The 115,343-nt window shown below is 37.3% G+C and carries 92 protein-coding genes and 1 tRNA gene (1 of these 93 running past the window's edge); 35 read left to right on the top strand and 58 right to left on the bottom strand.

Annotation, left to right across the window (positions count from 1 at the left end; genetic code table 11):
• The first annotated feature begins 150 nt into the window (after nt 1-150).
• From KRODI_RS01225 to KRODI_RS01250, 6 genes are all read left to right on the top strand, one after another.
• A complete protein-coding gene (locus KRODI_RS01225) occupies nt 151-744 on the top strand; it encodes a hypothetical protein (RefSeq protein WP_013749746.1) in 594 nt (197 codons plus the stop codon).
• Between the two features lie 371 nt (nt 745-1,115).
• Nucleotides 1,116-2,105, top strand: coding sequence for a hypothetical protein (locus KRODI_RS01230; protein WP_013749747.1), 990 nt, complete (start codon nt 1,116-1,118; stop codon nt 2,103-2,105).
• 277 nt (nt 2,106-2,382) lie between these two features.
• Entirely contained in the window at nt 2,383-3,831 is a 1,449-nt protein-coding gene (locus tag KRODI_RS15040) for a TlpA family protein disulfide reductase (RefSeq protein ID WP_013749748.1), read from the top strand.
• Nucleotides 3,832-4,085: 254 nt separating this feature from the next.
• Complete coding sequence (locus KRODI_RS01240; protein ID WP_013749749.1) at nt 4,086-4,583, top strand: hypothetical protein; 498 nt, start codon at nt 4,086-4,088, stop codon at nt 4,581-4,583.
• A gap of 92 nt (nt 4,584-4,675) precedes the next feature.
• A complete protein-coding gene (locus KRODI_RS01245; RefSeq protein ID WP_013749750.1) occupies nt 4,676-4,957 on the top strand; it encodes a 4a-hydroxytetrahydrobiopterin dehydratase in 282 nt (93 codons plus the stop codon).
• A gap of 140 nt (nt 4,958-5,097) precedes the next feature.
• Nucleotides 5,098-5,826 (top strand): YebC/PmpR family DNA-binding transcriptional regulator, encoded by a 729-nt coding sequence (locus KRODI_RS01250; RefSeq protein WP_013749751.1) that lies wholly within the window; start codon nt 5,098-5,100, stop codon nt 5,824-5,826.
• Nucleotides 5,827-5,894: 68 nt separating this feature from the next.
• Here KRODI_RS01250 and KRODI_RS01255 read toward each other — a convergent pair whose 3' ends face one another.
• Nucleotides 5,895-6,920, bottom strand: coding sequence for a hypothetical protein (locus tag KRODI_RS01255; RefSeq protein ID WP_013749752.1), 1,026 nt, complete (start codon nt 6,918-6,920; stop codon nt 5,895-5,897).
• Between the two features lie 601 nt (nt 6,921-7,521).
• Between KRODI_RS01255 and KRODI_RS01260 the strand changes: the two genes are divergently transcribed.
• From KRODI_RS01260 to KRODI_RS01295, 8 genes are all read left to right on the top strand, one after another.
• Entirely contained in the window at nt 7,522-8,913 is a 1,392-nt protein-coding gene (locus KRODI_RS01260) for an arginine decarboxylase (RefSeq protein ID WP_013749753.1), read from the top strand.
• 112 nt (nt 8,914-9,025) lie between these two features.
• Nucleotides 9,026-9,955, top strand: a complete 930-nt coding sequence (gene speB / locus KRODI_RS01265) for an agmatinase (protein ID WP_013749754.1) — start codon at nt 9,026-9,028, stop codon at nt 9,953-9,955.
• A complete protein-coding gene (locus KRODI_RS01270; protein ID WP_013749755.1) occupies nt 9,948-10,922 on the top strand; it encodes a deoxyhypusine synthase family protein in 975 nt (324 codons plus the stop codon). Before speB ends, KRODI_RS01270 begins: the two co-directional genes overlap by 8 nt.
• Before the next feature lie 38 nt (nt 10,923-10,960).
• Nucleotides 10,961-11,278: a hypothetical protein gene (locus KRODI_RS01275; RefSeq protein WP_013749756.1), complete on the top strand. Its 318-nt coding sequence runs from the start codon at nt 10,961-10,963 to the stop codon at nt 11,276-11,278.
• A 162-nt stretch (nt 11,279-11,440) separates the two neighbouring features.
• Nucleotides 11,441-11,743 carry a hypothetical protein gene (locus tag KRODI_RS01280; RefSeq protein WP_013749757.1) on the top strand — a complete coding sequence of 101 codons (303 nt, stop codon included), beginning with the start codon at nt 11,441-11,443 and terminating at the stop codon, nt 11,741-11,743.
• A 133-nt stretch (nt 11,744-11,876) separates the two neighbouring features.
• A complete protein-coding gene (locus KRODI_RS01285; RefSeq protein WP_013749758.1) occupies nt 11,877-12,938 on the top strand; it encodes a pyridoxal-phosphate dependent enzyme in 1,062 nt (353 codons plus the stop codon).
• Between the two features lie 60 nt (nt 12,939-12,998).
• On the top strand, nt 12,999-14,072 hold the full coding sequence (locus tag KRODI_RS01290) for a DUF1611 domain-containing protein (protein WP_013749759.1): 1,074 nt from the start codon (nt 12,999-13,001) through the stop codon (nt 14,070-14,072).
• 3 nt (nt 14,073-14,075) lie between these two features.
• Nucleotides 14,076-15,137 (top strand): mandelate racemase/muconate lactonizing enzyme family protein, encoded by a 1,062-nt coding sequence (locus tag KRODI_RS01295; RefSeq protein ID WP_013749760.1) that lies wholly within the window; start codon nt 14,076-14,078, stop codon nt 15,135-15,137.
• A gap of 171 nt (nt 15,138-15,308) precedes the next feature.
• On the opposite strand, the gene KRODI_RS01300 is transcribed toward KRODI_RS01295, so the two are convergent.
• The 4 genes from KRODI_RS01300 to lon form a co-directional block, all read right to left on the bottom strand.
• A complete protein-coding gene (locus KRODI_RS01300; protein ID WP_013749761.1) occupies nt 15,309-15,698 on the bottom strand; it encodes a DUF4345 domain-containing protein in 390 nt (129 codons plus the stop codon).
• A complete protein-coding gene (cmk, locus tag KRODI_RS01305) occupies nt 15,698-16,399 on the bottom strand; it encodes a (d)CMP kinase (RefSeq protein ID WP_013749762.1) in 702 nt (233 codons plus the stop codon). Before cmk ends, KRODI_RS01300 begins: the two co-directional genes overlap by 1 nt.
• A 251-nt stretch (nt 16,400-16,650) precedes the next feature.
• Nucleotides 16,651-17,667, bottom strand: a complete 1,017-nt coding sequence (gene porQ, locus KRODI_RS01310; RefSeq protein ID WP_013749763.1) for a type IX secretion system protein PorQ — start codon at nt 17,665-17,667, stop codon at nt 16,651-16,653.
• A gap of 158 nt (nt 17,668-17,825) precedes the next feature.
• Nucleotides 17,826-20,279 (bottom strand): endopeptidase La, encoded by a 2,454-nt coding sequence (gene lon / locus KRODI_RS01315; RefSeq protein WP_013749764.1) that lies wholly within the window; start codon nt 20,277-20,279, stop codon nt 17,826-17,828.
• 383 nt (nt 20,280-20,662) lie between these two features.
• On the opposite strand from lon, the gene KRODI_RS01320 reads away from it, so the two are divergent.
• The 4 genes from KRODI_RS01320 to KRODI_RS01335 are packed head-to-tail and all read left to right on the top strand — an operon-like array spanning nt 20,663 to nt 23,560.
• Entirely contained in the window at nt 20,663-21,172 is a 510-nt protein-coding gene (locus tag KRODI_RS01320) for an RNA polymerase sigma factor (protein ID WP_013749765.1), read from the top strand.
• A complete protein-coding gene (locus KRODI_RS01325) occupies nt 21,141-21,701 on the top strand; it encodes a hypothetical protein (protein ID WP_013749766.1) in 561 nt (186 codons plus the stop codon). The genes KRODI_RS01320 and KRODI_RS01325 overlap by 32 nt, the downstream gene beginning before the upstream one ends.
• A gap of 19 nt (nt 21,702-21,720) precedes the next feature.
• Nucleotides 21,721-22,809, top strand: coding sequence for a hypothetical protein (locus KRODI_RS01330; RefSeq protein ID WP_013749767.1), 1,089 nt, complete (start codon nt 21,721-21,723; stop codon nt 22,807-22,809).
• A gap of 25 nt (nt 22,810-22,834) precedes the next feature.
• The gene (locus tag KRODI_RS01335) at nt 22,835-23,560 is read left to right on the top strand and encodes a head GIN domain-containing protein (protein ID WP_013749768.1); all 726 of its coding nucleotides are present in this window, start codon (nt 22,835-22,837) and stop codon (nt 23,558-23,560) included.
• Nucleotides 23,561-23,639: 79 nt separating this feature from the next.
• Here KRODI_RS01335 and KRODI_RS01340 read toward each other — a convergent pair whose 3' ends face one another.
• The 9 genes from KRODI_RS01340 to KRODI_RS01380 form a co-directional block, all read right to left on the bottom strand.
• Entirely contained in the window at nt 23,640-24,476 is an 837-nt protein-coding gene (locus tag KRODI_RS01340; RefSeq protein ID WP_158306996.1) for a GIN domain-containing protein, read from the bottom strand.
• 97 nt (nt 24,477-24,573) lie between these two features.
• Complete coding sequence (locus KRODI_RS01345) at nt 24,574-25,632, bottom strand: hypothetical protein (RefSeq protein ID WP_013749770.1); 1,059 nt, start codon at nt 25,630-25,632, stop codon at nt 24,574-24,576.
• A gap of 66 nt (nt 25,633-25,698) precedes the next feature.
• Nucleotides 25,699-26,133, bottom strand: a complete 435-nt coding sequence (gene mscL, locus KRODI_RS01350; RefSeq protein ID WP_013749771.1) for a large-conductance mechanosensitive channel protein MscL — start codon at nt 26,131-26,133, stop codon at nt 25,699-25,701.
• 113 nt (nt 26,134-26,246) lie between these two features.
• Entirely contained in the window at nt 26,247-27,563 is a 1,317-nt protein-coding gene (locus KRODI_RS01355; protein ID WP_013749772.1) for an MFS transporter, read from the bottom strand.
• Nucleotides 27,564-27,627: 64 nt separating this feature from the next.
• Nucleotides 27,628-28,449 carry a M48 family metallopeptidase gene (locus tag KRODI_RS01360; RefSeq protein ID WP_013749773.1) on the bottom strand — a complete coding sequence of 274 codons (822 nt, stop codon included), beginning with the start codon at nt 28,447-28,449 and terminating at the stop codon, nt 27,628-27,630.
• A gap of 39 nt (nt 28,450-28,488) precedes the next feature.
• On the bottom strand, nt 28,489-30,891 hold the full coding sequence (locus KRODI_RS01365; RefSeq protein WP_013749774.1) for a glycoside hydrolase family 31 protein: 2,403 nt from the start codon (nt 30,889-30,891) through the stop codon (nt 28,489-28,491).
• A 309-nt stretch (nt 30,892-31,200) separates the two neighbouring features.
• Nucleotides 31,201-33,114: a 1,4-alpha-glucan branching protein GlgB gene (glgB, locus tag KRODI_RS01370; RefSeq protein ID WP_013749776.1), complete on the bottom strand. Its 1,914-nt coding sequence runs from the start codon at nt 33,112-33,114 to the stop codon at nt 31,201-31,203.
• The gene (locus KRODI_RS01375; protein ID WP_041295587.1) at nt 33,114-34,385 is read right to left on the bottom strand and encodes a glucose-1-phosphate adenylyltransferase; all 1,272 of its coding nucleotides are present in this window, start codon (nt 34,383-34,385) and stop codon (nt 33,114-33,116) included. Before KRODI_RS01375 ends, glgB begins: the two co-directional genes overlap by 1 nt.
• A 25-nt stretch (nt 34,386-34,410) precedes the next feature.
• Nucleotides 34,411-35,838 (bottom strand): glycogen synthase, encoded by a 1,428-nt coding sequence (locus KRODI_RS01380; protein WP_013749778.1) that lies wholly within the window; start codon nt 35,836-35,838, stop codon nt 34,411-34,413.
• A gap of 298 nt (nt 35,839-36,136) precedes the next feature.
• On the opposite strand from KRODI_RS01380, the gene msrB (KRODI_RS01385) reads away from it, so the two are divergent.
• The 4 genes from msrB (KRODI_RS01385) (at nt 36,137) to KRODI_RS01400 (ending at nt 39,918) form a co-directional block, all read left to right on the top strand.
• Entirely contained in the window at nt 36,137-36,616 is a 480-nt protein-coding gene (gene msrB, locus KRODI_RS01385) for a peptide-methionine (R)-S-oxide reductase MsrB (protein WP_013749779.1), read from the top strand.
• Nucleotide 36,617: 1 nt separating this feature from the next.
• A complete protein-coding gene (gene msrB / locus KRODI_RS01390; RefSeq protein ID WP_013749780.1) occupies nt 36,618-37,007 on the top strand; it encodes a peptide-methionine (R)-S-oxide reductase MsrB in 390 nt (129 codons plus the stop codon).
• Nucleotides 37,008-37,138: 131 nt separating this feature from the next.
• Entirely contained in the window at nt 37,139-38,515 is a 1,377-nt protein-coding gene (lpdA, locus tag KRODI_RS01395; RefSeq protein WP_013749781.1) for a dihydrolipoyl dehydrogenase, read from the top strand.
• A gap of 110 nt (nt 38,516-38,625) precedes the next feature.
• Nucleotides 38,626-39,918 carry an ectonucleotide pyrophosphatase/phosphodiesterase gene (locus KRODI_RS01400; RefSeq protein ID WP_148235979.1) on the top strand — a complete coding sequence of 431 codons (1,293 nt, stop codon included), beginning with the start codon at nt 38,626-38,628 and terminating at the stop codon, nt 39,916-39,918.
• A 29-nt stretch (nt 39,919-39,947) separates the two neighbouring features.
• Here the strand turns inward: KRODI_RS01400 and aroQ are convergent, their stop codons facing one another.
• Nucleotides 39,948-40,370, bottom strand: coding sequence for a type II 3-dehydroquinate dehydratase (gene aroQ / locus KRODI_RS01405; RefSeq protein WP_013749783.1), 423 nt, complete (start codon nt 40,368-40,370; stop codon nt 39,948-39,950).
• Between the two features lie 110 nt (nt 40,371-40,480).
• Entirely contained in the window at nt 40,481-41,089 is a 609-nt protein-coding gene (locus tag KRODI_RS01410) for a porin family protein (protein ID WP_013749784.1), read from the bottom strand.
• A gap of 116 nt (nt 41,090-41,205) precedes the next feature.
• Between KRODI_RS01410 and xerD the strand changes: the two genes are divergently transcribed.
• Nucleotides 41,206-42,108 carry a site-specific tyrosine recombinase XerD gene (gene xerD, locus KRODI_RS01415; RefSeq protein WP_013749785.1) on the top strand — a complete coding sequence of 301 codons (903 nt, stop codon included), beginning with the start codon at nt 41,206-41,208 and terminating at the stop codon, nt 42,106-42,108.
• 37 nt (nt 42,109-42,145) lie between these two features.
• Here the strand turns inward: xerD and KRODI_RS01420 are convergent, their stop codons facing one another.
• The 6 genes from KRODI_RS01420 to KRODI_RS01445 all read right to left on the bottom strand — a co-directional run bounded on the left by KRODI_RS01420 (nt 42,146) and on the right by KRODI_RS01445 (nt 48,094).
• A complete protein-coding gene (locus tag KRODI_RS01420; RefSeq protein WP_041295764.1) occupies nt 42,146-43,456 on the bottom strand; it encodes a M24 family metallopeptidase in 1,311 nt (436 codons plus the stop codon).
• 93 nt (nt 43,457-43,549) lie between these two features.
• Nucleotides 43,550-44,038, bottom strand: a complete 489-nt coding sequence (locus tag KRODI_RS01425) for a hypothetical protein (RefSeq protein ID WP_013749787.1) — start codon at nt 44,036-44,038, stop codon at nt 43,550-43,552.
• A 73-nt stretch (nt 44,039-44,111) separates the two neighbouring features.
• Nucleotides 44,112-44,813, bottom strand: a complete 702-nt coding sequence (locus tag KRODI_RS01430; RefSeq protein ID WP_041295588.1) for a hypothetical protein — start codon at nt 44,811-44,813, stop codon at nt 44,112-44,114.
• Nucleotides 44,814-44,951: 138 nt separating this feature from the next.
• The gene (locus KRODI_RS01435; protein WP_013749788.1) at nt 44,952-46,046 is read right to left on the bottom strand and encodes an AMP-binding protein; all 1,095 of its coding nucleotides are present in this window, start codon (nt 46,044-46,046) and stop codon (nt 44,952-44,954) included.
• A 71-nt stretch (nt 46,047-46,117) separates the two neighbouring features.
• On the bottom strand, nt 46,118-47,056 hold the full coding sequence (locus tag KRODI_RS01440; RefSeq protein WP_013749789.1) for a CPBP family intramembrane glutamic endopeptidase: 939 nt from the start codon (nt 47,054-47,056) through the stop codon (nt 46,118-46,120).
• A 3-nt stretch (nt 47,057-47,059) separates the two neighbouring features.
• On the bottom strand, nt 47,060-48,094 hold the full coding sequence (locus KRODI_RS01445) for an o-succinylbenzoate synthase (protein WP_013749790.1): 1,035 nt from the start codon (nt 48,092-48,094) through the stop codon (nt 47,060-47,062).
• Nucleotides 48,095-48,378: 284 nt separating this feature from the next.
• On the opposite strand from KRODI_RS01445, the gene KRODI_RS01450 reads away from it, so the two are divergent.
• Nucleotides 48,379-48,939 carry a YqgE/AlgH family protein gene (locus KRODI_RS01450; RefSeq protein ID WP_013749791.1) on the top strand — a complete coding sequence of 187 codons (561 nt, stop codon included), beginning with the start codon at nt 48,379-48,381 and terminating at the stop codon, nt 48,937-48,939.
• On the opposite strand, the gene KRODI_RS01455 is transcribed toward KRODI_RS01450, so the two are convergent.
• Nucleotides 48,936-49,781, bottom strand: a complete 846-nt coding sequence (locus KRODI_RS01455; RefSeq protein ID WP_013749792.1) for an aminotransferase class IV — start codon at nt 49,779-49,781, stop codon at nt 48,936-48,938. The two genes, KRODI_RS01450 and KRODI_RS01455, sit on opposite strands and share 4 nt — an antisense overlap.
• 51 nt (nt 49,782-49,832) lie before the next feature.
• Nucleotides 49,833-50,219, bottom strand: coding sequence for an START-like domain-containing protein (locus KRODI_RS01460; RefSeq protein WP_013749793.1), 387 nt, complete (start codon nt 50,217-50,219; stop codon nt 49,833-49,835).
• 184 nt (nt 50,220-50,403) lie between these two features.
• On the opposite strand from KRODI_RS01460, the gene KRODI_RS01465 reads away from it, so the two are divergent.
• The 3 genes from KRODI_RS01465 (at nt 50,404) to KRODI_RS01475 (ending at nt 52,428) form a co-directional block, all read left to right on the top strand.
• Nucleotides 50,404-50,477 (top strand) — tRNA-Met (locus KRODI_RS01465).
• A gap of 280 nt (nt 50,478-50,757) precedes the next feature.
• A complete protein-coding gene (locus tag KRODI_RS01470) occupies nt 50,758-51,486 on the top strand; it encodes a phosphatase PAP2 family protein (protein ID WP_013749794.1) in 729 nt (242 codons plus the stop codon).
• Nucleotides 51,487-51,549: 63 nt separating this feature from the next.
• Nucleotides 51,550-52,428: an SdiA-regulated domain-containing protein gene (locus tag KRODI_RS01475; protein WP_013749795.1), complete on the top strand. Its 879-nt coding sequence runs from the start codon at nt 51,550-51,552 to the stop codon at nt 52,426-52,428.
• Nucleotides 52,429-52,477: 49 nt separating this feature from the next.
• On the opposite strand, the gene KRODI_RS01480 is transcribed toward KRODI_RS01475, so the two are convergent.
• On the bottom strand, nt 52,478-53,341 hold the full coding sequence (locus KRODI_RS01480; RefSeq protein ID WP_013749796.1) for an alpha/beta fold hydrolase: 864 nt from the start codon (nt 53,339-53,341) through the stop codon (nt 52,478-52,480).
• A 95-nt stretch (nt 53,342-53,436) separates the two neighbouring features.
• Entirely contained in the window at nt 53,437-54,057 is a 621-nt protein-coding gene (locus KRODI_RS01485; RefSeq protein ID WP_013749797.1) for a MarC family protein, read from the bottom strand.
• A gap of 555 nt (nt 54,058-54,612) precedes the next feature.
• Between KRODI_RS01485 and katG the strand changes: the two genes are divergently transcribed.
• Nucleotides 54,613-56,907, top strand: coding sequence for a catalase/peroxidase HPI (gene katG / locus KRODI_RS01490; RefSeq protein WP_013749798.1), 2,295 nt, complete (start codon nt 54,613-54,615; stop codon nt 56,905-56,907).
• A gap of 374 nt (nt 56,908-57,281) precedes the next feature.
• On the opposite strand, the gene KRODI_RS01495 is transcribed toward katG, so the two are convergent.
• The 22 genes from KRODI_RS01495 to KRODI_RS01600 form a co-directional block, all read right to left on the bottom strand.
• Entirely contained in the window at nt 57,282-57,953 is a 672-nt protein-coding gene (locus KRODI_RS01495) for a bifunctional 4-hydroxy-2-oxoglutarate aldolase/2-dehydro-3-deoxy-phosphogluconate aldolase (protein WP_013749799.1), read from the bottom strand.
• 2 nt (nt 57,954-57,955) lie between these two features.
• Nucleotides 57,956-58,978, bottom strand: coding sequence for a sugar kinase (locus tag KRODI_RS01500; protein WP_013749800.1), 1,023 nt, complete (start codon nt 58,976-58,978; stop codon nt 57,956-57,958).
• A 22-nt stretch (nt 58,979-59,000) separates the two neighbouring features.
• Nucleotides 59,001-59,762: an SDR family NAD(P)-dependent oxidoreductase gene (locus KRODI_RS01505; protein ID WP_013749801.1), complete on the bottom strand. Its 762-nt coding sequence runs from the start codon at nt 59,760-59,762 to the stop codon at nt 59,001-59,003.
• A gap of 24 nt (nt 59,763-59,786) precedes the next feature.
• The gene (locus KRODI_RS01510) at nt 59,787-61,088 is read right to left on the bottom strand and encodes an MFS transporter (RefSeq protein ID WP_013749802.1); all 1,302 of its coding nucleotides are present in this window, start codon (nt 61,086-61,088) and stop codon (nt 59,787-59,789) included.
• A gap of 130 nt (nt 61,089-61,218) precedes the next feature.
• A complete protein-coding gene (locus tag KRODI_RS01515; protein WP_013749803.1) occupies nt 61,219-61,923 on the bottom strand; it encodes a FadR/GntR family transcriptional regulator in 705 nt (234 codons plus the stop codon).
• Nucleotides 61,924-62,035: 112 nt separating this feature from the next.
• Nucleotides 62,036-62,950 carry a polysaccharide lyase family 7 protein gene (locus KRODI_RS01520; RefSeq protein WP_013749804.1) on the bottom strand — a complete coding sequence of 305 codons (915 nt, stop codon included), beginning with the start codon at nt 62,948-62,950 and terminating at the stop codon, nt 62,036-62,038.
• 7 nt (nt 62,951-62,957) lie between these two features.
• Nucleotides 62,958-63,794: a PKD domain-containing protein gene (locus KRODI_RS01525; RefSeq protein WP_013749805.1), complete on the bottom strand. Its 837-nt coding sequence runs from the start codon at nt 63,792-63,794 to the stop codon at nt 62,958-62,960.
• Nucleotides 63,795-63,810: 16 nt separating this feature from the next.
• Nucleotides 63,811-65,244: a RagB/SusD family nutrient uptake outer membrane protein gene (locus KRODI_RS01530; RefSeq protein WP_013749806.1), complete on the bottom strand. Its 1,434-nt coding sequence runs from the start codon at nt 65,242-65,244 to the stop codon at nt 63,811-63,813.
• A gap of 18 nt (nt 65,245-65,262) precedes the next feature.
• Nucleotides 65,263-68,331, bottom strand: coding sequence for a SusC/RagA family TonB-linked outer membrane protein (locus KRODI_RS01535; protein ID WP_013749807.1), 3,069 nt, complete (start codon nt 68,329-68,331; stop codon nt 65,263-65,265).
• Between the two features lie 265 nt (nt 68,332-68,596).
• Nucleotides 68,597-68,944 (bottom strand): cupin domain-containing protein, encoded by a 348-nt coding sequence (locus KRODI_RS01540; RefSeq protein ID WP_013749808.1) that lies wholly within the window; start codon nt 68,942-68,944, stop codon nt 68,597-68,599.
• Between the two features lie 4 nt (nt 68,945-68,948).
• Nucleotides 68,949-71,246, bottom strand: coding sequence for an alginate lyase family protein (locus KRODI_RS01545; RefSeq protein WP_013749809.1), 2,298 nt, complete (start codon nt 71,244-71,246; stop codon nt 68,949-68,951).
• Between the two features lie 6 nt (nt 71,247-71,252).
• Complete coding sequence (locus KRODI_RS01550; RefSeq protein ID WP_013749810.1) at nt 71,253-73,487, bottom strand: heparinase II/III family protein; 2,235 nt, start codon at nt 73,485-73,487, stop codon at nt 71,253-71,255.
• Nucleotides 73,487-75,727: a chondroitinase-B domain-containing protein gene (locus KRODI_RS01555; protein ID WP_013749811.1), complete on the bottom strand. Its 2,241-nt coding sequence runs from the start codon at nt 75,725-75,727 to the stop codon at nt 73,487-73,489. Before KRODI_RS01555 ends, KRODI_RS01550 begins: the two co-directional genes overlap by 1 nt.
• Before the next feature lie 496 nt (nt 75,728-76,223).
• Nucleotides 76,224-77,066, bottom strand: coding sequence for a hypothetical protein (locus tag KRODI_RS01560; RefSeq protein WP_013749812.1), 843 nt, complete (start codon nt 77,064-77,066; stop codon nt 76,224-76,226).
• A gap of 10 nt (nt 77,067-77,076) precedes the next feature.
• Entirely contained in the window at nt 77,077-77,466 is a 390-nt protein-coding gene (locus KRODI_RS01565) for a hypothetical protein (RefSeq protein ID WP_013749813.1), read from the bottom strand.
• A gap of 19 nt (nt 77,467-77,485) precedes the next feature.
• Nucleotides 77,486-77,911 (bottom strand): hypothetical protein, encoded by a 426-nt coding sequence (locus KRODI_RS01570; RefSeq protein ID WP_013749814.1) that lies wholly within the window; start codon nt 77,909-77,911, stop codon nt 77,486-77,488.
• Nucleotides 77,912-77,924: 13 nt separating this feature from the next.
• Entirely contained in the window at nt 77,925-78,344 is a 420-nt protein-coding gene (locus KRODI_RS01575) for a GreA/GreB family elongation factor (RefSeq protein WP_013749815.1), read from the bottom strand.
• Between the two features lie 26 nt (nt 78,345-78,370).
• A complete protein-coding gene (locus tag KRODI_RS01580) occupies nt 78,371-79,669 on the bottom strand; it encodes a Glu/Leu/Phe/Val family dehydrogenase (protein WP_013749816.1) in 1,299 nt (432 codons plus the stop codon).
• A gap of 481 nt (nt 79,670-80,150) precedes the next feature.
• Nucleotides 80,151-81,491 (bottom strand): sigma-54-dependent transcriptional regulator, encoded by a 1,341-nt coding sequence (locus KRODI_RS01585; RefSeq protein WP_013749817.1) that lies wholly within the window; start codon nt 81,489-81,491, stop codon nt 80,151-80,153.
• 6 nt (nt 81,492-81,497) lie between these two features.
• Complete coding sequence (locus KRODI_RS01590) at nt 81,498-82,574, bottom strand: sensor histidine kinase (RefSeq protein ID WP_013749818.1); 1,077 nt, start codon at nt 82,572-82,574, stop codon at nt 81,498-81,500.
• A gap of 39 nt (nt 82,575-82,613) precedes the next feature.
• On the bottom strand, nt 82,614-83,129 hold the full coding sequence (locus KRODI_RS01595) for a DUF3124 domain-containing protein (protein ID WP_013749819.1): 516 nt from the start codon (nt 83,127-83,129) through the stop codon (nt 82,614-82,616).
• A 245-nt stretch (nt 83,130-83,374) separates the two neighbouring features.
• On the bottom strand, nt 83,375-84,781 hold the full coding sequence (locus KRODI_RS01600; RefSeq protein WP_013749820.1) for a vanadium-dependent haloperoxidase: 1,407 nt from the start codon (nt 84,779-84,781) through the stop codon (nt 83,375-83,377).
• A gap of 383 nt (nt 84,782-85,164) precedes the next feature.
• Here KRODI_RS01600 and KRODI_RS01605 point away from each other — a divergent pair, with 383 nt between their 5' ends.
• The 5 genes from KRODI_RS01605 (at nt 85,165) to KRODI_RS01625 (ending at nt 101,286) form a co-directional block, all read left to right on the top strand.
• A complete protein-coding gene (locus KRODI_RS01605; RefSeq protein WP_013749821.1) occupies nt 85,165-91,074 on the top strand; it encodes a M14 family zinc carboxypeptidase in 5,910 nt (1,969 codons plus the stop codon).
• Between the two features lie 15 nt (nt 91,075-91,089).
• Nucleotides 91,090-91,284, top strand: coding sequence for a PID-CTERM protein-sorting domain-containing protein (locus tag KRODI_RS01610; protein ID WP_013749822.1), 195 nt, complete (start codon nt 91,090-91,092; stop codon nt 91,282-91,284).
• A 409-nt stretch (nt 91,285-91,693) separates the two neighbouring features.
• Nucleotides 91,694-98,605, top strand: a complete 6,912-nt coding sequence (locus tag KRODI_RS01615; RefSeq protein ID WP_013749823.1) for a choice-of-anchor D domain-containing protein — start codon at nt 91,694-91,696, stop codon at nt 98,603-98,605.
• 174 nt (nt 98,606-98,779) lie between these two features.
• A complete protein-coding gene (locus KRODI_RS01620) occupies nt 98,780-99,679 on the top strand; it encodes a hypothetical protein (protein WP_013749824.1) in 900 nt (299 codons plus the stop codon).
• Between the two features lie 200 nt (nt 99,680-99,879).
• Complete coding sequence (locus tag KRODI_RS01625; RefSeq protein WP_013749825.1) at nt 99,880-101,286, top strand: glycosyltransferase; 1,407 nt, start codon at nt 99,880-99,882, stop codon at nt 101,284-101,286.
• A gap of 99 nt (nt 101,287-101,385) precedes the next feature.
• On the opposite strand, the gene ilvA is transcribed toward KRODI_RS01625, so the two are convergent.
• The 5 genes from ilvA to ilvD all read right to left on the bottom strand — a co-directional run bounded on the left by ilvA (nt 101,386) and on the right by ilvD (nt 108,456).
• Nucleotides 101,386-102,651, bottom strand: coding sequence for a threonine ammonia-lyase IlvA (gene ilvA, locus KRODI_RS01630; protein ID WP_013749826.1), 1,266 nt, complete (start codon nt 102,649-102,651; stop codon nt 101,386-101,388).
• Between the two features lie 79 nt (nt 102,652-102,730).
• The gene (gene ilvC, locus KRODI_RS01635; RefSeq protein ID WP_013749827.1) at nt 102,731-104,203 is read right to left on the bottom strand and encodes a ketol-acid reductoisomerase; all 1,473 of its coding nucleotides are present in this window, start codon (nt 104,201-104,203) and stop codon (nt 102,731-102,733) included.
• 87 nt (nt 104,204-104,290) lie between these two features.
• Nucleotides 104,291-104,848, bottom strand: a complete 558-nt coding sequence (ilvN, locus tag KRODI_RS01640) for an acetolactate synthase small subunit (protein ID WP_013749828.1) — start codon at nt 104,846-104,848, stop codon at nt 104,291-104,293.
• A gap of 75 nt (nt 104,849-104,923) precedes the next feature.
• Complete coding sequence (ilvB, locus tag KRODI_RS01645) at nt 104,924-106,648, bottom strand: biosynthetic-type acetolactate synthase large subunit (protein WP_013749829.1); 1,725 nt, start codon at nt 106,646-106,648, stop codon at nt 104,924-104,926.
• Nucleotides 106,649-106,776: 128 nt separating this feature from the next.
• Nucleotides 106,777-108,456: a dihydroxy-acid dehydratase gene (ilvD, locus tag KRODI_RS01650; protein ID WP_013749830.1), complete on the bottom strand. Its 1,680-nt coding sequence runs from the start codon at nt 108,454-108,456 to the stop codon at nt 106,777-106,779.
• A 337-nt stretch (nt 108,457-108,793) separates the two neighbouring features.
• On the opposite strand from ilvD, the gene KRODI_RS01655 reads away from it, so the two are divergent.
• Complete coding sequence (locus KRODI_RS01655) at nt 108,794-110,167, top strand: aldehyde dehydrogenase (RefSeq protein WP_013749831.1); 1,374 nt, start codon at nt 108,794-108,796, stop codon at nt 110,165-110,167.
• Nucleotides 110,168-110,271: 104 nt separating this feature from the next.
• On the top strand, nt 110,272-110,577 hold the full coding sequence (locus tag KRODI_RS01660) for a hypothetical protein (RefSeq protein WP_013749832.1): 306 nt from the start codon (nt 110,272-110,274) through the stop codon (nt 110,575-110,577).
• On the opposite strand, the gene KRODI_RS01665 is transcribed toward KRODI_RS01660, so the two are convergent.
• From KRODI_RS01665 to KRODI_RS01685, 5 genes are all read right to left on the bottom strand, one after another.
• Nucleotides 110,560-111,423 (bottom strand): biotin-dependent carboxyltransferase family protein, encoded by an 864-nt coding sequence (locus KRODI_RS01665; protein ID WP_013749833.1) that lies wholly within the window; start codon nt 111,421-111,423, stop codon nt 110,560-110,562. The two genes, KRODI_RS01660 and KRODI_RS01665, sit on opposite strands and share 18 nt — an antisense overlap.
• A complete protein-coding gene (gene pxpB, locus KRODI_RS01670) occupies nt 111,420-112,112 on the bottom strand; it encodes a 5-oxoprolinase subunit PxpB (RefSeq protein WP_013749834.1) in 693 nt (230 codons plus the stop codon). The genes KRODI_RS01665 and pxpB overlap by 4 nt, the downstream gene beginning before the upstream one ends.
• Nucleotides 112,112-112,843 (bottom strand): 5-oxoprolinase subunit PxpA, encoded by a 732-nt coding sequence (pxpA, locus tag KRODI_RS01675; protein WP_013749835.1) that lies wholly within the window; start codon nt 112,841-112,843, stop codon nt 112,112-112,114. The genes pxpB and pxpA overlap by 1 nt, the downstream gene beginning before the upstream one ends.
• Entirely contained in the window at nt 112,840-114,063 is a 1,224-nt protein-coding gene (locus tag KRODI_RS01680; protein ID WP_013749836.1) for an Nramp family divalent metal transporter, read from the bottom strand. The genes pxpA and KRODI_RS01680 overlap by 4 nt, the downstream gene beginning before the upstream one ends.
• Before the next feature lie 71 nt (nt 114,064-114,134).
• Nucleotides 114,135-115,343 carry the 3' portion of a PAS domain-containing sensor histidine kinase gene (locus KRODI_RS01685; RefSeq protein WP_013749837.1) on the bottom strand. It continues 327 nt past the right edge of the window, so only the last 1,209 of its 1,536 coding nucleotides appear in the window; its start codon lies off the right edge, out of view; its stop codon occupies nt 114,135-114,137.

The raw sequence follows: 115,343 nt of genomic DNA on the forward strand, positions 1-115,343 counted from the left end.
GTAACTAATCATAATATTGTGCGTTTATATTTTACAAAAACAATACATATAAAGGAAAGCCGTAAATTAATTCACGTATATAGTTGTAGATTTGCCATCAGAAATCTACTTCTTACAATTGCCTAATAAGTAGACTGTTATAAAAAACTTATGAAAACAATAAGAATACTACTGTTTATACTTTTTATATTATTAGTGAGCATAAGCTATAGTCAAAACTATAAGTTTGATAAAATTGTAAAGAGCAGTTTTTCCACACAATTATTTCCCAATCAAGAATGGACTCATTTTTTTAATTCTGAGGATGATTCATATCATATGTATATATACAAACGCAATGATTCTCTAGTCTCTAGAATTTTTGATACCAAAGAAAATGAGGAGCATTACTTTCACATTGATAAATCGAATTCTTTAAATTTTATTGAAACAAAAAACTTATCAAAAAAAGTAAATGGACATAAATTTGAATTCTCTAAAATAGAACAGCGTAAAGGAAATAAGGAAATCACTTTTAAAATTCTCAACGACAGAGATAAAAAAATTGCTAATTACAAGCTTAAGATTAAAGAAACTGATGAAGATTTTTTCTCAATATATAAGCTATCTGCTCTTGAGAATCAATTATTCAATAAAATCAAACCTTCCAAACACTTTATCGTTTTAGAAGCTAAAAGAAATTCAACAAAATACAAACTTGACTCCATTGAGGATATAAATTTGACAGTTACAATTCCTCATTAAAACTAGTTCTACCCATAGACGTAGGGCCCATTTGCTATAACAACCAAATTAAAATAACAAACAGACTCCTAAATTGAAGCTCGAACAAAGACAAAACCTCAATTTATAGAAGGTGTAGAGAAAGTTATCAAAGAGGCTAAAGCTCCCTTATCTGGAAAGGATGCTCTCAAACCAATCTCTTAACTTAGGTCTATCAATAACATAAACTGCACAGATACGCTTTCACGAAAGCAAATTGCACTAGTTTCTTACACCGAGCGTAAGTATAACATTGATTTTTTACCTTAGATAAAATAAACCTTAAAATAAGCTAGCAATCGTAAGTACACATATTTGTATTACACACAAAAATTAATTGGTATTAGAACAACATGGATTGGAGCAGCTTTGAGATAGACGATAAAATATTTAAGTGGGAACAAACATTTAATGATGTCTTTGAAGTCTTTGAACACAAAAACCTTAACAAGAATACGAGCTCTTGGAAACTTCACAAAGTACCTTCAAACGAGTTTTTAGGCTTAGATACTGTTTCGTGTGAATTCTACGGACCTTCTTATGACAGACCTATTTCCTCTATTTCATTTGGATTAAAACCTATTAAAAAAGGATGGTTTCAACAGCACCACTCGCCGTATATGAAACAGCTCATATCTATACTAGGCGAACCTGATAAAGTTCAAGAAAATCCATTAACAGATGGTAAAAAGTATAACGAGGGATATAGTAGCGGCAGTGTAATTTATGCTGCACACTGGTGGTTTGGCGATATTAGGATTGGCCTCTCTGCGTATGGAGGAATCAGAAATGAGTCATTAGGAGAAACAGCGGCACTCCTCCACATAGGTTGGTACAATGAGATAGCAATGGCTAAGCCATACATCAATGACTTTTATAATAGAGAAGCTCGCATAAGCAAACAACTTACTTTGATAGAAACCTTTACCCTCAGCTATGGTCAATTAAAAATGTTGCGTAGGTCTTATGAGTTACCTAGTGATTTGCTGGCAGGTAAGGAAGATGAAATTCACCTAGCACAGCTCGCTTTATACCACGCTAACGTTTATAGAACCCCAAAGGAGCTAGCACAACAAATGCAACCCAACCAGCTGCGGCTTTTATCTCTAGACACTACGCAACAATACGCACTAGCCACTAAGCACGACTTCACGGTCTTTGACTATGGTAGCGAAATCGTCTTTACTAATATACTACCAGCAAAAGGAGCCGGAGCAACAGAAATCACTGTAAACAACTTAACATATAGAGACAGTCCTAATAGTGTCCCGTTATCTGAACTAAGAACCAAACTTAAAGCTTTAGGTTTCACCATTAAAACCGCCGAGTTTTTCGATGCTTGATGATTACAAATGACGTTCATAACTCCTTTATCAAGTTCGCATTCTACAACATATTCCGATTAAAATGAGTGGAGTTAGGCTTTCGCGAAAATGTTCTCTCAACCACTATTTCTAGTAGCGATACACGCTGCGCAAGATTTATAAATAAGTGTATATTTAGACAATCAATTAAAAAACAACTAATTACATATCTTTTCTGTGATATCAAAATTTTCAATGAGCCTTCTATGATTTGAACTCTGGCTGCTTTATAAGATTGCTTTTTATCCACTCACAAATGAAAAATATATACACAATACTTTTACTTCTTGCACTTCTAAGTTGTTCCGAAAAAAAGTTAAGCACTCCCTACGAGCCTCTAGTCACCAATAAAGATGCAATTGAAAAGAGAAATGAGGTATTTATAAAAGTACATGACAGTGTGGATTCTTTCTTTACAAATTTAACGCTGGATGAGATGCAAGCTATGCCTGACATTTTATACCTAGGCAAAAAGGAGAATAAGTCATCTATAACAATTCCTACAGACACTACAGTTTATATAATAGGTGGAGACCCTTTCATTTCAATATTTTACAAACTTGAAATTGATAAAGGCGACAGCATTTTAATTGACGTGGAAAACTTAAAAGTCAACTCCTCTAAGCAAGTTCAATATCCAGTCTTTACACACTTAAATAGTGATAAACCATGGAGCGAAACTAACTTTGATTATCTTCTGTTCAAGCAAAATCTAAATAGTGAGGCAATCGTAATCGACGAAGATAAATTTCAAAACAAAGAGTTCTCAATAAAACAAATACATGAAAACTCAAACTTGCTATTGGATAGTCTAAAAGCTATTAATAGTATCTCAGATGAGTTCTACAGAAGTACAAAGCTTGACCAGCAACTTAAGTACGCAACATCGAAAGTAAGAGAAGCTAGAAAGCAGCATTTACAATTGGATATTGATACTTTAGATATAAAAATAAATAGTGAAGAATTATTTGAACGCAATGAATACGTAAGTTTTTTAAAAGCTTTGGTGTTATATAAATATTTTCAAACCGATAAAAGAGTTTCAAACACTGTACAATTTGATGTTGTTACTAAAGAAACAAAGCTATTTAATCAGTCAACAAAAGAAATGTTACTAAGCGCTTATCTTAAAAGCATTTATTTTTTAGAAAAATCAAAGTTTGACAATTATTTAGAAAAGTTTTACACTTTAAATACTAGCAATAAGTTGGAAGACAAATGGAAGACAATTGTCGAAAATCAACAAGAAAACATTGAGAAATTAGACATAAATGATCGTACTATTGGGGTTTTATCAAATTTAGTAAATGACAACCAATTGACATTTGAGGAGATTCTTTTAAGAGAAAAAGGAAAAATAGTGCTAGTTGATTTTTGGGCAAGTTGGTGTGCACCTTGTAGAAAAGAAATGCCATTTTTAGAAGATTTAAAAACAAGATTTGATAAAACAGAATTTGAAATTATTCAAATTTCAATTGACAAAGAATACGCAGCTTGGCTTCGAGCAAGTACATTAGAAAATCTATCAACTGAAGAGAATAATTATATAATTGCCAACTGGAAAAAGTCAAAACTATATAATAATTACAATATAAAGACAATACCACGGTATCTGCTTTTTGATAAATTTGGAAAAATCATTGATGACAATGCCCCAAGACCAAGTGATAATGAACTTGCATCCTTGATTATAGCTAACTTATAAGAAATACCATTAATACTTATAAACTCCGCAGTTGCACGGTGTACTTCATAATCAGGATTCTGACACACCATTATCAACCTAACTAATAAAGAGTAATGTGACTAAAAAGGAATTGGGACTATAAAAACAAAATCAACCCTGCTTCATTTCCGTAAATTCAACCCAACTTTTGATTTTCTAAGCTTTGGAGCAATTCCCTATTTTCGCGAAAGCGTAAACAACTATCATAAACAATAAATCACCTCATTTCCTCAATGAAAAATTCCCTAAAAACAATATTTCTTCTTGTAACCTTATTTGCATTTCACACTGCCACTGGACAAGAAAATTTTGAAAAAACAACACTAGTCAAGAACATCTTCTCTGCGCTGAAAAGCCAAGATGATACAAAGGTCATTGAAAGTCTGGCTACCAAAGATGACATCTTATACCTCATCCCTATTGTACAAGCAAATTCTAGCGAAAAAATACCTGAAGTAGCAACCATAATAGCCAATTTTAAAACAGAAGCAGCCAAGGATTTTAAAGAAGTACTGAGAAAGGGATCCGCCTTTAAGGTGCAATGGGAAGATATGCAGTTACAGACCGTACGTTATGAACCTCAACCAGACGATAATATCGCTATTGAGAAGGGACATATCATTCTAGTATGTAGTAGTAATGACGTTAACTTTGAAGTGATTTTAAGAAAATCTATCAAAATAAAAGACCACTGGCGATTAATGGATAGAATGAAGTTTAGACTGCTGTAATTACATAAATGCCTTAACAAAGATTTAATCGAAATCCTATTTTCGCGAAAGCGTAATTATCTATCTTTATCTAGCACTTTAAAAACAAGCATATGAAACTTACAGACGATCAAATCAACAATAGACTAGAAGATTTTCCAGACTGGGAGTATGACGATAACGCGATACACACCACGATTGAGTTTGAAAACTTCCGCGAGGTGTTTGCAACCATGACGCGTATTGCCTTTGAGTGTGAGAAAATGGATCACCACCCTACCTGGACAAACACGTATAATGAGCTAGAAATCTCTCTTAACACACACGATGCAGATGGTGTGACAGAAAAGGATTTTGACCTTGCAGCGGCTATAGATGATATTTTAGGCGCATAAAGGACTATAAATTTTAAAGAAATCAACCGATTTCATATTTTTACCGCGGTCAATACTATTTGTATTGATCGCGTTTTTAATTACACTATTATTAAAAAAGAGATTTTTGCTTACGCGAAAATATCTATTACTTTATAAACATGGGAAGAGCATTTGAGTTTAGAAAAGCACGTAAAATGAAGCGCTGGAGCGCAATGTCTAAGGCATTTACACGCATAGGTAAGGATATTGTAATGGCCGTTAAAGAAGGTGGTCCAGATCCAGACTCAAACTCGAGACTACGTGCGGTAATACAGAATGCTAAGGCGGTAAATATGCCTAAGGATAACGTAGAACGTGCCATTAAAAGAGCGTCAGATAAGAGCCAAGGCGACTACAAGGAAGTAATCTTTGAAGGATATGCACAACATGGTATCGCCATACTTGTAGAAACCGCTACAGATAACAACACACGTACGGTGGCAAATGTGAGAGCTGCTTTTAATAAATGTGACGGTAACCTAGGTACTTCTGGATCTGTAGTATTTATGTTTGACCACACTTGTACCTTCCGCGTGAATGCAGAGGGACAAGATGTAGAAGAGATAGAACTTGAGTTTATAGACTTTGGTGCCGAAGAAGTTTTTGAAGACGAAGACGGGATACATATCTATGCGCCTTTCGAAAGCTACGGAGCGATACAAAGCGCCCTTGAAGAAAAAGGGATTGAGATCTTAGAATCTGGTTTTGACCGTATACCACAAGTAACGAAGCAACTTACTCCAGAGGAAGAGGCAGACGTAAACAAGCTTATCGATAAGCTTGATGAAGATGATGATGTGCAGAATGTATTCTCTACTATGCAAGCAAATGCGGAGGAAGAGGAATAAAAAACTAGAACGCATAAAAAAACCCTCAAGAAATATCTTGAGGGTTTTTTATTGGAATTATGTGATTACTATTCTTGGTATAAATACAAAGATGAAGCTCCAGCTAATTCATTGTTTACTGCTGGTGCAAGGTCTCCTCCTGCTTGTACGCTTGCAAATGCTAGTACTCTTCCTCCTCCATTTGCTCTCTCTGCAATATATACGATATCGTTTACTGCGTCATACTCTGCACTAATTGGATTTCCTAAGAACGTAGCTGCTCCTGCAACTCTTACTTGGTTTCCAGCTACGGCTAGTGTTTCACCATTTTCAACAGCGTCAAATTTTGAAGCAAAGTTTGAAATAACGTGGAAACCACCATCTGAATCAACACCTGCATCTCCAATATCTGTAAGAATCATTGTACCATCAGTTTCTGCAATACCGTGTGTTCTTACAATTCCTTCTATAGTAATTCTCTTACTCGCTGAAACAGTTGCATCTGCACTGTTATCTAAAAAGTCTTCAAATTCTGCTACATCAGATGTTTTATCAACTACTGCATATAGAGAAGATCCCACAAACTCAATTCCCCATAAAGCAAATTCAGTTGTTACCGTGTTTCTCAATGTAAAGTTTCCTCCAGATTTTTGGAAGATAAAGATTCTACCGTCTGCTGTATCTGGATCTCCATCTACATCTGCATTGTCTGAAACTACGTAGAAATCACCACTTACGGCAAGATCACGTGGGCTTACTAATACTGCACTACTACTTACTGTTGCAGTAAGGTTTACTCCTGCAGTAGAAAGTAGTACGTTTCCGTAAGCGTTTAATTGTAGTCCTGATCTAGATGCCTGAGTTACCTCATCACTAGAACCATCATAATAGATACCTTCTGCATCTGTAGAAACTGTTCCAAAGCTAGCAGCTGTAATATTTGATGTATCTCTCACATCATACACCGTTACATCACCATCACTATTACTTGATGCATAAAGTTCTGCACGTGAGTCTGCAGTTACAACAGTTGTTCCTCCTTCATCGTCAGATGAACAGCTTGCAGCTACTAATGCTGCTCCTAAAAGTAATCCACAAATTTTTATTGATTTCATAAACGTAATTTTTAAAGTTAAATTGATTATTGTTCTGCATATGTACGTTGAAAAAAGGTTGAAAGGTTTTCTAGGAATACGAGATTAACACAGTTTAACGATTAACACACCTATTTGGCTGTCATTTAACGAGCGCAAAATTTATTTATTAACAATAATTTTATGAATATGGCCTCCTCATTATTAAGAATATAGCGACCCGTATTTGAGCGCCCAAATATTACTAACAACAATAAATAGTTAATTTTTTGTTAATTACTTGACAGGCTATTTCACCAATTAAAATTTGAGTTTATGTTTGCCGCGCAAAATAAGTTCGTTCAATCGAGCTTATTGCCTACTCTAAAATGAAAAACGATTTCATATTCGGGCTTAGGATGATCACAAAGTCTAATCCAAAAGCTGCCCAAAGATTTGGGAACCGAATGTTATGGCCGGCTTGTAACATCAATATCGCTATAAAGCGTTTAGAAGAATTTGCATTCTCTCCATTTACTGTATTTATTTTCCGCATCTGAGGTTCATAGAATTAACTTTTTCTTAAAGGGAATATCTCCCTCATTTCTATACCTTTTATACCTTACACATTTAAAACTAATTAATGAAGACCAAGTACATTGATCTCATCGAGCAGACGTATTATTTCCCACAAGAGGAATTTAACCTTAATAAAAACCACTTAGAGTTTCATGGCATAGACCTTATGAAACTTGTAGAGCAATACGGTGCACCACTTAAGTTTACTTATTTACCTAAAATCTCTGATAACATACAGCGAGCAAAAAAATGGTTTGCAGATGCTATCCAGGCAAATGGTTATGAAGGAAGTTATAACTATTGCTACTGTACAAAAAGCTCACACTTTAAGCACGTGCTTAACGAAGCACTTTCTAATGATATACATATCGAGACTTCGTCTGCATTTGATATAGATATTGTAGAGAGTTTAAAAGCTGCGGGAAAAATCACAGACGATACATACGTAATAAGCAATGGGTTTAAACGTGAGAGGTATGTAGAAAACATTGCTCGTCTTATTAATAACGGGCATAAAAATGCAATTCCGGTAATTGACAATTACGAAGAGATTGACCTTCTAAGCAACCAGATTAATGGCAAATTTAAGGTAGGAATTCGTATAGCATCTGAGGAGGAGCCTAAGTTTGAATTCTATACTTCAAGACTTGGAATAGGTTACAAAAACATCGTTCCATTCTTTAATAACCAGATTAAAAATAACGAGAAGGTTGAGCTTAAAATGCTTCACTTCTTTATTAACACAGGGATACGCGACACGGCTTATTACTGGAACGAGCTCATGAAGTGTATCAAAGTGTACATCAATCTTAAAAAGATTTGTCCGTCACTTGATAGCCTAAACATAGGTGGAGGTTTCCCTATAAAGAACTCACTTGCTTTTGAGTATGATTATGCATACATGATTAATGAAATCATCGCACAGATCAAACAAGCTTGTGATGATGCAGATGTAAAGGTGCCTAACATTTTTACAGAATTTGGCAGCTTTACCGTTGGCGAAAGCGGCGGAGCTATTTATGAAGTACTGTACCAGAAGCAACAAAACGACCGTGAAAAGTGGAACATGATAAACTCTTCATTTATCACAACATTACCAGATACTTGGGCTATAAACAAACGTTTTATCATGCTAGCCGTAAACCGCTGGAATGAGGAATATGAGCGTGTTTTATTAGGTGGTCTTACCTGCGATAGTGATGACTACTATAACAGTGAGCAGCACATGAACGCGATTTATATGCCTAAGTATAAAAAAGATAAACCACTTTACATTGGTTTCTTTAATACAGGAGCATATCAAGAGTCTATAGGAGGTTTTGGCGGACTGCAACACTGCCTTGTTCCTTCTCCTAAGCACATCCTCATTGACCGCAATGAAGATGGAGAGATTACCACAGAAATATTTGCAGAACAGCAAACGAGTGAGCAATTATTAGGTATCTTAGGGTATTAAATACGCTTTCGCGAAAGCAAAATAAAAAATATTAAATCAATTATATAACCACTAACAGTAACAACACCGAGAAAACAATATTCTCACTTTACATCTAACATCTAGTATCACCATGAAAACGTACGCAGGCATACCACAAGAATATGCAGGAGCTGAAAAAGCTAAAATTGTTTTACTTCCAGTTCCTTATGACGGAACTAGTACTTGGGGCAAAGGAGCAGACAAGGGTCCTGAAGCATTTTTACATGCTTCTGAAAATATGGAGCTTTACGACATAGAAACTGAAAGCGAAGTTTACAAACAAGGGATACACCTTGCAGATCCTATCAAAGAAAATACATCACCAGAAGCAATGGTGGAAGCTGTACACAAGATTGTAAAGAAAAACATTAAACGTAACAAGTTTGTTACCATGTTTGGTGGAGAGCATTCTGTATCTATAGGTGCTATTCGTGCATTTAATGAAACATTTGATAATCTTACGGTATTACAACTAGATGCGCATGCAGATTTACGTGAGTCTTATGAAGGTTCTACTTGCAATCACGCTTGTGCCGTGTATGAAGCAAACCAAACTACAAATCTTGTACAAGTAGGAATACGTAGTATGGATGCCATTGAAAAAACAGTGATGAATGAAGATAATGTTTTCTTTGCTCACGAGATGGCAACAGACGATTACTGGATGGATAATGCGATTGAGGCAATGACAGAAAATGTATATGTAACATTTGATCTAGATGCCTTTGATCCATCTGTACTTTCTGCTACTGGAACTCCAGAACCTGGAGGATTATTCTGGTATGAAACGTTAGACTTCTTACGTCGCGTGTTTGCAGAGAAGAATGTTGTAGGTTTTGATATTGTAGAGCTTTGCCCTAATGGAAATAGCAAGCCTTCTGAGTTTGCAGCGGCAAAATTATACTACAAAATGCTTAGCTATAAGTTTGAGCAAGAAGATGCTGGAGAAGAGTACGAAGTAAGCGGATTACAAGAAAAAAGCAAAAAAATTAATCAAGAAGAAGACGATTATAATGACTAATAAAGGAGCAATATCACAATTTATTGAGAAGTACTATCTACACTTTAACTCAGCTGCGCTAGTAGATGCTGCCAAAGGGTATGAAGCACAACTAGAAAAAGGATCAAAAATGCTTGTTTCTCTTGCCGGAGCAATGAGTACTGCAGAGATAGGAAAAATCTTTGCAGAGATGATACGCCAGAAAAAAGTGCATATCATTTCTTGTACAGGTGCAAACCTTGAAGAAGATATCATGAATCTTGTGGCTCACAGTCACTACAAGCGTGTACCTAACTATAGAGATCTTACTCCTCAAGATGAGTGGGATTTACTAGAAAAAGGACTCAACCGTGTTACAGACACATGTATTCCAGAAGAAGAAGCTTTTCGTCGTATTCAAGAGCATATCGTAAAGATATGGCAAGATGCAGAGGCTGCTGGTGAGCGTTATTTACCGCATGAGTACATGTATAAGCTGTTACTTTCTGGAGTATTAGAGCAGTACTACGAGATAGACATCAAGGATAGCTGGATGTATGCAGCTGCAGAGGCAAACTTACCTATTATCTGCCCAGGTTGGGAAGATAGTACTATGGGTAACATCTTTGCGAGCTACGTGATGAAAGGCGAACTTAAAGCTACGACTATGAAGTCTGGAATTGAGTACATGACATTCCTTGCAGACTGGTATACAGCAAACTCAGAAAAAGGAATCGGTTTCTTCCAGATAGGTGGAGGTATTGCTGGTGATTTCCCTATTTGTGTCGTGCCTATGCTTTATCAAGATATGGAGCGCACGGAAACTCCTTTCTGGAGCTATTTCTGCCAGATAAGTGACTCAACTACTAGTTATGGATCTTATTCTGGAGCGGTACCTAATGAAAAAATCACTTGGGGAAAACTAGATATGGATACTCCTAAATTTATCATTGAGAGTGATGCGACTATTGTAGCGCCATTAATCTTTGCTTACCTCTTAGATATGTAAATAAGGTGTCTCAACACATCTTTAATAATAAACGCATAATGAAAAAACCAAGTAACCTAAGACGCGTCATTGTAGACTATGCAAAACTCAATGATGATATATTAAATTTACTAGTAGCAAAGTATCCAGATGGATATGAGTCTCATCATATTATCTCTTTTAAAAATGCTCAAGGTGAGATGGTAGATTGTGTAGAAGTAACTACAGAAGACACCTTGTACCTTGTTAAAGTAAGTAAGCGCCTAGTTGTGGCGATGGAGGACTTTGACCAAGATGAGTATGACGATGATGATACGGATGATGACGATCTAGATCTCGATATAGAAGACGAGGATCAAGAAGAACGAGAGGATTAAAAATAATTGCAATTATTTAAAAAAAATGTAACACCTTTTGTAACATTCTTATCTCCCACTACGTATAAGGTATAGGGTAAAATCCTAGATTGGGAAATCTATTTGATAGTGGTCGCACACGCGGCAATTTTAAATTAACAACACTTTTTAATTTACACTATTATGAAAACAATGTTTATTGCCCTTTTTACAGTGGTTACACTAGCTCTTAATGTACAGACAACAGATAGCGTTACCGCTACTTTTACTGGCTATGCAGAAGGTACGTTCTATTTTGAAGATGCAGATGAGCTTACACATTCTTTTGATGCCATGAGTGATGCTGCTGCAAAGCAATTTGATCTTACTACTGAGGCGTTTCAAGGGCAAATGTTTAAAGTAACGTACACTACAACTTCAGAGATTAATGAAGATGATGAGGAGTATGAAGTACTTTCTATTACTGCTCTTGAGTTAATTAAATAAGCTCAATAACTTTATAACCATAGGGCAGTTGGTAATACCTTCTGCCCTATTTTTATGGATTTAATGTACGCTTTCGCGAAAGCGGTATTCCCTCCACACTAAGTAGCACTCCACAAGTTTAAGTTTTAAAATTATGAATCTTAAAGACGGTGTAAAATCATCAGACAATAAAGTATCCTCAGAAGCGATGGCACTTAGTCTGTTTGTAAAAGACACCACAAAATCACTTACAGACCGTTTAGAATCTTACGAAGACATTATCAACTTAGAAGTAGGCGATACGGGTCTTACAAGAGCAAAATCTCTTGAACGTGAGTTTGATATTAGACAATTATACATCAAATACGAGGGTGATAACCCTACGGGAACACAAAAAGATAGAATTGCCTTTGCACAAGTTTATGATGCGCTGCGCAGAGATTTTCACACCATGTCACTCGCCACCTGCGGTAACTACGGTGTCGCAGTTGCACTTGCTGCAAAGTTAGGCGGAATTGCTTGTAACATTTACATCCCAGAGTCCTATCACACAGATCGTATCATAGAGATGGAACGTCTAGGAGCTACGATTTTTAGGCTACAAGGTAGTTATGAGGAGGTAGTTACTGCCAGCAGCAAACTAGCACAAGAACATGAATGGTATGACGCAAATCCTGGAGGTGCAAACACACCGTTACAGATATCTGCATACTCACAAATTGCTGTAGAGATTGTAGATGAGCTGGGTGATGCGCCACAGTATTGTGCTGCTCCAGTATCTAATGGAACTTTATTTGCTGGGATTTATAGAGGCTTTGTGAGTTTATACAAACGAGGTAAAACCTCTCGCATTCCTAAAATGATTGCAGCTTCTTCTACAGGTAAAAATCCTATTATTCAATCTCATAAAGAAGGACTAGACCACTGTCGTGATCTTGATCCAGATAAGATTAAAGAAACTAAGTACAATGAGCCACTTATAAACTGGCACAGCTTTGATGGAGAGGAAGCTCTGTATGCTATCCAGCAATCTGATGGAAAAGCATTTAACATTAGTGATAAAAAAATGCGAGAGATGAGTACGCTCCTACTTAAAAAAGAGGGACTACGCATTCTTCCTGCATCAACTGCTGGGCTTATCGCTCTCTTAGAACTTGATGAGAAGGAGAACCTCGCTCCAGATCGTTTTGTAGCAGTACTTACCGCAAAAAATTAACTACTACCAGCAGTCGCTGGATATAACTTTAAAACATACCTGTTTAGTCAGGACACATATATGAAAAAATCAATAGATGGAAATGCTCTTGTATACTGTCAAGGCGCTTTTAACACTCCAAACGGAAAAACTGCTCACGGCTTAGTGCGCTTTACAGAACGTTATAATGTCGTGGGAATTATAGATAGTACGTATACTGGCAAAGATGCTGGCGAAGTGCTGGACGGGAAACCTAATGGAATACTAATTTTTGAAAACATCGAGACTGCTATTTCATCATTACAAGGCGAAAAAGAGTTTCCTAAATCACTTGTGATCGGTCTTGCGCCTGATGGTGGGCGTCTTCCTAAGGAAGCAAGAGCAACTATTGCAACAGCGATTAAACAAGGCTGGAATATCGATAGTGGTCTGCATGATTTCCTTACTAATGATGAGCATCTTGTAGCGCTAAGTAAGGAGCACAACATTCAAATACGTGACGTGCGTAAAACTCCAGATCGCGACACCCTTCATTTTTTCTCCGGCGAAATAGAAAAAGTAAACTGCCTTAAGATTGCTGTTTTAGGTACAGATAGCGCTATTGGTAAACGAACAACCTCATGGTTAATCGTACACGGACTACGCAACGGCGGAAAAAAAGCGGAGATGATTGGTACCGGTCAAACTGCGTGGATGCAAGGAGCAAAATACAGCATGGTAATGGATAGCTGCATTAACGACTTTGTGTCTGGAGAGATAGAGCACGCAGTAGTGAGTGCATACAATAATGAGCAACCTGATGTAATCGTGATAGAAGGCCAAGGAAGTCTTATGAACCCAGCATACCCTGGAGGATTTGAAATACTTGCAGCTGGAAGACCAGATTATGTAATCTTACAACACGCTCCTACACGTCTGGAATATGATGGATTCCCTGGCTATAAATTGCACACATTACAAGAGCAGATTAATGCCATCGAGGTAATCTCTGGCAAGAAGGTCATTGCGGTGACAGTAAACCACGAGAATATGACACCAGAACAAATTGAACCAGCTTGTAAAGCGATTACAGACGAGACAGGCCTTCCCGCTTTTGATGTACTTGCTCATGGCGTAGAAGGGTTGATAAAGGTTCTTGAACAACACATTAAGTAATCAATGAAAATCACAAACGTTAGTTACGAGCGGCTAGAACTTACACTCACTGCACCTTATACGATTGCTTATGAGACTGTATCGCAGGCAACTAATTTTATTCTCAAAATAGAGACAGACAGCAACAACATAGGTTTAGGTTGCGCTGCTCCAGATCTTGAGGTAACTAAGGAAACTGGTGATGATGTGGCTAGAGCGCTAGACCTTGTGATCATTCCATATCTTAAAGGTAAAAATGCACTCAACTATGCGCGCATTCTTGATGAGTTAAAACCACTGCTCAGCGTTATCTCCTCTGCGCTGGCGATGGTGGACATGGCGTTGCTAGACATTGCTTCAAAAAAGATGAATGTGCCGCTTTATCAATTTTTAGGCGGTTATCGTGATAGTATTGCAACGAGTATTACAATAGGTATTTTAAGTGTAGAAGAGACTTTGAAGCAAGCTCAAGAATATGTAGACCAAGGATTTACAATTATTAAGCTCAAAGGAGGATTATCGCTGGAGGAGGATGTAGAAAAAATACACCGCTTGCGCGAAAATCATCCACACCTCACCCTACGTTTTGATGGAAACCAAGGCTACACCGTAGCGCAAGCTGTGACATTTGTTGAACAAACAAGAGCGTCTCGCATAGAGATACTCGAACAACCTACCCTAGTCGCAGACGAAGAAAAACTAGGAGAAGTAACGAGAAAAGTTCACATCCCAGTTATGGCAGATGAAAGTTTAAAATCACTGAAAGATGCCTTTAGACTTGCTCAAAACAGCCGTATGAATATGGTAAATATCAAGATTCAAAAGGTAGGTGGCATTATGGAAGCAATGCATATCAACTCTGTAGCGAGAGCTGCTGGACTAGAAGCAATGATAGGCTGTATTGATGAGTGTAGACTTGGCATTTCCTCAGGATTGCACTTTGCATTATCTCGTCCTAATACAGTGTATGCAGATCTTGATGGACATCTAGATTTTGAGAATGATCCTTTTAAAGGATTGTTTAGCCTAGAGAAAGGAATCTTAAGACCTAATGGAAAAGCTGGCTTGGGATTGAGTGATTTTTAGGGAATAATTCTAACTGTAAAAATAAGCGTCTATTGTGATTCATACTTATCGCGGTAGACGTTTTTATTATATTGAGATTTACAAATAAGCAGCAACTTATCAATCACTTAAAGATTGATCGTGTTGATTATTCGGATTATGTCATAATTGTCAAGTATCAATTGGTAAATATCATTCTTCAATATCATAAAATCTAAGATTCCATAAACCCCACCACATCATGACAGCTTCGGCTATCATTCCTGCGCCGTATTGTGGTGACCAGCCATCTAGAATGGTGCTGACTAGCCTTCCTCCTGCGAGACCACCCATAAATAGTATGTTTACTATGGTTGCAGATCTCCAGTGGTTTTTATTAATAATACCATAAATCCAGTAACCACCAAAGGCGATGTAGATTCCCATAATCGCTCTAAAGATATTCTTGAGCTCTAAGTCTCGAACTTCAAAACCAAATATATAAGGCAGTATAACACTGGGATGCGCTCCATAAATAAATGACATGGCTATCACAATACATGCAGATAGCGCTAGTTGTAAATTTTTAGGGAGCCTAGACATTATCGATTAACGAGACGTTTTGCAATACGATCTTTTGCCAGTTGTAAGATAGTATGAAACTGATCTTCAATATTAGTTTCTGTATTGTCTATCTCAATAGCATCGGCTGCTTTTACGAGTGGAGAATCTTCACGAGTAGTATCTATGTGATCTCGCTCTACTACGTTAGAAAGTACTGCTTCGTAACTCACTTTATCACCTCTTTCTACAAGCTCATTGTAACGACGCTTTGCACGCTCCTCTGCACTAGCAGTCATAAATATTTTAAGCTCAGCTTTAGGAAATACTACGGTACCTATATCACGACCGTCCATCACGATTCCTTTTTCTTCTCCCATGCGTTGCTGCTGCTCTACAAGTTTAGCGCGCACTTCTGAGATGGTAGCTATAGGACTCACAAAGGAAGAAACTTCTAGGGTTCTTATGTACTTCTCAACATTCTTCCCGTTAAGACAAACCTCTGCTTTTCCAGAAGCGGTATCTCTTGTAAATGAAATCTCGATATCATCAAGCCTTTTTACTAGAGTTTCTTTGTCAAAAAAACCGTCGGAAATAAGGCTATTTTCCATTGCATATAAGGTTAGTGCGCGATACATTGCTCCAGTATCTACGTAAATGTATTCTAGCCAGTCTGCAAGTTGTTTGGCTACTGTACTTTTTCCTGTGGATGAATATCCGTCTATGGCAATGGTAATTTTCAAGAGTATGTGTTTTACACAAAAATAGGAAAACGTATGCTAGTGCTTACCATATAGATTTAAAGATTATTTCTACTAGTATAGATGAGCATACTCGCTTCTTTAAATGGAAGAAAGCGACAGCATGACTCGCTAGCCCCGATTGCAATGAAAATCCCGCAGTGTAGCGATAGCGCAACGAGGAATTGTAATGAAAAACGGGAAACCACCTTGCAAATATGCACAAAATGGACTGCTCCTAAAATTGAAAAGAATTATTGTAAGTCGATGCCTAGACCAAAAAAACTACTTGCCGCAGCGCTGTTGTAACGAGCATATGCATAATTGAAACGCATCTTGTTAATCTTGATTCCAAAGCCTGCACTGATACCAGCAAAACTACGCTGATTGATAATACGCAGCTCTTCACTCCTGCGGAAGTTGTAGCCCAGTCGCACGTTAAAACCACCTTTAGGAAACAACTCTACGCCTACAATCGCGTGACGAATTACATTATCGAGAATTCCTATTTTTTCTGTGGTGGTATTGCCGTCAAGATCTGTGGTACCTCTAGCTTCATTTTCGAAGGCGATGTTCCATAATTGAAGGTTTTCTAGCGTGACATGCCAGCGTATAGGCACGTTAGGTAAAATCTGAGAAATACCAGCGTCTACCTCTAGCGGAAGCTTCTCAAAAGTATCTACATAGGGTGTAAACTGGGTTCCTATATTACGTACCACTAATGCTGCATTGAGATCCCAATCTTCGTAATTATAGGTAAGTCCAAGATCTATCGCTCCTCCCGCCGAAGAATACTCGGCTAATGTGGAGGTGATTAATTTTACGTTTGCCCCTACGTGAAAATCTGTGTACGGAATATTAAGCGCGTAACCCAATGAAAGCGACGCCTCACTACCACCAAAATCTCCAGTAGAGTTCCCATTCTCATCCCTACCATCAAAGGTTCCATAATTTACGTAAGTGATTCCCGCATGCAAGACCTGCGTGCGTCTATCCCATAAATAGGCATAAGATGCCGTCCCATAATTGATGTCTGCCAGATAATTTACATAGTTTACAGAAAGCTGATTATCCATCCTATAATTAATGTTGGCTGGATTATAGAGCGCAGAGTCTGGGTCGTAGTCGTAGTTTGTAATGATTTTCCCTCCTAAAGCAGCTTGCCTGGGAGATGACATCAAATTGAGAAACTGATAGGTAGCACGTCCTCCTAACTGGCTATAAGCCGTTAGTGAACACGCAAACAACAATAAAAAGAGTCTCTTTTTCATTAATCAGTACTGCATCATGATACATAACGATTGCAATGATAGTATATTTTGAGAGGGATGGGAAATAAATAGAACTATAGGATAAAGAAAAAGGGAAACTCGTAATGAGTTTCCCTTTTATAATTTTTACGCTTTCGCGAAAAATTGACAATCTAACCTTAAGCTAGTGTTTTAGCATTCTTTACTTTTTGCTTAGTAAGTGCTAGTTCTAACACCTCGCTCATGTCACTTACGTAGTGAAATGTTAAGCCTTTTAAGTAGTCTTGCTTGATCTCTTCTATATCACGACGGTTTTGCTCACATAAGAGTATTTCCTTGATTCTAGCACGTTTGGCAGCAAGAATCTTTTCTTTAATACCACCTACAGGCAGTACTTTTCCTCTCAGGGTAATCTCACCCGTCATCGCTAGATTTTTCTTCACTTTACGTTGTGTAAATAAAGAAACTAAAGATGTAAGCATGGTAATACCTGCACTAGGACCATCCTTAGGAGTTGCTCCCTCTGGTACGTGAATGTGCACATTATAATTATCAAAAATGGTAGGCTCTAGTCCTAAAACCTCTGCATTTGCTTTAATGTACTCCATCGCTATGGTAGCACTTTCTTTCATCACTTTACCTAAGTTTCCTGTGATAGATAGTGTTCCTTTACCTTTTGATAAAGCAGATTCTATAAATAAGATATCTCCTCCTACTCGTGTCCACGCAAGCCCTGTAACTACTCCAGCAACTTCGTTATTTTCATATTTGTTACGTTCCATTTTTGGAGAGCCTAGTATCTCGATAACATCTTCATTAGATATTTTCACATTATACTCCTCTTCCATCGCAAGGTTTTTTGCCCCGTAACGCACCATTTTTGCAACTTGCTTTTCTAGTCCGCGCACTCCAGACTCTCTTGTATATCCTTCTACAATTTTTTCTAGTTGTGGCTTTGCTATTTTAAGCTGGTCATCTGTCATACCATGCTCTTTAAGCTGCTTTGGTAATAAGTGACGTTTTGCAATCTCTGTCTTCTCCTCTATCGTGTATCCAGTAACGTTTATAATCTCCATACGATCTAGCAGCGCTGGCTGTATGGTATTTAAACTATTTGAAGTTGCAATAAACATCACTTTAGAAAGGTCATAACCCATCTCAAGGAAGTTATCGTGAAACTCACTATTCTGCTCTGGATCTAGCACTTCTAGTAATGCAGAAGACGGATCTCCCTGACTTCCTGTACTTAATTTATCAATCTCATCAAGTACAAAAACTGGATTACTAGTTCCTGCCTTGCGCAAGCTCTGGATAATACGTCCTGGCATTGCTCCTATGTACGTTTTTCTATGCCCGCGTATTTCAGACTCGTCACGCATCCCGCCTAGACTTACTCGTACATACTCACGACCTAACGCTTCTGCTACAGATTTACCCAGTGAAGTTTTACCTACTCCTGGAGGTCCGTATAAACATAAAATAGGCGACTTCATGTCGTTACGTAATTTTAGTACCGCTAGGTATTCTATAATACGCTTCTTCACATCATCAAGACCGTAATGATCACGGTCTAAAATTTTCATCGCACGTTTTAAATCAAATTTGTCTTTAGAAAACTCATTCCAAGGAAGGTCTAAAAACAAATCAAGGTAATTGCGCTGTATGCTATACTCAGCTACCTGAGGATTCATGCGTTGCATTTTTGAAAGCTCCTTGTTAAAGTGCTTCTCTACTTTTGCATCCCACTTCTTTTTCTTTGCACGTACACGCATTTCTTCTAGATCATCCTCAGAGCTAGCTCCACCCAATTCTTCTTGGATAGTCTTCATCTGCTGGTGTAAGAAATACTCACGCTGCTGCTGGCTCATATCATTTTGAACCTTGCTTTGAATATCATTTTTGAGCTCCAACTTCTGGCGCTCCATATCCATAAACTTGAGCGTTTCTAGCGCGCGTTTATGTAAGTCATCTATATTGAGTAGCTCTTGCTTCTCTGCAACAGAGAGGTTCATATTTGAACTCACAAAGTTGATTAAGAAAGAGTCACTCTGGATATTCTTAATTGCAAATGAAGCCTCCGAAGGAATATTTGGAGAATCTTGGATAATCTTAAGCGACAATTCTTTTATAGAATCGATAACTGCTTTAAAACCTTGATCACCTGCTTCTGGGCGTACTTCTACATATTCCTTAATAGTAGCCTTCATGTAAGGCTCTACTTGCGTTACTTGATCTACTTCAAAGCGTTTTTTACCTTGGATAATAACTGTTACGTTACCATCTGGCATTTTAAGCACACGTAAAATACGCGCTACTACACCTACTTTATGAATGTCATCTTCACCTGGGTTTTCTACCTCTTCATCTTTTTGAGCAACTACTCCTACTACTTTCCCACCTTTATTTGCCTCATCTATAAGCTTTATAGAAGTATCTCTTCCTGCCGAAATAGGAATGACTACTCCTGGAAAAAGCACGGTGTTGCGCAAAGGTAAAATAGGCAAGCTCTCTGGAAGCTCCTCGTTATTAATTGCCTCCTCGTCTTCTGGAGTCATTAAGGGGATTAATTCTGCATCTCCATCTATCTCTTGCAGTGACAATCTGTCTAATGTTGTAAATTTTGGTTTTGCCATATATAAAGTGTGCCACAATGTCGTGTACTGCTACGCGCCTTGTGGATGTATAACTATTAGTATTTTCTTTAAATCTAGTGAGTTTAGCCTATCATAAGATAATGGATACCCTCACTGTACGCTTTAATTCAATTGTTGTGCCAAGGGAGTATTTTGCTTTCGCAAAAATTTGAAGAACCATCACAAATGCGCGTTCTTTATCTATGAAGTAAATACCTCTTTACAATCAACAGATTCAAAATAATGTTGCCAAATTTTCACGAAAGTGTAACAAAGAAATAAAACACGCATCTTTACTATAGAATGAACCAAAAGTGAATTTTACCAACCATCAAATAACGGAATTAATAACACTGTGCCAGCAAGGTAATCAGGGTGCTCAAATGGAGGTGTATAACCGCTACTATAAAGCGATGTACAATACTTCGTTACGCATTGTGAAACACGAAGCAGAAGCAGAGGATATTATGCAAGAGTCCTTCTTAAGTGCTTTTACAAAGCTGGATAGTTATAAGGGTGAGGCATCTTTTGGGAGTTGGTTAAAACGTATTGTGGTAAATAATAGCCTCAATGCTTACAATAAAGGAAAGAAACTAGATGAAACACCGCTAGAAGATCATTTATATAAGATAGAAGATGACGCAGAAGGTGTGAGTGAGGTAGACCTCACAAGTGTGAGAGCACAAGAAGTAGTAAAAGCTATGAGTATGCTTAAGGATAATTACAGACAATCACTGTCTTTACATCTTATAGAAGGCTACGACTACGAGGAAATGAGTGAGATTATGAATGTAAGCTATGCAAACTGTAGAACAATGGTGTCAAGAGCAAAAGATAGCTTACGCAAACTATTAAATAATAATGAAAAAGGAACCTATAGATCAAGTATTTAAACGTCTGGAAGGACGTCTCGATACAGCTGCACCTAGTGCAGATCACAAAGCTAATTTTCTAGCAAAATTACAGGCGCAAACTACAGAAGATATTCCTGCAAAGGAAACAAAAGCAATACAGTGGATGCGACCACTGTTTATTGCGGCAAGTGTGATTCTTATTGCAGGATTAATGCTCACACAGTTTAACAACACACCGCAAGCTAAAGAACTGGCAGATGTTTCTCCAGAGATGGAAAACACGCAAGATTTCTTTACAAAAACCATAGAACGTGAGCTCTTTGATATTAAAGAGAACATGAATCCTGAGAACCAAGCCATGGTAATGGATGCCATAAAACAACTTGAAATCTTAGAGAAGAACTATGATAATTTAAAGAAAGACCTTTCTGAAAGTGGAGAAGATAAGCGTGTGATCTACGCAATGATAGACAACTTCCAGAATAGAATTGACCTCCTACAGCACGTAGTAGAACAAATGGATGCCATCAAAGAATTAAATACTATTGAAAAAGCCGTAACGCTTTAGTTACTTAAATAATAATCTTATGAAAAAGAAAATAACGCAACTCTTACTTATAGCGCTCATGATCCCTTCTATCATGATGGCCGCAAGTGTAGATCCTCAGGGAAAATACACTAAGGAAAAGAGAATCAAAAAAGAATATACTGTAAATCCTGATGTAAAACTGGTGATTGACAATAGCTACGGAAATGTTAATATGGTGAGCTGGAACGAAAACAGAATCGTCATTGAAGTTCTAGTAAAAACTAATGGTAACGATGAGGAGCGTGTAAAAGAAAAACTAGACGAGATAGATGTCAATTTTGAAGGGTCAAGTAGCTATGTGAGCGCAAAAACAAACTTCGAAAAAAGCAGCAGTAGATCATGGTGGAACAGTTGGAAAAATAGCAATGTAAATATGGAAATCAACTATACTATTAAACTTCCAGCAACTAGTATGGTAGATGTAAGCAATGATTATGGAGGTATAAATATTGATCGGTTAGAAGGTAATGCAAAAATAAATTGTGACTATGGGAAAATCACGATAGGCGAACTTCTTGCAGAAAACAACTACCTCAACTTTGACTACACTAAGAATAGCACTATAGGCTATATGAAGAGCGGACGTATTAATGCTGATTATTCAAGCTTTTTCTTAGAAAGAGGAGGTGACATTGAGCTTAATGCCGATTATAGTAAATCTGAATTTGGACGTATAGATAATCTAAACTATAACTGTGACTACGGCTCTGTAATTACTGGAGACAGTAAAGATATTATAGGTCGAGGAGATTACATCTCTGCAAAAATTGGTATAGTACACGGAGACCTTAACATCAATGCAGATTATGGAAGCATACGTATAGAGGAGCTAGCGAGCGATGCTGGAGACGTATCGATACAAAGTGACTACACCGGTATTAAAGTGGGTTATAATTCTCAATACAACTTTACTTTTGCTATTAAACTTGAGTATGCTGGATTAAGCGGTAAGGAGGATCTTACTTTTAATAAGGAGCGCATAGAATCTTCAGACAAATACTACGAAGGATATAGAGGAAACTCTAATACTAATAATCATGTGAACATCAACTCAGAATACGGTGGTGTCACTTTATTTAAAAACTAATAATCAATCATCAAAAACAACAATCATGAAAAAATTAATCACACTAAGTATTATTCTTTTAGCAAGTACGCAGATACACGCACAATGGTGGGGAAAAGGAATAAAAGGTAATGGTCAAGTAGAAACAGAAACGCGTAGCGTAGGTGAGTATGATGAGATAAGCATTGCGGGATTCTTTGATGTAACACTCGTTGCTGGAGAAGAAGGAGAAATCACTTTACAAGGTGAAAGCAACCTCCTTGATTATGTAGAGACAGAAGTGAGCGGCGATAGACTTACTATCAAAGTTCAAAACAAGCAAAATCTAAAGACGAGCTACGGAAAGGATATTAAAATTAAAATTCCTTTTAGAGATTTAGATCGAGTGTCATTATCAGGATCTGGGGAGATTATGAGTGATGATGTGATAAAATCAAATACTTTTGAAGTTTCTGTCTCTGGATCTGGAGATGTTGCTCTTATTGTGGAAGCAAATCGTACTGAGAGTCGTGTTACAGGATCTGGTGACCTTATTCTTAAAGGCTACACAAAAGACCACACTGTAAAAGTTACAGGCTCTGGTGATATAGAAGCTGGGCGTTTTAAAGCAGAGACGGTAGATGCTCAGGTTACAGGTTCTGGTGACATACGCGTAGCTTGTGAAAAAAGTATCAAAGCCCGTGTAACTGGTTCTGGTGACATAGAGTACGTAGGAAACCCATCAAAACAAGACACTAAGGTCTCTGGTTCTGGAGATATTACAAGGGGATAATCCTTAAAAACATTTCTTTACAAGAATAAAAAATGCCCTCATCTGAGGGCATTTTTTATTGACTTACATCTCGTAATACTTATTCCTTTTTTAAGATTTTTGAGGTTCCTGTAAAACGTTCTATCATTAGTTTAGGTTCGCCATACACATGAAGCTCTGCTTTTTCATCAAGATCAACAATAATCTCTTGGTCTGCAGTTACAATGGTCGTTGAGCTTCCTGTAGCGTTTATATTAATCACATCTGTATTAAATGTTTCCGCCTTGCACTCAGCATTATCATTTAGATCCAGCGATACTGTTTGAGCATTTCCTTTTAACTCTAGGTCTGATCGTCCAGATGCAGAGAGGGTGATTTTTTTTGTATTGATATCCGCTTTCGCGAAAGCGTTATCCGTAACATTCATAGTCAAGTCATCTCCCATATAATCCATCTCAATTTTTGAATTTGAATTTGCAGTTATGGTAGCTTGTTTTGCTTTTATCTCTCCTTCAAACTGACTATCATCTAGAAAACTTCCTCTAAAAAAATCTGATTTGAGAACAGATTGTGCTTTCACCTTACTCTTTGCATCTAAGCTTACAGAATTAAGCGTAACAAAACGCACCGTAATATTAAGACGTTTTGCACTTCTGATATCCTTCCTCGCAGAAACTAGCAATACACTATCACGCACATCAAAACTTATCAATTCAATAAGGTTATCATCCATCTCAAGCTCATAACTTGGTTGAGAATCTGCAATAAGTGTTACTTCTAGACCATCTGTTACTTTTATATCTGTAAATGGACGTAATACCTCCGATACATCTTTCACATTTCTACTCCCTTTTACTCGCTCTCTTTGAGCACTTACTGCCGTAGTCACAAACATAAGCACAGCAATAGCTATACTTTTCATATATAGTTTTTTCATAGAATTAAATGTACAATAAATGAGCCATCCTTTTATAATTGGCATAAAAAAAGCATCTGGTTACAGATGCTCTTTTAAAATATGTCGTTTATGGATATTAATAGACAATATTAATCACTCCGCCTGCTGTTAGTACTTCTTCGTTATCTGGATTTGTAAATGTTCCAGAAAAAGTTCCTACGATTGCAGTACCATCGTTTGCAGTAATATTATTTACAAATGGCGTCGTTGCTTCTATAGATGCTGTGTGCACAACTCCTCCTACTGTTAGAATCGTATTTTGCATTACATTATCTCCTGTTTGTTGTAATACGATATCAAAAGTAAACGTATCTCCTGTATCTATATCAGTTGCAATCACGCTCAGTAAAGATCCGCTTATGCTTACCGTTGCTGTATTAAAATTTGTAAATATTTCTCCTACGGTTACTTGTACTGGCCCATCTTGTTCTGGTGGAGAGCAATCTCCTAGATTTTGTACAATAGCAGTAAGACTTCCATCTGTATCTCCACAAGCGGCTATTTGCGCTTGTAAAGCCATTGAGTAGTCTGCACAAGCCGTAGTATATGCATCTTCATCAAGAGGATCTACAGCATTAAATATTTCTCTAGCTTCTGATGTAGCTACCTGTGCTGCAGCACAATCACCACCACAATTCAATGCGTCAATGGTAGCCTGTATATTTCCGCTTACATCACCACAAGCTGCTATTTGAGCTTCTAAAGCGGCGCTATAAGCAAGGCATAATTGTTCTTCGTTATCACTAGAAGCATTATTTAAAGCTCCCAAGGCTGCATTTGCAGCAATCTCCGCTTGAAAACAAGGATCTGGCGTAGAGCAGTCTCCTAGGCTTGTAAGAGCAGCTTGAAATGTTCCAGATGCATCACCACAAAGTTGTATTGTTGCTTCGAGAGCTATAGCGTAGGTAGTGCATGCTTGAGCATAACCTTCATTAGATGCCACTGAAAATGCAGCTTGAGCTGCAGTTAAAGTTTCAAACGCTATCTGACATTCTTCACTATCGGAATCAACTTCAATAGGGTCAGAACCGTCACCTGTTACGCTAAAGACGCCTTCGAGTGGTTCATCATCACAAGAGACAACCGTCACTGCAACCATCATTATAAATAAAAATAAAACGTGTAGTTTTTTCATTGTAGTAGGAATTTCTAAATCTGAAACACAAACATAATCAATTTATTGCACTGTTTTGCTCTTAGACTATGAGTCCTTGCGAGCCTTTAACAGGTTGTTCTGCTCTTGCATAAGATGCTCAATATTTGCAAGCAGCTCAATATTTTTTGGGGTTTTTTCTTCTGTATTTTTTGGATCTTCTGCTTTGTCCTTAAATCTATTTATTCCTTTAATGACAACAAAAATGGTAATTGCAATTACTAAGAAGTCTATTGAAACTTCAATAAGTTCCCCATAACCTATTGCGATTTCTTTCCCTTCACCTTCGGCAGCACGTAAAAGATACTTTCTATCTGCGAGATTAATACCATCTGTGAGTAGTGATAGTGGTGGCATTACGACTTTTTTTACAATAGTATTTACCACATTATTAAAAGCAGTACCTATAATAATACCTACTGCCATGTCGATCATGTTACCTTTGATCGCAAAATTTTTGAATTCTTGAATAAATCCAGCCATAACTGTCTCTTGTTTGCCGTAGCAACTTAATTATTGATTAATAAACTTTAGAAAAGCCCTCTCTTATTATAAGATTGGGAATTTGAATATTTACGCTTTCGCGAAAGCGTAACCTACGTAATTACCGTCCTGTCTTTAGGCACTCGAAGTAATAACACGACGCCTGCTGCAAAAAATAGAATTAAAAATACAATCGAGTAGCGCATACTGCCCGTAAGCTCCTCAATGAAACCGTATAAAAACATACCGATGATGATCCCTATTTTCTCAGCTACATCATAAAAGCTGAAGTATGAAGTGGTGTCCTCTGTTTCTGGTAAAAACTTAGCATACGTAGATCGTGATAGTGATTGTATACCACCCATTACTAAACCTACAAATCCAGCTGTAATGTAAAATTGAAACGGTGTATATACAAAGTATGCCCAAGCACAAATAATAATCCAGATAACATTAATAATCACCAGAGCTTTTATATTACCCACACGTGCCGAAAGTTTTGACGTAAGTATGGCTCCTAGTACTGCTACAAGCTGTATCAAAAGTATACTCACAATTAATCCCGTTGTGCGCTCGCTATCACTACCCCACTCTAGTTCTTGCTCTCCAAAATATGCTGCTGCAAGCATTACCGTCTGCACTGCCATACTATATACAAAGAATGCGATAAGATATTTCTTGAGACGTAGTTGGTCTTGCATAGAAGTCCAAATAGCTCTTAGCTCCTTAAAGCCGTTAAAGAATACATCTTTGGTAAGTTTTCCTTGCGCTTGGTTTCCCTGAGGTAAATAAGCGTAGGTATACTGACTAAAACCTATCCACCAGACACCAGTAAGCACAAATGATAAACGTGTAGGAAAACTTTCGTCTTCAAAACCAAATGTCTCATACCCAAGTATCATTGCTAAACAAGCTATAAGTAACAACACACTCCCTATGTAGCCTAGAGAATACCCTTTTGCACTAATGGCGTCATGCTGCTCTGGATAAGCAATATCTGGCAAATATGAATTGTAAAAAACTAAACTCCCCCAAAAACCTATCAGTCCTAAAGCATAAAGTAGCAAACTCAAATAAATATGGTCTAAGCTAAACCAGTAAAGTCCTATGGTCGCCAGCGCTCCCATGTAACAGAAAAACTTAAGAAAGTACTTTTTATTACCTAAATAATCTGCTACTCCAGATAGAATGGGAGAAATAAGAGCTACTATTAAAAAGGCCACAGCAGTAGTGTAAAATATAAGCGGACTGCGACGTAACATCATCCCAAAAACTTCAATCTCTTCTATGCCGGCTCCTCTAAAAAGAGCACCGTAAAACAATGGAAAAATAGCAGATGCAATGACAAGACTGTAAGTGGAGTTTGCCCAATCATAAAACGCCCATGCATTTAATAATTTCTTGTCACCTTTTTTGAGTTGTTCTTTCATAGTACTAAAATAGAAAAGCTGTGCGATTGCACAGCTTTTCTTACTATATATTTCGTGTAAAGTTCTATTTAAAAGAAGTCACTCCAAATTTTGCAGCTTCTGCTCTCGCCATTGGCGCTTTGGCAGTAAGATTTGCAATACGACTATCTGAAGATGGGTGCGTACTCATAATCTGTGCTGGAGCTGCACCTCCACTTGCAGCTTTCATACGTTTCCATAACTCTGCAGCTTCGTCTGGATTGTATCCTGCTATTGCTGCAATTACGATTCCGATTTCGTCTGCTTGTGTCTCATGGCTACGCGAGAAAGGAAGCATTCCTCCTACTTGTGTACCTATACCATAAAGCTGCATAATTTGTTGTTGCTTTGCTTGATCTTGACCTCCTACTGCAATAGCAGTGGCAACGCCACCATATTGTTGTAATTGTGCAGCACTCATACGTTGTGCTCCGTGATCTGCAAGTGCGTGAGCAAGCTCATGCCCCATTACCATGGCAAGTCCAGTTTCTGATTGAGTAATAGGTAAAATTCCAGTATATACCACAATCTTTCCTCCTGGCATACACCAAGCGTTTACTGCTTCATCTTTAACTAGATTGTACTCCCAGCGGTAATCTTGTAAGTATCCCGGCTCTCCTAGTGCTGTTAGGTAACGCTCTGCTGCCACGGCTATTTTTTCACCTACGCGCTTTACCATATTAGCATCTGCCGTTCCAGTAATCACATTATTTTCCGATAGGAATGCGTCATACTGTTGGAATGCCATTGGAAATAATTGATCGTTACTTACAAAGTTAAGAGTCTTCTTCCCTGTAAATGGACTCGTCTTGCATGCACATACCAGAAGTACGGTCATGATAAGAACAAATGTATTTTTAAGTTTCATAATGATGGTTTTAAATCAGAATATAAAAATACGCAAATGTTAAATACCGCTCAGATGAAGCTCCGTGAAATCTTTGTTAATGATTAAAGCACATGTTATCGGGTCAAACTGCACATCTTCTAGACTTACTTTCTGATTGTCTAATTCTATATCCTTAATTTCAAAAGGAAGTCCAATCAAGTGAATTCTAAATGTATCGTACGTAGTAATAAAATCACCGCGTTTATGTTGTTGTATAATCCAGTCTTTCTCACGACCTACCATTTTAAAAGTACGGTAACTATAACGATCTTTCTTGTAATCATATCCATCTTGAGCATCTTCATACAATTTGGAAGCATTTTTACCTAAACCATAATACACTTCAAGCTCTACCTGCTCAATGGTAAGTTCGCCTACATACTGCTGTAATGGATATTTAGGAAGGATGGTTCCCTCTTTTACAAATAATGGCATCTCATCAATATCTGCATCCACCCATTGCTCTTTACCTCCTTGCACAATTTGCTTTGTCCAATAGTTGTACCATTGTCCTCTAGGCACGTACATGCGACGTCCTTTAGCATTAGGCTCTAATATAGGACAAACTAGAATATGATGTCCAAAGATAAACTCATCTGTACGGTAATGCGTTTGTGCATCATCTTGATCAAAATAAACAAGCGGCTTTAATAATGGCGTACCTTTCTTGATATACTCATAAAACATAGTATATAAATAAGGCAATAATCTATAACGCAAGTTGATAAACTTACGAGCAATATCTGTCACACCTTCGTCAAAAGTCCACGGCTCTTGATCTCCATGATGCCCAGAAGAGTGGGTACGGCAGAAAGGGTGAAATACTCCTAGCTGTATCCATCTTGCATAAAGCTCTCCAGTAGGTTGCTCTGCAAACCCGCCTATATCTGTACCTGTAAAACTCATCCCCGAGATACACATACGTTGCACTTGGATGTTTGCTACCCAAAGGTGCTCCCAGCTAGCTACGTTATCACCCGTCCATGAACTTGTGTAACGTTGCGCACCAGAGTATGCAGACCTTGTGATTACAAACGGTCGCTTAGGATACGCAAATTTCTTCACACCTTCATAGGTGGCGCGAGCCATTTGAGTACCATAAATGTTATGCGCTTTTAAGTGACTACAAGGATGACCATCATAATTATGACGCACATCTGGAGGAAATGTTTTTCCTGGAACCTCCATTACTGCAGGCTCATTCATATCATTCCACACTCCTTTTACACCTACATCTTGTATAAGCTCTTTAAATAATCCTGCCCACCAGTCACGTACTTTAGGATTTGTATAATCTGGAAAATTACATTCTCCAGGCCACACTTTACCTTTCATAGCCGGTCCATCTGCACGCTTACAGAAGTAGTCATTTTCTACTCCTTCATTATAAACCCAATAATCCTTATCAATTTTAATCCCTGGATCTATAATAACAATGGTTTTAAAACCATCATCTGCCAGTTCTTTTACCATTCTTTTAGGGTCAGGAAAATGATCTTTATTCCAAGTAAAACATCTCCAGCCATCCATATAATCAATGTCTAGATAAATCCCATCACAAGGAATTTTGAGTTCGCGAAATTTACTTGCAATCTCCTTTACATTACTTTCTGGAAAGTAACTCCATTTGCACTGGTGATATCCCAGCGCCCATAATGGCGGAAGCTCAGGAACACCTGTAAGATTCGTATAACTTGCTACAACCTCAGACATATCTGGACCATATATAAAGTAATAATTCATCTCACCTCCTTGCGCCCAGAAGCTTGTAACTCCCATACGCTCATGAGCAAAATCAAAATACGTTTTAAACGTGTTGTCAAAAAACACACCGTAAGCTTTCTTTTGATGTAGCCCTATGTAAAAAGGAACTGCTTTATATATTGGATCTTGATCCTTTGCAAATGCATATTGATCTGTAGCCCAGTTATGCATACGCTTTCCTCGCAAGTTAGAATGCATAGGCTTATCACCTAGCCCATAATAAGACTCGGCATGCTGTGCTTTTTTACTCATCTTAACGATGTTACCTCCATACTGGAAGCTCTCCTCGTAATGAAAACCTAATTCGTCTTCATTAATAAGATTCCCATTTGTATCGTAAATACTGGTCTGTAGACTCTCTTTCTCAATACGTATATGGAGCTTTGCGGTGTTGACATGGTAATATTTATCATCATCTGTAAGTTCTAGATGATTGTAGCCACGAGGTGCATCCTCATCTATCGCATAAGAAAAGTCTGGCTCAAAAACGCCACCTGTTGCAAAGCGAAAACGTATCACACTATCTCGCAATACAGTAAGTTCTAAAATTACCTCGTTTGAAGTAGTAAAATATAAGATGTCTGTCTCTTGCTTGACATCCACCACATTTTTAGGAAATTGATTCCCTTTTTGCTCTAATTCTGTATTTACAATCATAGTAATTGTTATTTCCTTTCAAATAAACACTATATCGTGTAAAAATGAAGTTAATTCGTAATTAGTTATTAACGCTAACGTTTTCGTAAGCTCAGAAAAGGTATTCATATCACCTTTAGAGCGTTTGGAACGCACAATCATGGCTTTTTTGCTAGATGTTAATCCCGCTTTCCATTACAATTCCTCATCGCGACTTTGTCTGCTCTTGTGGGATTTTCATTGCAATCGGGGTTATAGAGTCCCGCAAGTGTGCATTTATATAAGCCTAATTATTCTATCAGTTTCCCGAATTGAAATGTAGTATGCCAACTACTTTTTCAGCTCAAAAATCACTCCCGCCAAGGGCCCTATTTTTACCTCTGCCGAATGGTCTTTCCCATTCCAATAGGTTTCGGTAACATCGAGTTTTTTGTTATGATAATCACCTGTTCCAGCATACTTACTTGCGTCGCTGTTATGTATTTCGCGTAAGCTTCCTTTAAAAGGTAACCCTATGCGATATTGAGGCTGCGGTGTAGGTGTCATATTAAACACACACACAACTACGCTATTCTCATCATTGCCCTTTCTAATGTAACTTAGTATGGCATTTGTATTATCATCGTGTGCAATCCATTCGAAACCTTCTGGTTCAAACTGCTTCTCGTACAAAGCAGGTGTCAATGTATACAGGCCATTAATATCCTTGAAAGCACTTAGTGCTGCTTTGTGAATATCATATTCAAGCACGTACCAATCTAGCTGCTCTTGAAAATTCCACTCTGTACCTTGACCAAATTCGCTTCCCATAAACAGTAACTTACTACCAGGATGCGTATACATATACGTATACAAAAGCCTGAGATTTGCAAAGCGTTGCCACTCATCTCCAGGCATTCTACCTATAATAGATTTTTTACCATAGACCACCTCATCATGAGATAATGGTAGCATAAAGTTCTCTGTAAAACCATAGGTCATTGAGAAGCTAATCTCATTGTGGTGATGATTTCTATAGATAGTGTCCCTCTTGAAATAAGCAAGTGTATCATGCATCCATCCCATCATCCACTTTTGACCAAAACCTAGACCTCCTGAAAATACTGGCCTACTCACTGCTGGAAAATTAGTAGACTCCTCTGCAATGGTTTGAACGTCTGGAAAACTAGCATACACCTCTGCATTAAGTTCTTTTAGAAACGATATTACGGCGAGGTTTTCTCTTCCTCCTTGATCATTAGGCTCCCACTCGCCTTCTTCTCTACTATAATCGAGATATAGCATAGAAGCAACCGCATCTACTCTCAAGCCATCTACATGATATTGCTCTAACCAGAAGAGCGCATTACTAATCAAGAAGCTTCTCACTTCATTACGTTCGTAATTGAAAATAAGTGACTTCCAGTCGGGATGCCATCCTTTCTTTCTATCTGGGTGCTCGTAACAGGCTGTTCCATCAAAGTTACCAAGACCATGCGCATCTTCTGGAAAATGAGAAGGTACCCAGTCTAAAATTACCCCAATATCATTTTGGTGCAACGCATCTATCAAAGTCATTAACTCTTCAGGATATCCAAATCGAGAGGTAGGCGCAAAATATCCTGTAATTTGATATCCCCAGCTGGGATCATAAGGATGCTCCATCACTGGCATAAACTCCACATGTGTAAAGTTTAATTCTTTCACATAAGCCACGAGTTCGCTGGCTAGTTCTGTATAGCTAAGGCTACGATTTCCTTCATCTTGCTTTCTTCTCCAGCTTGCAAGGTGCATTTCATACACAGAGTACGGCGCATTAAGACTGTTGTGCTTATGGCGTTTTTTCATCCATGCAGCATCCTTCCAGTTATGATTTGTTTTATAAACTACAGAAGCGGTTTGAGGTGGGTGCTCTGCTCGTCTCGCGTAAGGGTCTGCCTTTTCTGTGACAACGTCGTTGTGATTGGAATGAATTTTGTATTTGTATACTTCACCATGAGCGATCTCAGGAATAAAACCTTCCCAAATCCCGCTTCCATCCCATCGCACGTTAAGAATATGCTCTTCCTCATTCCAGTAATTAAAATCACCTACAACAGATACTCGCTTTGCACTAGGTGCCCATACGGAGAAATAAGTTCCATCTACACCATCTACAGTTATGGGGTGACTACCCATTTTATCATGAAGACGATAGTGTTTCCCTCCCTTAAAAAGGTCAATGTCAAATGCTGTAAATAAGCTATGTGCTATTACTTCTGCCATTAAATAGTTGTTCCTGACACTATAGTAGCTCCATTCTTTACAACCACGATGCCATCTCGCACTACATAAGTATCTGTTTCTACATCGTCTAGATGTTTTCCTCCAGTAATGCGAACATCGTCTCCTATTTTTGCATTTTTATCAATAATACAGTTGGTTATAAAACAGCGATCTCCTATACCTACGTGTGGGATTCCTTTGTCACGAGCCGCATTAATCTCTTCAAGATCTAAGAAGCGATTGCTACCCATGACATAGCAGTTTTCAATAACCGTTCCTTTACCTATACGTGATCGTATTCCTATCACAGAATTTGCAATACGACTACCGTGTATGATACTACCTTCTGCTACTATAGATTTTTCAAGTGTTGTTCCTGAAATCTTTGTAGGTGGCAATACACGTGGTCTTGTGAGTATAGTCTGTCCTTTATTAAACAAATTGAATTTAGGCATATCTGACGTCAAGTCTATGTTTGCCTCAAAAAAGGAATCGATATTCCCTATATCTGTCCAATACCCTTCATAGGCATAACTAAGTACTTTGTGATTTTCTATAGATTGCGGAATAATCTCTTTTCCAAAATCCATAGTATCCGTCCCCTCTAGCAGATTAATCAATAAGTCTTTATTAAAAATATAAATCCCCATAGATGCGAGATAATGTTTACCCTCGCTCTTCATTGCTGGTGAAACCTCAGATTCCCATTCTGGAAGAAGTTCGGCAGCTGGTTTTTCTATAAAAGAGTCTATCATATTATCCTCTTTTGTTTTAAGTATACCAAAAGATGTAGCATCTTTTGCATTTACAGGCAGTGATGCAATACTTATCTCTGCTCCCGAAGCTTTGTGAGCATCTAGCATTTCATTAAAATCCATCTGATACAATTGATCTCCAGAGAGTATCATAATATAATCAGACTCATAACCTTTAAAGTGGTGTAAGCACTGTCTTACAGCATCTGCAGTGCCTTGAAACCAGCCTTTATTTTCTGGGGTTTGCTCTGCAGCAAGAATATCTACAAAAGCATCAGAAAAATATGAAAATTGGTAGGTATGCTTAATATGCTTATTAAGTGAAGCCGAGTTAAACTGAGTTAACACGAACATCCTTTTGATATTTGAATTCAAACAATTTGAAATAGGAATATCTACTAGACGATATTTACCTGCAATAGGAACAGCGGGTTTTGATCTCTGTGCTGTGAGTGGGTATAATCTTGAGCCTTGACCTCCTCCTAATATAATCGCTAGTACTTCCTTATTCATTATTTATTGCTTTTAGAGTTTGGAATTTTTATTTTTTGATAGTTACTTTTTTTGGTATCATTTCTTCATATAATGAGGCGTAAGTTCCAGCTGCATTTTCCCAGCTGTGGTCTATCTCCATCATTTGTTTTTGATTTGCACTAAAGGCTTTCTTATCCTTATAAAAAAGAGAAGCACGTTCTATACTGTATACAACATCCCATACAGAAGTTTGATCATGACAAATACCATTACCGCCATCACCTATGTCTACTACTGTATCTTTTAAACCTCCCGTACGGCGTACAATTGGCATACAACCGTATCTCAAACTATACAACTGATTTAAACCGCAAGGCTCCACCCTGCTAGGCATTAAAAGAAAATCTGCTCCAGCATATACTTGGTGTGACATTCTTTCTTCGTAGCCTATATGAGCATTATATCTTCCTTTATAGGTGGTTTTAAGTTCTTCTAGTTGGCGCTCCACTTCTGGCGAGCCGCTTCCTAATAAAATGATATTGACATCATGCTGTTTCAAAGCAGTATCGATAATCTCTGGTAGTAAATCTGCTCCTTTCTCCCAAACAAGTCTACCTATAAACCCAAAGAGTGGTTTTGAGGCGTCTAGTCCAAACTCATCACAAATAGCCTTTTTATTAGCCTCACGGCCTTTAGCTCTTGTCCTTATTGTATAATTTTTAATAAGATAATCGTCGGTGGCAGGATTCCATGTTTCGGCATCAATACCGTTTAGAATTCCAACGCACTTTAATTTCTCTTCTCTAAGCAGGCCTTCTAATCCATTTGCTTTTTCTTGTAATTCCACCATATATGATGGAGAAACGGTATTCACTCGCCATGCACATTTAATAGCAGCAGCAAGTGGGTTTATTTCTCCATACCAATCTAGTAGTCCTAGATCGCTTTCGCGAAAGCGTGGTAACATCCCTACCATATCATGAGAAAAATTACCTTGATACTGTGCATTGTGAATAGAAAGCAACGTAGGCACTTTCATAAGGCTATCGAATTCTGGGCAATGCTGCATCATAAAGGGTATAAATCCAGTATGATGGTCATGGCAATGTATAATATCTAATTTTCTCTTTAAACTGAGCACCCATTGCATCACTACTCGCTGAAAAGCGACAAAGCGTAAAGGATCATCATCATATCCATACACGTTTTTCCTATCTGTGAGCTCTGTAATTCTTACTACAAACAATGGAAAACCCAGCTCACTATCTACATCTATAACTTCGCTAAAATAAGTTTTACCCTCTATTACTAGGTTATAAAAAAACACGATAGAACCAGTTGCACGCTCCACCCAGCTAGTCTTATAATATGGCATAATAACTGCCGCTGTATGACCTATGCGATTTTGATATTTAGGAAGAGCACCTACCACATCTGCTAGCCCGCCCACTTTTGCGACAGGATAACACTCGGCACTTACATGAAGAATATTCATAGTTTCAGGTAATTAGATAATATCTTAAATGTAACGGTTATTAAGATTACGACTCTTTATGAGCTATTAAATATAGGTTAAATCATAAATAACTAAGCATGATTTATTCACATTTATAAGATAAAAAATCAAGTGATATCATAATTTTTTAATAATACCATAACAATACATGATGAACAGAAGTCTATTTTATCCCAATAAATGCAAACTTATAATTGCGTATGATATGTCATTTTCACAATGCTTTAACGACCAAGTCTACAGTAATGAATTAACTTTACTAAAAAAGGAAATAGTTATGAGAAGAATAATAGGAGTAGTTGCTTTATTGAGCATTTTTGCTAGTTGCAAAGGGTCTGCTCAAGAGAGCAAAAAAGAAAGTTTTGAGATTACAAAAACAGATGCCGAGTGGAAAGCTCAACTCACAGAAGAGCAATATTATGTGCTGCGTTTAGAAGGTACAGAGCGACCTAATTCTAGCCCGCTCAATAATGTAAAAGAAGCAGGAACTTTTCACTGTGCTGCTTGTGATACGCCGCTTTTTAAAACAAAAGATAAATTTGACAGTGGTACTGGATGGCCTAGTTTTGATAAAGGTATAGAAGGCAATATAGCCTATAGTACTGATCGTAAACTTGGTTATACTAGAACCGAAGAGCACTGTGCTACTTGTGGTGGACATCTAGGACACGTTTTTAACGACGGCCCTAAAAAAACTACTGGAAAGAGACATTGTATTAACGGAGACGCACTTGTATTTGTGCCAGATTCAAAATAATATGAGCTACCCAATAGAAAAAACGGAGGCTGAGTGGCTCGAAGAGCTAGGCCCAGATCGTTATCGCATACTTAGAGAAAAAGGAACAGAACGTCCATTTACTGGAACCTATAATCTACACAATGAAGAAGGCGCTTACCATTGCGGCGCTTGTGATCAAAAGCTTTTTGAAAGCGCGTCAAAATTTGACAGTGGTTGTGGATGGCCTAGTTTTGACGAGTCCATACCGGGAACTGTGGAATATGTACGTGACAAAACGCTAGGGATGATAAGAACAGAAATTCTTTGTTCTAATTGTGGTTCCCACTTGGGACACGTCTTTGATGACGGCCCTACTGCAAGCGGACAACGATACTGTGTAAACTCGCTCAGTATAGACTTTGAAAAATAAGAATCACGCTTTCGCGAAAGCGTAAAAACACCAATAAAAACCGAAGCAAACACTTCGGTTTTTGTGTTTTATATATGACGGGATAATCCGTATTTTTGAACTACAATAATTAGACTTAAAAAAATCTAGATATGAGCAAATATGATGTAATCGTTTTAGGAAGTGGTCCAGGCGGATATGTAACAGCAATACGCGCAAGCCAGTTAGGCTTAAAAACTGCGGTTATTGAAAAAGAAAGCCTAGGAGGTGTGTGTTTGAACTGGGGTTGTATCCCTACAAAAGCCCTTCTTAAAAGTGCTCAAGTATTTGAATACTTAAATCACGCAGAAGACTATGGTCTTAAAGCAACAGGAGTAGAAAAAGACTTTACTGCAGTTGTAAAGCGTAGCCGTGGTGTTGCTGAAGGAATGAGCAAAGGTGTTCAATTCTTAATGAAGAAAAATAAAATAGACGTCATAAATGGCTACGGAAAAATCAAGCCTGGTAAAAAGGTTGACGTAGACGGTAAAGAATATAGCGCAAACCATATTATTATTGCAACGGGAGCTCGCTCACGTGAGCTACCTAATCTTAAGCAAGACGGTGAGACAGTAATAGGATACCGTAAAGCGATGACACTTGAGAAGCAACCTAAATCTATGATTGTAGTAGGGTCTGGAGCAATAGGTGTTGAGTTTGCTAGTTTTTATAACACAATGGGTACAGATGTAACTATTGTAGAGTACTTACCAAACGTTGTTCCTGTAGAGGATGAAGATGTATCAAAGCAATTTGAGCGTTCTATGAAGAAGGCTGGAATTAAAGTGATGACAAACTCTTCTGTAGAAAAGGTAGAAAAAACAAAAACTGGTGTAAAAGCTACGGTAAAGACTAAAAAAGGAGAGGAAATCCTTGAGGCAGATATCGTACTAAGTGCAGTAGGAATCAAAACTAATATTGAAAACATAGGCCTTGAGGATGTAGGTATCGTAACAGATAAAGACAAAATTATCGTTAACGATTTTTACCAAACTAACATGCCTGGTTATTATGCAATAGGAGATGTAACTCCTGGTCCTGCTCTTGCTCACGTAGCATCTGCAGAAGGAATTACTTGTGTAGAGAAAATTGCGGGTATGAACGTAGAAAAAATAGACTACGGCAACATTCCTGGATGTACCTATGCAACTCCAGAGATCGCATCTGTAGGAATGACAGAAAAGCAAGCAAAAGAGGCTGGATATGAATTAAAAGTGGGTAAATTCCCTTTTTCTGCATCTGGTAAAGCAAGTGCTTCTGGAGCAAAAGATGGTTTTGTAAAAGTAATCTTTGATGCAAAATATGGAGAGTGGCTAGGATGTCACATGATAGGTGCAGGAGTTACAGATATGATCGCAGAAGCTGTATTAGGACGTAAACTTGAAACTACAGGTCACGAAGTATTAAAAACCATTCACCCACACCCTACAATGAGTGAGGCTGTAATGGAAGCAGTGGCAGATGCTTATGGAGAAGTAATTCACTTATAAGAGCTACACTTTATACATATAAAGTTTTTAGAAAATCCTGCCTTTGGCAGGATTTTCTATTTTATAACCTCTCAAAATAGTTAGCTTTACTATTGGTAATTAACAGCTGTATGATGAAACATCTTAATCTCTTTAAATTATTATATCTCTTTGTAATTTCCTTCATATTAGTGTCGTGCGGGCCTGCTTCAAATACGAATCGTTTCGCACCACTTACCACAGTAAACACTGCAGAGTCTATAGAGAAACCATATGTTATATTAATATCACTAGATGGTTTTAGACATGATTATGTAAATACTTATAACCCTCCTTATCTAAGTTCATTTATAGAAGAAGGATCTCAAGCCGCTTCCCTAATACCATCTTTTCCCACTAAAACATTCCCTAATCATTACACGATCGCAACAGGAATGTATCCTGATAACCACGGGCTGCTTGCAAACTCATACTATGATTATGATAAGAAAAAAACGTACAGCATAGGTAATCGAGAGACCGTGGTAGATGGGTCTTTTTATAAAGGAACTCCATTATGGGTAAACGCAAATAGTACAGGGATGGTAACAGCTAGTTACTTTTTTGTTGGCACAGAAGCAGATATTCAAGGTGTACATCCTACTTACTATTATAATTACGATGGAAAAGTAACCAATCAAGAACGCGTAGATCAAGCTATAAAATGGCTAGAAATGACCGAAGAGACAAGACCACATCTCATTACTCTATATTTTTCTGATATGGATGATACTGGACATCGTTACGGCCCTAACAATAAAGAGAAAATTAAAGAAGCGCTATTAAAGTTAGATAGCACGCTAGGAGATTTATTTGATCGCGTTGACAGCACAGGTTTACCTGTAAATATTGTCATTGTATCAGACCATGGTATGGCAGAGCAATCTATTGAAAAACTTATTACCACAGATACATTAGTAAATGATGTTCTTTACAACATGATTGACAATGGTGTCATTCTCAATGTACACCCTCATAATAATGAGGAAACTGATAACATTTTCAACCAATTAAAGCAATTAGAAAGTAATTTCACAGTTTACAAAACCAAAGACACACCACATTTTGAAAATGTCCCAAAAAATAAGAACTGGGGACCCATACAAGTAATCCCTGATGATGGATATTACTTTAGCTCAAATAAGAGTATCGAAAGAAGAAAGGCTGGAAATCAGGAAGTATTTGGTGTACATGGGTATACTCCCGCTTTAAAAGATATGCACGGCATTCTTTATGCAAAAGGCCCTGCTATTAATGTGGGAAGTAGTTTACCTTCTGTAAAAAACATTCACGTTTACCCTATGATATGTGAAATTCTAGGGCTTCCTGTGCCGACTAATGTAGATGGTAAATTATCTTACTTAAAAGGTATGCTACAAGAATAACCCCTGAATGAAGAGGATTAAAATCTCTTTCAATCCTTCATCAAGAAATTCTCAATAGCAAGATTATAACTATTAAGACCAAAGCCTACTATTACACCCTTAACATATTTAGAAAGGTATGAATGATGTCTAAACTCTTCTCTCGCAAATGTATTTGAAATATGCACTTCTATAACTGGAGTACTTATAGCTGCTACAGCGTCTCCTAATCCTATAGAGGTATGGGAATAAGCTGCTCCGTTTAAAATCACTCCGTCAAATGTGTCATTTGCTTCGTGTAATTTTGAAATGAGCTCTCCTTCTATATTACTTTGAAAATAGCTAAGCTCAGTGTCCTTATAAGCAAACTGAAGTTGAGTGAAGTAATCCTCGAAAGTTTCGGTTCCATAAATTTCTGGTTCACGCTTACCTAACATATTCAAATTAGGGCCATTTATTATAAGTAATTTCATAGATTATAGTTGTTGAGTGCGCTTTCGCGAGTGCGTAAAAATACAGATTTACAGGGCGTAAAAAAAGCGCCTATTATAAGGCGCTTTTTACAATTCTTATTATTTAACTATTAAAATGCAAATCCAGCTCCTAACATAAATACTCTATTACGAGCATCAAGGTCGAAACCTCCTAAGTCCTCACTACTAAAAACGTCTGAAAGTCCTAAGTTATAACGTGCGTTAAAATATAAACCATTGTTAAGTTTATATCCTAGTCCACCGACAACAGCAAAGTCTATCGTGTTTATAGCATCGTTATTAAAATTGATATCTCCAGAATCACCATCAGGATTAGAATCAATCTCACTATTTACATTAAATCCTATTTGTGGTCCCACTTCTCCATAAAACCCATCTACAAAGTAATACTTTGCAAGTACTGGCACATTAATGTAATCTAGCTGAAACTCAATATCATCTCCGTTATCAACACTCTGGATATCGTACCCCTGACCCGAATAATAAACCTCTGGTTGTATTGAGAATTTCTCTGTGATAGGCACTTCTACAAATCCTCCAAAATGGAAGCTTGTTCTTGCATCTGGATCATCAAAATCGTCTCCTCCTACAGTTGCAAAATTAACTCCTCCTTTTGCTCCAAATGACACCTCATCTTGTGCTTGAACGGCTACAGTTCCAAATAAGGCTGCGATTGCTACTACTACTATTTTTTTCATGTTTGTGTTTGTTTTAAATGATGTCCAAAGCTATCCATCATCGTGTTAAATGCATGTTAGGCACTTTCTAAACTCTTGTTAATTGAGAATCCTTTAATAATTGTATTTTCACTTTCGTGAAATGGGAAACAGGCATATCAAATTATAAAAGTTACTTACGCATAGAACGTGGTCTCTCTGAGAACACTATAGACAACTATGCTCGAGACTTAAAAAAACTAACCCGCCATCTAGAGCAATTAGATAGTGCGCCAGATCCTATTACTATAACTAAGGATGATATTCAAGACTTTATATACACCATAGCCAAAGAAGTACAAGCCAGATCACAGGCTCGTATTATCTCTGGGCTTAAAGGCTTTTTCAATTATCTGATATTTGAAGATTATAGAAAAGATAATCCATTAGATCTTATAGAATCTCCTAGATTAGGTCGTAAACTTCCAGACACATTAGCTGAAGAGGAAATAGACGCCCTTATCACTGCCATAGACCTCTCTAATCCTCAGGGAGAACGCAATCGCGCTATGCTAGAAACACTCTATTCTTGCGGACTTCGAGTAACAGAATTAATAAGCCTAAAACTTTCTGACTTATATTTTGAAGAAGGATTTATAAACGTGATAGGAAAGGGTGACAAACAGCGCTTTGTCCCTATAAGTGAGCATACTCAAAAGTACATCAACATATACCGTAATGAAATACGAACACATACAGACGTCAAACCAGAGTATGTAGATATTTTATTTTTAAATAGAAGAGGTCGCCAGCTCACACGTGCCATGATTTTTACAATCATAAAAGATCTCGCAGTAAAAGCTGGAATTAAGAAAAGTATTAGTCCGCATACATTTCGTCACAGCTTTGCTACACACCTTTTACAAAATGGCGCCGATTTGAGAAGTATTCAGCAAATGCTAGGTCACGAGAGCATTACAACTACCGAAATCTATATGCATGTAGATCGCAGTGACCTCGCTCGAGTGATGGAGCAATATCACCCTAGAAAGAACTACTAGGGTTTTCTTTCAATTTTTCGCGAAAGCGGACTTATAATTACTTCACAATAAGTATTTCTTCTTGCCTTCCTGAAACATATCTAAAGCCATCTTCACCCCAAAATCCTGCTTCCTCAAGCATAATTCTAATGTCCTTATTCCACTCTGGAATGGTTACGGTAGTATTGAGTTCAATAGCGTATGCTGTGTTCTCATAAAGCTTGTAGTCTCCTGTACCTGGCACACCACCTTGAGAGTCCCACATTCCAATCGTTGGCCCAGCGGCATGACCGTATAGTCCAAGTGGATGCGTATAGATAGAAGGCACAAGACCTTCTGCTCTAGTCTCCTTTAATGATTTTAATAGAATCTCATTTCCAGTTCTACCTGTCTTAAAATTTGAAGCAAGTACATCTTGCACGCGGTTACCGTCTGCAAATGCTTTACTCAAGAACGCTGGCAGTTCCTTCTCGTCATCCTTTAAAACATATGCGTGCTGCTGGCAATCTGTATTAAGACGTAGATAAGTAATTCCAAAATCACAGTGCAACAAGTCACCCTTCTGGATTACTTTTCCTTCTGGTCTATTAGAAAATGAAACAATATGACTCTCTAGCTTTTCTTCAGATCGTTGAATATCAACCGTAGGGTGAAACCATGTTTCTAATCCCATATCTGTAACTCGCTGGCGTAAATACCACACCACATCATCTGTAGTTGTAACTCCTGGAACAATCACTTTATAGCTGAAGGCATCCTTAATAATATCATGCGTCACATCTACTAGCTGTTCAAAATATTTCATTTCAAGCGCCGTGCGTGTTTCTAACCATCCCACTGCAAGATTCTGTGCAGAGACTACTTTTGATTGCTGAGTAGGTGATAGTTTTGATATAAAAGCCTCATAATCTGTCTTTACAATTCCGTCTGCAAGTCCAAAATCATCAGAATAATTAAGTCCAATTTTTGAAGGGTTGCGCTCTTCTATAATCTCTAGAAGACGTGCCCATTGATCTGGTTGTTTTTCTTTATCCCAAGCAGAGATGATATTCTTCCCTACGTTATATCTAGCTACTGCTAGCTTTTCAATAGTATTCTTTTCTTTATTTCTGTAAAAAACTAAAATAGTTCTCCTTCTCGCATTAAGCCACGTAGAAGGAAGCATTGTTTTTATAACAGGATCTTCATTATATTCTCTAGAAATCACAACCCACATATCAATATCTGTGCGGTCCATTAATGTAGGTAGTAAATTATCAAATCTATCTGCTAAGACCTCATCAATTACGTCCGCTCTATCGCGTTCTGTTAAGATTTGACCATTAATGCATGCAAACGGAAGTAGTAAAAGTAATAGTAATGTTTTCATAGTTAAGTTGCTAGTCCTTAAAAATACTAAAAACAAAAAAAGAGTATTCATCTGAACACTCTTTTCTTAATTATAAATTGATGTAAGACTATTTTACCTGTCACCTTTATTTCTACGCTTTTTCTTGCGTTCCTTTTTCTTTTCTTTTTCTACTTTCTTATCAGTTCGTCCTGACTCTTCCTCTGCTATGATCTTCACCACTTGTTCCTCGGTGAGAATATCTCTTAATTGAGATTCAAATTTCTTTTTTTCTAATTCCGCTTTTTTGCGCTTATCATCAATAACCATGTCCTTATCATCTTGGATTGCCAATAATACAGTATAGTAATCTTTTAAATAACTTCTAAGCACCTCTTTACCAAAAACGTCTAGTTCAAACATTTCCTGGTATACGCTTGATCGCTCTAAACTTAACACATTAGGGTCTGGTTTCTCATTATAAGATGCTGCTACTCCTGGTGTGGAAGGAACTAAGCGCCTGCCTCTACCACTAAAGTCAGTCCCATTTTGACCTCCAAATCCTTGAGCTTCAACACTCACTAGACACAACAACATCACTACCACTAAAAAATATCTCATCATCTTATCTATCTATTTTTGCAAATATGCATAATTATTTCGTGAATACTCATATTCAATAATGATGCCCAAATCTTTAATCCTTAATTACATCAAGTATTTCTGGCAATAAAGTGAGTGCAGTTAAAGCAATCGCTCCGCCTAAATTTTTATGATCTGTAGCTCTTGATTGTTTACGCCGTTCTCTTTCTTGTCTTCTTTTATCCCGACTAGAAACTCCTATTCCTTGGTATAATGACGTGCTACTAGCTCGACTTTTAATATCGTTGGCGCTGGCCATTAACTCTTGAGCATCTTCAATAACATCAATACCGGCACCTCGTATCATGATCACACTACTCAATTTTTTCTCATCATAATGTGCCTCCATCATATCATACGCTATAGAAATTCCCGAGGAAGTCATCGCCATAAACTCACCCTTAAACAAACTCTCTACAGACTCTAGCAATACTGCCGCTTTGCTTACTTCTGTAAATGGAAGAATATTTGCACTTATCGCTCCATAGGTTCCTATCGCTATCATATCATTATCATCAAGCCTTTTAACGAGCAGCTTTATTCCTTGCTCTATGTAAAACTTATCTTCGGGAGAGATTCCTGCTTTTCCCGTCTCTACCAAGATATAGAGTTGCTGGGCATCTTCGCTTGGGAAGTTTTCGGCAGCATAGGTGATGAGATGTTCTGCTCTAATTACTACAGATTTGGTCTCAATTTCATTTTGACTAGGTAGTTGGAATGCAATAAATAATAGGACTAGTGTGAAGATACTTTTCATAGGTCATACATTTTAAATGAATTGTAAACCTATAGCCTATATGATCTCATTTCCAGTTAGAATGAGCAAAAGCCTAGTACCAATGAGTGAAGTAATATAAGATGATTATTACGCTTTCGCGAAAGCGTAACTTCAACTCTATAAATTGTTTAAATACTCTTTTAAGGTTTGCCCTCTCTGTATTTTACCTGTAGCCGTACGCTGAAAGGAGGTTAATGAAACCGCAAGTTTAGGTAGTTCAAAAGACCCAAAAGCCGATATATCTGTAATATGCTCCTTTATAAAAAGAGGTTCTTCTTGCTCTACAAATAACGTTAATTGCTCGCCAAGCAGTTCATCTGGAACTCCGGCTACAAAATATGGAACATGGATAAATGGCGCCAACTTTGCCTCTATCTGTTCTGGAAACAATTTTACTCCACCGCTATTAATTACATTATCAATACGACCTAGCCAGATGAACTTCTTATACGTTATGAGCTCTACAAGATCATTTGTAATCACGGGATCCGTGCTCACCTTAGGAGCTTTTATTACAAGACAATCCCTATTATCGATTTCGACTGTAACTTTGTCAAGTACTTTAAAAGGGATGATTCCTTCTTTATTTTTTTTTGGATTGACTCTTCTTGCTGCAATGTGAGTTACAGTTTCTGTCATTCCATAGGTTTCATAAACCTTGGTTTTAAGTCCTTGTAGTCTTAATGACAGTGCTGGTGATATCGCTCCTCCTCCTACAATAAGCTTTGAAAGTAAGTGTAATCGCGATAACGAATTATCAAGCTGAAAAGGCGTCATCGCACAAAAGTCATACGTTCTATAAACAGCATCCAGCGGGTTTGATTTTGGCTGCGCCATATCAATACGCCATCCCAATGTCATGGCTCTTACAAGCATCATTTTTCCAGCAATATAATGCGCAGGAAGACAAAGCAATGCCGTTGTTTTTTCAAATACATCAAAGTGCTTTGCAGTTGCTTTTGCACTATTGATCATATGTTCCTTGTTTATCTTAATAAGCTTAGGTGTTCCCGTAGATCCAGAGGTATGTACCGTCACATACTTCTTAGCATCTAGCCACTCTATAATAAACTCACCTACAGATTCCTCATAAGGTTCTCCTTCTTTAATAAAGGTATGCGCTTGCTCCTTTAATGAAGCAATGGTAAATGAAGCACCATTAAGTTTAAATTTAGGGTGTAAGCGCGTATATTTTTCAGCAAGCTCCGTCATATCATTTAAATATACGGGTTCCTTGTAAGATTAATATTAAGCAAATGTAAAATGTAAGTCTGCTCAACTATTTAAGCGCCAGCAAGAGGCTTTACACTTCCTGTGAGTTTCTCTTTCCAGTTAGACCATTTATATTTTCTAGCAAAAATATACATGAGAATAGGTAGTATAATAAATATAGGAACAATCTGCCCTATAGCCGAAGGCTCTGCAACATCACGAAAGATAGAATTAGTTTGTAATGCACTCCAATCTGAAGTTACGAGCAGTGCAATTAACATATTATTTGCCGCATGAAAGCCTAGAGCAAGCTCCATTCCATCATCCATAAGCGTTATAATCCCGAGAAAGAAACCTAAACCTATGTAGACCGATAGTATGCTGTATCCAAGCTTTTCTATTTCAGGATTAAGCGCGTGCATGAGTCCAAAAATAAGTGAAGTAATAATAAGAGGCACGAGCTTATTACCAGCAGCAACTCCTATCCCCTGCATTAAATATCCTCTAAAAAGAAATTCCTCAAAAGAAGTTTGTAAGGGTAGTAGTATTAATGTGATGGCTAGAAGCCCAAGAAAAGGCATAAGATTAAAATTCCACACAAGATCTTCTGGAGCAAAATAGTATGCTACAAGTGTGGATACTATAGAAAACGCACCCCAAATAGCAAAAGCAAAGAAAAAACGAGACCAATCTATTTTTTTTCTAGCAGTTACTAGCTTTGTAAATCGCTGCTTATGTAGATACTTAACAACAACAACGAGTCCAAGTAACCCCCCTAAAAAGGTGCAAAGTGCAAGTACTAAGTAAAAATTACTTTCCCCTTCAAAAAGCGGAAAAAAATTCTCTTCTCCTGCTTCTAGAAAAGTATTTATATCACCAGCTCTCATCCACGAGCCTACCATTAATGGAATTGCTCCTAAGATTTGCCAGCCTAAAATAAATATAATCAAGAAACCTATTATATATCTCCAACCCTCATGTAAACTCTTATACGCCTGCTCAATATACATATGTTATAATTTAAAATTCCAGTGCTTATTATTATCCGTTCTTAAAGTTCCATTCACTACTTCTAGTGGTGAAGATATATTATTTGTAAAAAGGCTCCCCGTACCTAGTCCTTGAGGCCCTTTTGCTCCTAATTCATGGGTCCATTGTGCGATAGCATTAAGACCAATATTACTTTCTAATGCAGAGGTAATCCACCATGCGATCCCTAATGAATCTGCTACGTCAATCCACTCTTGACTTCCTTTAAAACCTCCAATAAAGCTAGGCTTTAAAATAATATATTGTGGTTTTATAGTTTCAAGCAGCTTGCGTTTTGAAGGGAGATCTGTCACTCCTATAAGTTCTTCATCTAGCGCTATTGGTGTAGGTGTACTCGCACATAATGATGCCATTGCCTCCCACTGTTTTGTAGCAATGGGTTGTTCTATAGAGTGAATATCTAGCTCGGCTAGTTGGAATAGGACTTCTTTTGCTTTCGCGAAAGCAAAACCACCATTTGCATCTACCCGCAAGGTAAGCTGCTCATTATTGTAACTCTTTCTTATAGAGGAAAGAATCGCCATTTCGTCTTTAAAGTCAATGGCTCCTATCTTCATTTTTATACAATCAAAACCTTGCTCAAGCTTTTCTGCTACCTGCGCTCTCATAAAATCTTCATCTCCCATCCATATCAAGCCATTGATTTCTATAGCAGAGGTTCCTTCCGTAAAGGTAGATGGAAATAAAACATAGGGATGATTAGATTTAAGTGATAAAAACGCCATCTCAATACCCGCTTGTATACTTGGATAGGCTATTAGTTGTTCCCAAAGAGCTTGAGGTCCTTTAGTTATATTACTACATGCCCATTCCAGCTTCTGCTCATAATCTGGCACATCATCATAACTAAGGCCTCTAAGGATTCCACATTCTCCTACACCCATCTTCCCATTATCATCAATGATAATATACCACGTCTCTTTTGTACGTAAGACACCTCGTGAAGTACCGCTGGGGCTCTTGAACTCTAATATGTGCTTTTTATAATGTGCTTTCAATACGATCTTATTGGTCTAGTAAAAGTACTTAATCATGTGCATAAAACATCTACAGAAATGAATTCTCAATATGATTTATTACATATATTTTCTTCAAGAAGTAAGCGGTTCATCCCCTATTTATTACCTTATATCTATGTTTTTTAAATACTAAAAAAGCGTTTTAATTTATAATTAATTAAATTACAAATAGTTACATAAGATTTTTACTAGTTAAATATATTAGAAATAAATTTTTTGTAATCTAAAAAATAGCTAGATTTATCTATATAAACGTCACTATTATGATTGCATATCCTACAAAGGGACATTTATTAGTTGCCGAACCATCTATACTAGGTGATACATCATTTACAAGGTCTGTAATTCTTCTTGCAGATCATAATGATAAAGGCTCTGTAGGGTTTATTCTCAATAAACCGCTGGATGTCAAACTATCAGACTTAATAGAAGGCATAGAGGATTGTGAGATGCCTATTTACAATGGAGGACCTGTAGAGCAAGAGAATCTCTATTTTATACACACCGTTCCTGATCTTATAGAAGATAGCCTAGAAATAGCCTCAGGTATTTATTGGGGAGGGAATTTTGAGAGAGCCCTAGAACTAATTATGAACGAAGAAATCTGCTGTGAAAAAATTAAATTTTTTCTAGGATATAGTGGATGGGAAAGCAACCAGCTTGACCAAGAGATCGTGCAAAACAGCTGGGTCATTCTTGAAAATGACCAACAAGATGCACTACTCAAAGATAACCACACAGCACTGTGGAGAGATAAAATTATAGAAATAGGCGGTGATTATGCCTTATGGTCTAATGCTCCAGAAAACCCTCAATATAACTAACCTAATCTTACTTTTACATTAAGTTTTTTTAACAAAGCTGAAGCAGCATCAATTTTAAACTCCTTTTTTCTATACTTTGTTATAGGCTGTATTCCCATAATGGTGTTTGTAATAAAAAGCTCATCTGCTTTTTGCAATTCAAATGGTGATATAGATGCCTCTTCAAAAGTGTACTCATCCATTAGTCCTATAATATTAATAAGTTGTTTCCTTATCACACCGCGTAAGCAACCATCAGTAAGTGGTGGTGTCTTAATATAGTTTCCTTTTACTAGAAATAAATTCCCTTGCAATGCTTCGGCTATATTTTTCTCATTATTTACTAGTAGACAATTATCATATCCATTCTCTTGAGCATAGATACTTCCTGTAACGTGCACAATCTTATTAGTCGTTTTAAGGGTAGATATTAAATCTGCATTTATATAATGGTCTTTATACAACTCCACCTCGTAAGGTTCTTCGCTTAGGAGATAAAAAGGATTAGGGTGCGCTTTCGCGAAAGCGTAATAACCCACACCGCGCTCTTCTGGAAGATACGTGCCGCCACCAGATCTATACACTGTAATACGTATGCGAGCTGTTTGATCAATTAGACCAGAAGCTGTCAAAGTCTTCAAGAGTTCTTCTTCAAGAAACTCTGGCGTGAACTCCATTGGGATTTCCATGCGAAGAATGCGCATAGAAGCCATAAGTCTAAAGTAGTGGTCTTCCCAGAAAAGGAGTTTACCGTTTACTGCTTTAATTGTTTCAAAAAGTCCATCGCCATAAAGTAGCCCTCTATTAAATGGATTAAGTTGCGCATCCTCTGGTGAGGATAAAGTTCCGTTGTGATTGATCATAAAAAAACCGCCTTTTAGGGAGGCGGTGCAAAGATATTAATTAGGCTTTAGTTATGATGAGCCTATTACTTGTTTCAACTCTGAAATTTGATTTTCCCAGAACATTTTACCTTCATCTACTTCATCTTCTTCTGCAAAGTCTGTTACCATGAGTGATACATCCTTGGTAATCTCATCTACTTGGAGACGTAATTCAAAATAATATTCCTCTCCTTCATCTGCCGCCCATTGGAATTTTATGCGGTCATCGTTCTTTTTGGTAAGGAGTTTTGCTTTCTCCTCACTTCCGTCCCAAATAAAAGTGTAGTGGTCACCTCTTAAATTTACATTATCTGCAAACCACTCACTCATTCCTGATGGAGTAGCTATATATTGGTATAATAAAGAAGGAGAAGCTCTTACAACAAACTCAATCTCATATTTTATTTTATCGCTCATAGAAAGGTATTAATAGTACGACAATATATTGAAAGTAATTAGTAGAACAAAGCAATTAAATTAATTTTATTTAAGAAAGAGGTTTGCACAACCACAAATAAATTTTATATTTGCACCCGCTTAGGCACATTGCTTATGCGAGCACACAAAATTGCTTTTATTATTAATAGCAATTTTAAATTATGGCGAGGTAGCTCAGCTGGTTAGAGCGTCGGATTCATAACTCGGAGGTCGGGGGATCGTGCCCCCCTCTCGCTACATAATTATAAAGGCTTTACAGAAATGTAAAGCCTTTTTTATTATACAAAATTTCACTTAAAAGTCTTAGCCCACATATTTTTATCGCTCTCTTATTTAACAATAAAGTTGACTGCTCTAAAAATAATTAGGATATAAAACACAACATCATTTATAATTATGCCCCTATCCTATGTATCGACGGGAGGTTTAAAAGAAATTTAGATCTTAACATTATAATCTTCTTTAGACTTTACTAATATTTGATACTTAAATTTGTAGTGAATGGTAATTGTAAAGCATGAAACAAAAACTAGCATCACTTATTTATTGGATTAAAAGTTTATTAGTCAAGATATTTAAAAAATATGATGGTAGATGGGCTTATATTATCACCACAATCATCGCCTTAGCACTCTTTATAGGTGGTATAAAATTATTTATATCCCTTACAGAAACTTTAAAAAGTACCTATCTAGCTGCGTCTGATACGGCAATTTCAAACTACGTTGCCAGTTTTAGGACGCCTTATCTCACAAACTATTTTATTTTTGTAACAGATCTGGGTGATGCTCTAGGTTATGTTATCACATTTATATTATGCACGATTATATTCTATTTTACATTTAAAAAATGGCGATATGTTGCTCAACTTGCATTTGTGATGGTGCTTGCTTTGAGTTCTAATCTTATTTTGAAACAAATCATTAATAGAGCGCGACCAGATGCCGAACATCTTGTAACAGTAGAAACGCTTAGTTACCCTAGCGGGCACGCGATGATGGCAATGGCTTTTTACGGGACACTGTTATTCTTAGTAAGTAAATTCCCAATTAAGAAATTTTATAAAATTCTATTTATCACTCTGTGCTTGATTTTGATACTAAGTATCGGCGTTAGTCGTATTTATTTAGGCGTTCATTACCCCTCAGATGTCGCAGGTGGATTTATTGCAGGCTTTGTTTGGGTAGTGTTTTGTGTGATTGTTTTTGATTTAATTCAAATTTTTAAACGAGACCCAGCAACCTAATGTTATATTTTACGCTTTCGCGAAAGCAAAAAAAAACTCACCGTATATTAAAAAAGAAATCTAATGAACTATAGAAAATATATACCTCACCTATTTATTGTCACTCTCGCAATCATTGTCACTGTAAGTTGTGCAAATAGCTACAATGGTCAGAGCGATGAAAAAGACAAAATAACAATTAAAAAAAAATCTAAAAAAGATTATACGATTGTAAACACTTGGAAAATGCCCAAAATTTTAAATGAGGTAAGTGGCATCTCATGGATTTCTGACAACAGACTAGCTTGCGTAGAAGATGAGGATGGCACCATTTTCATTTATGATCTTAAAAAAGAAAAAGTCATTCAAGAAGTAGCCTTTGCTGGTCATGGAGATTATGAAGGTATCACAGTTAATGGTAAGGATGCCTACGTGATGCGCAGTGATGGACTAATTTATGAGGTATTACGCTTTCGCGAAAGCAATCCAACTGTTACTAACTTTCAAACAGCATTTAGCGGTCGCAACAATATAGAAACCCTCACTCTAGACACAAAAAAAAATAGTTTAGTTATAACCCCAAAAGATCGTGATAGTAATGAGGATTTTAAAGGTCTATATTATATCCCTTTAAACTCTAAAATAATGCCTGTAAAACCAGTCATTCGTATAAATATGAATGACAAAGCTTTTGAGGATTTTAAAAAGAAAAAAGCGTATCGCACTTTTAGTCCTTCTGATGTGGCAATACATCCAGTGACGGGTGACTACTATGTGCTTGAAGGTAAAAAACCAAAGCTGGCAATACTAGATAGCGACGGTACCGTTAAAAAAGTATACCAACTCGATAAAGACGACTTTGCTCAGCCAGAGGGAATTACTTTTAGTCCTGACGGAAGGCTTTTTATTTCTAATGAAGCTAGAAAGGACGAAGCTACGATTGTAGAAGTTGTCTTTAATTAAGAAACGCAGATTGGCACCTGCATTAGCGTATTACTTAACATTCTCTAGGCTATTTTATCATTTTTAACTCATTAATGAGCTTTATCAACTTAGGTATAATTAATTCTGTATTTCTATAAGAAATCTCATGGCCTTTGCCTGATACTGTGATGATCTCAACATTCTGAAAATTTTCTTTGCTAAAGTTTACATTTTCATAGGGAACAATATCATCGTTATCGCCATGAATGTGAATCACTGGTACTTTTAGATTTTTCCAGTCAGCTTTTATAAAATCTAGTTCGGCTGCGTGTATTTTCTTTTCATCTCCTGCTACGCGATAAGCTGTGGGCACAATCCATCGCGTTATTTTCCACTGTGTAAAACGAGCTACCCAAAAGTCTTTTTCTATAGAAGGATCAATCGCTGGAGAGATCATAACAACAGCTTTTACTTCTGGATTTAAAACTCCTATTCTTGCTGCAATAGGCCCTCCGTAAGATGAGCCTACAGCTATAATATTTTTTATTCCTTTTTCTTTAAGAATAGTGGCCATTAATTGGGCCTGACGTTCAATAGACGGGAGTTCTTTACCAAAATTAGAGTAGCCGTAGCCAGGCCTGTCTATTGCATAAATATTTGCATTTTTAATGAGAACATTATTTGAGATATAGCCCTCCCAGGCAGCGATAGAACTAGGTGCTCCATGAAAAAAAACAAGATTTACATCGCTATCTGCGGTAGTAACCTCCTGGATACGAACTTTTAAATCAAGACTATCAACTTGAAAATATGAGATTTTACTTTCAACTTTTAAGGCAGTAAACTTTTCATGAATCTCTTGATCAGACTTACGCCATTGTAATACACTACAAGAACAAAAGGTTACTATAAATAACAGAAATAGAGGAACATATAGAAAGATCTTTTTCATATTTTCTATAGAAATCGTATGTATGACAAAAGTTAAGCAGTACAGCTATTAATTGCACTTATATCATTATCTGTACAATTAATGCAGCTAACAGTTTATGGCATCAAATCAAAAGAGATTTTTACTCCTTCTATGATCATTCCTGTGCCAATAATCCCTATTATCAACCCCATAATCTTACCTATTACAGAGATTACATTATTACCCAAAACCCTAACAATAAGATTGCTGGCACTAAATGTCATGTACATCAACATGCACATAACAGCAAAAATCAAAATCACAACCCCTATCTCCATGTAAGTTGCATCTGATACTGAATTCATTGCAGTTACAATTGTACCCGGACCTGCAATAATTGGGATAGCTAAAGGTGAGATTGCTATATTCTCATCTACATCTACCTCTTTTAAGTGCTTTACGTTTACCTTCTTAGACTGCAACATATCAAAACCGATAAGAAATACTAAAATCCCACCAAATATCTTAAAAGCCGGTATTGTTATTTGGAATAACTCGAAAATGAATTTGCCTAATAACACAAAACCAGCCACAATAACAAAAGCAACAATGTTTGCTCTTTTATTGATATTTTGCTTTGTCTTTTTATCTGCTCCCTCTGTGAGGGACAAAAAGATGGTCATATTTGAAATTGGATTTGTTATAGCAAAAAAGCCCGTAAATACGGTAATTGCAAACGTAATTAGGTTATCCATAAATCGCCAGATTGATTTGACTGTTATTTTATGTTAGCGCTGCACAAAACACTATGTTTTAATAGCCTGTAAATATATAGTATGTTTTTAAACTAAAATCAATATTCGTTTTTATCTATATATGAGAAATACAATTTTTGTGAAAATTCATAGGGTAAATAGTAATTAACATAGTCTTATTTACAATTCTGAAAATAGTTAAGAGTACAACTTATACCTTACAACTGTAATACTGATTAGAATCTTAAAAGGCATCGCGTCTATAAAATTGACAACACAAATTGCTTATTATTTATCTTGTAGTTCCGCTGATATAATATGATTTTCCTAATGAAAGTAATTTCTTAATTATTTAACAAAACACTAACTATTGTCATCTTCGTTATTAAATTTTTAAATAATTGTGAGAAATTATGATCACTTTAAAACTATTTTAACTTGACGGTATGATTTGAAAAACCAAACTTACTTAGTTTTATGAATTGCGGTAATTAATTACAATTATTGTTGAATTTAGACTCCAATCATTAATTTCCTTAGACTAAAAATAATACTATGAAAGATTTTGACAATCCAGAAAACTTAGAAAAATGCCCTTTTCGTGGGACACGTATTGGTGGTGCATTTGGCACTTCCCCTCAAATTGATGATTGGTGGCCTAATAGATTACAAGTAGAATTGCTTCATCAAGAGCAGCCTGTTGCAAATCCCCTAAGTGATCAATCCTATAAGGAAGCTTTTAATAAAATTGACTTTCAAGAATTAAAAAAAGATATTAAAGAAATGCTTGTCACTCATCAAGAATGGTGGCCAGCAGATTACAATAACTATGGTCCTCAAATGATACGTATGGCTTGGCATTCGGCTGGTACTTACCGTATAGCAGATGGTCGTGGAGGTGGTGCACAAGCGATGCAGAGATTTGCACCTATTAACTCATGGTGGGACAATGGTAATACAGATAAAGCAAGAAGGCTTGTATGGCCTATAAAAAAGAAATACGGCGCGTCACTTTCATGGGCTGACCTTATTATGCTTACAGGTAATTGTGCGCTAGAAATAATGAACTTCCCTACCTATGGTTTTGCAGGTGGAAGACGTGATGCTTGGGAACCAGACCGCAGTACGTACTGGGGACCAGAATTTTGGAATGGTAAGGCATATGATGAATCACAAACTACAGGTAATCATGTAGGCCATCCAGAAGAAATGGTAAACAATAATTTGCGTTGGAAAGGAGATGTAAAGGAAGAATATCATGATTTAGAAAACCCCTTGGCTGCGACACACCAGTCTTTAATATATGTCAACCCTGAAGGTCCTGGAGGAAATATGGACGCAATGGACTCTGCTAGAAATATTAGAGAATCATTTAAGCGTATGGCGATGGATGATGAAGAAACCGTGGCACTTATTGCTGGAGGACATGCTTTTGGAAAAAGTCACGGAATGGTTGATCCAGAAAAAATAGGGGCAGCTCCAGAAAAGGCACCTATTGAGGCTCAAGGTTTCGGGTGGCATAATCCAGTAGGAAGTGGTAATGGTGCAGATACAATGACTAATGGAATTGAAGGATCCTGGACTCCTAACCCTACAGAATGGGACAACACTTACTTAGTAAATCTATTTAAGTATGAATGGAAACAAATCAAAAGCCCCGCAGGAGCAGGACAGTGGACTCCAATAGACCCTAACGCTCCAAAAACTCCTGATGCACATATAGAGGGAAAAATGAACGATTTAATGATGATGACTTCTGACATAGCATTAAAGGTAGACCCTGCTTACAGGGAAGTATGTAAAAAATTCATGGATGATTTTGAGTACTTTACTCAGGCATTTTCAAAGGCTTGGTATAAGCTTACTCACCGTGATATGGGTCCTACAGATAGATATTTGGGACCTGAGGTTCCTGAAAAGGAATTATTATGGCAAGACCCAATCCCTAAACTGATTAAACATACTATCAATGAATTTGATATTGCCTTTCTCAAAACAAAAATTTTAGAAAGCGATATCTCTGTTACTGCTTTAGTAAACGCTGCTTGGTCTGCTGCATCAGTGTATAGACATTCTGATAAAAGAGGTGGAGCAAACGGTGCTCGCATAGCTTTAGAACCGCAAAGAAGTTGGTTATTTAATAGACCTGGTGAATTAAATAATGTCATTAAAGCTCTAGAGGAAATCAAAGAAACATTTAATGTAATGGATACCCCAAGAAAGGTATCTCTTGCTGACCTAATTGTTTTAGGAGGTTGTGTAGGAATAGAAAAGGCTGCTAAAGATGCGGGGAGTACTATATCAGTTCCTTTTACTCCCGGTAGAAATGACACTACTCCAGAACTTACAGATATAGAAAGTTTTGATTGGCTTAAACCAGTATCAGATGGCTTTAAAAACTATCATAACAATAAGGTAGGTTATCATGTTCCTTCTGAACGTATATTTTTAGACCGCGCTCAGCTTTTAACGCTCAATGCTCCAGAATGGACAGTTCTTGTGGGAGGACTTCGAGTGTTAGATCAAAATTTTGATTATTCTAAGCACGGTTTATTTACCGAAAATCCAGGACATTTAACTAATGATTTCTTTAAAGTATTAACGAGTATGGATTATGCGTGGGAGCCTCAAACTAATGATGCACAATTATTCAATGTTCGAGAGAGATCTACAGGAGATATAAAATATACAGCAACCCGTTGTGATTTGATATTTGGCTCAAATTCTCAGTTAAGGAACATCTCAGAAGTATATGCCGCCAATGATGGTAACGAGCGATTCTTGAAAGATTTTGTCGCTGCTTGGGATAAAGTTATGATGCTAGACAGATATGATGTTAAGGATGAATAATAAATAGTTAGATTAATTATTAAGCCCAACTTCAAACAAGTTGGGCTTTTTATTTGAAAAAATTCACTCGTAGAAATATGTTCTTAGACAAACGCTTTCGCGAAAGCTTAGTAAAAAGTTTACAACACAGCAATACAATACAGATGTAAAGACTAATGACTATGAATCACAAATACATAAATCAACAAGTAAGGAAACTATCCAATAAAATTTCTTGTAGAACTTTGTTATGTCCAGAAAATTATTTCTTGAAAATCATCATCTATAGAGAGACTAATTTGAAACAACAAAGGGTATCTCTCGATACCCTTTAAAATACAAACTAAATGTAAATAAACAAACTAATTCAAATAATTGTGAGCCTTATGATGCTCTTATTTACCTCTTATAACTTTTATTAAATCAATAGCCAGAGCTGTCTTTTCTTCTATTTTTTTATAATCCCATGCTCCATTCTCATCTAGAGCAATGAGTTTTGAACCTAGTCCTACGCAGGTTACTCCTGCATTAAACCATTCTTCTAGACTTTCTCTGGTAGGAGAAACACCGCCTGTAGGCATCACTGACGTCCAGGGACATGGTCCTTTTATTGCTTTTACAAACTGGGCTCCATAAATACCTCCTGGAAATAATTTTACAATCTCACAGCCTAGTTCTTCGGCACGGGCAATTTCTGTAAGTGATCCGCAACCTGGTGACCATAGCACTTTTCTTCTATTACACACCAAGGCGATATCTTCACGCAATACAGGAGTTACCACAAAGTTTGCTCCTAACTGCAAATAAAGAGATGCTGCTGCTGCGTTCGTAACACTACCTACGCCAAGTATTAACTCAGGTAATTCCGCTTTCGCGAAAGCGCACAACTCATCAAATACCTTATGTGCATTATCACCACGGCTTGTAAACTCTATTACTCGAGCACCACCGCTGTAACAAGCTTGTAATAATTGCTTGCCTACCTCAACAGATTCATTATAAAACAAAGGAACAATTCCCGTGTCTTTCATCGCTTGTGCTACTTCTAATCTTGTAAATCTTGCCATAATTATCTTGAAACTTTTCCTGATTGATCTCCATCCATAAATCGTTCTATATCTTGTAAAGAGACCAAATTGTAATCACCATAAATGGTATGTTTTAAACAACAAGACGCTACAGCAATATCTACTGCACGCTGCTTGTTTATAGGGTCGTCTATGAGTCCAAAGGCTAGACCGCCCATAAATGCATCTCCACTCCCTACACGGTCTACTACGGGCGTTACTTCTTGAATGTGTGCCCTATACACTTGCTCACCATCATATAATAATCCTCCTATGCGCTGGTGAGATGCACTCACAGAGTATCTTAATGTGGTCGCAACCTGCTTGAGGTTAGGGCATAGTTTAAAAAGCTTGTCATATAAAACAGGGAGTGATTTTTCATCTTGATAGTTAGGTCCTACTTTGTCCTCACCTAGCATAAAAAAAGCAGTATCTATATCTCCTAGTATTAAATTACTATACTTAAGAAGTTCTGGCATTACCTCCTTAGGCTCCTTGCCCCATTTCCAAAGTTTTGAACGGTAATTTAAATCTGTAGAGATGCTGAGCCCCAACTTACTTGCGACTTTTACAGCCTCTAGACACTCTAGCGCTGCTGCTTCTGATATTGCTGGAGTAATACCACTCCAGTGAAACCAAGTTGCACCTTCAAATATTTTTTCCCAGTCAAAACATCCTTTTGTAATAGTAGCCATAGAGCTACCAGCGCGATCATATACCACGTTGCTAGCTCTTGTTCCGGCTCCTGTTTCTAGAAAGTAAATCCCTAGTCTATCACCTCCTCTTTTAATATACTTATCGCCTACTCCAATTTTCTTAATTTCTTGAAGAGCTGTATCGCCTATCTCGTTACTAGGAAGCCTAGTAACAAAATCTGCAGAGACGCCTAGATTATTAAGTGAGACTGCTACATTAAATTCGCCTCCACCATAGGTTACCCCAAAGGTTTTGGCTTGAGAAAATCTCAAGAATCGCTCTGTCGAGAGCCGTAACATAATCTCACCAAAAGTGACTACTTTACTCATATTCTAAGAATATAATGTTTTATTAAATACCTAATGCTTGACCACCGCCTACTTGAATTGTTTCGGCAGTTAAGAAGGCGGCATCTTTACTCGCAAGGAATGATACTACACCCGCTACATCATCTGGCTGTCCAAGACGACCTAACATAATATTATTTGCCCATGAAGCAAACACTTCTGGCTTAGTCTCTTTAATTTGCTTGTGGAAAGGTGTATCAATAGTTCCTGGTGATACTGCATTCACACGGATACCATATTCTGCAAGATCCTTTGCTAGTGCTCTCGTGATTGTATGCACTCCAGCTTTTGAAGTACCATAAATACCTGCTCCTGGTCCACCTGCATTCCATCCAGCATTAGATGTATAGTTAATGATTGTAGGGTGATCTCCTTTCTTAAGGAATGGTATTGCTGCTCTAGAAGCAAAGAATACTGAGTCTAAGTTAAGCGCCATTACAAATCTGTAAAACTCTGTAGTCATCTCTTCAAATCTTGAACGACCACCTAGTCCACCAGCGTTGTTTACAAGTACATCTATCTTACCGTACTTCTCACCTATTTTCTTGATATTTTCTGTTACAGCTTCATCATTAGTAACGTCAAAGCCATAATACTCGGCAGTAATACCTTCTGCCTTAAGCTCCTCAAGTCTTTTTGCACCATCTTCATCTTGAATTCCGTTAATTACAACGGTATATCCATCGTGGCCTAGTCTTTTTGCTACTGCAAATCCTATTCCTCCTGTGGCTCCAGTTATGATAGCTACTTTTCCTTTATTACTCATAATATTAATTTTTACTTTTTATTATTATCTATTTGATTTAAGAAGTTCAATTTTAGGAATCAATATCCATACACTTGCTATTACTATAAATGCTAATGCTGCGCCTATTACAAATGCTGGTGTATAATTACCTCCTACTGTTAATTTAGGCACTAGTGCAACGAGACCTGCTCCTGTGAGTTTTGCTGCTGTTCCTGCAAAGCCTGAAAGTGTACCTACTGTCTTTTTACCGTACAAATCACTTGGTAGTGTTTGTACATTTCCTATTGCTGTTTGAAACCCAAAGAGCACTACTGCCATAATCAATACAGCTGCTATAGGTGATCCTGGATTTGACAAAGCAAGAAGTGCTGGAAGCATAATAATACAACCAAGAGTAATTACCATCTTACGGGTTTTATTAATATTCCATCCTGATTTCAATCTATTTTGCGCTAATAAACCACCAAACCAAGCTCCAAACATAGCTCCTACATAAGGAACCCAACCATAGATACCTATCGCTTTTACATCCATACCATACACTTCTGAAAGGTATATAGGGATCCAAAAAACAAACAGCCACCATATTGGATCTATCGCCGCGGAGGCAATGATAACTCCCCAACTTTGCTTTTTAGATAGCAACTCTCCTACAGGAGGGTTATACTCCCTTAGTTTTTCATCTTTCTCTGTCTCTTCTTTTATTTTTTGACCTTTTAAAATATGCTGCTTTTCTAGTTCTGTTAACCACGGGTGACTCTTAGGTGGTGCTTTTACTAAAATTAACCAAGGAACTAACCATAACAATCCTATAAGACCGATGATTACAAATATCATTTGCCAACTAAAATAAACAGTCAAAAAAGCAATCGTGGGGATTGCAACGATACCGCCTATAGCCGCTCCAGAATTAAATAATCCTTGTGCAAACGCTCTCTCTGTGGCTGGAAACCATTCGGCATTTCCTTTGGCTGCTCCAGGCCAGTTTCCGGCTTCAGAAACTCCTAATATTGATCTGAAGATTGAGAAACTCAATACTCCATTTGCTAGTGCATGTAGTGCTGTAGCGATAGACCAAAATCCAATTGATAATACAAAACCAAATCGGGTCCCTACTTTATCAAAGATTTTCCCAAAAATGGATTGTCCAAAAGCATATGAAAACATAAAAACTACCGATATCAAAGCGTAGATTTCTTTTCTCTCTGTTGTAGTCTTATCTGGATATAAATCTTCTGCTATACTAGGCCATAAAACAACTAGAGCTTGACGGTCTATATAATTAATAACAGTTGCCAGTGCAATAAGCCCTACAACCCACCATCTTAGTCCTTTAAGTTTCATAAACTATAATTTTATATCTAATTAATTCTTTTAAATAAGGCAAAAAATCACCCTAGCCATGCGTAGATGACGTTCAATTTTTTCAGTCTTTTCTTGAGTTTTACGCTTTCGCGAAAGCGTATTTCGTCACTTAAATATTATAGCAATATTGATACAGTGCTTTGAAGTGTTTTTTCATCATTGCTTTTGCTTCTTGAGGATTTTGTTGCTCAATTGCGAGGTAGATTTTCTCATGCTCTTCTATAGCCGATTGTGACATTCCGGAATCACAAACATGATATTTTTCAAAATTTGTAATAATTTCTGGAGTAATAATCAGCATGAAATTGTTCATTGTACTATTACCAGATGCCTTTGCAATGGCAAGGTGAAAGAGCAAGTCTTCTTGAACCGCATCTTCACCATTAATTACTTTTTCTGTGTAAGCGTCTAGCGCTTGTCGCATTTTTTTAAGATCACTATCTGTACGCCTTATTGCAGCCAGTCTGGCAGTTTTAAGTTCTAATAGAATACGTGTTTCGACTAACGATTTGAAGTCTGGATCTTCAAGTTTAAGAATATCATCTATCATCCCATTAAGGGCAATCACACCTATGTTTGCCACAAAAGTTCCACTCTGAGGAATCGATTTAAGAATACCATAAAATTCTAATTTTTGAATAGCTTCTCTCACACTACTGCGAGTCACTTCAAACCGATCAGAGAGCATACGCTCAGAAGGTAACTTATCACCAGGCTCCAGATTTTTCAAATTTATTATATCTCTAATTTGACCAATAATCTCTAAACCTGTATCCTTATTTTCTGTCGTCTTTGTACGTGTCTCCAGTTTCATATCGTAACAATTTAATTCCTAAAATAATTCTTCTTAATTCTTAAAACAGTAACTTAAAATCTATAGAAAGTTATTGATTTATAATAGATAACAATGTGATTTATCATTTTAATTAATGCTCAACCTCTATATTGTAGACTCTAACATCTGCAAATGCATTCTCGTCTCTTGTTTGAAGATAGTTTCCAACCTTAAAGTAGTTTTCAAAAACACCCCATCGTTGCATGTGTACATCTTCATAAGTTTTATACTCTTGACCATTAAGAGAGATTACCATTTTCCCTTCTTCTACTTCTACCTCAATAGTAAATTTTTTAAAACCTACCTTTTGTTCAAAATTAAAACCTTCATCATCAACCCACGATTCTTTTTTTAGAATTTCTACAGGTCCAATATTAGAAGTTCTCAATTTCTTTGTTTTTACTCTTATTTTACCATTCTGCCAATAAATTTTTAAAATAGGAGGCGCATTATTATCTTTCTGTCCAATCTCATCACGCTGCTCATTAGTAAGTCTACCGTGTATCTGCGTGATAATTGTTTTGTGATACTTACCATTCTCATCACGAGAAATTTTATCCATGGCCATTTTCACTTTAAGTTTACCGCCTTGTGCAAAAGTCCAGTTTACAGAATTATTACCTGGCACCATCTGCTCTCTGAGCTCTGACCTAGAATATTTTGTATTTGTAGTGGTCTGTGCAGGTACTGCATGAAAAACAAGAGCTCCTTTTGTAGAGTCATTGTACATGTAGGGTTTTAAAACTTCATTTGTGGCATAATTCAAAATCTCTGGAGGATCCACTTCAATAATCTTCGGCTCACCTACTGGAATTGTTACTTTCCAGTGAGATAGATCTACCTTTGGTAACTTATATTTTTTACGTTTTTTCTTCCTTTTTGATATTTTACTAGTACTAATTTCATCTCGCCCAGAAGGTGAGTTACCATTATTTTCTGAAGTTTGCCCTAAAGACAAACTTGCAGAAAGTAATAGTGTGCATAATATTATAAAAGTCTTCAACATCGTTTTATTATTGTACTGCTGCAGTAAAATTGTCTACTCTTGCTTCGACACTAGCATTATAAATTAGAATACTTACCGTGCTACTCACGCCTGAGTTGAAATTAAGCGTTGTAAGAGTGTAGTCTTCTTCTGATCCTGTAAATTCTACAATTGCAGCTCCTTGTGCTACAGTAAGATCTGTATAACCTCCACCTGGTAAAATAGCAACAGTTGCTTCTCCTCCTGCTCCTTCTAATCTATAAGAGTACGTAATAGTATAATCTGTGTTAGGAGTCACCTCAATTTCTTGGTATGCAATTCTGCTTCCGTCACTTGGAAATTTTGCTGCTTGACTTCCATCAGGAACAGAAGAGCTTGTATTAATCTGGATAACGCCTCCTAAGTCAGAATTTCTCCAAGAGTCACGTCCATCTCCAGTACCATCTGGCAAGGAGTTATCTTCAAAACTAGCTTCTAGTATTACTGGAATAATCGCATCTGGTTCTTCTGGCTCAATTACCTCAATATCTGATGAAAATGTACTTGTTATACCTAAAGCATCTGATGCTGTTAGCGTAATCGTATATACTCCTTCAGCAGCATATTGATTTTGACCATCAATTGTCGTTGACGTATTACCATCTCCATAATCCCAACTATATGCTGTTGCGCTTGTTGAAAGGTTGGAAAACGTATAAATATCAAAGTTATTTACATCTCTTGTAGCAGAAAAGTTAGCTTCTGGAGGCATTGTATCTGCGCGACTTCCCGCCTCTGGAAGATCTAATTCATTCTCACAAGAAACTGAAATAACCATACCTATTAAAAGAAAAACGAATTTTCTTGGTGTTATAAAATATCTCATAGTATTATTTTTATTATTAGTAGCCAGGGTTTTGTGTTAATAGACCATTACTCAAGTTAACCTCAAACTGAGGAAGTGGTAATAAGAGATCTGTAGCACTAAAGCTATGTCCGTTGGCATTAGAAAAATCAGTTAGTACTTGTTGTGCTGTTCCAAATCTTTTCAAATCATGTATTCTATGATTTTCAAAAGCTAATTCAACACGACGTTCTATTAGTAATTGCTCTGATGTAACTTCTTCTACAATATCAGTTAAGCCTGCTCTGTTTCTTACTTCTTGAAAAGATTCTAAGGCGTTTGATGATTGAGTTACTGCACCTCCAGCTAAAATAGCCTCGACATGCATAAGTAATACATCAGAATATCTAAGAATAATCCAATCATTACCTGCACTTGTAGGATCTGAGCTTGTAGGCTCAATTCCTAAACTCGCATCACCATTAGGTAAATACTTTACCACTTGTGTTTGTGTAGGCTGTCCTGCATCTACTCTCTTTGAATATTGTGCTCTATCTCCTCCAAACTCATCTAATGCGGCAATTGCCTCATCTGTCACATAATTTACACCACTCGTACGACCAACACCGTTAAGCATCTCTGCCGAAAAGTTTTGACTATCTAGTGAAGAACTTGCTACATAACCAACAGTAAAAATGTTTTCACCATTTGCTTCGTTATAAAATACTTCTCTAAAATCAGACTCAAGAGCATATTCTTGACTTGCTATAATTTCCTCTAGTAAACTCTGAGCTTCTCCATAGTTGCTTCTTTGCGTTAAATACACTTTGGCTAAGATTCCTTGAGCAGCAGCTTTTGAAGCTCTATTTGCAGTAGTCGTACTTCCTAACTTAGAAGCCGCAGATTGTAAGTCTGCTACAATAAAGCTATAGATTTCACTAGTAGGAACGCGTGTAAATTGTGTCTCTACATCTTCTATTGAGATTGGGCCGTCTATTAATGGTACATCTCCAAAAGAACGTACAAGATTAAAATAAGCTAGTGCCCTCATAAAACGAGCTTCTCCTTCAATACGGTCACCATCTGTAATTGCTAGGTCAATATTTTCAAGAACTAGATTTGCTCTTGTAATGACGCTGTACATACTACGGTAGTAATCAAACACAAAACCATTAGTAGGCTGTACTGTGAAGTTATCAAACTGTCCTGCCTCTCCTTCTCCACTTTTTGACCTTGTGTTATCACTTAACATTTCTGTTACATAAAACTCTATTTGCTGCCCATGATTAAGATTGTTATTTGTAATCTCAAGACTATTAACTCCTTGAAGCGCATCGTAAACTGTAGTAAGAACAGATTCAAGATCACTTTCATTTGTTGGAAAAGTATCACCTACTAACACAGCTGTTGGTACAGGCTCTAAAAAATCGTCACCGCAAGAGGCAAAGCTCACAACAACTAATAACATCATTAAAAATTTATATGTTTTCATAGTTCTGTCTTTTAAATTTTAAAATTCTAAGTTTAATCCTAATGATATGGTACGAGCTATAGGATTTCCTCCACGCTGATATCCTACATTTAAAGCACCTTCATTTTGATATGATTCCGGATTCCATCCTGTATAACCATCTGCTGTGAAGTATAAAAGATTTTGTCCTGAAACATAAACCCTAGCACTACTTAAGCCTACTTGACTTATAAGATCTGAGTCTAATGTGTAACCTAGATTCAATGTGCGTAATGCTACGTATGATGCATCTGAGATGATAGCATCTGTAAAAATCTTTTGTTGTAAGAAATTCTGATCTGTAGCTACCTCAAGGTTTGTACCCTCACGACTACTGAAGTGATTAAATATATATTGATCTGCTATGTTACGCACTTCTGCTCCCCAGCTTCCTTGAAAGGTGAAGCTAAAATCAACATCTCCTATTTGAAAATCATTTGCTATACTCCATACAAGATCTGGAAAAGGGTCTCCTATAACTGTTTTATCATCATCATCAATTAAGCCATCTCCATTTAGATCTCTTACATATACATCTTGAGCTTCTCCACCTACCACTGCGTAAGGATCTGTTATAAATTCTACAGGCACCTCTCTATCTACTACAAAACCGTAGAAAGAGGATATAGGCTGTCCTTCTAGTGTAATCCACTCTGCAGCTCTTTTATCATCTACATTAGTAATAAGTCCGCTTGCCCCAGCAAAGTCTGTCAACTCATTTTCATTTGTAGATGCCAGTATTGTCGTTCTCCATGTGAATTTCTCATTAGTAATATTGCGAGTTCTCAATTCTACTTCAATACCTCTATTTACAACCTCTCCGCGATTTGCAAGTCCTTCTCTAAAACCTGTTGTAGTTGAGATAGGCACATTTAACAATAATTGGTCAGAAACTTTATTATATGCATCTATAGATCCAGAGATCCTACCATTAAAGAAACCAAAATCTAAAGCTACGTTTGTTTCGCTAGAACGTTCCCACTGCAAATCTGGATTTGCAACATTTATTGGAGCTAAACCACTAGAAACTTCGTTTCCAAAGACTGCAGAGTTAGGTCCATATAGTTGTAAAGAAGGGTACAACTCAATATTATCAGAAATTACACCACTACCAAGACTAATATCTTTGTTTCCTGTAAATCCGTAACTTCCTCTTAGCTTTAAATCGCTTATTACATCACTCTCGCTTAAGAAATCTTCTCTAGCAAGGTTCCAACCAACAGACACTGCTGGGAAATAACCATATTTATTGTTTACACCAAAAGATGAATGTCCATCTGTTCTTAAACTTGCAGAAGCTAAATATTTATCTTCAAAAGAATAATTAACACGTCCAAAGAAAGAAACTAAACGCTCCTCTGTATTATATGAAATATTTTCTATTACAGATGTACCTCCACCTAGGGTTTGTATTAAATCGTTTTCAAATCCATTTACACCAATAGCGCTATACTCGCGATCCCACTTCTCTGCCGATGCTCCAAGAATAGCACTTATATTATGCGATCCAAAAGAGGTATCGTAAGATAATAATCCCTCCGTTAAGATGTGAATTTGATCAAACGTATCAAGATCTAACTGCGCTGCAGAAGCTCCGTTACGACTAGCTTCAACACCTTGCCAGCGTCTTTGCTTTCTGTTTTGATAATCCCCACCTAAGGTAGCTTTGAAGCTAAGACCTTTGGCTAGTTCGTATTTTCCATAGAAGTTACCGTACATTCTAAACTGCTCATCTGTTCTATGTCTTTCTAATACTTTTGCAGCAGGATTTTGGTTACTTGTAGTACTTATATCTACTAACTCGCTTCCGTCTCCAAAAAGATCATAGTTATCAAAGTGACGCTCTTGAGCATAATCACCTATCTGAACATTTGGAAAGACATTGCGATCTACATACTGAATTGAATTTTCATCGTGATACGTAGGCAACCAAGGTTGTTGTCTTAAAATATCATGTGTAGAACCATCAAAACGTCTTCTGTTTGTGTATGACGGAGCAATATTTGCTCCAAAAGAAAACTTATCATTTACCTCTGTATCTACTTTTAATCTAAAGTTATATTTTTTGAAATCGTCGGTAAGAAGTACACCTTCATCATGTAAATAAGAAAGTGATGTATTAAATTTTGTTTTCTCACTACCTCCTCTAGCACTTAGAGAATGACTCTCTATAATACCACCGTCAAAAATGCGATCTTGCCAAGACTGATCTATACCTATAAGCTCTCTATACTGAGAACGCAAAGAAAGTTCGCCAGTTTGTGCGAGCTCTTCTGCATGTGACTTTGCTACACTTATGTCATAAGCATCACTTTGTCTAGCTTCTTTAAAACCAGTAAAAGTATTGTAGCTAAAACGAGTTTTACCTTCCTTACCTTGTTTTGTAGAAATGATTATTACACCACCAGATGCTCGCGAACCATAGATTGCCGCCGAAGCCGCATCTTTAAGAACCTCTACAGATTCAATATCATTTACATCTACTGTGTTTAAAAATTCGGCATCTAGTACAACACCATCTACTACAAGAAGAGGTCCACTAGCTCCTGCTATTGACCCAATACCTCTAATGTTGATAGTTGAATTTGATCCTGCTTCTCCTTCTGTAGCTTGTATATTAAGACCTGCTACTTGCCCTACTAAGGCTTCATTAGCGGTTCCTACAGCTATTTGATCAAGATCTTCATTTTTTACTTTTCCTACAGCACCTGTGATTTTTGTTCTAGATTGAGACCCATAGCCTATTACAACAACCTCATCTAGCGTTCCTGCATCAATTTTCAAGACTATATCTGCTCTAGTCTGTCCAGTTATCGTTACTACTTGTGGAGTAAAACCTACATATGTAAACTGCACTATATCGTTTGCGGTAACAGAAATCTCATAGTTACCATCAAAATCAGTAGAAACTCCCGTTTGAGAATTGAGCACTGATACATTCACACCTGGGATAGGAGAATTCCCCTCCTCAGACACAACAGTTCCCTTTAATAAGTAACTTTCCTGCCCATACAGTAAAACACCGCATAAAAGAAAAAGGACTAAGGAAAACTTAGTTTTTACATTCATAATTAATGATTTAGATTAAATTAATTTGTTTTATTAAATAATCCTCAGAAACCTATTAACTGTTCTAAACTCTGTATGCGATTTCATACATTTACAACAAGTAAGCTTACTGAGCTTATTTATACTTCGTACCAGAAGTAATTATAAAGAGGACGGTGTCGAAGCTGTCCTTTTTTTTGGTTTACCAAACTGGTCAACCAAATTGGTTTACCAAATATGAGTATAATATTCTGTTAATACAAAAATTAATGTGTTAAAATATTAACTATTCCATAAAATCTTCTCTTATTGGCGAGAATACGTCAATTAATACCCCTGCTTCGGTACAAATTGCTCCATGTAATTCATGTGGAGGTATGTAAAAAGAGTCACCTCCTTTTAGCGTTTTAGTCTTACCATTTATAGTCACATCAAAAGATCCACTTTCTACATAAGTAACTTGTGAGTGGTAATGCTCATGCATAGGTCCTATTCCGCCCTTCTCAAAGTGCACTTTTACAAGCATGATTTTGTCATCATAGCCCATTATTTTACGTTTTACTCCTTCACCTACAACTTCCCACTCAATGTCGTTGCCTTCTATAAATTCTTTACTTGCTCCAAATGATTTCATATTCTTAGTTTTTAATTTGTTTTAAAGTGTAATTACCTTTCCAGGTGTATGTTTGATTTGATAGGGTTATTGAATGTTGCGCTTTCGCGAAAGCGTTATCTACCACCACCACAAGTTGCTCCTCCCCAGATAGCATAGTGATTTTTATAGCCACATATCCTTCTGGTGCTTTTTCTTGAGTTATAGATGCCACAGATGCATATGCATCCTGCGCTTTTTCTGTAACCGCATTATAGGTACCATGGGATTCTATCACCTGAGCGTACACTGCGTTTTTAACATCTGTCTTTCGATGTATAAACATAGGATCTCTGCGTAGGTTAAACGATGAATCATTTGCTCCCACACGACCTAAAATAAATGTATCCTTACTATCTGAAAGTGTAGTAACACTGTAGAATCTGTTATTATTAAGCCAAGTAAATTGACTACTTCCAGCCTTTGCATTACCCATGGCCTCTTTCCATATGTGTTGATATCCGTTTGCCGTTCCTAATGCGCGTAATGATGCTTCCTGCTGTAAATCAAAACTAGTTGAGATGACCTGCCCATGATAATAGATTGGTAAGTCTATCTGATGCGCTTGATTGCTGTTTATTTGATTAATATCTATTATATATGGCTTGTTACCACCTTCTGGTGTTACCATCATCATAGTGCGTGTAATCTCCGTTCCAGGGTAAGCGTTGTTTTCTGTGGCGCTTACTACTTGTAGTTTTTCATCATTAGTTTCAAAAGTGATAATCTCTGGGTGGTGTTTTGAACTTTCCTTAAAACTACCTTTAAAGTGTGATGTCTCATCAATCACCACTGTATTATGAGCAATAGTTTGCTTTGCCCAAGTCGTATTTTCTTTTAGGTAACCACCTCCATTCTTTTGCTCGACATTTACAAAACGTGCGAGTCCATAATCTTGCAATACCTCTGCTCCATCTTCATAAAGAGAATAAGAGAGCTTATCAAAATGCCCATGACTCAAACCATGACTAGCATTTTTCATCACTAGTGCCATCGTTCCTTGACTATAATTTGCTCTTAAAATAGCAACACCACCTTGATTACCTTCTGGGCCGTCATGTAGTAAAACAGATTCTTTTGTGAATGGGATTGCTTTACCTGCCTCAATTGCCTGAGCTACTGCAAGACCGGTAATATCAAGTTCTACTTGTCCTTGCTGCTGCGCTACCGATAGTAAACGTGCGTCTTGATTCCCATAATAATAAGCAATATCCACTGCAGAAACCAATGATGACGTGTTATAAGACATTCCTTTTTGACCATCATTTAGTGGGAAAAAATCACCATTTTGATCGGTGAGGTTAAGAAGTGCATCTACTGCTTTTATTAAAACTCCGCCATTGTATTCAAATATTTTGAGTTCCGGTTTTTTAGTTTCTAACGCTTTCGCGAAAGCTAAAAAAGGATACATCGCATATCGCTGATAGTACGGTCCTTCTGTATAATAACCATCTGGCGAAAAAGGTTCATCTAGATTTGCTAGAAACCCTGTTTTTTGACCCTCAGCCTTTATGAGTCCGCCATCATTATCCGTCGCGGTCGCCGAAATACTATCGTTTTTAATGCCGTACAATGCGCGGTCTACAAGCTCATCATCATCCATTACTAAACCTATCATACCTACAGCGACAGTACCCCAAGTACTATGATTATGAATGCGGTTAAAAAATTGTGGTGTTTCTACAGACAGAAAATCTGCAAATGGACGAAATAACTTTGTATCGAGAATCTCACGATCTTCTTCTGGTATCCAACTACGTATGGCGTCATACGCCTGGCTCATATGCACTAACCAGTTTGCATCATTGAGACATTGCCAGAATATCTTCCCACGAGAATATGATCGTTCTTGCGGGTGACGTGGTAATGAAGGATACATCTCTGCATATTTCATTAATACATCTCTCGTATACTGTGCATATTTCTCTTCTCCCGTGAGCTGAAAAATCACCCCTGCCTTATGAAGTATGGTATAATTTAATTTATGCTGTGTGTGGGTATAACCTCCAGCCATGTCCTTTGGGATAGGCACTTGTATCCCTTTTTCCATTGCTGCATCTACTTCTTGTTTTGCTACAGCTAGCGAACTATCAAACAACGGAACACTTCCCAACTTAGCTCTTATATCTTCAACCTCAGTTGTGGTAAGTACTACATTTGGATTTGCGCCACTTGTAGTAGCGCCCGATGTGTCTTTACTAGTTCCCTGCTCATCACAAGAAACGAATAAAGTCGAAAGTGTGATACCAACTACAAGAGCCGTATTTCTGCTAATTAATTTCATAAAGTCTTACTTAATTTTATATTCTAGCAGAGCTGCGGGAGCTAGCGGCTGAGATATGTTTTGTTTTCCTTGGGTAATCGTAACAGTGGTAGGCTTATCACTTAATAGTGTAATGTATAAACGGTCGTTTTCTACTTGCGTCATCACATCGGCCTCTTGTGAAAAATCAATAATCACATCGCCTATTGTTAATTGTGAAGTAGCAAAAGATATGTTAGTATCATCCTTAGATAAGGTGATACTATTGTTTTGAGTATCGCTAGTAGGGCTAATTGACCAACCGGCAAATATACTACCCATGCTATCTTCATCTATTCTCTTATCGTAGGTGTCAAATGGATAAAGCACCGTCACAAAACTGAAGTTATTTGTAGCTGCTTTTTGCACCACAGACCATTCTTTACCACGTTTACCGTCTGTGACTACACTATCTACAGCATTTAACTGTAAAATATCCAGACCACTTCCATTATCAAAAGTGGCTCTAAGAAGCGCTGGGCTGTAGTCACTACTATAATGTCCTTGCCATACTTGCTTATAAGTATGAGGATTCTTTGATTCAAAATTATCTTTGACAATCCAGAATTCATTCTCAACATTTATCACCTGTCTACTATAGTTGACACCTACATTTTCAAATCCGTTGTGAGAACCCACAAAAACATCTGCTGTAGCATTTGCGCTCCACCCTAAAACTTTTGGCGTAGGAAGTTCTTTAAATTTCCCAAAACCGCTTCCACCTTTATTTGAAGTGTATTGCTTGCCTTGTAACTCCTCATCCACAAGCGCAACATTCTTTACCATACTATTTTTGAAGAGCTCCAGGTTTTCTAGTGAGTAACGTACTTGATAGTTAGGCAATATTACCTTTCCATTTGCCATTGCTTGAATTCCCAGCATATCACCATGCTGATGATCAGGTTTATCTGCATCAAGTCCGGCAGCTATAACAAGCATATTATCTTGATTGTCCCAGCCTTCCCTCATGACGTAGTAACCTGTATCTTCAAAGGCATAAGATCCTACTTGAGGCGCTGTAGCTTTAATCTCTTTTAAAGCACCTAATTGCTCTTTACTTAAATTCCATAAATATTTAGGTTTTACCGTGCTTTTTGCAAAGTATCCCATCTCAGGATCATCAAATAAAAGATACCCTAAGGTAAGTGTTCCAGATATATCGTTTTTTTCTGCCCAAGGAGCATCTGTATCATCAGATAATACTGGTGCAGATCCGTCTGGAAATGCGATCTTAGTAAGTGTAGTAAAAAGAGATTTTAAACGTTCTTCCCAGATGGCGCTTACTTTCTTATTACTTTTTTGAGCGAGTTGATAGATATAAAAGTAGTTATCAATATCGCTTTGATGATAATGAATGGTACGTTCAAACTGGAAACCATCTTCATTGATCTCGCGTTGCAAGTGCTGCTCGAGAATACTCATTGCCCTTTCATACCATAAATCTGCATCCTGAAAATCATTGAATATAATGGCAAGCATAGCCAGCGCACTTAATCCTCTCGTTTGGTGATTACCAGATTTAAACTCGGCATTATTTTCATATAAATGTGAAGCGTGTTGCAACAATGTTGCTACCGTAGTAAGCTGCTCTTTATCTGAATATGCTTTTTCTCCAAGAAATCCATTATGAATTTGCAGCCAATTGAGAACTCTGTAACCAGATCTAAAAGCTTCGTAAACTCCGTTTCCATCGGGAATGGTTTCATATTCACCTGTGATTAACGCATCATTGAGTGACTGTAATTGACCAGTGAAGTAATCTATATATTGTGCATCTTTATCCTTGTAGCGATATAGAAAGGCAATATCTACCATTTTATGCTGTCTCGCTAGGTGCCTGAGACCGTATGCATTAATGGGAGTTTCATTTTTGTAATTAAAAGGTAACTTCCAGTGCGTACTGGCATCAAATTTATCTAAGTGATCTTGAGCACGAGTAGTATGAGAAACCTCCATCGCTGGATACAATGTTTTATACTCCTCAAAACGAGTATCATTCTCTGTCCATTCGTAAAAGTAACGTTCTTGAAAAACAGTTCTAAAATGAGCAGCAAGCTTCTCTGGTGAGTCATCACCAAGTTCATCTTTAATCTCTTTTTTTAGATAAACAGCAAGGTCTTCTACAGCTACCACCTTATCTGATGGTAATTGCTGAGAACAAAGCGCAAGTGAGAATAAACAAAAACACCACTTCAATAAAGGGAACTGTTGTGGCTTATACATTAGTAAACCAGTTTAAGTTTCAGATTTTGAACTACTTTTATTTCACCAGAGTTAGATACTGTATTATTTACTGGTTCTTGACCTTTTTCTCCCCAAAGAACCGCGACATACTTCACACGATTATTTGTAAATGTGTTATTTGCTAGGGTAACATTTACAATACCTCTTGTTTGTAATAAAATGTTAGCGCTATCACTAGCACCACATTTTGTAAATGTGTTACCAGTAACCACCAGGCTTCCACCTATGGTAGACTCATCATAACCTCCACGGTAATAATCTAGCACATCACTGGCTACATTTTCAAACTGAGAATCTTCTACAAAGACAAAAGCTGCATTATAATCACCTTTATCATTTACTTCTTTATTAAGCTGTATCCCTCGCTGTGTGTTTTTAATCACACTATTTTTAATCATGATGGTATCTGCAAAAGATGCTTTACTCGTTTCTAGCACACTTTTGAATCCATCTATTTCTACATTATCAAGCCACAGTTCATAAGACTGCCCCATGTTTTTGTCAAGGGTTGCAAAAGCATCTGTAGTTGACGTTCCTTTAAGTGAAATGTTTTTGAGCTTGAGTTTTGCTCTTGGTTGTAGCTCAAAACCTTTGGCAGTATTACTAAAAGTAAGTACCGGTTTTTCTGAAGATGAGGATTGAAGAGTTACCGCTTTCGCGAAAGCGTACTTTTCATTAATCTCATAATTACCAGCACTAAGCTCGATAGTATCTCCATCATTACTTGTCGCAACAGCCTCTGTAAGCTCTGCTGCAGTTGACACTTTTATCGTTTTTCCTGCTTGCTTTTCTGGATGTGGGTTGAACCATGACGTCCCGTAATTAGTTACGTCGAGCAATGCCATTGCTCCCGTACTCGCTCCTGCAATTGCCCCCACCCTATTAGTGGACGCTCTTTTATTGCCAAAAATGTCAGTCTCAATCTTATCAAAGTCAAATCCATTATACATCTCAGTCTCTAGTGATTCTGGCGACTGGAAGATTTCTGTAGGCGATGATAATGTCACTTCTTTAGTTAACAAACCATCCGTTTGATAAGCACTTTTATTTTCTACGTTAAGTATGTTATTTTTAAAAGTAACCCCAGTGATGCTATCGTAATTTTTGATAATTTCTGTAGTTTCAATATCTCCGTAGACTAAGTTATTTGCCACAATCATACGTTCTGCACGTGCAGAGCGTATTTCTGAAGCTGGAAGCACTTCTGCCTGATTTAGGTTTGCTCCTACTCCAAAATGCCAAGGCGTCTTTGTATTTATAAATGAATTGTGAGCGACTACCACATCTGTAACCTGATTATAACGATTGAGCGGGGACTTAGGAATACCATTCATTACTGCGAGCGGTGCGCGAAATTCATTTCCTTTTAAGTTATAGAAGTAGTTATTTACAATAAGATGACCCGTATTTATAACACGTATACCTCCTATAAACTCAGATGCATCATTGCCTATAAATACATTACCATCTATGGTCGCATAATTACCGTGACGAAGCACTAGCGAACCTTCTGACTCAAAAAAGACATTATTTTTAAACGTATTATAATTAGACTTACTTGAGATAATCTCTACTTCTCCATTACACTTCTCAAAATAATTGTGTTCTACATTTACATAGCCCGGTGTCATAGACGTATAACTATCGCCTAACTGCATAGTCTCAGCACGAGGCCCACCTTTTCTAGGACGTGGTCCAAAATGGTTGTCCTTAATCTGATGATACGTATTTACATTTTCATTTCCTTTTAAAAACACGCGAAGTGTAGGGCCTTGGTTTGTTTTACCAGTAATATAATTATGATCAAATGTATTGTGCTGTCCCCATAATTCGATCCAGTGGTTTTTACTATCGCGATCTGGATTTGTAAAATCTTCTATTACACAATCTGTTACTTGCGAGTGATATGCAATCTTCTCATCATCTATTTTAAAACGTATAATGGCATTCTCTGTGGTATAACCATTTTTAAAATAAAGTCCTTCTACTACAAGGTGCTTCCCTCCTAGTTTAAGTGAAGAGTTTCCTTCTAAGATTACTTTTCCAGCATTTTCTGCCTTAAGAGTAATAGGATTTGCTTCAGTGCCTTCTCCGTAAAATTTAATAGCTAGATCTTTCCACACCCCATCTTTAAGACTTATTACATCTCCTGGCTCTGCATCTTCAATTGCCTCTTTTAATTCATCTGGGGTAGTGACTGTCTGTGATATTATAGGCATAGGTTCTTTGCATGATGCAAAGATGATAAGGCTACAAAAAAGAAGAAGATATCGAGTCATAAATATGTTGTGAGTACTAAGAGTACGCTTTCGCGAAAGCAAAAAAACAATACACTTATATTAGAATTATCTAAAATTACTCATCTGCAACATCACTGTTTGAGCGTGAAATAATTTTAAATTTGAATTTAATGTAAATTGGTTATCCAAACTGGTTTACCAATTTACAATCTCAAATATATAGATAATTACGATACTCACAATTATTTACACAATTATTTGTCGAATTATAATATAATAAGGAGGTAATCACTTATTTCCTCACTCGAAAAAATTCCTAGCTGAATGTTAGAAAATAAGAGTAGATTAAAATAGCTACTTATTCAAAAGTTTTATTCAAATATAGGTGCAGATACAATACTACTTAGAAGTAGAATTACTAGCGCTCCAAGAATTATTATAATGATATAAAATTTACGATTGCTCATCTCAATGGTTATTGGTGTAATGCAATCAAAGGACTTGAAGATAAGGGTCCTAAATTTGTGATGGTTGAATGACCTAATCCGTATTTACGGAGAAAATCTGGCTTTTTATCAATCAAGCTAATGATATGGTTGCTATGCGTATTTGCAAACTCTTTGATGTCTGATGTCGTGTTGAGATAGTCAACTACCACTGAACTATTAGTAAGTGTTCTCAAGTAATAACACACCTTCGTCTGGTTACTTATCTGTTGATTAGTCATCTCGTTCATACTGTTGCTCACAACAATCTTGAGAGTACCATTCGAAAGTTTTACGATTTCATACCAGCTCTCTATTTCTTCTTCAGATACTTCAGATTTAAAATCTGACACTAATGCAAAAACTGGATTTCTTTTTTGTTTGGTAGCCGTAGGCATTATAAGAATAGGACATTCTCTTATTTCATCGATGATAAGACTGGTGCTTTTACAGTACATATTGACATCTCTATTTAATTTGTCCTTACAAGAAACTACCACAATATCAATTGCTAGCTCGGTGATGTTTTTTTTAATACCAGAGATAAGTCCGGTGCACTCTGAGATTGCATTAAAGCCGTGATTCTTATTTCTATTATTATAAGAATACTTTTTTATCAAACGACTTAGGCGTTCTTGCGATTCTTGTTTAGGACGTTCAAACCAATCCTCATCTGCTTGTAGTAGTTGGATTGCATTGAGACCTTGGACGTTGTAATTGTAGGTATTGAGAAGATAGAATTCACACACTTCTCGTTTAAAGAACTTGACAGCATAATCTATAGCATCACAGTTATGATGATTTAAATGAATAGGTATTAATATCTTTTTCATACGTCTATTGTTAGCTGCGTTTATATCTAGAGAGCGCCATGTAAATAACCTTTCTTAGTTGTTTAAATTCAATCATAAGATTGCTATACAAAACTCTTCTTCCCTCGTGTTCCTTTGCTCTTACTGTGTCATATGCTCTTGCGCTGTATTCATATTCTCGTTTTAATTCCTGCTCATATTTGCACAATGATGCCATAACGAGGGTGTTTTTCCTTCTAAAACCCTGTAGCATTGCAGAAAGGGTGCTATTTTTAATAAGTCTTTTCTCTATTAATTGCAGGTAATCAATTTCAAGATTAATACTTTCAATGGCGTCTATCCATTGGCTCAATTCAATGAGATCTTTTTCTATAAACAACCTTCTATAAGCGTCGAGTTTATGTGATAATATGGCGTCCAAGTAGTATTATTTTTAGGCATTATGCTGGTTGAGCTACTTGAGAAATTTTTCCTTGAAGCTCTTTAAAAAAAGTGTCTTTAAGTTTGCGGTACTTATCTATGTGATATAAATACATCCTTCTACATTTTTCATGTTCTTGTATAAACGTCATATCACAAAGCACATCCTCACACTCTGCAATAGTATCTCTAGAAACCTTAAATTTTTGGAGTTCTACTAAGATCACATCATTATCTACTTGCTTCATTTCAAACCGCTGAGAGGTAGATTCTTGTTCTAATCTTTTTTGAGCTGGCTGTGCATTATAAAAATGTATAAGATTACTAAGCTCTTTACGTATGTAAGTAAGATGGTTAATCCAGTTATGAAGCTCCATCGTGTTGATTTTATGTGCGACATCTACCTCACTGTCATGAGCATATATTTCTATATTTAGTCCTTTCATAGTATTTGTTTTTTTAGAGAACAACTTCCATAGTGTGTTCTAGTGCATCTTGTATAACCTTTGTTATGGTGAGCTCTTGCATTCCACTAGGAAACATCCAGTTTATAATAGCACCTTCTTTATTCCCAAATATTGCAGAACCCATAGGTGTGAGTACAGATACCTTACTTAATGCCACATCCTTATCTGCAGGTGCTACCACTTGTAGTGTTTTCTCCCAGCCTCGATCTGAGGATACTGTTACCTTGCTATTAAAGCGTATTACGTTTAAAGGCATATCACAGTCATCTACTATATGAGCACTTTTAAGCTCATTACTTAACCGCTGCAATGACTTTTGCGTTTCAAAATCATCTACATATCCCGAGATATTGAGTACGCGTTTTAAAAACACGTACTCTCTCTTTTCTAATATTAGACCATTACATTCCATATTATAGTGATTAGATATCCTTAAAATCAAGGAAAAATCCCTCGTTGTATGTAAGCCTTTTCTATTCTCTTTATGGCAATACAATAAGCTGCCGTTCTCATATCCATAGACTCGCTTTGAGCAAAAGCATGAACTTTATTAAATGATTCTCTCATTTTTTTCTCTAGCTTGACCATTACCTCATCCAGTTGCCATAACTCTCCATTACGGTTTTGCAACCACTCAAAATAACTCCCTATCACTCCTCCAGAATTACATAGAATATCAGGGATAATAGTTACACCTCTATCTAAAAGTATACGCTCACCGTCACCGTTAGTAGGTCCGTTTGCACCTTCGGCAATGAGTCTTGCTTTTATAGTAGGCGCATTTTCTTTAGTAATTTGGTTTCCTAAAGCTGCAGGAATACAGATATCACAATCTGTTGCATAAAAATCATCTTGTGATAACATAGTAGACTCAGGAAAGTCCACAATGCTTCCATTATTCACCTTGCTATAATTAAAGAGATCCTCTACGTTAATTCCCTCTTTATTTTCAATCGTACCAAAAGCATCTTGAACCGCTACTAGCTTTGCTCCTTCTTGCTCTAGAAAATGTGCAGCCCAGTAACCTACGTTACCAAAACCTTGTACAATAAACTTCTTGTTGTCTAATGACTCCTCATTGCGCTCTGCCCAGTATTTTATTGTGAGATATACACCGTAACCTGTTGCACGATCACGGCCTTCTAGACCTCCACTCCCATCTGGTTTTCCCGTAACTACATGCTGGTTTGCGGTGCGCTCTGCAGGAGGGCGCGTACTCATATACGTATCTGCCATCCATGCCATGGTCTGGCTATTTGTATTTACATCTGGTGCAGGGATATCATGCTCTGGACCTATATTATCTGCAAGAGCAAACGTAAATCTGCGCGTAATACGTTCTAATTCTGTTTGTGAATATTTTGAAGGATCTAGCTGGATTCCACCTTTACCACCACCATAAGGAAGACCTGCAAGTGATGTTTTCCAGGTCATCCACATGGCAAGAGCTCTTGCTGCATCAATATCTACCGTAGGGTGATAACGTAAACCACCTTTATAAGGTCCTAAGGCATTGTTGTGCTGCACTCTATATCCTGTAAAAATCTCAACATCTCCATTATCCATTTTTACTGGAAAATGAACCACAATCTCATTGTTTGTGATGCTCAATATTTTTCTAATGCTAGGGTGAAGTTCAATATGATCTGCAGCACAATTAAACTGCTCCATCACATTATCCATCATACCTCTTACAGGTACTTTTGTACTCTTCTTATCTATAGTTGCTATTTCCATAATCAAAGCCACTAGTGGCTATTTATATATTATTTAAAAAGACGATTTGAAATACTTCTTTCCTTGTATCTCTCTGTGATATATTTACTTTTTGGTTTTTTGCTACCCGCTTTTTTTGGAGCTATAGCGCTTAACATTGAATTGAAATTCATCGTACTACTCTTTAAATTGTTTTCTATTTTTTATTGTTTCACAAAGATTAGGAGCAATAGCCATCTCTACAGATGATTTAAGTTCCTTTTACTTTGCTGTGATAATGGCAATCTATATGCCAGCACGTGTGCCAGAAAGAGGTATAAATAGAAGAACGCAATGTTTATAAGGGTTTTCACGCTTTCGCGAAAGCGTAACAAGAAACTACAGCTGAGTAATAATTACCCAGCTGAGGAAAAATGTATCAATACTATATATTGTTTTATGGAAATATGAGTGCCATGCTGATACGGTAGCATGAGTATGAAGACACTTTTGAAAGAACCTGTTAATCTTCTAACTTACTACGCAAAGTCTTGCGATCTATACCTAGAATTTGGGCTGCTTTGGTTTTGTTATTTTCCATAGCACTGAGCACTTTCCTTATATGAATTTTCTCCATTTCCTTGAGGGAAAGTAAGCCATCCTCAGGAAAATCAATAGTATATTTAAGTGCTTCTGGTAGGTGTGCAACTTCCACGACTTTATCACACATAATGACAGCTCTTTGTATGATATTTTCGAGTTCGCGTATGTTACCAGGCCAGTCATAACGTTGTAAAATGGCTGTTGCTTCTGGTGTGATTTTTATAAAACGATCTTTAAACTCTACACCATATTTGAAAAGAAACTTTTCAATAAGCAACGGGATATCCTCCTTGCGTTCTCGCAACGGAGCGACATCGACCTCAACCACGGTAAGACGGTAAAAAAGGTCTTCTCTAAAAGTTCCTTTTTTTATCATCTCCTTGAGATCACTATTTGTTGCTGTGATAACGCGCACGTCTATTTTCTCAGGTTTTTGAGCGCCTACTTTTACCACTTCCTTTTCTTGAAGTACGCGCAACAATCGTGATTGCACGGCAGTAGATGCGTTACCTATCTCATCGAGGAAAATAGTCCCACCATTTGCCGCCGGAAAAAAGCCATCCCGATTTTTATCGGCGCCTGTAAAGGCTCCTTTTGTGTACCCAAACAACTCTGACTCTAATAGATTTTCTGGTATACCGCCACAGTTTACGGCAATAAACGGTGCTCGCGAAAATTTACCTTGATAATGAATAGCTCGTGCTACAAGCTCTTTACCTGTACCACTCTCACCTTTTATAAATATGGTTGCTTTATTATCCTTTACACGCTCTATAATCTGGATAACACTATTAATCTTATCAGAGTTTCCTATAATCTCACCATAGGGTTTGTGCTGTGTGTTACTAGTAGACTGCGGTTCTTTGCGGTTAGTAGCTGCACTTCCGTCATCATTTACGAATGACTTATTAATAGCCGCTTTTAATTCAATTTTAGTAAAAGGCTTTGTCAGGTAGTCTACAACTCCAGACTTGATTGCAGCGAGGGAATCTTGCACAGAAGGATAGCCAGTCACTATAAGTTTAGGCAATTGCGGGTAATGCTCAGACACAAAATTAATGAGTTCTGTGCCATCTATTTCAGGCATTTTGAGATCTGTGATAAGTAAATCAATATGTGTATCACGTAGTATTTGAACTGCCTCCTTTACAGAAACTGCCTTATAAGTATGATAGTTCCATGATTGCAAGTGACGCTGCAAGAGCTCTAAGATATTGATATCATCATCTACTATTAATATGTTCTCTTTATTGAGTTGCATAGCGTCTTAAAATCTAGGTAGCATTACGGTAAATGTAGCGCCTTTGTCTTTATTATTTCTAGCTGTAATAGTGCCTTTGTGGCTCGCAACAATACCATGTACCACACTAAGACCCAGCCCTGAGCCATCACCCGTAGGTTTTGTTGTAAAAAAAGGCTGAAACACTTTATCTAGCACCTCACTAGATAATCCCACGCCTTCGTCTTTGATTTTTAAAATAATAGATCGATCAGATTGCGATGCCGTTATTGTTACAAGTCCGTTTTCTGGCGAAAAATAAATAGCATTTATGATTAGATTAAAGATAATCTGAGTGATTTGAATCGTATCTGCTTTAAGCCATAGTTCTTGATCATCGATATCTATCAGATAATTAACCTTTGCTTTTTTAAACGAAGCTTCTAGTAATGCTACGGCACCTTTAATACTAGGCACCATATTAAGCGCTTGCATTTCTTGCGGCATCTCGCAGGCAAAAAACATTAACTTTTTTACAACCTCACGGGAGAAAATAGCATTCTTTATAATCTTATCTAGATCTTCTGTTGCGCTTTCATTACTCGCTATATCTTCTTTTAAAAGCTCTGCAAATCCTAAAATATTTGCGAGAGGCGTGTTAAGTTCATGTGCAATTCCCGCAGTAATCTCACCTAGAATACCCAGACGATCTGCACGCTCCATCTGCCTCTTGAGAGAGGTTTCATTTTGCTGTATTTCTATACGCTCTAGTAGATTTCCTATTTTCTGAGCGACACTATCTAGTAATTGTTTTTCTTCTTTTAAAAAAGAGCTCTTACCTATCAAGTAGGCGGTAATCATCCCATTAGGCTTATTAAATACATGAATAGGCGCTTCTAGACATATGGCTTCATTGGAACGCTCTGTAATGGTAGACCATAATGAGGTCTCAATAGAAATCTCTGTATTGCTAGGATATTGAAAGCCTTTCTTTAAGCTAAATGCAATAGCATTTAGCGTTTCTTGCATTTGATCTACATCTGCATGTACGATAATAGAGGACACTTCATAAAGGCAAGTAAGCTCTTTAATCCTTTCTTTAAGTTCGTCTTCTGTAGTTGCCATACTCAATGGATTTCATTTATTTACAAGTAGCTACTATCTCTATGAACGCAATAGCTTTTTACCTGTAGTGACAAAAGAAATTCCTTGCTGGCCGTAGGTACTTATCATAATCGCTTCAATGATAGGCTCATTTGTATTAGGCTCTATTTTCCAGTCGAAGATAAAGTTTGCACCCGTTCCTCCTTCTTTATCCACACCATCTATAACAATCTGAACGGTCTCCATAGGCTTGATAAAAATGGTCTTATCAAAATACACACGTATTGGCTCGCCATAAGTGTTATAATACACTGCCTTGTCAACATACACCTGCGCTTCTCGATTAGGATTATGCAAACTTATAGTCGCCGTTAAGTCTGCTTGATCATTTTCTGTACGTAAATATATTTGAGAATAAATAGAAAGAAAAGTACTCCCAGACTCGAGTGAATCACTAAGCGCGCTCTTGACTGCCCTCTTGTCCCAGTTCACTGGATCTACAGAACTTAGTGGCTTAGGTTCCTCACAAGAAAGAACTAATAGATATACTAATGCAATGGGAAGTAAATATTTCATAATAAGGTTGAGATAGATGTAAGGTATACGCACTATAATAGATAGGTACTACAAGATATCAAATTTCTGAATTTAAATTGGTATGAAGTGTTTGTATCTCTTGTTTTAGAGGGAATCTTTCTAAAAAATATAGTTGACATTTTTACTAATAGAGATTAACTTGAAGTAGCTCTTTACATTAAGAATACCTTAGAAATTTACATATAAGTAAATTTTTAAATCAAGCTTTCGCGAAAGCGTAACAACTACTCAGTAAGGTCATAAGCATTTACAGCATCAGAAATTTCATAACCTAGACGTAATCCTTCTGTGCAGTCCATTCTCACATGTACTCCTAGAGGAAGCCTTGAGTAAGCGTTTTCTTGAGCCATTTCTGAAAGCGAACTATATTGTCTAGAAGCTCCTCTAAACTCGGCCCTACCTTCGTGCGTTTTGTCTGTAAAATTTATAGTGTTTCCAAACTCATTGATAAATACCCCAGCTGCCGCCGAAGAAAATGCAGAATGCCCCGATGGATATCCTGGAAATGACGGATTAGGCCAGTTAATAAATCTATATAAATTAGTTTGATAAGATGGGTCAATGTGCGCTTGAATGTAGACACTTGGGCGCATGACCATATACTCATACTTATCTGCCCACGTGGAAACAGCAGCATCATTTAATGAAAAGCCTAACTTTAAAAGCATTATAAGTGATTGCTCATAACTCACATCTAGTTGATCTATCAATTGATTTGCAATTGATATTTGACGACCAGGAGGACTTATCATGAGACCTTCTACATCGTCAGACCAGAACTCTGCTATCCATAGATCATCATTATCTTCTTCTCTTGCTGTATTGTTGATGGTATATACTTCCATCATTTCATTATAAAAATCACTATCTATGCTTGTACTATAATTGATTGTAGGCGGTATACTTGATGTCTCTTCTGACGATATTACAAACGTTCTTGCACTAGCCCAATAAGGAAACCAAGCTCTTTCCTCATCTGCACTGTAGGTCCAATAACCTTCACCTGCTGGAGGTTCATAAGCATAGGGTTGTGGTTCTATTATTTGAGATTCTGCTGCAGCGTCGGTTTGGCTGTATAAAATTACTTGTTCTGCAACATAGGTTCCCCAATCCATAGAATTTGTAATTACATCTGCACTTAAACCTTCTTGAAGTCTGATTTCTTGAGCATTTTTATGCTGGTCAATTTTCACATCCACATCTGATTGCACATTATACATGAAGTGATCAAAAACTAGTGCATAGCAAGTATTCAGAGCTACTTTAATGTCTACATTATCTGGGCGCTCACTAAAGTCAATAGTTAATCCATCAAGATTATTTACGTTAGACTGGTTTCCATCTACATCTGCAACTGCTACTTCATATGCCGCAAGATGTATATAAGCTAAGGATCTGGCAGTAGCAACAGGTCTCATACCATAGGCATATTGATCTACTTCTAACCAAAGCGTATTCCAGTCTGTAATGAGCTGTGTGGTTGGGTCTGTAACTATTATTGAAGTATCAATAATATCAGATACTGCTACATTTTGATTAAGACTCACATCATCTACATCATCTTGACAAGATTGAAATAAGAAGACAACAAGGAGTCCTAGTAGTAAAGGATTAATACATGAGATTCTCATAACGAATTATTTAAGCAGTGTATTACACATCTAATCACCATAAACTTAGCCGCAAAATACTATTAATAGGCTAGAAATAAATTTTTATTTCTTCAAATGATAGTCGGATTTCATTTATCAATATTAAATATTCTCAGCACAATAAAAAAAGCCTTAAAAATCTAAATGTCAACAAATTAGCCCAGCAAGTAAATATACAAGTACTAAAATTTAAATATAACCAAAACGTCGACGAAATACATTTATCGTCTACAAAATACACAATTTAACATTTTTATTAACATTTATCCTTGGTTTTTTTCTAGTTTAGCAGCTTTTAAAAATAAACCCCTAACGAATTAAGGCATCCCAAATTCCTTAATTGACTTAAACCTACTATTGCTATGAAGCAAACCTACTTAAAGGTTGTTATCCTTATCGTTGTACTTGTCTTTGGTACAATCGCTACAGTTCAAGGGCAACACAATCACGTAAATGGAAAACGTATTAAAATTTCCAATCCAACACCAAACCAACTCACATTGATTGCTACCTCGGGTATAGACCTTAAGTGTGGTGCTGAGATTTTTGGCAACGAACTTGTATTAGAATTAAGCAATCAAGAGGTAGAGATAATCGAGCAACTTAATATCTCCTTTACTACCATTATTGATGATACACGGGCTTATTATAAAGAACAAAATGAGGTTGAATTACCAAAAGCAAAGCAGGAACTTAATGCCTTAAAATCTTTAAGTTATTCTAATAATGAAACTAGATCCTTAAGTACGACTGGTACTACTATTTCTAACATTATTCAATACGAAGGGGAGACTGAAATAAACTGGCAGACTCCACAAAATTTTGAGTTAGGAAGCATGAATGGTTGTCTAACCTATGGGGAGATGCTTTCAGAATTAGATAGAATGAGGCAATTATATCCTCATTTAATTTCTGTCCGTAAAGATGCATCACTAGCTGAAGATGGGTCTGGTACTCCTATAACTACCCACGGTAATAGCTTTACTAATGGTGGTCAATATGATACTTGGCCTGGACAAACTGTTTATTATGTGCGCATCTCTGATAATCCAAATACAGATGAGGCAAACGAACCAGAATCCTTCTATAGTGGTATGAGCCATGCCCGTGAGGCAAGTAGTATGATGAACCTTATCTACTACATGTGGTATATACTTGAAAACTATGAAACTGACGCAGATATCAAGAATTTAGTTGATAATCATGAGATGTACTTTATGCCAGTAGCAAATCCAGATGGGTTGCTTTGGAATGAGCAAACAGATCCTAATGGTGGAGGATTACAACGTAAAAATTTAAATCCTGATGCTAATACAGGTGACAACTCTGCACGTGGAGTGGATCTTAATAGAAATTACGACTACTTTTGGGGTGCAAACAACGCTTACACAGGTAATGGAGTAGGATCAAGTGCCACACCTAGTTCTCAAGTATATAGAGGTACAGCAGCATTTTCTGAACCAGAGACAAGAATCACAAGAATATTTGTAGAAAACCACGACGCAAAAACCGCACTCAATCACCACGCGACATCTAACTTACTACCTCATGGCTATAATGCCTATCCAGGTTCACCAGCTTCTGGGCGTGAAGATGACTATGTGAAATTTTGTCATGATCTTACAAGATTTAATAGGTACATTTATGGGGAAGCTCCTAATGTTCTTACGGTTGCAAATGGAGACATGAGTGACTGGATGCTAGGTGGTGATCCAGACCCACTTAATGGTGGTAGTGTAGGATCAGGAAAAGGCATCCTTGCTCTTGCGCCAGAAAATGGAAATGCTTTAGGGGAAGAAGCAGATCCTCTTTTCAACTCTGGATTCTGGCCATCTCCATCCCAAATTGTAATCGTAGCAGCTAGGGCAACAAGAATGAATTTAGTGAATGCATTATTTGCTGGAAAACTAGCGCAACTACATGATGAAACTCCATTTAATATTTCAACACTCACTGGTGATTTAAAATTTGGAATTGAATATTTAGGAATGACATTAAGCCCTCTTACCTTAACAGTTACTCCGGTATCTACAAATATTATATCTATAGGTACTACTCCAAATATTAATCTTGCTAAACAAGAACAAACAGATATTGCTATTTCTTATCAATTAGGAACGATTGCCGCTGGAGATACTATTGAATATGAAGTGACCTTAAGCAATGATACACACATTATATATCAATCGACAATTCAAAAAACATACCAGCCATCAGAACTTTTTATTGATGATATAAATCCTACCTCAATTTCTAACTGGACGAGCTCTGGTAGCGGGACGGAATGGGTAACATCTGCAACAAGTGGTTTTGGAAATTCTAGAGGTATTACTTTTGATGCTACTCCTCCATATGCCAATGATAGAAATGTTCAACTCACGCTTAATCAAAGTTTCGACATCTCAAACTTATCTTCTACTACCCTTATACAGTTCTATGCTAAATGGGATTTAGAACGTAATTTTGATTATGTTCAATTACAAGGTCGAGATGGCAATTCAGGACAATGGATTCCATTAAGTGGTAAATACACAAAACCAGGCTCTACGCTTGCCTCTATGCGCTACAATCCAGCAAATGGGTCTGGTGGCATAGCAAAATCAACAGCAGATCGTGATAATCAACCTGACAATCTGCCGTTATTTGAAGGCTTTAAAGGTAATAAATGGGTGCTTGAAGAGATAGAAATTAGCCCCGAAGCCAATAATTTCTTAGCAGGAGCATCAGACCTACAACTACGCTTTGTCTTTGATAGTGATTCATCAAATAATGCTGACGGTTATACAACTACGTTTGCAGGATTTTCCTTTGATGAATTTAGAGTCTTAAATGTAGCTACTGATAGATCTTGTATTTCTGGAACTACACCCGTAAATCATGAAGATTTTGAAATAGGTCTAGGCGACTGGACCCAAAATTTAAATGATGACGGTGATTTAACTCATGGATCTGGGAGTACTGCAACTACAGGGACAGGGCCTAGTGCTGCTTCTCAAGGAACTTATTATTTTTATACAGAGGCATCAAGCAACTCTATTGGAGTAGGTTCTAATGCAGAGGTGATAATTACTAGTCCATGTATAGACTGGAGTGGTGGTCTTACTGGCTCATTTGATTTTGACTATCATATGCTAGGTACAAACGTCGGATCTCTAGTCGCAGAGGTAAAATTAAGTAGCGATTCAGCTTGGACACAAATATTTGCTCGATCTGGCGCACAAAGTACAAACGGAACAGACTGGAAAAATGCAACCGTAAATTTAAACGCATATAGTAATGAGATTTTTCAAATACGATTTGTAATAACCACAGGAAATGGCGCGTCTAGTGATATTGCCATTGATAATCTTAGAATTGACCCTACAGACACAACGGACCCTATTGCCACTTGTAAAAACATCACAGTGAGTTTGGGATACGATGGAATCGTAGTATTACAACCATCGCAAATTAATGATGGCTCTACAGATAACATTGGAATAGAAACTTACAGCTTAGATATAGACAATTTTGACTGTACAAATGTTGGAGCAAATACTGTTACTCTTACAGTTACAGATTTTAAAGGAAATATAGATACATGTACAGCTACTGTGACCGTGGTCAATGATGAAGCTCCGCTAAACTTACAAGCAAGTAACATTCAAGCGACAACCGCTACACTTAATTGGGTAGCAACACCTAACAACTCCTACACAGTACGCTTTCGCGAAAGCGGAATAACAACTTACACTAGTGTAAATACCACAACTAATAGTCTTAACCTAACTGGTCTAGAGGTTGGTAAAACATACGAAGCTCAAGTAAAGGCTACGTGCACAGCAGGTAGTGATTCTCCATATAGCGAAACTATTAGTTTTACTACACAACTCACGTATTGTGGATCAGAAGGAAGTATAGATTTTGCTAATGGAATTACTCGTGTTATTCTCGGAGGTATAAATAATCCATCTGGACCCGAACCCGCATACACTGATTTCACCACAGAAATAGCAACGCTTGCCCGAGGATCTTCACATAACCTTTCAGTACATCTAAATACTTTAGGGAACAATAGTCACACGACTACAGTTTGGATAGATTGGAACAGAAATGGAGATTTTACTGACGCTGGAGAATCATACGATTTAGGAATAGATATTAATAAAAATGATCAAGCTACAGATAGTTCTCCATTCACAATTACAGTCCCTATAGATGCAACACTAGGGAATGTAAGAATGAGAGTAAGTAATAAATTCAACGAGGTATCAACCCCTTGTGAGGTTGGTTTCTTTGGAGAAGTAGAAGATTACACTATTACTATTGAACCAGCGTATTACATCTATAATGCTGGAGCTTGGACACCTCAAGATCCAAGTGGTATCGCTACAAGTAATGACAATATTGAAGTACGTTCTGGAGCTCCTACCCTATCTGCAAATACAATAGTAAATAATGTAACGATACTTGCTGGCGCAACATTAGATCTAGCAGCTACTACGCTGGATGTAAACGGTGACCTTACTAATTCGGGTGAGATCTCTGGAGCAAGTGGTACACTTTTAATGACGGGAAGCTCTCCTCAAGAAATTGCAGGTAATGCTCTTGAAATCGCCAACTTAGTAATTGATAATAGTGATACCACTCAAGGTGTTACCTTAAGCACGGCAGTTTCAATCAACAAATTACTGACGTTAACAGATGGAACTCTTAATACTGGAGATACACTTACCCTATTGAGTAATCCTACAAGAACTGCAATGATTGATATAATTACGGGTGGGACCATCTCTGGTAATGTGACTACAGAAAGATACATTCCAGCAAGAAGAGCTTTTAGATTACTTTCTAGTCCTGTAACTACCACTACAAGTATTAATGCAAACTGGCAAGAAGGGGTTAATAACACAGGTACATCCTTCCCTACCGACAATGTGAATCCTAACCCTGGTTATGGTACTCATATCTCAGGTTCCTTAACAGGTGAAAATGGTTTTGATGCTACGGCTTCTGGAAATGGTTCTATCTTTAAATTAGATAATGCATCTCAGTCTTGGCAAGATGTTACAAATACAGATGTAACTACCTTAAATGCTGGTGAACCGATTAGACTTCTAGTAAGAGGTGATCGTAGTGTTAACGTGACAAGCAACGCTGCTACTCCCACTGCTACCAAGTTAAGAGCAACAGGAACTATTGCAACCTCTCCTGTAAGTGTAACTGGCAGTACACTTAACCACAATGCGGGAGCTTTTAACTTTATAGGAAATCCATATCAGGCTTCTTTAAACATAAACACCGTACTTTCAGCTTCTACAAATGTGAGAACTGGTCAGATTTGGGTATGGGATGCTACTCTAGGTTCGAGAGGACAATATGTAACTGTTCTTCTAGACGGAAGTGGTTCTAGTAATGGAGCAAATTCTAAAGACTACCATTTCATACAACCTGGTCAAGCTATTTTTACAGCAACAGATGCTACTGTTACAGATAGTAGTACTGAGATTGTCTTTAACGAGACAGATAAAGTTCCTGGTAATATAGTACCGCTCTATAGTAATTCATCAAATGCTATTGCTACATCACCACACCTTATAGGTAGATTGTATAGAAGTGAACACTATGGTGAAGAAATAGGCTTACAAGATAACTTTGTCATCCTTTATGGTGATAGCTATAGTAACGACGTAACATCAGAAGATGTTTCAAAGTTCTTTAATATTGATGAGAACATGGGCGTTTTGAAAGATGGCGGACTCCTAAGCATTGATAAAGTAGCTATGCCTACAGAAGATGATCAAATACAACTTTACAATGCACTATATCGCACTAGTAATTACACATTAGATCTTGACATCTATGGATTAAATGAGGTTGAAACATATCTTAAAGACAACCACACAGGTGAGACTACCTTACTAGAAGAAGGATTAAACACTATCGCTTTTACGGTTGATAATGACATTGAAACAAGTGTCGATACAAATCGTTTTGAAATTGTTTACCAGCGAGAAGTATTATCAACTACAACTGAAGAAGTGATTGATTTTGCAATGTATCCTAATCCTATAACAAATGGAAGATTAACCATTACATCTACTGCACTCTCAGGAAGCGATGTAGATGTCGTAATTACAAATTTACTAGGACAAACAGTTATGAGTAATGAGGCATCCTTTAGAGGGAACAAAACGGTAATTCATGATCTTGACCAACTAAGTAGTGGTATGTATATACTATCTATTAAAGGTGAAAAGATCAAGATTTCTCATAAAATTGTTATTCAATAAACTAATAAAACTCATATGACTACATATAAAAAACATATCATCACAACACTCCTCCTTTTATTCATAACTGTTGGAGTCCAAGCGCAAATCACCTTTGCAAATGATGTAAATGACGAAGCTCCTGCTGCACCTATAGATGGATTTATAGCAATTGGCCTCGCTGCAGGCGCGTATCTAGGATTAAAGAAACGCGCACAGTCGGAAAAATAATTATTTAGTGTTAATTCAAGGCTTGAGGAGCATCCTAACTTAGGATGCTCTTTTTGTTTTTAGTAGTTACGCTTTCGCGAAAAATTGAATAAAACGCTAAAATAAATTAATCAAAATATCATTTTGGCTCTTTTGTACTATCCAAAACTAACTAACTAACTAACTAACGGCTAATCAAAAACTCTTGAATGAAATGATTAAAATCACCGATGAAATACACATCATTACAAAAGATTACTTGTAATTCATCCATTCACCAACTAAAAACATCGATGAAATACACAAATAGCAGTTGAATTACGCAATTTTTACTGTTTTACCATTGTAAAACCAAGTTTTTTTATAATTTAGCCGTCCCAACTCACTACAATACTCACCCCAACAGTTTTGTAGCGACAAATCTTATTAAATGAAAAAGCCCTCAATTGGTAGAGTACTACTTCTCGCCTCCGTAATTTTGGTTATTACACAATCTGTGTCATCCATTAGTGCGCAAACCGTTTTATTCAACGCAGACTTCTCAAATACGACTGGTGATAATGCGTGGACTCAGAGCATAAACACCAATGGTTCATTTGATGCAGTAGACTTTGTTTTAAATAATCAATTTCCGAATTATGCAAACAATGCATTATTTGCTCTTGAAAGTCCTATAATTGATTTAACAGGATATTGGAATCTTACTCTTGATCTACGTCATTTTTACAAAACAGAACCCTTTCGAGATGGGATTCAAATGCAATATCGTATTGATGGAGGTACTTGGTCTGTACTGGGAACCGAAGCCAATGGATATTATAATGACACAGACGTAAATGGAATAGCAGATAATACTGATGGATGGTCAGGTGATAATACTCCATTTAGTGGTAATGCATTTACTGCTGCACCTACATTGGACTTGACCACCTTCAATACCAATTTTAATAACGCATCTAATGTGCAATTACGTGTTGTTTTTGGTAGTGATAACACAAGTGATCTTTTAATAAATAACGACGGAGCAGCCATAGATGACGTAATCATAAGAGGACGATTAATTGGGGAATATTGCACTCCTCAAGCAATTAGCAATCCATCTACAATACGAAGAGTCGCTATTAACACTATCGATAACAATACGCCAATACAAAACAATGGATATTCGGATTTCACTACCATCTCTACAGATTTAGAACAAAATTCTTCTTATCCATTAACTGTACAAGTAAACACAAATGGAAATTTCACTTTCAACACTAGAGCTTGGATAGACTGGAACCAAGATGGAGATTTCAATGACGCCGGAGAAGAATATAATACTGGAACAGCATCAAACGTTGCAAATGGTGCAACCTCAAATTCTCCTTTAAATATAACCGTACCTGCCGGAGCTAACCTAGGGCCAACTGTGATGCGTGTTCAAAGTAAATGGAATGGAACTGCAGGTAATCCCTCACCATGTTTAGCTAATAATTCATACTATGGAGAAACGGAAGATTATCAAATAAATGTTACATCATCAGTACCCCAACCAGAAATTGCAATTTTCGGATCAGGAATAGAAATCATTGACGGAAGTACAACTCCAAATGCTGGGGATGGAACTAACTTTGGAACCATCACCGCTGGATCGATACTCAATCGCACATTCACCATAAGAAATACTGGTACTGCAACTCTCAACCTATCAGGAAGTGTATTAGGTGGCACTAGCGCTTCAAGTTATACTATCACATCGCCTCCACCTGCAACTATTGCTGCGGGTAGTTCGGCAACGTTTACTATTACATATAACCCTACAGTAGGAGGTGTTCATAATGCTACATTCAGCGTTGCTAACAATGATAGTAATGAAAATCCATACAACTTTAGTATTACAGGAACAGCTACAGGTCCACAGCCAGAAATATCATTAAATGGTCTGGGTAATATTATAAATGATGGCGATACCACAACACTAGTTAGTAATGGCACTAATTTTGGAGCCAGCCTAATAAACGGTAGTATAAGCCGAACTTATACCATTGCAAATTCTGGAAGCGCAAACCTTAACCTTACAGGTGCTTCTCCATATGCTATTATAACTGGAAGTCCTTACTTTACAGTAACCGCAATACCTTCTAGTACTATTATCCCAGGTGGAGGCTCTACTTCTTTTGAGGTTACCTACAATCCTATCTTAGTTGGAAATCACTCTGCTACAGTTACTATCAATAATAATGACAGTGACGAAAATCCTTATACATTTGTTATTGAAGGACAATGCACGCTGGTGGTTGCTCCAGAGATAGATATTTTTGGAAATGCTGTAGAAATTGTAGACGGTGATACTACTCCAAATACTGCAGACGACACAGATTTCAGTAACGTGTTCTTAGGATCCTCTGATGCAAATGACTTTACAATCACAAACACAGGAACAGCAGATTTAGTACTGAATGGCACACAAGTTCAAATTCAAGGAGGTGGAGGTAATTTTGCAATTTCATCAATGCCGTCGACTACAATAGCTGCTGGAGAATCGAGCGTTTTTCAAGTAACGTATACACCAAATGCTGTTGGAACTCATAATGCGACTGTGAGAGTTACATCTAACGATATAAATGAAGGTGACTATACTTTCGATATTGAGGGTTCATCCACAATTGATATATCTCCCCGATACACTATCCATTATAATAATTTTGATGTTAGCGCAGAAGGTTGGACTGTTTCAAACCTTGGAGGAGCATCCGTATGGACGTATGGAGCAAACACCACCGAACCTGGAACAGATGGAAATTACTTTTATACCAATAACTATAACGACTTCGCACCAGGAAGTGACACTTATGCTATAAGCCCTGTTATAGATCTTACTGGTTTTACGGACTTAAGATTATATATTGATGTGAGATTTAATCTCGATAATGATCTAGAAGATGGAATGAATATAGAATATTCATCAAATGGTGGAACTAATTGGACAGTATTAGGAACTTCAGGTCTAGGAGCTGATAATAAGTGGTACAACGATGCTAATGTTTTAGGTCTAGGAACTAACGTAAATGGATGGAGTGGTATTAATGATAGTAATTTTAATGCTGCTAAATCACAGTTTATGACATCATACCTAGACTTGCCAGCATCTCTAGTTAATAATCCTCAAGCTCGCTTTAGAGTGAGATTCTCAGATGATAATGACGCTACAAGGGATGATGGTGCAAATTTTGATAATTTTATAATTGTTGGAAACCCACAGATTCCTTTTGGAAATCCAGCTTCGGGTCCAGCAGATGTAGCTTCAAACTTAAAACTTTGGTTAAAAAGTAATTCTGGAATAACTGCTACAGATGGAAATCAAGTAAATGTGTGGTCAGATCAAGCTCAAGATAATGATGCTACCGTAAGTAGTTTTGACGCACCTACTTATTTTAACAATAGCGCTGAAAATATAAACCATAATCCTGTACTTAGTTTCAATGAGGCAGATAAAACTCAGCTTAAAGGTAAGGGAGGATTCTATTCTCAAGATTATTGGGTAGTATTAAAACAAAACGGCACAATAGATGGCACTACACCAAACGCCTTTGAAGGCGTTGTTGCTGGTAGAGCTTCAAACAGACAGTTTTCTGAAGATGGAACTGGATTTTGGACTGGTAAAATATCTATACGCTTCTCTGGTAATGATAATATGTTAAGCCACATGATTGGTTCTACTCCAGCTAGTGCTAATTCAACTACTCCAAATACATATGGACGTGCTTATTCGTCTAATTCAGACAGTTATACTGATGAAGTAATTATTATAAATATTAAGAGAAACGCTAGTGGGAATGGTTCAGAAATTTACAAGAATGGTATAAGAGTAGATAACGTAGATGCGTTTGCATACAATCAGAACACAAATACAGTTGGTAATGTGTTACCATATGATGACATTAACAACTCAATTTATGCCTTAGGAGTAAGTTTTGCCGGCTTAAATAGAACAGACATATCGTCTTGGTTTAATGGGAAGATAACGGAATTCATAAGCTACAGCTTACCTAACTCATTACTTAATCAGAAAAAAATACAATCATATCTTGCTTTAAAAAATGGAGTAACACTTCATCGTACCAATAGTACTACAACTACAAGACAAGGTGATGAAAATTATATTGATAGTGATGGTACTACTATATGGGATACCACCATAAACAATGGTTTCACATATGATATAGCTGGGATAGGTAGAGATGATGCTGCTACTTTAAACCAAAAACAATCTACTTCAAGTAATCCAGGAGCAATTGTCACTATGGGACTTTCAGATATATACAACACTAATTCGGAAAATATCAGTGCAAATACCAACGTTATAAATGATAAAAACTTTCTTGTATGGGGAAATAACAACGGTTCTTTTGCTGCCTCTGCTCCTATTCAAGTTGATTTGAGTGATGGTATAGCTGGTTTAAATACATTAGTAGATTTTTCTTCTATTTTACGCACATGGAAAGTAGTCGAAACTGGAGCTGTTGGAGACGTAAAAATCTCGGTTCCTGAAGCCTCACTTTCTGCCACAATAACACCGCCTGGAAATTTCTTAATGTTTATATCAGACACGCCTTCATTTAGTCCAACCTCAGAGTATCGAGTAATGACTTCAAACGGAACAAATATTGAAACCATTTACGATTTTGATGGTACTAAATACATCACATTCGGATATGCACCAGAATATATCTATGAGCGATCAATTACATTTGATGGTACAAGAGATTATATGGATGCAGATGATGTTGCAGACCTCACGGGACCATTTACTATATCAACTTGGATAAAACCTGGTGCAAATGCAAATGGAACTGATATTATTTCTAAAAGAAATTTTGGATCTTTTACTGAAGGTTACGCACTTATACTTAATAATGCCTCAAGACCTCGCATCGTATGGAGGAATGCAGCGGGAACTACTGAAGCTCTAAGTGCTTCTATTGCGCTACCTCAAGATGAATGGCACCATATTGCTGTAATATATGACGGAAATAGAGCTACATTCTATATTGATGGTATAGAAGATAATTCAGGTGTACGAAATAGCCCTGTAAGCTCAAGCCAACATTTTATGGTTGCTGCTGCAAACTATCAAAACCCTACAAGATTCTTTGATGGAACTATAGATGAGGTAAGAGTATGGAATCAAGCGTTATCACAAGAGCAACTACAGTTCATCATGAATCAGGAAATTGAAAAATTTACCGATGACTCTGTAAATGGTAAAATCATACCTCAAAATATTTCTAAAAATGAAGTAGCTAGCATCCCTTGGGCAGATCTTGAAATGTATTTACCTATGAATAAATACACTTTTACAAACGTAAAAGACGAGTCTGACAATAATTATGTAGCAGCCATAAAAAATCTGCAAACTGTAGATTTCCAAACGGCTCCCCTACCTTATGTTTCAACTGCAGATGGAGTTTGGGCAAATACTAACACATGGACTAACGGAGCTACACAAGCTCTACCAGGAGCGCCATCATTAGTTGATGCAACGCAAACCATTGATTGGAATATTGTTCAAACAGCACATAACATTTCTACAGCATCAAATAACACGGTTCTAGCACTTGATGTAAGTACTGCCGAGTTAACCGTAGGAAATGATAGTAAGATGGAAGTATCTCACTATTTAAAATTAGACGGTGTTATGGATCTTGTTGGAGAATCACAATTAATACAGACAGAAAATAGTGATCTGGCAGCTGCTAGTATTGGAAGACTTGAAAGAGATCAGCAAGGTACGTCAGATACCTTTTCATATAATATCTGGTCATCCCCCGTAGAAAAAACAAATCCTGATGGCACATTTACTATAGCATCTATTATGAACGATGGGACTGATGAAAACAATCCGCAATCATTAAATTTCAGTACTGGATTTAATGGAGCGAACACCATACCTAAGACGGTGAGTGCTTATTGGCTATTTACCTACAGAAATGACCCTGCAGACACCTATAGTGCTTATGAGCAAATAGGTCCTTACGGATCTTTAGATATAGGTGATGGCTTTACAATGAAAGGTCCCGGTAGTGGTGGCATCACAGATCCACAAAATTATGTTTTTATAGGAAGACCTAATAATGGCACAGATGCAGCATCTATTGACAAATTAATAAATGCAGGCAATGACTTTATGATGGGTAATCCTTTTCCTTCTGCCCTTGATGCAAATAAATTTATTAATGATAATCCACACCTAACGGGTACTTTGTCATTCTGGGAACACTGGGGTGGAGGTAATCATTTCTTAGCAGATTATGAAGCTGGATATGCACTCTATACTTTAAGTGGAGGTACTCCTGCAGTAAGTCACCCTGCTCAAAACACGAGCGGTGTAGGTACTAAAACTCCTACTCAATTTATTGCAGTAGGTCAAGGGTTCTTTGTAAGAGCAGCAACTACTGGAACAACTAATTTTAACAATACACAGCGTGTCTTTGCAAAAGAAGCATCTTCTGGTTCATTTTTCTTTAATGGTGAAACAACACAATCAGAAAATGCCCTTAACGCAGAGGATGATATTGTACAACATGAGGACCTAAGAGAAAAATTTAGAATAGGTTTTGATTCTCCTAGCGCTTATCACAGACAGCTTTTAATGACTATCGATGAGAATACGACTTTTGGATATGACAGAGCTTATGATGCCGTTATTGATAACCACCCACAAGAAGATATGATGTGGATGCTAGATGATAATAAAGCCATAATTTTAGGAGTTCCTGCTATTGAGAATGACCGAAAATTCCCTTTACGTATTGGTTTACCTATGGATGGTGAAATTTCTATCGGTGTAGATGCACTTGAAAATGTAAATACAGAAAATACAACTGTTTATGTGTTTGACGCCCTTCAAGATACCTACACAGACATCACGACTGATGATAAATTCACTTTAACGCTAGAGGCTGGAACTTACTTAGACCGATTTTATATCGTGTTTGAACAAACGGCAGCAGCTGAAGAAGATACTGATGATACTACACAACAAACTGATGAACAAGAAGAAAATAATCAAGATATCGAAGTGGTTGATACGGACATTATTGATGAAACTGAGGAATCAGATAACTTGAGTATCTACTTCAATAGCCAGTCTCATGATATTGTAATTAACAAAAGAGTAGATTATGACCTTAAGTCAATACAGCTTTTCACTATGTTAGGTCAACTTATAAAAGAGTGGACACCAGATAGCGAAACCTCAAGAATAGAGTTGCCAGTGCAAGATATAAGTACGGGTGCTTACATTATTAAAGTGCAGAAATTACAAACTACATACACTCAAAAATTAATTATTCACTAACATTGCCCCAAATCGCAACGTTGACAAAACCTCCTCTTTCAGGAGGTTTTTGTTTTTTATACGCTTTCGCGAAAGCGTACTACTACATCAAAATTTTAAGAAAACCATAACATACTTACATGTAAGTTTAGTAAGCTTTGCAAGACAACATTTATCTAATAATCTAACCACATTATGAAATATACATTACTTACCATAGCAGCCAGTGCACTGCTTACAATCACATCTTGTAAACAAGAAAACACAACCACTACTCCTACATTAGAAGTAGCTACTGTAAATGAAAATCTTGCAAAAGTTGAAACCTCATGGATTACCGAACGTGTGACTAAAGCAAAAAAGAGACTAAATAATACTGAGGCCGGAAAAATTGTATGGCAATCTATGGAGGCTCATGGCGGACTGCAACGTTTTTTTGAAAACGGACCACTTTCTTTTCGTTTTGATTATGTTCCATTAGATGGAAGTACTCGTCGCTATACAGATGAGACACTAGACACGTGGAATAATAAAGCGGTACACTGGAAACCCGAAGATACAACGCAACGTTTTGGATGGGATGGAGAAAAGGCTTGGAAACAAGTATCAGACTCAACAGCATTTCCTTTTGATATGCGCTTTTGGGCACTGACACCTTATTACCTTGCTGGCTCACCTTTTATTTTAGATGGTGAAGGTGTCAACCTTGAGAAACTAGAAGACAAAACATGGAAGAATAATAACTACGACGTCGTTAAAATTACCTTTAGTAAAGGTACTGGCGACGCCCCAGATGATTATTATATTATTTATGTAGGTAAAGAAGATCATAAGGTAGCTGTTGTACGTTACATCGTGTCATACCCTAAATATTTTCCTAACGGCGGCGCTGCTCCAGAAAAACTCATGGAAGTTCAAGGAACAACTATAGTAAATGGTATAGAATTGCCTACAGGTTTCCACACACACTGGTTAACAGAAGACGAAGAAGCCGGAGAACATATAACTACTATCACAATAGACAACATCCGTTTTAATCCAGAGATAGAAAAAAGCTACTTTGACATTCCTGAAGGTGCAATTATTATTGAATAAATAAACACACTTTCGTGAAAGCGAAATAAAAGTTAAAGCCAGCTCGCTACCGCGTGTTGGCTTTTTTTATTTAACATAAAGCTCCTTAATAGCTGTTAAGAAATCTAACTTATTGTTAAAAGCGACATCTGTTGAAATCCAAAAGATTTATCTCTACGTAAAACTACCTCACCTTGATATAGAACTTTGATTTAAAACATATGGACATTAAAAACAACCTTCCAGAAGAATTAGCATCAACTACTACCGAGAAAAACTCAGTTGTAAATAAAATATCTAAAAATCCTTGGGGAACTACTGTACTCATTACAACATTCTTGCTCCTAGTCATATCTGCTTATATAGCATATATGTTGCGTTATGACTTTTCACAACTAGATTTTGAACGTAAGAGTACTATCTTTGGCTATGCATTTATGACGGTTGCATCCGTATTTCTTGCCTATAAAAGTGCCTTCTTCTTATATACACTTTATAACTATTTCCGATACAAACCCGTAGCATCTGTTACAGATGAAGAGTTACCTACTGTAACTGTAATTGTACCTGCCTATAATGAAGGAAAGCAAGTATATGCAACACTCCAAAGTCTTGCTGCCAGTGATTACCCTGTAGAAAAAATACAACTGTTATCAATAGATGATGGTAGTCAAGATGATACATGGCATTGGATGCAAGTCGCCAAAAAAGAACTAGGTAATCGTGTTTCTATATGCCAGCAACCTAAAAACATGGGTAAACGTCATGCATTATACCGTGGTTTTCACGAAGGAACTGGAGAGGTTTTCATCACTGTAGACAGTGATTCTATGGTGACTCCAGACACGCTTAGAAATTTAGTTAGTCCATTTATTGATAATGAAGATTGTGGTGCTGTAGCAGGTAACATAAGAGTATTGAACAATGAGAAGGCATTATTACCAAAAATGCTTGACGTGAGTTTTGTACTTAGTTTTGAGTTTGTACGATCTGCAGAGAGTAACCTCAATTCTGTATTATGTACTCCTGGAGCGCTTGCTGCTTATAGAAGAGATGCTGTTTTTGCTTGTCTAGAAGAATGGATTGATCAAACGTTCATGGGGAAACCATCAGATATAGGTGAAGATCGCGCGATGACAAATATGATTCTTAGCCAAGGTAAACATGTACTTTTCCAGAAAAATGCATATGCTTACACTAACGTACCAGAAAACTATAAAGGACTTTATAAAATGTTCATTAGATGGGGAAGAAGTAACGTACGTGAGAACATCGCAATGGCAAAATATGTGTTTACAGACTTTAGAGAAGGCTCAAAAACGGGCACGAGATTACTTTTTCTGAGTCAGTCATTGCAGATTATCATGACATATCCCTTCCTAGCTTTTATGTTATTTTTTATAGCGACTCATCCAGTGCTATTCTTAACGTCAACACTAGTGAGTATCCTTGTACTATCTACATTCCCTGCACTATTTTACGGTAAAAAATATAATATCGCAGAGTCTTTTTATGCATATTCATACAGTTTATTTTACACCTTTGGCTTATTCTGGATCACTCCTTACGCCATCGCAACTGCTGGTAAAAGTGGCTGGTTAACGCGTAGTTTACCACAAGCAGTATAATTGACTATAATAAATAAGAAAGGCTCAAATTCACATGATGAATTTGAGCCTTTTTGTTTTTACTTAGTTTGCTACGCTTTCGCGAAAATATGATTACACTTAAACAAGCAGTTGAAACAGCTCTGGTTTATCATTAAGATATTCACCATAGAATTTACGTGCATGCATTCGATCGAGAAGCGGCTGTAAATCTTTTGAAGATTTTATTTCTAGACCTACGATTGCTGGTCCCTGTTCCCTACTCGTCTTTTTAGAATATTCAAAATAAGTGATATCGTCTGTGGGGCCGAGCACCTCAGCCACAAATTCTTTTAATGCTCCCGCTCGCTGCGGAAACTTCACAATAAAATAATGTTTTAAGCCTTGATGTAGTAACGCACGCTCCTTGATTTCTGCAGTACGGGTGATATCGTTATTGCTTCCGCTTACGATGCAAGCGATATTTTTACCTTTAATTTCTTTAGCAAATTTATCTAATACGGCAAGCGTCATTGCACCTGCAGGTTCTGCTACAATAGCATCTCTGTTATATAAATCGAGAATAGTCTGGCATATCTTACCTTCAGTAACCGTAACTACCCTATCCACAAATTGCTGAGCAATTGCAAAGTTGCGATCGCCTACTCGTTGCACTGCCGCACCATCGACAAATTTATCAATCTCTTCTAGCGTAGTATTTTCCTTTTTTGAGAGCGAAGTGAGCATCGCAGGAGCTCCTGCTGGTTCTACTCCTATAATCTTTGTTTTAGGTGACAGGTGATGAAAAACGCTAGACAATCCAGCTATCAACCCTCCGCCACCTACTGGAACAAAAACATAATCTAACGGCTGCTCAGACTGTGTTAATATCTCTAAGCCTACAGTCGCCTGGCCCTCTATTATTTTTTCGTCATCAAAGGGATGTACAAATGTTTTTCCTTCTGTGGTACAAATATCACTCGCTCGCGCAAAAGCATCATCAAAAGTATCACCTTCTAACACGACAGTAATCCAATCTCCACCAAACATTTCTACTTGCTCCACCTTTTGATTAGGTGTTGTAGAAGGCATAAAGATGGTGCCATGAATACTTAAACGAGAGCACGACAAAGCTACGCCCTGGGCATGATTACCTGCACTGGCGCATACGATGCCTACTCCTTTTTGTTCATCTGTAAGCGTACTTATCTTATTGTAAGCGCCTCTTATTTTATAACTGCGAACTTGCTGTAGGTCTTCACGCTTTAAAAAAACCTCTGCATCGAACTTGGTTGAGTATGTAAAGCTGCGCATAAATGGTGTTTTTATGGCAACCTTCTTTACCCTATTTGCTGCATCTGTAATAGACTTTAGCGTGGGAATAAATATTGTTGTTGCTACTGTCATTTATACATATTATCCATTCTCATTAATCTCAACCTTACTGATATCTAAATCCTCCACAAATTAATGAAGCACCTATTCTTTAAGCCGTTTTCACTTTCTTCATTGCGACCATAGCTCTTCGTAATGTTGCTCCTATTTCCTCAACAGGATGATTGCGTATGGCATCGTTTACAGCAATAAGTTCTTGATTATCTACATCATTTTCTTTTGCGAAAGCAGAACCTATAATATTTGTATCTACCCTCTTCATAAAGTCAGTTAATAACGGTTTACAAGCATGATCAAAAAGATAGCAACCATACTCTGCTGTGTCAGATATAATACGATTCATCTCAAAAAGCTTCTTTCTAGCAATAGTATTTGCAATAAGAGGCGTTTCATGTAACGACTCATAATAAGCACTTTCTTCTATAATTCCCGCAGCGGTCATGGTTTCAAACGCGAGCTCTACTCCTGCTTTCACCATGGCTACCATGAGTACTCCGTGATCAAAATATTCTTGCTCCGAAATCTCTGCGGTAGTGATTGTCTGTTTTTCAAAAGCAGTTTCTCCAGTGGCAGCTCTCCATTTGTGAAGATTCTTATCATCTGCAGCCCAGTCTTCCATCATGGTTTTTGAGAAGTGACCAGAGATAATATCATCCATGTGCTTTTCAAATAATGGACGCATAATTTCTTTTAATTCCTCGGCTAGATTAAAGGCTTTAATCTTAGACGGATTATTAAGACGATCAATCATGGTTGTGATTCCGCCGTGTTTTAAAGCTTCTGTGATGGTTTCCCAGCCGTATTGAATTAATTTCCCAGCATATGCAGGGTCAATTCCTTTTTCTACCATTTTATCAAAACATAAAATAGAACCTGTTTGTAGTACTCCACAAAGGATTGTTTGCTCACCCATAAGATCAGACTTCACTTCTGCTACAAAAGAAGACTCTAGAACACCTGCTCTATGTCCTCCTGTCGCTGCTGCATAGGCTTTTGCTTGCGCTAGCCCTTTCCCTTCTGGATCATTATTAGGGTGTACTGCAATTAAGGTAGGTACTCCAAAACCTCTTTTATATTCTTCTCTCACCTCAGAACCAGGACACTTAGGTGCCACCATTATTACCGTGAGATCTTCACGTATTTCCATTCCTTCTTCTACAATATTAAAACCGTGAGAATAAGCAAGCGTAGCTCCCTTTTTCATTAATGGCATTACAGCTTTTACAACAGCTGTGTGCTGTTTATCTGGTGTTAAATTGAGTACCAAATCTGCGCTGGGTATTAACTCTTGATATGTTCCTACAGTAAACCCATTAGAACTAGCATTTACAAAGGATGGACGTTTATCTGTAATCGCTCCCTCACGAAGTGCATAAGAAATATCACAACCGCTATCACGCATATTAAGACCTTGATTAAGACCTTGCGCGCCACAACCTACAATCACAATTTTCTTCCCTTCTATAGCAGCTATTCCGTCTTGAAATTCGCTAGCATCCATAAAGCGGCATTTCCCTAGTTGTGCCAGTTGATCTCTAAGTGGCAATGTATTGAAGTAGTTCATTCTAATTAATTTTCGGTAAAGACGGTGGTTAGAAATACGTCTTTATAATGATTAGTTATTGTTTCTTTAGACTCTGTATTTGAGGTGTTACGTTTTCGCGAAAGCGGCCTCCTGCTCATTCCTTATTTGTTGCAATAATGAAGAGATAGGCATCTCTGTCTTAGTAACTGCAATTCTACCCGAACGAGTAAACTGCATGATACCAAAAGGTTTTAACTCGCGGTGTACCAAATCAATTTCAGACCTGCGGCCTGACTTTTCTAGCACAAAGAAGTCTCTATTTACTGTAACTATGCGCGCATGGCTATCTTTTATAATATTCTGAATTTGAGGCTCTTCAAAAAGCAACTCAGATTTGATTTTAAAAAGTGCGCTTTCTGTAAAAATGGTCTCTTCATCACTATGGTAAAAAGCTTTAATGACCTCAACCTGACGTTCTATCTGACCTTTGATTTTCTCCATTTGATGTTCTGTAATATTTACCACTAGTGTAAATTTAAAAACATCATCTATCTCACTTTCTGAGGCAGAGAGGCTTTCAATATTAATTTTACGACGTTGAAATATAGCAGAGATGCGATTGAGTAACCCAATGTTGTTCTCGCTGTATATTGTTACCGTGTATGTTGTTATTTGCTCACTCATATATGTTGAGTTTAAGTACTAATTATTTTATTGTAGCAAAACCGTTTAGGTTGTTCTATATAATCAATGATATTCTTATGCTAAGCGTATATCTGATACTGATGCTCCTGTAGGAATCATAGGAAATACATTGTCCTCTTTTTCTACCATTACTTCTAGAAAGAAACTATTTTTTGAAGCAATCATACGAGTAATAGCATCTTCTAGTGTGCTTCTGTCTGTGACTTTCTGAGCTTCAATATCATAAGCCTCTGCTATCTTACAGAAGTTGGGGTTCTTCATTTCTGTGCTGGCATAACGCTTGTCAAAAAACAGTTGCTGCCACTGGCGCACCATTCCTAAAAACTCATTATTGAGCACTACAATCTTTACTGCAGCTCCGGTTTGAAAAATAGTACCAAGCTCTTGTATGGTCATCTGGTAACCACCATCACCTATAATCGCTACTACTTCGCGATCTGGTGCTCCCATTTTTGCTCCTATTGCTGCAGGAAGGGCAAAGCCCATCGTCCCTAGACCTCCAGAGGTGATGTTACTCTTAGATTTTTTGAAGTTTGCATAACGTATACCTACCATCTGGTGCTGGCCTACGTCTGTTACTATAATGGCGTCACCATTTGTTTTAGTATTAATGAGTTCAATTACCTCACCCATCGTTAGTCCATCCTTTGTAGGATGAATGTCGTTCTTTATGACTTTATCAAATTCTATGTTGTAATGGTCTTTAAATCTTTGATGCCACGCAGTATGTTCTTTCTTTTCTATCAGCGGCAATATTCGTTCAAGCGTATCTTTAGAATTACCTAATACTGGTATGTCTGCTTTTACATTTTTATTAACCTCTGCTGGATCTATTTCAAAATGGATCACCTTAGCTTGCTTTGCATAGCTTTCAAGGTTGCCCGTCACTCGATCATCAAAGCGCATCCCAATAGCTATTAATACATCACATTGGTTAGTAAGTACATTAGGTCCATAATTGCCATGCATTCCCACCATACCCACATTAAGCGGATGATCTGTAGGAATTGCAGATACCCCAAGGATTGTCCACGCAGCTGGGATTCCAGATTTTTCAACAAAGGCTTTAAAAGCTTCTTCTGCCTCACCAAGAATAACGCCTTGCCCCCATACGATCATGGGTTGTTTTGCATTATTAATAGCTTCGGCAGCTGCTTGTAATTGTTCTTCCTTTACTTCTGGAACTGGCACATAACTGCGTATGTGTTCGCATTTTTCATAAGAAAATTCAAATTCTTCAAACTGGGCATCCTTTGTTATATCAATTAATACAGGCCCTGGACGCCCAGAACGTGCTATATAAAAAGCTTTTGCTAGTACTTCTGGGATTTCCTTAGCACTCGTAATTTGATGATTCCACTTTGTAACGGGTGTAGAAATCCCTATAATATCGGTTTCTTGAAAAGCATCACTTCCTAATAGGTGTGAGCCTACTTGCCCAGTAATACAAACCATAGGCGTACTATCTATCTGAGCATCTGCAATACCTGTAATTAGGTTTGTGGCCCCTGGTCCTGAAGTCGCAATAGCAACGCCTACTTTTCCAGTTGCTCTAGCAAATCCTTGTGCAGCATGAGTAGCTCCTTGCTCATGACGTGTGAGTACGTGATGTATCTTATCTTGATGTATATGTAACTGATCATAAAATGGCATGATCGCCCCTCCGGGATATCCATAAATTAAATCTGCTCCCTCTGCCAGTAAACAGTGAATTAATGCCTCGCTACCGTTCATAGTGGTAGTTGTCTTTGCTGGATTATGTATGGTTTTTGTCTCCATATACAGGTATTTATGTGGCATTTTTTAAAACGTGCCCTTGTTTATTATCTTCTTAACGCTGTAAACTCTTTCAGTGTCCTTTGTGTAATAAAAAGTGAAAAACTCGTAAGTAATTCGTGGTTATTTCATTAAAACTCATCGGTAACACAGCCCTCACTTGCAGAGGAAACCATTCTTGCATATTTGTAGAGCGATCCTCTTTGTACCTTAAGTGGTGGAGCAATCCAGTTTGCCTTACGGCTTGCCAGTTCTTCCTCACTTATCTCCATATTTATGGTGTTATTTTCTGCATCAATCACAATCATGTCTCCATCTTGTATGAGCGCAATACCACCACCAGTTTGTGCTTCGGGAGTAATGTGACCTACTACAAAACCATGTGTTCCTCCAGAAAATCGACCATCTGTAATAAGTGCTACGTCTTTACCAAGTCCTGCACCCATAATTGCTGCTGTAGGCTTGAGCATTTCTGGCATTCCTGGACCACCTTGCGGCCCTTCATATCGTATAACTACAACATCTCCTTTCTTCACCTTACCTTCACCTATACCTGCGTTTGCCTCATACTCACCATTAAATACACGTGCGCTTCCGCGAAAATGTAACCCCTCCTTCCCCGTAATCTTTGCAACCGAACCTTCACTTGCAATATTTCCATACAGTATGCGGATGTGTCCTGTAGCTTTTATAGGATTCTCTACGGTATGAATTACATCTTGATGTGCTTTTAGATGGTCAACCTTTGCTAGGTTTTGTGCAATGGTTTTACCTGTTACCGTCATGCAGTCTCCATGTAGCATTCCTTGATCAAGCATATATTTTAACACTCCAGGAACACCACCTACGTTGTGAAGATCTTCCATTAAGTATTTTCCAGAAGGCTTTAAATCTGCTAGAAATGGAGTCGTATCACTTATCTTCTGAAAATCTTCAAGTTTAAAATCGATTTGCGCAGCTTTTGCAATCGCAAGAAAGTGCAATACCGCATTTGTAGAGCCGCCAAGAACGGTCACGAGCTTTACTGCATTTTCTAGTGACTTGCGCGTCACAATATCTGAGGGCTTAATATCTTTTTCAATCAAGTTTCTCAGAGCAGCTCCTACTCTAGCGCACTCTGCTGTTTTATTTGGAGAAACTGCTGGGTTTGAACTTGTATATGGTAAGCTCATTCCTAAGGCTTCTATGGCAGAAGCCATTGTATTTGCAGTATACATACCACCACATGCTCCTGCTCCTGGACATGCCTTTTTTACTACTGTCTTAAATTCTTTCTCGCTTATGGTTCCTGCAACTTTCTCTCCCCATGCTTCAAAAGCAGATACCACATCTAGCTTCTTATCTTCATGACAGCCAGGTGCAATAGTTCCTCCATAAACAAGTATGGAAGGTCTATCTAAGCGTAGTTGTGCCATTAAAGCTCCAGGCATATTTTTATCACATCCTACAACCGTTATTAAGGCATCATAAGACATTGCTTGCACCACCGTCTCCATGGAATCGGCTATGATATCACGAGATGGTAGAGAGTATCGCATACCAGGAGTTCCCATCGATATACCATCACTTACACCTATTGTATTGTAAATCAGCCCTACTAAATCAGATGTCTGTACACCCTTTTTAATATCGACAGCGAGCTTATTTAAATGCATATTACATGGATTACCTTCGTAACCTGTACTAGCAATACCTACAAGTGGTTTTTTAAAATCATCATCTGTGAGACCTATTGCGTGAAGCATAGCCTGTGCTGCTGGCTGCGTAGGGTCTTGAGTGACCGCTTTGCTGTATTTATTAAGTTCCTTCAAAAGTATAGTGTGTTTGGAATGGTTAAAATTATTATTCTAATATCAACTAGACAGTTTATAATAATAAAGCTGCCGATAACCAACTTAACACATTTACACTTAAATTACTGAATAACAATTACTTAAATACATTAAAAACATACTTCTACAAGAATATACCGCCTTATTTAATAAAGAAACAGCGTTATACAATTCATACTTAACAAACTAAAAAGAGCTCAAAACTTCACCTTTTAAGTTAATAACAACATCCTTAGGCAATACTTTATATTAAATCTTTCAGAAAATCAGCGAGGCTCCCTTAATAAGTCCCTATTTTTGGTAAAAACACACTGCCGTGACTATTCCTCAACTACTAGAGACTCAAAGAAATTATTTTGCAACCGGACAAACTAAGAGTATTGCTTTTAGGAAAGATTGTTTGGTACGCTTTCGCGAAAGCATAAAAAACAACGAGCAGGAAATCATTAATGCCCTAGCAGATGATTTTAAAAAACCAGCTTTTGAAAGTGTGGCTACAGAAATCAGTATTGTGATGATGGAACTTAATAAGGCCATCAAAGAAATCTGGAAATGGCAGATGCCGAAAAAGGTTTCTTCATCGCTTTTAAATTTTCCATCCAGTGATAAAATCATGTATGAACCTTACGGCACTACACTAGTAATCTCACCATGGAATTATCCTTTCCAGCTTGCGGTAGGACCTCTAGTAGGTGCAATTGCTGCTGGTAATACGGTTGTGTTAAAACCTAGCGAACTCACTCCTAAAACATCAGAACTATTAGCTAAGATCATTGCCGAAGTTTTTGACAAAGGACACGTAGCAGTTATTCAAGGAGCTAAAGAGGTTGCGCAAGAATTACTGGCACAACGATGGGATTATATCTTCTTTACAGGAAGTGTTCCCGTGGGGAAAATAGTTTACAAAGCAGCTGCAGAACATCTTACGCCAGTAACTCTTGAGCTGGGAGGAAAAAGTCCTTGTATAGTAGATGAATCTGCCAAAATACAACTAGCAGCAAAGCGAATTGTGTGGGGTAAATTTGTAAATGCGGGACAGACCTGTATCGCTCCAGACTATATCCTCGTGCATACTTCTGTAAAAGATAAATTGCTCACCGCACTCGATGTGGAAATCACAAATGCTTATGGTGCAGATCATGCAGTCTCTCCAGATTTTGCAAGAATCATAAGTGATAAAAACTTTGATAGACTTTCAAGCATGCTTGAAAACGCCACAATATTTAAAGGTGGAAATACTGATAAGGATTCACTTTACATTGCTCCTACGGTGCTTGACAGTGTTACTATAAAAGACAAAGCAATGCAGGATGAAATTTTTGGCCCGATTCTCCCTGTACTCACTTATGAAACCAAAGAGGACATTTCCAAAATTATAAATTCCATGGAAAAACCACTGAGCGCCTATGTGTTTTCTGAAAAGCGCTCTTTTAAAAAATGGTTTAATAATAGTTTTTCTTTTGGTGGAGGTGCGATGAATGATACACTTGTTCATTTTGTAAATGATAAATTACCATTTGGCGGAGTAGGTCACTCAGGAATAGGAAGCTATCATGGCAAGAAATCCTTTTACACCTTCAGTCATGCAAAGGCAATTGTAAGCCGCGGTACATGGATAGATGTCCCAATGCGTTATGCTCCATACAAAGGGAAAATAGGTGTACTCAAGAAGTTTATGAACTGGTTGTAGTACTTTAACTATAACAATAAAATAAGGGCATTTACCCCTACTAGAATAATCACTTCCCTAGTACTTTTACGTATGTTCAATTTTCCCCCCACAATAAAATTCTTATGGGAAGACCAACAAAAACAGAACGTTTAAAAGAAGCCAGACCAATTATTATGCAATCAACCCTAATTTTTTGCAAACTGAATTTACAAAAGATCTACGCCCGTAGTCGTCGTCTAGAACTTACCCACTGGAATGAGGATCAAGACTACGCAGATTATATCAACAACCTATGGACAACAATGATGAAGCACGATGCTATCAAAAAAGATGCTTTAAAGCTTGACGAAATGTTAGGAACAGGAGACGTTGTGCAATTACTAAGTGATATTGTCATGGAGCATAGAAAATCAAGTAACATTCAATAAAAACTGACTACCCTGTTGCATTTGCGCCAGTTTATTAAGATCACTAGCGACTACTTGTAGTACTCTAGGATATCCTCCTGTAGTCTGACAGTCATTCATTAAAAAAATTAATTTACCAGAGGGTGTAAGCTGTACTGTTCCTGGTATAACGGGACTTGTATATATACCTTTTAGCGTGTTTGGTAAAGGCTCAACAAGTTGTATTGCCATCCTATTCCATAAGTTTGAAACCGTAAATACATGATCACTTAATTGTTGTTGCTGGTTGTAAGTGAGCTTTGAAAACTCAGGCCCCTGATAAACTTTAATAGTAACTACAGATGAATGTATTACCCCAGATTGTGATTGCATCTTGAGATGTGCACCTTTTGATTTGCCATATTTCGAGATACCTAAAGGTAGCTCCATCCCTACGGTGAGCTTTCCTTCTGGTGTAAGTGGGTAATACCAGCTTTTACTACCAAGTATTGTTTGAGAATCTAGTCCTCCTGCAAAAGCGAGATAGCTTCTAGATCCTCCGTTTATTTTAGACATTTTTAATACTTGTTTGGCTTTCGCCAAAACAGGAACGCCTTCCATTACCTGAGCCCCATCTAGCGTAGCTCCTGCATTGCTACCAGTAATTACAAAGTTGACATCATGATTGAATACTATAGTAGGCCCCAGCAAAGTACACTCTAGCATTGCTGCATGAGGTATATTATTGAGAATAGCATTTGCAATCATAAAAGCATGTTTATCCATAGCACCACTTTGTGGAACTCCTAGATGCGCGTAACCTTCTCTACCATTATCTTGGACAGTTGTATAAAATCCCGGGTGCAGTATGGAAATAGAAGGTTTCATAAATTATTAGACATTGCTATCTTCTCAAAATCAGCCTCATTAATGGCATAAAATTTAATTATATCGCCTGCCTTGAACAGACCAGGTGTTGCTTTTGTTGCGTCAAATAACAAAATAGGAGTTCTGCCAATGACATGCCAGCCACCAGGACTATCTTGAGGATAAATACCAGTTTGAGTTCCTCCGATGGCAACACTTCCTTTTGCTATTGAGCGCGAGGGAACGGATTTTCTGTCAAGATGTAATCTATCATCGAGATTTTCTAAATATGGAAAACCGGGTAAAAACCCTAAGAAGTAAATGGGATACTCTCTACTTGTATGAATTTCTATAATTTCAGGTATTGTACATTTCACTTGGCTTGCATACTCCTTTAAATCCGGAGCAAACCTATTACTATAACAAACAGGGATTTTATATAATACACTATTATAATCACTGTTTAACACCGGAATATTGAGCACCGTAGAGATTTGATGAACTAAAGCGTCTATGCTAGTATCCTTAGATATACATTTCTTTACTAGAAGCTCATTATATGTATGCACTAGCTCAACATTAAGAAGCTTTGATAGAGTCGCTTTTTTAATGAGCAGCCAATTCAAAAGATCCTGAGAAGGAGGACTTTCTATTTGAATTAATAACGAATAGTCTCCTAACCTACTAATATGAAAATTATACTGGCACATCACTTTATTAAAATATGCTCTTGAGCAAAAGCCTGGTGAATTTCTTTTACAATCTGTAATGCATTTTCTGTATCGCCGTGGACGCAAAGTGTATCTACGTCAAAAGGAAGTGTAAGATTGTTGATTGTTTTTAGTTGGCGCTTCTTTACCATTCGTAATACGTGAGGTAAGACTGCATTATGAGATGTTAATACCGCAGCTGGTGAACTACGAGATACTAGTGAGTAATCATCATTATAATTTCTATCTGCAAAACCTTCTATGCTTATAGCTAGTTTTGAAACAGCTAGCGATGCGATTACAGAATTATGAGGTACGTAGAGCACAAGACGGTCATCTATCTCAAGTATGGTATCTATAATGAGATGAGCTATTTCTTCATTTTTGGCAGCTTCGTTATATAACGCACCATGTGGTTTTACGTGATGTACGTGTTGTCCACTTTTTGCTGCTAAACTAATAAGAAGTTTAATTTGAGAAGTTATTGACTCTTTTAAAAGTTCATAAGAAATAGTCATTGCCTCACGACCAAAATTCTTGCGATCCGGGTAACTGGGATGAGCACCAATTTTCACATTAGATATTTTCGCGAAAGCGAGAACTTCCAACATCGTTGCTGTATCTCCCGCATGACCACCGCAAGCGATGTTACAAGAGCTCAAATACGGTATTAACTGAGCCTCGTTCCCTACACCTTCACCTACATCGCTATTGAGATCTATATGCATCATAATAGTCCAAATACTTTTAAGATAGTGCGCGCACCTAGCACAAAAACAACTAACCAAATAACGATTGAAATTCCATTTTGAAGTGATGAGTTTACATAATTACCTAGTACATCCCGTTTATTTACTATCCAGATTAAGTAACCAGCAATTATAGGTAATAAGACACCATTTGCTACTTGTGCAAACTGAATAATCTCTACAGGGCTGTACCCTATAGATGAAAAAACAATGCCTAGTATAAGAATTGTAAGCCAGACTGCTCTAAACTTAGCTGATTTAAGATCTCGTTTCCACCCTAAACAACCTTGCACAACATACGCCGCTGCAAGAGGTGCTGTAATAGCAGAGGTTAAGCCGGCTGCTCCTAATCCTAACCCAATAAAATACCTCGCATAATCTCCGAATAGAGGCTCTAGGCTTTGAGCAAGATCTGCTGCATTTTTTATCTCACTTCCCTGTATGGCTGCTGCACAAATGATGATTGCCATACTAACCAAACCTCCTAAAATTACTGCAACAATAGTATCACGACGTGCAGCTGGTAAATCTGACGCATTGCGCCACTTCTCACTAACTAATGAGGCATGTAAAAATAAATTATAAGGAACTACGGTAGTACCTACCAGTGCAACTATAGTGAGTAAGCTACCATCTGGAAAAGATGGAATAAAACTACCTTTTAAAACAGCTAGTATATCTGGCTTTGTTACAAATGCCGTTGTTACAAAAGCTATACTCATGATAATAACAAGTGTGACCAGTATGCGCTCTAGCACTTTGTAATTTCCAACAAATAGGATGATGCTAGCGAGGATTCCTAGCACTAAAGACCAACTATTAATATCCAAAGTACCCACGCTTAATGAGCTCGAAAAACCGAGTGCTTCTATACCTAGAACGCCTCCACTTATATTACCTGCCTCATATGCTGCATTGCCTATCGCTATAGCGCTAAGCATTAAGATAACGGCAAAAGTTTGTGTAATTTTATTTGATAATGAATCTCTTATAACGCCGGCTAATCCTTTACCAGATACAAGACCTATGCGAGCTGCCATTTCTTGCAACACTATGGTAGCTATAATGGATAATACCATAGCCCATAATAAAGTAAATCCATAGGCAACTCCTGTAATTGTACATACAGTGACTGTTCCCGGACCTATAAAGGCGGCAGCTACTAATACACCAGGACCTGATAATTTGAATTTATTATTCATCGATTGCAATCAATATATTGTAATGATCTATATGATAATCACAAAGTACGGAGAACACTTGATATAATAACCTACGGTAATTTATTTTTAAAGAGTACACTAAAAATAGAACCCTCGCCTTTTACACTAGAAACACTTATCTCATCACCCATGTCTTCTATTTGGTTTTTGGTCATAAATAAGCCTAAACCTTTTGCGTCTTCATTACGGTGAAATGTTTTATAAAGTCCAAATAGCTTACCTCCATTTGCATTGAGATCAAGGCCTAATCCATTATCCTCTACAGATAATAACAAGTCATTTATGGATATCATCTCCGCATTAATTTTTACGATAGACTGCCTATTACTATCACTATACTTAACCGCATTTGATATTAGATTAAACAAAATACTTTCTAGATATGCAGCATTATAAGTAATCTGGATATCATTAGGAATATCACAGATTACAACAACATCTTTCTCAGTTATTTGAGCTTGAAGTGTATTGATTGTTTTATCTATATATTCTCTCAAGAGAATAAGCTTTGGAGTATCAGATAAGCTTCTATTTGAAGAAGCTATATCATTAAGATTATTTATTGTACCACTTAAACCGTCTGAGATATCATTGAGGTAAGGAGCTAACTCTTTCTTCTCCTCTGGACTCTCGGCATCATCTATGAGCTGTAGAATACTTTTGAGATTTCCTGCATGTGTTCTTAGGTTATGTGATACGATGAGAGCAAAGTTTTTAAGGCGTCCATTATGACTTTCTATAAGTTTATTCTTGCTAAGAATGTCTTCTTCAAACTCCTTCATCGCTGTAATATCAACATGAGTTCCTATCATGCGCGATGGCTTTCCTTTTTCATCCCACTCTACAGCCTTGCCCTTATCTTGAATCCACTTATATGTCCCGCTTGAAGAAAAAATACGATGTTGCCCTGAATAGTATTTAGTACGTCCCTCAAAGTATGCATTCATATCATCAAAATACATTTGCTTATCATCTGGATGTACTTTATCTGTCCATGTACTATCGCTTAGCAGTATACTATCTCTAGGAATCTCTAAAAATTCTAATGACTTGTCTGAGTAATAAACTTCATCATTTTTAATATCCCAATCCCAAACTCCTATTTCTGATCCTTCGAGAGCAAACTCAAATCGATCCTTAACTCTAAGCAATTCTAACTGAGTATTTTTCATCTCAGTAATATCTGTGGCATAACCATGCCAGCTTACTACATTCTCAGAAAGCTTTTCTGGTGTGGCATGTATATTTACCCATCCGTG

The sequence above is a fragment of the Dokdonia sp. 4H-3-7-5 genome (genome assembly GCF_000212355.1).
Lineage (GTDB): Bacteria > Bacteroidota > Bacteroidia > Flavobacteriales > Flavobacteriaceae > Dokdonia.

Excerpts from the sequence above, each read along its gene's own strand:
- KRODI_RS01225 (WP_013749746.1), top strand. The coding sequence starts at position 151 with ATGAAAACAATAAGAATACTACTGTTTATACTTTTTATATTATTAGTG.
- KRODI_RS01230 (WP_013749747.1), top strand. The coding sequence starts at position 1,116 with ATGGATTGGAGCAGCTTTGAGATAGACGATAAAATATTTAAGTGGGAA.
- KRODI_RS15040 (WP_013749748.1), top strand. The coding sequence starts at position 2,383 with ATGAAAAATATATACACAATACTTTTACTTCTTGCACTTCTAAGTTGT.
- KRODI_RS01240 (WP_013749749.1), top strand. The coding sequence starts at position 4,086 with ATGAAAAATTCCCTAAAAACAATATTTCTTCTTGTAACCTTATTTGCA.
- KRODI_RS01245 (WP_013749750.1), top strand. The coding sequence starts at position 4,676 with ATGAAACTTACAGACGATCAAATCAACAATAGACTAGAAGATTTTCCA.
- KRODI_RS01250 (WP_013749751.1), top strand. The coding sequence starts at position 5,098 with ATGGGAAGAGCATTTGAGTTTAGAAAAGCACGTAAAATGAAGCGCTGG.
- KRODI_RS01255 (WP_013749752.1), bottom strand. The coding sequence starts at position 6,920 with ATGAAATCAATAAAAATTTGTGGATTACTTTTAGGAGCAGCATTAGTA.
- KRODI_RS01260 (WP_013749753.1), top strand. The coding sequence starts at position 7,522 with ATGAAGACCAAGTACATTGATCTCATCGAGCAGACGTATTATTTCCCA.
- speB (WP_013749754.1), top strand. The coding sequence starts at position 9,026 with ATGAAAACGTACGCAGGCATACCACAAGAATATGCAGGAGCTGAAAAA.
- KRODI_RS01270 (WP_013749755.1), top strand. The coding sequence starts at position 9,948 with ATGACTAATAAAGGAGCAATATCACAATTTATTGAGAAGTACTATCTA.
- KRODI_RS01275 (WP_013749756.1), top strand. The coding sequence starts at position 10,961 with ATGAAAAAACCAAGTAACCTAAGACGCGTCATTGTAGACTATGCAAAA.
- KRODI_RS01280 (WP_013749757.1), top strand. The coding sequence starts at position 11,441 with ATGAAAACAATGTTTATTGCCCTTTTTACAGTGGTTACACTAGCTCTT.
- KRODI_RS01285 (WP_013749758.1), top strand. The coding sequence starts at position 11,877 with ATGAATCTTAAAGACGGTGTAAAATCATCAGACAATAAAGTATCCTCA.
- KRODI_RS01290 (WP_013749759.1), top strand. The coding sequence starts at position 12,999 with ATGAAAAAATCAATAGATGGAAATGCTCTTGTATACTGTCAAGGCGCT.
- KRODI_RS01295 (WP_013749760.1), top strand. The coding sequence starts at position 14,076 with ATGAAAATCACAAACGTTAGTTACGAGCGGCTAGAACTTACACTCACT.
- KRODI_RS01300 (WP_013749761.1), bottom strand. The coding sequence starts at position 15,698 with ATGTCTAGGCTCCCTAAAAATTTACAACTAGCGCTATCTGCATGTATT.
- porQ (WP_013749763.1), bottom strand. The coding sequence starts at position 17,667 with ATGAAAAAGAGACTCTTTTTATTGTTGTTTGCGTGTTCACTAACGGCT.
- lon (WP_013749764.1), bottom strand. The coding sequence starts at position 20,279 with ATGGCAAAACCAAAATTTACAACATTAGACAGATTGTCACTGCAAGAG.
- KRODI_RS01320 (WP_013749765.1), top strand. The coding sequence starts at position 20,663 with ATGGAGGTGTATAACCGCTACTATAAAGCGATGTACAATACTTCGTTA.
- KRODI_RS01325 (WP_013749766.1), top strand. The coding sequence starts at position 21,141 with ATGAAAAAGGAACCTATAGATCAAGTATTTAAACGTCTGGAAGGACGT.
- KRODI_RS01330 (WP_013749767.1), top strand. The coding sequence starts at position 21,721 with ATGAAAAAGAAAATAACGCAACTCTTACTTATAGCGCTCATGATCCCT.
- KRODI_RS01335 (WP_013749768.1), top strand. The coding sequence starts at position 22,835 with ATGAAAAAATTAATCACACTAAGTATTATTCTTTTAGCAAGTACGCAG.
- KRODI_RS01340 (WP_158306996.1), bottom strand. The coding sequence starts at position 24,476 with ATGAAAAAACTATATATGAAAAGTATAGCTATTGCTGTGCTTATGTTT.
- KRODI_RS01345 (WP_013749770.1), bottom strand. The coding sequence starts at position 25,632 with ATGAAAAAACTACACGTTTTATTTTTATTTATAATGATGGTTGCAGTG.
- mscL (WP_013749771.1), bottom strand. The coding sequence starts at position 26,133 with ATGGCTGGATTTATTCAAGAATTCAAAAATTTTGCGATCAAAGGTAAC.
- KRODI_RS01355 (WP_013749772.1), bottom strand. The coding sequence starts at position 27,563 with ATGAAAGAACAACTCAAAAAAGGTGACAAGAAATTATTAAATGCATGG.
- KRODI_RS01360 (WP_013749773.1), bottom strand. The coding sequence starts at position 28,449 with ATGAAACTTAAAAATACATTTGTTCTTATCATGACCGTACTTCTGGTA.
- KRODI_RS01365 (WP_013749774.1), bottom strand. The coding sequence starts at position 30,891 with ATGATTGTAAATACAGAATTAGAGCAAAAAGGGAATCAATTTCCTAAA.
- glgB (WP_013749776.1), bottom strand. The coding sequence starts at position 33,114 with ATGGCAGAAGTAATAGCACATAGCTTATTTACAGCATTTGACATTGAC.
- KRODI_RS01380 (WP_013749778.1), bottom strand. The coding sequence starts at position 35,838 with ATGAATATTCTTCATGTAAGTGCCGAGTGTTATCCTGTCGCAAAAGTG.
- msrB (WP_013749779.1), top strand. The coding sequence starts at position 36,137 with ATGAGAAGAATAATAGGAGTAGTTGCTTTATTGAGCATTTTTGCTAGT.
- msrB (WP_013749780.1), top strand. The coding sequence starts at position 36,618 with ATGAGCTACCCAATAGAAAAAACGGAGGCTGAGTGGCTCGAAGAGCTA.
- lpdA (WP_013749781.1), top strand. The coding sequence starts at position 37,139 with ATGAGCAAATATGATGTAATCGTTTTAGGAAGTGGTCCAGGCGGATAT.
- KRODI_RS01400 (WP_148235979.1), top strand. The coding sequence starts at position 38,626 with ATGATGAAACATCTTAATCTCTTTAAATTATTATATCTCTTTGTAATT.
- aroQ (WP_013749783.1), bottom strand. The coding sequence starts at position 40,370 with ATGAAATTACTTATAATAAATGGCCCTAATTTGAATATGTTAGGTAAG.
- KRODI_RS01410 (WP_013749784.1), bottom strand. The coding sequence starts at position 41,089 with ATGAAAAAAATAGTAGTAGTAGCAATCGCAGCCTTATTTGGAACTGTA.
- KRODI_RS01420 (WP_041295764.1), bottom strand. The coding sequence starts at position 43,456 with ATGAAAACATTACTATTACTTTTACTACTTCCGTTTGCATGCATTAAT.
- KRODI_RS01425 (WP_013749787.1), bottom strand. The coding sequence starts at position 44,038 with ATGATGAGATATTTTTTAGTGGTAGTGATGTTGTTGTGTCTAGTGAGT.
- KRODI_RS01430 (WP_041295588.1), bottom strand. The coding sequence starts at position 44,813 with ATGAAAAGTATCTTCACACTAGTCCTATTATTTATTGCATTCCAACTA.
- KRODI_RS01435 (WP_013749788.1), bottom strand. The coding sequence starts at position 46,046 with ATGACGGAGCTTGCTGAAAAATATACGCGCTTACACCCTAAATTTAAA.
- KRODI_RS01440 (WP_013749789.1), bottom strand. The coding sequence starts at position 47,056 with ATGTATATTGAGCAGGCGTATAAGAGTTTACATGAGGGTTGGAGATAT.
- KRODI_RS01450 (WP_013749791.1), top strand. The coding sequence starts at position 48,379 with ATGATTGCATATCCTACAAAGGGACATTTATTAGTTGCCGAACCATCT.
- KRODI_RS01455 (WP_013749792.1), bottom strand. The coding sequence starts at position 49,781 with ATGATCAATCACAACGGAACTTTATCCTCACCAGAGGATGCGCAACTT.
- KRODI_RS01460 (WP_013749793.1), bottom strand. The coding sequence starts at position 50,219 with ATGAGCGATAAAATAAAATATGAGATTGAGTTTGTTGTAAGAGCTTCT.
- KRODI_RS01470 (WP_013749794.1), top strand. The coding sequence starts at position 50,758 with ATGAAACAAAAACTAGCATCACTTATTTATTGGATTAAAAGTTTATTA.
- KRODI_RS01475 (WP_013749795.1), top strand. The coding sequence starts at position 51,550 with ATGAACTATAGAAAATATATACCTCACCTATTTATTGTCACTCTCGCA.
- KRODI_RS01480 (WP_013749796.1), bottom strand. The coding sequence starts at position 53,341 with ATGAAAAAGATCTTTCTATATGTTCCTCTATTTCTGTTATTTATAGTA.
- KRODI_RS01485 (WP_013749797.1), bottom strand. The coding sequence starts at position 54,057 with ATGGATAACCTAATTACGTTTGCAATTACCGTATTTACGGGCTTTTTT.
- katG (WP_013749798.1), top strand. The coding sequence starts at position 54,613 with ATGAAAGATTTTGACAATCCAGAAAACTTAGAAAAATGCCCTTTTCGT.
- KRODI_RS01495 (WP_013749799.1), bottom strand. The coding sequence starts at position 57,953 with ATGGCAAGATTTACAAGATTAGAAGTAGCACAAGCGATGAAAGACACG.
- KRODI_RS01500 (WP_013749800.1), bottom strand. The coding sequence starts at position 58,978 with ATGAGTAAAGTAGTCACTTTTGGTGAGATTATGTTACGGCTCTCGACA.
- KRODI_RS01505 (WP_013749801.1), bottom strand. The coding sequence starts at position 59,762 with ATGAGTAATAAAGGAAAAGTAGCTATCATAACTGGAGCCACAGGAGGA.
- KRODI_RS01510 (WP_013749802.1), bottom strand. The coding sequence starts at position 61,088 with ATGAAACTTAAAGGACTAAGATGGTGGGTTGTAGGGCTTATTGCACTG.
- KRODI_RS01515 (WP_013749803.1), bottom strand. The coding sequence starts at position 61,923 with ATGAAACTGGAGACACGTACAAAGACGACAGAAAATAAGGATACAGGT.
- KRODI_RS01520 (WP_013749804.1), bottom strand. The coding sequence starts at position 62,950 with ATGTTGAAGACTTTTATAATATTATGCACACTATTACTTTCTGCAAGT.
- KRODI_RS01525 (WP_013749805.1), bottom strand. The coding sequence starts at position 63,794 with ATGAGATATTTTATAACACCAAGAAAATTCGTTTTTCTTTTAATAGGT.
- KRODI_RS01530 (WP_013749806.1), bottom strand. The coding sequence starts at position 65,244 with ATGAAAACATATAAATTTTTAATGATGTTATTAGTTGTTGTGAGCTTT.
- KRODI_RS01535 (WP_013749807.1), bottom strand. The coding sequence starts at position 68,331 with ATGAATGTAAAAACTAAGTTTTCCTTAGTCCTTTTTCTTTTATGCGGT.
- KRODI_RS01540 (WP_013749808.1), bottom strand. The coding sequence starts at position 68,944 with ATGAAATCATTTGGAGCAAGTAAAGAATTTATAGAAGGCAACGACATT.
- KRODI_RS01545 (WP_013749809.1), bottom strand. The coding sequence starts at position 71,246 with ATGAAATTAATTAGCAGAAATACGGCTCTTGTAGTTGGTATCACACTT.
- KRODI_RS01550 (WP_013749810.1), bottom strand. The coding sequence starts at position 73,487 with ATGTATAAGCCACAACAGTTCCCTTTATTGAAGTGGTGTTTTTGTTTA.
- KRODI_RS01555 (WP_013749811.1), bottom strand. The coding sequence starts at position 75,727 with ATGCCTATAATATCACAGACAGTCACTACCCCAGATGAATTAAAAGAG.
- KRODI_RS01560 (WP_013749812.1), bottom strand. The coding sequence starts at position 77,066 with ATGAAAAAGATATTAATACCTATTCATTTAAATCATCATAACTGTGAT.
- KRODI_RS01570 (WP_013749814.1), bottom strand. The coding sequence starts at position 77,911 with ATGAAAGGACTAAATATAGAAATATATGCTCATGACAGTGAGGTAGAT.
- KRODI_RS01575 (WP_013749815.1), bottom strand. The coding sequence starts at position 78,344 with ATGGAATGTAATGGTCTAATATTAGAAAAGAGAGAGTACGTGTTTTTA.
- KRODI_RS01580 (WP_013749816.1), bottom strand. The coding sequence starts at position 79,669 with ATGGAAATAGCAACTATAGATAAGAAGAGTACAAAAGTACCTGTAAGA.
- KRODI_RS01585 (WP_013749817.1), bottom strand. The coding sequence starts at position 81,491 with ATGCAACTCAATAAAGAGAACATATTAATAGTAGATGATGATATCAAT.
- KRODI_RS01590 (WP_013749818.1), bottom strand. The coding sequence starts at position 82,574 with ATGGCAACTACAGAAGACGAACTTAAAGAAAGGATTAAAGAGCTTACT.
- KRODI_RS01595 (WP_013749819.1), bottom strand. The coding sequence starts at position 83,129 with ATGAAATATTTACTTCCCATTGCATTAGTATATCTATTAGTTCTTTCT.
- KRODI_RS01600 (WP_013749820.1), bottom strand. The coding sequence starts at position 84,781 with ATGAGAATCTCATGTATTAATCCTTTACTACTAGGACTCCTTGTTGTC.
- KRODI_RS01605 (WP_013749821.1), top strand. The coding sequence starts at position 85,165 with ATGAAGCAAACCTACTTAAAGGTTGTTATCCTTATCGTTGTACTTGTC.
- KRODI_RS01610 (WP_013749822.1), top strand. The coding sequence starts at position 91,090 with ATGACTACATATAAAAAACATATCATCACAACACTCCTCCTTTTATTC.
- KRODI_RS01615 (WP_013749823.1), top strand. The coding sequence starts at position 91,694 with ATGAAAAAGCCCTCAATTGGTAGAGTACTACTTCTCGCCTCCGTAATT.
- KRODI_RS01620 (WP_013749824.1), top strand. The coding sequence starts at position 98,780 with ATGAAATATACATTACTTACCATAGCAGCCAGTGCACTGCTTACAATC.
- KRODI_RS01625 (WP_013749825.1), top strand. The coding sequence starts at position 99,880 with ATGGACATTAAAAACAACCTTCCAGAAGAATTAGCATCAACTACTACC.
- ilvA (WP_013749826.1), bottom strand. The coding sequence starts at position 102,651 with ATGACAGTAGCAACAACAATATTTATTCCCACGCTAAAGTCTATTACA.
- ilvC (WP_013749827.1), bottom strand. The coding sequence starts at position 104,203 with ATGAACTACTTCAATACATTGCCACTTAGAGATCAACTGGCACAACTA.
- ilvN (WP_013749828.1), bottom strand. The coding sequence starts at position 104,848 with ATGAGTGAGCAAATAACAACATACACGGTAACAATATACAGCGAGAAC.
- ilvB (WP_013749829.1), bottom strand. The coding sequence starts at position 106,648 with ATGGAGACAAAAACCATACATAATCCAGCAAAGACAACTACCACTATG.
- KRODI_RS01660 (WP_013749832.1), top strand. The coding sequence starts at position 110,272 with ATGGGAAGACCAACAAAAACAGAACGTTTAAAAGAAGCCAGACCAATT.
- KRODI_RS01665 (WP_013749833.1), bottom strand. The coding sequence starts at position 111,423 with ATGAAACCTTCTATTTCCATACTGCACCCGGGATTTTATACAACTGTC.
- pxpB (WP_013749834.1), bottom strand. The coding sequence starts at position 112,112 with ATGTGCCAGTATAATTTTCATATTAGTAGGTTAGGAGACTATTCGTTA.
- pxpA (WP_013749835.1), bottom strand. The coding sequence starts at position 112,843 with ATGATGCATATAGATCTCAATAGCGATGTAGGTGAAGGTGTAGGGAAC.
- KRODI_RS01680 (WP_013749836.1), bottom strand. The coding sequence starts at position 114,063 with ATGAATAATAAATTCAAATTATCAGGTCCTGGTGTATTAGTAGCTGCC.